This window comes from Sphingomonas sp. 179-A 2A2 NHS (assembly GCF_045371305.1).
Taxonomy (GTDB): domain Bacteria; phylum Pseudomonadota; class Alphaproteobacteria; order Sphingomonadales; family Sphingomonadaceae; genus Sphingomonas.
The window spans coordinates 425,722-537,793 of record NZ_JBIQDE010000003.1; the positions used below are offsets into that span (position 1 = coordinate 425,722).

The window sequence follows — 112,072 nt, forward strand, 5'->3', positions numbered from 1 at the left end:
CACGCCGCCCGCCGCCGGGCCAAGCGCGGTCGAATGAACCGCGATTACTGCCTGAAGACCGGATGCCGGATCGGTAAAAAGATGGACGCCTTCATGGTCGTCGAAATCGGGGAGGCCCCACGCGGTCATGTCATTCCCGGGGAAAAGAATGGGGCGATCGACGGGACTTGAACCCGCGACCCTCGGTACCACAAACCGATGCTCTAACCAACTGAGCTACGATCGCCGCAAGAGAGCGCGCCCCTACGGCTAGGGCGCGGAAGCGTCAAGCTTGCGGCGCGAGAATTCTGTGGTTGCCGCGCCGATCAACGGTGCGGCAATCAGAAACGCCCCTCGATCGCCAGTTCCATGCCGTTCGTCGTCTGGACGAAGCCCGCGCCCTGCAGCCGCGCAGTCGCGGCCGGGTCGCCGGGTTGCAGCGTGAGTTCAACGCGGTAGCGGCCGTCCGGCCACAGGCGGATCGTGCTCCCCTCGCCGCCCGCCGCGCTGGTCAGCGGCAGCAGCAAGGCGCCGCCGTCGCAGCGCGCCGTGCCGGTCAGCGCCGCCGGCACCGGCAGCCCGCCGATCTCACCCCCCAGCGTCGCTCGCACCCGGCCCTCCGCCCGCTCGCAGAAGTCGCCGCGGAACCGCACCGTCACTTCATCGAGGTTCAGCGTGGTGACCGGCAACGGGCGAAAGGCCGTGCCAACCGGCAGCGTCGCGCTGATCCCGTCCAGTTCGAACGTATGACGCGTGATGCCAATCGCGCCCGCGAGTTGCGGGGCGGGCGGCGGCGCGCTGCCGCGCAGATGCACGCGGGCACGGCCGAGCAGCAGCTGGAGCGGCGATACGCCGGCCGAAAGATCCCCAAGCACGATATCGCCGAACCGCGCCTCACGCAGGCTGCCGGCCCAGATGCTGCCCCGCACCTCGCGCGCGGTCATCCCCTGTTCCGCCAGCCCCAGCCAGCCGAGCGCGAGCCTGAGCGGCAGGAAGGCGATCATCGCCGCGACGAAGAAGGCGAGGAACAGTGCGCCGGGGCCGGTCGCCAGCCGGATCCGCCTCATGCCGCGCGTCCCTTCAGCGTCAGCGTCGCTGCCACCGTGCCGTCACCATTGCCGGTGATGCTCGACGAATCGACCAATATGCCATCGGCCTCCAGCCCGGCGATCCAGGCGAGCAGCGCTCCGGGCTTGGCCGTCGCGATCGTGATGCGCACCCGTGCGCCATCGGGATCGAGGCTGGCGAGCGCAAAGCCGGCCTCGTCGGCGCGCATCCGCACCGCATCGGCGATCGGCCCTTCCAGCGGGCGAACGCGCCCGCGCTGCAGCGCCTTCACCGCCGCCACCTGCCGCTGCACCTCGCCCAGCCGGATGGTGGCCGCGATCTGGCGCTCGCGCGTCGATTCGAGGCCATCGCGCACCGGGCGGATGATCCCGGCCCAGACGATCGTCACCGCCAGCAGCGCCAGCATCACCAGGATCAGCCGCTTCTCGCGTAGCGACCGACCATTGTACCACGTGATCAGCCCGGTCATGGCACACTCACCGTCACATCGCCGCGCAGCCGCTCGCCATTCGCCTCGAAGGTGCTGGCCGTCACGCGAAAGCCCATGTTGCGAAGTCGGGCCACCAGCTGGTTCGCCTGCGCCTCGCCCTGTGCGGCGATGGTGACGCGGCACTCGCCGGTCGGCTCGAAGGCCAACGCAACGATCTCCGTCCCGGCGATACCACGCACCGCATCCGCCACCGCAGCCGTGGTCGCCGTAAACCCGGCACCTGGGCCACGCAGGTCGGAGAGCCGCTCGGCGAGCAGCCGGTCCGCATCCCCCTGGTCGGCACCCCGCGGCAGGCCGCTGCGCGCCAGCACCTCAGCCTTCGCCTCGGCGGCATCGGCAGCGATCGAATACTTGGCGATCCGCGCAAGGTCGATAACCAGCGTCACCAGCAGGATCAGCGCGCCAAGCGCGGCCAGCCGGCGCACCAATCGCCAGTCGATCGCCCGCCGCTTGCGCCGCGCGAACGGCCCCTGGCGCAGATCGAGCACGGGCCGGGCGGCCGCAGCTGCCACCGCCGCGTCGAGCGCATCGCGCGTCAGCGTCTCGGGTGGATCACCGGTGATGAGCTCGGTCAGCCGCGCCTCGTCGGCAAAGCCGCTCGCGGTGCCGCGCACCACCGACTGGCCGCCGATATTCGCCCGCACGAAGCCGCTCTCCGGCCGCGGCAGCAGCAACGGCGCAGGCAGGATCGCAACGGGATCGATCCCGAGGGCGGCGAAGGATGCCAACCAGCCGCGCATCCGCGCACCGGCGACGACGCCGATCGGCCGTTCCTCCTGCCCCTCGTCACCGACCGCGACATGCAGATCGTCAAGCGGCCCGGCCACCGCGTCCATCACGAGGATGCGCGCCGCCGCACTCGCCTGCGCGGGGGAGCGGGCCGGCAGCACCGCCCAGTGAAGCGTCACCGCATCCGCCGGCGCGACACCGATCACCGCCCCAAGATCGCCATCCGGCAGCCCCTCGCCGCCGCTCACGATGCTGTCCTCGCCAGTGCGCAGCCAATGCCACGGATCGTCGACATGGGCGGGAAGGAAGATCATCGTCGTCATGTCGCCTCCCCCCATTGCCGCGAGACGAGCCGCGCGGGAAGCGTGGTCGCGTCGATCAGCGCCCGCTCCGAAAGATCGCTGCCTGCGACGCTCACATCAACGGTGAGATCGAACCAGCTGGTCTTCACGCCCGTCTGCTGCTCGGCCGCCGGATCAGCGGTGATGCCGGACGCGGCATAGATCTTCCAGAAATCCTGCGTATCGGCAAAGCCGCCCGGCGGCCGGCGCAGCAGCCCCGCGGCGGCGCCCGCCACGCCCAGCGTATCGGGCAGCAGCATCGCGATCAGCGGCGCCTGTTCGGGCATCAGCGTGTTGACGTTGATCGTCGCGCGGGTGGTGCGTGGCAAAGTGCACAGCCATGGCCGCAGCCGCTGATAGGCCTCGTCCGTTACGCCAGCGACCGCGCGCAGCTCGCTCGGGTCCGCCATCAGCGTGCCGGCGGTGCGATACGGCGTCGCGAGGCCAGTATAGGCACTGTCTTCCGCGCCGCCGGCCAGAGGCTGATCATCGCTGTCGATCCAGTCCGCCGCCGCGGCCGCGATCGCGTCGCCGCCCGGCACGTTCAGCAACCTCGCAAGCCGTGCGAACTGGGTGATCGTCGTCGGATCCGCCACATACGTGCCATCAAGATCGCTCACCAGGCTATTGAGATTGAAGCAGTTCCCTCCGTCCTTGACGCGCGCGACGGCACGTCCGTTCGGAAGGGGGATAGTGTAGGGCCGGTTGCTCCAGCCGCCATCCAGCGTCACCCGATCCGGGTTCTGCCGCAGCAGATCGGAGACGCGGCTGGTCGCCAGCGCCTCCGCTGCGAAGGCAAGTCCGCGCGCCTGATCGAGCGCGACGGCATTGGCCGTCAGCCTGGTCGACAGGCGAAGCCGCTCGAGAGCGGTAGCCGCCATCACCGCGATCACGGCGACGAGCAGCAGCACGGTAAGCAGCGCCGCGCCCCGCTCCCCCGGCCTGCCTGGGGGGGGCTCACGACGCATCGGTCGGCACCTTCGGCACGGGGGGCGCCCCGCTCCCGACGAGGAACAACTGGCGGAACACGGCACCGTCGGCGCGCTGCACCACCAGTTCCAGCGCCTGCGGCAGCGGCGCGGTGGCGCCATCCCAGCGATCGCTCCAGCCACCTGAAATGCGATAGCGCAACGAGGCGCGCTGCACGCCCGCCAGCACCGGCACCGGCGTCAATGCGGCGGCGCCGTCCACCATCGGCCAGGCGATCCGCTCCAGCGCGTCACCGTTCACGCGATAGCTCACCTTCTGCAGCGCGGATCGCGGCTGTCCGTCGATATTGGTCCAGCCGTTGCGCACGAAGGTGACGCTGGCCGCATCGCCGACAAAGGCCGGCAGCAACGTACCACGCTCGTCACGGGCGGGGCGGTTCACCGCCTGCGCCAAATCCGATGCGAGCAGCGACGACTGCCGCGCGAGCGCGCCGATATCGTCCAGCCGTGCGGTCGTCGCGCCCTGTGCACGCACGCTGACGGCCAGCAGCGCAACGCCCGCCGAGGCGATCAGCCCGAAGATCATCAGCGCGACCATCACCTCGACCAAGGTGAAGCCGTTGCGGACCGGCGAGGCCCGCGCGCGCCGCCGCGTCACGAGACGGTCACTTCGGGCTGCTCCTGGCGAATCATCGTCAGCCGGCCGAGCGCGCGGCCCCCGGCGTCGCTCACCGCGACATCGATCCGCAGCACGCGCGAGTCGCCGGTGGGGCGGACGTCGCGGGTCCAGCGCCATGCGCGGCCCCCGTTCTGCTCGACGCCGGTGGCTCGCCCCAGCGCCGGCGCGCGCGCCGCCGTCACCGCATCGATCGCGACGTTGCGCGCGACCATCTGCGCCATGACGGTATCTCCGAGGATCGCAGTCGAGCGCACCGTCGCCCCCTGCAGCCGGATCAATGCCAACGCGGCGAGGCTGAACACCGCCAGCGCCACCATCACCTCGACCAGGGTGAAGCCCCGATCGCTGATGTTGCCCCGATCTGCCCCCCCGCGCCGCATCTCAGCTGTCGACCTTCGCGCGCCCGTCCGCGCCGATCGAGACGGTCACGCGGGTGCGGTCACGACGCAAAAGGACGCTTAGCGGTCGATCGGTCATGCCCATCGGATCGAACGTCACGCGGGTGCGCTCCCGGATCACGGCCTGCGTGCCCTCACCCCAATTGGCGACGCGCAGCGGCTTGTCCGCCAGCGCCACCCAGCGCCCGTCACGGCGCTCGTCGAAGCCATAGCCGGTCGGCGTCACCCAGACGCTGACCGGGCGGCCGGTAATAACCGCCGAATCCTGCGCCGCCCGAACGCGGGCGGCAAAGCGCGCGCCCTCGTCAACCAGGCGCCCGCGCGGATCCGGCATCGCCAGCACGGCGGCCGCGGAGGCAAGGCCGATCACGGTCAGTACGACCATCAGCTCGACGAGCGTGAAGCCGCGTTCGGCCGCAGGGCGGCTATTGCCAGGAGCCGATATCGGCATTGATCCCCTCGCCGCCTTCCTGCCCGTCGGCGCCGTTGGTCCAGACGTCCGCCGCGCCGTGCTTTCCGGGCGACGCATAAAGATACGGCCGGCCCCAAGGATCGTCCGGCAAGCGCTTGATATAACCGCCCGGTTGATAGGCGGCCGGGTTGGCAAGGCCGGCGGGCGGGCTTGTCAGTGCGGCAAGGCCCTGCGCGGTCGTCGGGTAATTGTTCTGCTGCAGCCGGTACATCTCCAGCGCCTGCTCGATCGTCGCGATATCCGCCTTCGCCTTCTGCACCCGCGCCGTGTCCCCCGACGGGATGACGTTGAGCGCGACGATCGTCGCCAGAAGGCCGATGATGACGATCACGACCATCAGCTCCACCAGGGTGAAACCGTTCTTCTTCCGACGCTTGTGGGCTTCTTTTCGCATCATCTCTCTCATTGGCCGGCAAGGGTGTTGAGTTGCAGGATCGGGAGCAGGATCGATAGCACGATCGTCGCCACCACGCCGCCCATGACGACAATGATCGCGGGTTCGAGCAGCGACATGGCGGTGGCGGTGAAGCGATCGAACTCGCGCTCCAGATAGTCGGCGGCGCGCTCCAGCATCTCGTCCAGCCGCCCCGCCGCCTCGCCGGAGGCAGCAAGATAGATCAGCAGCGGCGGGAAGACGGCGGCACGGCGCATCGCCGCCGAGAGGCTGCCGCCGGCGCGGATCGAATCGGTGATTTCGTCGGATGCGGCGCGAAGCCGCCGGTTGTGGATCGTCCCCGCCGTGAGCGACAAACCCTCCAGCAGCGGCAGGCGGCTTGCCACCATCGTGCCGAGCGTACGCGCCATCCGCGCGGCGTGAAGATCACGCAGCAACCGCCCCAACAGCGGCACGCGCAGCAGCCACGTGTCGAACGCGAGCCGGATCGGCGGCTGGCGCAGCGCGACGACTAACAGCCCGACCATCGCCGCAGCCGCCAGAAGCATCAGCCACCACCAGCCGACCAGCACGTCCGAAAGCCCAATCACCAGCCGGGTGAGCAGCGGAAGCTCCTGTCCCATCGTGTCGAACTGCTCCACGACCTGCGGCACGACGAACATCATCAGCGCCGTGACGACACCCATCGCAACGACGGCAAGAATGATCGGATAAGCCAGCGCCGTCAGGAGCTTGCCACGGATCTCTGCCTGACGCTCGAGGAGCGCGGAGAGCCGCTCGAGGATCGTCGGCAGGGTGCCGGAGCTTTCGCCGGCGGCCACCATCGCGCGGTATAGTGGCGGGAAGCTCTTGGGCTCACGCGCCATGGCATCCGCGAGCCGCCGCCCCTCGACGACGCCGGCGTGAACCGCCTGCACGATCTCGCGCACCTTTTCCTGCTCGGTCTGGCGCGTGATCGTTCGGAGCGACTCTTCGAGCGGGGAAACGAGCGACAGGGTCGCGAGCTGGCGCGTGAACAACGTCAGCTGCTTGGCCGACATCTTGGGGCGGCCCAGCTGCAGCCCGAACAGCGGGCGCCCACGTGCGGCGGGGGCGCTGCCCGGTTCAATCCGAACGACGTATAGCCGTCGCCGGTCGAGCATCGCGCGCGCCGTCTCGGCGTCGACCGCCGCGACATGCCCGCGCGTTTCCTGTCCGCGCGTGTCGATCGCGAGATAATCGAAGTCAGGCACCGGGCTGACCCGAACGCACGCCGCAGCCGGAAGCGTTGCGATCAGCCATCGCTGTCACGGCGCGACACGCGCACCGCTTCCTCCGGCGTCGTCACGCCCTGTTCCACCATGCGCCTGGCCGCCGCCGCGAGCGTTTCGCCGCGCGTGAAGGCGTGCGCAGCGATCGCCGTCTCGTCCGCGCCGTCGTTGATCAGCCGCCGCACCGTCTCGTCGATGCGGATCGCCTCGAACACGCCGACGCGGCCTTTGAAGCCGGTGCCGTTGCATTCCGCGCAGCCCACCGGTTCGTACACCGTGACCTCGCGCGCGATGCCCAACAGCGACGCCACCGTGTCCCCAGCCGGAACCGCGCGACGGCATTCCGGGCACAGCCGCCGCACCAGCCGCTGCGCGATCACCGCGCGCAAGGTGGAGGCGAGCAGGAACGGCTCCACGCCCATGTCGCGCATGCGGGTAATCGCGCCCACGGCGTCATTGGTATGGACGGTGGACAGCACCAGATGCCCGGTCAGCGAGGCCTGCACTGCGATCTCCGCCGTCTCGCGATCGCGGATTTCGCCCACCATCACCACGTCCGGATCCTGGCGCAGGATCGCGCGGAGGCCGGCGGCAAAGGTGAGTCCCACCTTCGCGTTGACCTGCATCTGACCGACGCCGTCGACGGCATATTCGACCGGGTCCTCGACGGTCAGGATGTTGCGGCTGCCATCGTTCAGCATGCGCAGCGCGGCGTAGAGCGTCGTGGTCTTGCCGCTGCCGGTCGGGCCGGTGACGAGGACGATGCCGTTCGGCTCATGGATCGCCGCGTCGAGCATGCCGTGCATCCGCGGATCCATGCCCAGCGCGTTCAGGTCGATCCCCGCCTTGTCCTTGTCGAGGATACGCAGCACCACGCGCTCGCCCGCGCGGTTCGGCAGCGTGGAGACGCGCACGTCGAGCAGCTTGCCGCCCAGCGTCAGCCCCATGCGCCCGTCCTGCGGCACGCGCCGCTCGGCGATGTCGAGCCGCGCCATCACCTTGATCCGGCTGACGACGACGGGCGCGACATGCGGCGGCATGCGCAGTGTCTCGCGAAGCACACCGTCGATCCGCATCCGCACGACGAGGCCGCTCTCATACGGCTCGATATGGATGTCGGACACGTCGTGGCGGGCCGCGTCGGCGATCACGCCGTTGATCAGGCGGATAGCGGGTGCATCGTCCGCCGTATCGAGCAGGTCCTCGGCGGTCGGGATGCCGTCGGCGAGCAGGTCGAGCTCGTCGCCCATGCCAACCGCGGCGAGCGCGGTCGCCTGCCCGTCCATCGCGTAATTGTCACCCAGCAGCCGGTCGAAGGCAGCGGGCTCCAGCACCGTCACATCGAACGGGCGGCCAAGCACGCGGCGCACCTCGATCAGTGCGCGCGGGTCTGCCCCTTCACGCAGCGCAACGCCCTCGCCTGACAGCGTCACGCCGAACTTGCGCGCGAAGGCATAGGGAAGCGCGACGGGCGCAAGCGCCTCCGCCTCCAGCTCCGCGCCCAGCCGCAACACCGGCTCCGGCAGCGGCTGCGCCCCCGCGATCGGCAGCGGCAACGGATCGCTCACGCCCCGCCCCGGCCTGCGCGCACGATCAAGCACCAAGGCGCGCGCGCGATCAATTGCCGCGCCGCTTGATCGTGACGGTGGAATTGCGTTGCACAGGCACGTTCACGCGCGGGTCCTCGATATTCCCCGGCACCGGCGCGCTGGGGATCGGCGGGGCGGCGCCCATGTAATCGCGCACCAGCTGGTCGATCGAGGGCTCGCGGCCGGGATCCTGCACCCCCTGCTCCAGCCTGAGATATCCGTAACGTTGCTCGGTCACGCGGCGCGTGTCCTGCGGCGTGCGCAGGATCGTCGGGCGGATGAACACCATGAGGTTCGTCTTCGTCCGCTGCCGGCCCTTGGAGCGGAAGAGATTGCCCAGCACCGGAATGTCCCCGAGGAACGGCAGCTTCTCCAGCGTGCGGCGCTCGTCGTCGCTCAGCAGGCCGCCGATGATCGCGATCTGCCCGTCGTCCACGGTCAGCGTCGTCTCCACCTCGCGCTTGTTGAGGATGAGATCCGAATTGTCGTCGCTGACGGGCCCGGCGATCGAGCTCACCTGCTGGTGGAGGAACAGCTTGATCGAGCCGGAGGAATTCACCTGCGGCCGCACTTCCAGCTGGATGCCGACATTCTCGCGCTGCACGGTGCGAAAGGCATTGTCGAAATTCTGGCTCAATGCCTGGCCCGTGGTGATCGGGATTTCCTGGCCAACAAGAATGCGCGCTTCCTGGTTGTCGAGCGTGATGAGGCTGGGTGCCTGCAGCAGGTTCGACGTCGTGTCGCTCTTCACCGCGTTGATGATCGCGCCGAAGATCGTGTCCCCGCCGATATTGCCGCCGAACCCGCCGAAGCCACCCCCAGCGCCCAGGATCGAGCTGACCGCCTGCTGCGCCAGCGCATCGCTGATCGAATTGTCGGTGGTCGTCGTCGTGGTGGTGCCATTCACCGTGGTGGTCGTCGTCGCCAGGCTCCGAGCCCCGATCGCCCCGGCGATCGAAAGCAGGTTCGGCGCCGAATTGGAAAAGCTAGTCGCGCCGAACGCGCCGCCGGAAAGGCTGCCGAGCAGGAACTGGAAGCCGAGCCGGCTCGCCGTCTGGTCGGAAACTTCGGCGACGATCGCCTCGACCAGCACTTGCTCGCGCCGCGTATCGAGCTGGCGCACGACCTCGGCCAGCTGCCGCTGGATATCGGCCGGGGCGGCGATGACGATCGCATTGGCGCCGACGAAGCGGGTGACCACGGCGGGCGCCCTGCCCCCCTGCGCCTGCACCGCCGCCTGGCCGCTCGCGCCGCCGCCCGGGGCCGCCTGGCTCTGCTGCTGGCTGGCGCCGCCGCCGCCGATGCTAGGCTGGCCGGTGCCGCTGCCGCCATTGGCACTGGTGCCGAAGTTCGACTGGCTCAGCGTCGTTTGCGGCACGGAATCAGGGGTTTGGCCGACGAGTTGCTGAAGCACTGGCAGGAGCTGCGCGGCATCGGCGTTCTCCAGGAACACGACGCGGATTTCGGTGCCGCTCTTCGCCTTCTGATCGAGATCGAGCGCAACCTGCGCCAGCCGCGCGACCGTCGACGGATCGCCGCGCAGCGCGATCGAATTGGCGCCTTCCACTGCCACCACGCTGGTCGTCTGCGTCGATCCCTGCGCCGGCGTGCCCACCAGCCCTTGCAGCGCCGTGGCGATATCGCGCGCGCCGGCGTTCTTCAAAGCAATCACGCGCGTCGAATTATTGTCGGTATCGATCCGGCGCAGCACTTCGCGCACGCGGCGGACGTTGTCGGCAAAATCCGCGATGACGATCGAGTTGCCGCCGCGATTGGCGCTGACCGAGCCTTGCGGCGACACGAGCGGCCGCACCGTATCGACCGCCGATTGCGCATCGACCGCTGACAGGCGGACGATTTCCGTCACGAACTGGTTGCGCGCGGCGCCGGCGCTGCCGACCCGCCCGGGCTGGGCGGCGGCATTCTCGATCGGCTGGACGCGCAGCGCACCGGTCGCGGTGGGCACCGTGACCAGCCCGTTGGCGCGCAACGTGGAGAGGAACACCTCGAAATATTCCGAGCGGCTGAGCGGCCGGTCGGTCACCACCGTCACCTTGCCCTGCACCCGGCTGTCGATGATGAAGGTGCGTCCCGTCACCTTGGCGGCATCGGCGATGAAGGCGCGGATATCCGCGTCCCGCACGTTCAGCGTCGTCTGCGCCGCGGCCTGCGTCGCCAGGACGAGCGCCAGTGCCGGCGCTAACAGCAATCGCTTCATCGGCCGGCCACCTGCACGCTCAGCGGCAGGCTCTGCCCGCCCCGGTTCACCGTCATCGTCAAGGTGCCACCCCCGCTAAATTGCGCGGCGAGCCGCTCCACGTCGGACGGCCCCTGCACCGGCCGCCCCCCGATTTCGATGATGATGTCGCCTTCGCGCAAGCCTGCGGCGCGGAACGCCGCGCCCGTGCCCTGCGGCCGAACGACAAGGCCGTTGATCCGGCCTCCTTCGACGCGTGGAACGAAGCCGATATCGTCCTGGAACTGCTGCACGGTGATGCCGCCCGCCCCGGCCTGCACCGGCTCGGACGCGAACGATCCGCCGTCCGACACCGGCAGCGCAGCCCCGGCGCCCGCCGCCCCGGCCGATTGATCGAGGAACAAATCCTCGCGCACCCCGCCGCGCTCGATCGTCACATGATCGAACGCGACTTCCCTCAGCACCACGCCCGGAATGATCTCTTCTCCCACCGCGATGCTCTTCTGCACCCCGTCAGGCCCGGCGAGGATCGCCGAGCCGCGGCCCATTGCCTCGTCGATGCGCGTGCCGAACAGCTTGAGCTGGAGCGAGGTGACCACCGCCGGGCCGCCCTGCGTGCCCCCGATGCGATAGAACGGATCGAACCCACGCAGCACCTCGCCCGGCGCGGCCGGCAGAGTCACCCCGGCAGGCCGCCAGTCCCCCAGCGGCGACACCGGGGTCAGCACCGTCCACACCAGCCGCGCGCATTGCACGGCAAGCACGCCAAGCAGAACCAGCTCGGCCAGCGAATAGACGTTGACGGCGGGCATCCGCCGCAGAAGCGCCCGCGCACGAGCGTCGAAACTCAATCGCATGGACCTGCCAATTCCCGCCCCTGCCGCCGCTATGTCGGTGATGTTACAGCGGCATTGCAAGGAAGTGTAATATTTCCGAGGCTGGTGAGCCATCATTCGCCTTGGCAGAATGGCCACCATGGACACATCGCTCATTGACCCCGCCCTGTCCGGCCTGGACGAGGCCGCGGTGATCGCCCAGCTGGCCGCGCACCCCGGCATCCAGCGGGTGCCGAGCCCCAAGGTCAGCCTGTTCATGAAGCGCGGCTTCCTCGATGCCGAGACCTGCGCTGCGCTGGTCGCGCTGATCGACGCGAACCGCCGTCCCTCCACGATCGCAGACGCCAATGGCGATGCCGCCTTCCGTACCAGCGAGACCTGCGATCTCGACGCCGCCGACCCGGTCGTGCAGCAGGTGGAGGCGGCGATTGGCGCCGCGACGGGGCTCCACCCGATGTTCGGCGAGCCGCCGCAGGGCCAGCGCTATGCGCCCGGGCAGGAGTTCAAGGCGCATACCGACTATTTCGAGCCCAACGGGGTCGACTTCCACCGCTTCTGCGCCGTGGCCGGCAACCGCACCTGGACGGTGATGATCTACCTCAACGAGCCGGAGGCCGGCGGCGCCACCCGCTTCAAGACGATCGAAAAGACGATCCAGCCCCAAACCGGCAAGCTGGTGGCGTGGAACAACCGACGCGCCGATGGTTCGCCCAACCCCGCCACCATCCATCACGGGATGAAGGTGCGCGCCGGCACCAAGTACATCATCACCAAATGGTTTCGCGAGAAGCCGTGGGGCTGAGACGCGCCGAGCCCGGCGGCACCCGCTCGGGCTGCCGCTGGGCCGGGGATGGAAGCACCTCCTAGAAGGTGATGCTGGCGCCCAGCGTCAGCAACCGGCCCTGGTTGTAGCGGTTGATGAACACCCGTTGCCCGTCCGCGAAGGTCTGGAACTCCTGGTACTTCGTGCCCGTCAGGTTGCGCGCCTCGCCCTTCAGCTCCACCCGCTGGCCAAGGAAGTCGACCGTCTGGCGCGCCACGAAATCCAGCCGGATTCCCGGCTTCTCGATGATGTCCGGCTGGAAGCCGACGCCCGTCAGCAGCGAGGGCCCACGGTTCGTCACGCGGTTGCTGGCATAGTTGAACAGGAACGTCGCCTGCATCTCGTTCTCCTTGTCCTCGTAGCCGAGCTGGAGATTGACGAGATGGTCGGACTGGCCGGTCAGCGGCGCGCCGTCACGGAACTGGAGGTTCGCCGGCGCGAACCCGTCGCCGCACCCGCCCAGCGTCACGCCCAGCACGCTCGGCACGCACTGGCTGTTCGCGGTAATCTTGGACTGGGTGTAGGTATAGTTTGCGATCACCACCAGGCGCTTGCCGGCCCAGTCGCCGTTGATGAAATCGAGCGGCACGTATTTCTGCATCTCGATCTCGCCGCCCCACAAGGTGGCCTTGGGCAGATAGGTAAAGCCGGTCTGCAGCCGCGCGTCGGGCGTCGGGTAGAAGCCCACCTGCTCGATCGGCCGGTTGATCTCCTTGTAGAAGCCCGCCGCCGTCAGCCGCTGGTCACGGTCGAAGAACCATTCGTAGCGCGCCTCGAGGTTGTAGAGCGTCGAATCGCGCAGCAGCGGGTTGCCGAAGAACAGGCGGTCGGATTCGAAATCGCGGAACGCCTGGGGGGCAAGCTCGCGGAATTGCGGCCGCGCGATCGTCTTCGCCGCCGCAACGCGCAGCTGCATGTCGGGTGCGAAGTTCCACGTCAGCGTCGCGGCGGGCAACCAGTAATCGTTGTTGAGCCGCGTCGAGGTCGCGCCGATCGGCGTCACTTGCTGCTTCGCCGTTTCGTAGCGCACACCCACGATCGCGCGCACGCCGTCGATCGCCTCGGCCTCGGCCTGGACATAGCCGGCGTGGATCTTGAGGCTCGCGTCATAGGCGTAGGAGCCGTTCAGGCCGGAGTCGAAGCGCAGCTGCACCGCATTCTCAGCCTGGCTGCCGCTCGTCGCCACCGGGCAGCCGTTCAGCACGTCCGGCGACAGCAGATAGTCGGGCCGGAACAGGTTGCACGGGAACGGGATCGCCCCACCCGTGGTCGTCTGGTACGTGAACGGCAGGCGCAGCGACGTGCGCTCGTTCTGCGAATAATAATAGCCCGCCGACAGCGTGAACGGCCGCTCGGTCGACAGCTTGTACGTCAGGTCCGCCTGGCCCGAGTAGAGATCCTCGTTGAGCTCGCTGAACACCACGGTGGCGAAGCGGTCGAAGGCGTTGGTCGCCTGCCACACGCCGGGGCACATGATCGCGCCCACGCCCGGCACGCTGCCCGGCTGGCTCGGCCGCACGTCGAGGCTGGTGTTGCAGTTATAGATGAACTGCCGCTCGTACGGCGAATTGCGTTTCGAATTGGCATAGGCGCCGCGCACGTCGATCGAGAAATCGTCGATCGGCTTGAACTCGCCCACCAGCTGCGTCTCGATCAGCTGCCGTTCGAACCAGTTGGTGTTCTGCTGGAAGATCGGGTTGCCCGACGAATTGTTGAACACCGTCGCGGCGGATGCTCGGCCCTGCTTCAGCGTGTCGTGGATATAGACGTTGGTCCAGCGGATGCGGTTCTCGTCGAATTCGTAACCGAAGCCGAGCAGGCCGTTCACCACCGCGCGATTGTCCGTGATCACGGTATCGAAGTCGTTGCGCAGCGCGCCCGTCGCGGTGACGGTGTCCTGCTGCGTCGTGTCACGCGTGCGCCACGTGTTCGAGACGCTGCCAGTGGCGATCATGCCGATCCGCCCCGCGCCGAGGTCACCGACGAGGCCGAGGTTGAGGTCCCCCGACCAGTTCGCCGGAATGTCGAAATTCTGCTGCAGCAAGGTGGTGCGCGCATTGGAGAGCTGCGCCACCTGCGCGGTCGGGATCACGCCATTGCCGAACGGCGCGTTGCGGATGAACGCGGGCACCTTGCGGGTGCCGGAGTCATAGCCGAGCCAGTCCGACTTGGATCCGTAATAGGTGTAGCCGAGCTTTCCGGTCGTCACCGTGTCGATCCCGCCCGACGCACCGATGGTGACGTAATTCTCGTCCGGGATCGCCTTGGTGGTGAGGTTGATCACGCCCCCGCCGAACTCGCCGGGATAGTTCACCGAATAGGTCTTCTGCACCAGCGCGGAGCCGACGATGCTGGTCGGGAAGATGTCGAGCGGCACCGTGCGGCGCAGCGGCTCGGGGCTCGGCAGCGGCGAGCCGTTGAGCAGCGCCGAGGAATAGCGATCGCCAAGCCCGCGCACGAAGACATAGCCGTTGCCGACCACCGACAGCCCGGTGACGCGCGTCAGCGCCCCGGCGATGTCGCCCTCGCCGGTCCGCGCGATATCCGCCGTGGACAGCACGCTGATGACCTGCGCGGTCGAGCGGATAGAATTGGGGATGTTGCGCCCCACCACCACGATGTCGTCACCCGAGGTGGCATCGACGCCCGGCGCCGAGACCTCGGCCGCCTGCTGCTCCGTTCCCGCGGCCACCTCGGGCGCGCTGGTGGCAGTGGTGCTGGTCGGTTCGGGACCGGCGGGCGCGCTGGTCGACGGGGCGCCGGTGGACGGGGCGACCTGCGCCAGCGCGGCGGGGGCCACCAGGATGGTGGTCAGCAGAAGCAGGGATGAATAGGCGATGCGCTGGCGCATGATCGGGCCTTCCGGTCGATATTGGTGAACGGGCCCGCGGTGCCGCCATGCTGGCGATCACCGGGGCCCGCGGTCGTCACAAGGGGAGTGACTGGCTCAGCGGCCCTGGCACTGGAAGTAGACCGAGTTGAACGTCGGGGCGCCGGCATCCTGCAGCGCCGCATTCGCCGGGCGGATCGTCGTGCGGCTGTCGCCCGAACCCTCGCCGGCGATGATGTTGACGCAGCCCTGGCCCGACGCCGTCTTCACCACGCCGTTGACGAAGGCGAAGTCCGCGCCGCCACGCAGGCGGATCGCCGCCGGCGCCGAGGACGGGCTCTGGATGAAGGTGAAATTGGCATAGCGGCCGAAGGTGCGCGGCAGCAGGTCCTCGGCGTTGTTCGAGTCGATCTCGGTCGCGAACGAGTCCGCCGTCGAGCCCGACGCCTTCTGCGCCGCGATGATGAACTGCATGAAGCCGCGCCAGCCGTTGTCGACATCGAAGCCGTCGTCGTCCGCGCCGGTGACGACGAAATACTTGAGGTTCGTCGTGCCGCCGAAGATCTCGATCCCGTCATCGGCCGAATTGTGGCTCTGCACGTGATCGATCGTCGTGCCGCTGCCGGTACCGCCCAGCGTCAGGCCCTGAAGCTCGTTGCCCTCGCTGATCGCGATGCCGGTGTAGCGGATCTGGACGTACTGCAGCGTGCCCGAATTGCTCTCCTTGTTCGGCCCGCCATAGAAGCGGCCCGTCACGCCCTCGATCGGGTTCTGGCACGTCGTGCTGGAGCCGTCGGCATTGTTCGGGCCGGTGCCCGACGCGCACACCGCGGTCGGCGCCTGGCCGAGCAGGATCAGCCCGCCCCACTGGCCCTGCGTCGCATCCGACACGCCATTGCTGCTGAGGTTCTGCTGCGAGGTGAAGATGATCGGCGCTTCCGCCGTGCCCACTGCGTTGATGCGGCTGCCACGGTTGACGATGATGAGGTCGTTCGACGCTTCCGACGAATCCGCCGCCAGCACCACGCCCGGCGCGATCGTCAGCACGACGCCCGAGGAGGCACCGGTCGTGCCGACATCCACGCCCACTTCGGTCTGACCGCGGAAGCGGTAGAACACGCCCGGGATCTTCGGCAGCGACAGGCTGGACGAGATGACCGTCGGCAGCCGGCACGCACGGAACGTCGCGACGATCCCGTCATCGACCGTGCCCGCCGGGCACGCCGCGGTCGCACCGCCGCTGCCGATGCTGGGCACTGCCGTGCAGGCGACCGACGCACCGCCGAAGTTCGCCGCAGTCGAATTGCAGGTCCAGCCCTGGAAGGACGTGTCGTTCGGCCCGTTCAGCGCGCCGACAAAGTTGGTGGCGGTGAAGAAGCTGCCAAGCGAGGTCGGGTTGCTGGCGGCGGTCAGCGATGACGCGCTGGCGGGATAGACGCCGTTCAGCCCGGCCGCGCCGTTCACATTGTTGTTCGCGCCGGCATTGACGATCGCCAGCTGCTCGTCGGCCGTGATCGTCACGCCGTTGACGGTCGTCGCCACGGCGAACTGCGCCGCGGTGATCGGCGACGGGGTCGGCGTGCCGGTCGGGGTGGGCGTCGGCGCCGGCGGCGTCACGATCACGTCGATGTTGCCGGCACCAGGCGAGGCGACACCATCCGCACCGCCGCAGGCGGCGAGCAGAAGGCAGGCGGTGCCCGCGAGAAACTGGTTACGGCGGCCGATGCTCAGCATGTGTCACTCCCGTTGATCGTCGGCCCGTCCCCCGGACCAAAGACGAGTCGAGCCGCTTGCCCGTTCGCCTTTCGAGAGCGCCGCTAGAGGCGCGCGATGACAGCTGCGTGGAGGTTCGGAGACGCCGGCGTGACGGATATGTTGCGAAGGCGTGACAAACGCGCCGCCGGTGCCGCGGCGGGACGCTCGGTACGGCGGTTGGCCGATGGAGCCCGCAAACCAAAAGCCCCGCCGGTCAAGTGACCGACGGGGCTGAATATGGTGGGCGCGACAGGGATTGAACCTGTGACCCCACCCGTGTGAAGGGTGTGCTCTACCGCTGAGCTACGCGCCCGGTGTGAACCGGAAGCGGGCCTTTAGGCGGCACGTCGCCGCCTGTCCAGCCCGTCAAAACACATTCAGTTCAACGAATCCTTCAGCACCTTGCCGGCCTTGAACTTCGGCTGACTCGACGCCTTGATGCTCATCGGCTCGCCGGTGCGCGGATTGCGGCCCGTGGAGGCCTTGCGCTTCGACACCGCGAAGGTGCCGAAGCCAACCAGTCGGACCTCGTCGCCCTTCTTGAGCTGCGCGGTGATCGTGTCGAACACGGCCTCGACCGCGCGGACCGCATCGCCCTTGGCAAGTCCCGACGCGTTCGCCACGGCCGCAATCAACTCCTGCTTGTTCATGCACGGACCCCCGTCTGCTGTGCGTATGTGTGAATAATTGGATTCGGCCCATCGATGGGCTGATCGGACCAGTAAGGCGGCTGCCCGACGCGCTGTCAAACGAAACCACGGCGGTTGCGACGAACCGCCGTGGTCGATGCGCCTATTAATCAGAACGACTTAGTGGTGAAGTTCACCCCCGGCCGGCGCGATCGGGGCCGGCGGCTGGGCCGCCAGTTCGTCCGCATCGGTCCAGTCGATCGCCTCCAGCGGCTCGGTCAGCGCCAGGCGAAGCACCTCGTCGACATGCGTCACTGGGATGATCTTCAGGCCATCCTTGATGTTCTGCGGGATGTCCGCGAGGTCCTTCTCATTCTCCTGCGGGATCAGCACCGTGGTGATGCCGCCGCGCAGCGCCGCAAGCATCTTTTCCTTCAGGCCGCCGATCGGCAGCACCCGCCCGCGCAGCGTGACCTCGCCGGTCATCGCCACTTCCTTCTTCACCGGCACGCCGGTCAGCGTGGAAACGATGCAAGTGACAAGGCCGATGCCGGCCGACGGGCCGTCCTTCGGCACCGCGCCCTCCGGCAGGTGGACGTGCACGTCCTTGCGATGGAACAGGCTCGGCTTGATCCCGTAGGACGGCGCGCGTGCCTTGATGAAGCTCATCGCCGTCTCCGCCGATTCCTTCATCACGTCGCCCAGCTTGCCGGTCAGCTTGATCGCGCCCTTGCCGGGCACGGTCACGCTTTCGATCGTCAGCAGCTCGCCGCCCACTTCGGTCCAGGCGAGGCCAGTGACGGCGCCGATCTGGTTTTCCTCCTCGGACAGGCCGTGGCGATACTTCTGCACGCCCGCGAACTCGTGGAGGTTCTCCGGCGTGATGGTCACACTGGTCGCCTTGCTTTCCAGGATCTGGCGCAGCGCCTTGCGCGCAAGCTTGGCGATCTCGCGCTCCAGCGTGCGGACGCCCGCCTCGCGGGTGTAGCGCTGGATCAGCGCACGCAGGCCTTCCGGGGTCAGCGTGAACTCGCCTTCCTTCAGGCCGTGCGCCTCGATCTGCTTGGCGATCAGGTGACGCTCGGCGATCTCGACCTTCTCGTCCTCGGTATAGCCTTCGAGGCGGATGATCTCCATGCGGTCGAGCAGCGGCTGCGGCAGGTTCAGCGTGTTCGCCGTGCAGACGAACATCACGTCGCTGAGATCGATGTCGATCTCGAGGTAGTGATCGTTGAACTTGCCGTTCTGCTCGGGATCCAGAACCTCGAGCAGCGCCGATGCCGGATCGCCGCGGAAATCCTGGCCCAGTTTGTCGATCTCGTCGAGCAGGAACAGCGGGTTCGCCGCCCCTGCCTTGCGCAGGTTCGTCACGATCTTGCCGGGGAGCGAGCCAATGTACGTCCGCCGGTGGCCACGGATCTCGGCCTCGTCACGCACGCCGCCGAGCGACTGGCGGATGAACTCGCGCCCGGTCGCCTTAGCGATCGACTTGCCGAGCGACGTCTTGCCCACGCCCGGCGGCCCGACGAGGCACAGGATCGGCCCCTTCAGCTTGTTGGTGCGCGCCTGAACCGCGAGATATTCGACGATCCGGTCCTTCACCTTTTCCAGCGCATAATGATCCTCGTCGAGGATCGCCTGCGCCGCGGCGATGTCCTTCTTCAGCTTGCTCTTCTTGCCCCACGGCAGGCCGAGCAGCACGTCGAGATAGTTGCGCACCACCGTCGCCTCGGCGCTCATCGGCGCCATGGTCTTCAGCTTCTTCAGCTCCGCGGTCGCCTTGGTGCGCGCTTCCTTGGAAAGCTTCAGCGTCGCGATCTTCTGGGTCAGCTCGGCGACCTCGTCGCCCTCGCCGTCCTCGCCCTCGTTGCCGAGCTCGCGCTGAATCGCCTTCAGCTGCTCGTTGAGGTAATATTCGCGCTGCGTCTTCTCCATCTGGCGCTTGACGCGGCTCTTGATCTTCTTCTCGACCTGCAGGACGCCGAGCTCGCCTTCCATGAAGGCATAGACCATCTCCAGCCGGCGGGCGGGATCACCCTCCACCAGCAGCGCCTGCTTGTCGGCCACCTTGATCGAGATGTTGCCGGCAACCGCGTCGGCGAGGCGCGAGGCGTCCTCGATCTCGGCCAGCTGCACCGCCGTCTCGGCCGGCAGCTTGCGGTTGAGCTTGGCGTAATTCTCGAACTGGTCGATCACCGATCGCATCAGCGCGGAAACCTCGGTCCCTTCGGCCTCCACTTCGTCGATCAGCGTCACTTCCGTGGTGACATAGGTGCCGGCATCGATCAGCCCGCCCAGCCGGCCGCGCTGCTTGCCTTCGACCAGCACGCGTACCGTGCCGTCGGGCAGCTTCAGCAGCTGCAGGACCGTGGCGGTCACGCCGATGTCGTAGAGATCGTCTTCCTTGGGATCATCCTCCGCCGGATCGAGCTGGGCGACGAGGAAAATTTCCTTGTCAGCCGCCATCGCCGCTTCGAGTGCGGCGACCGACTTGTCGCGGCCGACGAACAGCGGCACGATCATGTGTGGAAAAACAACGATGTCGCGCAGCGGAAGAACGGGGAAAGTCTGGGTCATGAAAACTCCGGTGCCGCTCCGAACAGGCGGCATACTCGGCTTATATGGGGTTAAAGTCGTTTCCATCAATCGGCCAGCGTCCGAGTGCCGCTAATCAACGCCGCCCTGCTGCTTGCAGCCGTAGCGTCTCTGCCCGCCAAGGGAGAGCCACCGCTCACCGCCCAAACGCAGAAGTCGGGCGGCCCCCGCCCGGCGGAGCAGACCGCGGTCGTCTTCGACCATGCCGATCTCGCCTTCGAGGTGCTGCCCAAGCGGCGCCGGATCACCGGCGTGGCGACGCTCACCTTCACTGCCCGCGCGCCCTTGTCGCGGCTCGTGATCGATCTCGATCGCAACCTGCCGGTCTCGGCGATCGCGATCGACGACGTGGACGTGCCCAAAGATGCCTGGTCGAACCCCGATGGGCAGCTGACGATCACCCTGCCGCGCCCGCTGGTCGCGGGGCAGACGGTGCGCGCGCGAATCAGCTACGGCGGCACGCCGCACGTCGCGCTTAATCCGCCATGGGACGACGGCATCGTCTGGTCCACCACGCCGGACGGCAAGCCGTGGGTGGCGACGACGACCGAGGGCTATGGCTGCGACCTGCTGTGGCCCTGCCTCGACTTTCCGACCGGCGAGCCCAAATCGGTCGATCTCCACATTACCGTGCCGGCGGGGTTGAAGGCACCTTCAAACGGTCGCCTCCTCGGCGTCGACGTGCTGCCGGACGGGCGCACTCGCTGGAACTGGCGCGCGCGCCAGCCGAATACCTATGCGGTGTCGCTGGCGGTGGGCCCCTATGAGGAGATCACCGGCAGCTATCGCAGCCGCTTCGGCAACACGATCCCGCTTCATTACTGGCACTTGCCCGGCAAGGCAGCAGAAGCACGCGCGCTGTTCGACGAGTTCGCCCCGACGCTCGAATTCTTCGAGCAGGTGATCGGGCCCTATCCCTTCGCCGACGAGAAGATGGCGGTGGTGGAGACGCCCCACCTGGGCATGGAGCACCAAACCATCAACGCCTATGGCAACAACTACGCCAAGGCGCCGGAGGGGTTCGACTGGCTGTTCCAGCACGAATTCGCGCACGAATGGTTCGCCAACCAGATGACGGCGGCGAACTGGGACGATTACTGGCTGCACGAAGGCTTCGCGCAATACATGCAGCCGCTTTACGGCCAGTGGCGCGAAGGCGACGCGCGTTATGCCGTGATGCTGGATGCGCAGCGCAACCGGATCACCAACAAGGCGCCGGTGGTGCGCGACAAGCTCCTGACCGAGGAGGAAGTGTACGAACCCGCGCTCGGCGGCGCCGGAACCGACGTATATTTCAAGGGCGCCTGGACGCTGCACACCCTTCGCTGGCTGATCGGCGACGAGGCCTTCTTCCGCGCCACCCGCCGCCTCGTCTATGGCCGACCCGATCCCAAGCCCGGCAATTTCGCACCCCGCTTCGCCTCGACGCGCGAGTTCCAGCAGATCGTCGCGGAAGAGGCCGGCCGCAATCTCGACTGGTTCTTTGACGCCTACCTCCGCCGCGCCGCCCTCCCCGAACTGGTCGAGGCGCGCGACGGCGACAGGCTGCGGCTCGAATGGCGTGCCGGCGGGCCGTTCCCGATGCCGGTCGAGGTGCGCATCGGCAACCGGGTGGAGCGCGTGACGATGGAGGGCGGGCGCGGCGAACTCACCGTCCCGGCTGGCACCCATGTCGTGATCGATCCCGCCGCGCGCGTGCTGCGCCGATCCGAAGCGGTCGAACGCTATCGGGCCTGGCAGGCGAAGGCGCGGCGCTAGGCGATCAGCCGAAAAGCCGCTTCAGGCTCCGCTCCAACATGACAAACTGCCACAAGGTGCGGCCATGCTCCGACCGTCCGGCACCATGCGCTTCCGCCAGGCTACCAATCGCGTGCATGTCGAACCATCCGGTGTCCGCAAGTGTACGGGATTTCGCGAGCCCCTCAGCCTCCTGCGCCAGCGCGCCGCGGAACCAGGCGCTCACCGGTGTCACGAAACCCATCTTCGGCCGATACAGCACTTCCTTTGGCAGATAGCGTTCCATCGCCTTCTTCATCAGCCACTTGCCCTCCCCCCGGCGCAGCCGCATCGCCGCTGGCAACCGCGCGGCAAAGGAGACGAGCCGGTGGTCGAGCAGCGGCTCGCGCGCCTCAAGGCTGACCGCCATGCTGGTGCGATCGGTCTTGGTGAGGATGTCCCCGGGAAGCCAGATCTTGATGTCGGCATATTGCGCGCGGTCGATCGCATCGCGCGCCGGCGCATCGCGCATCGCGCGAACGTAGCGGTCTTCCGCCCGGTGCCCGCCTAGCGCGCGCCGCGCCGCGTCGGTAAACAGCATCGCGCGCGTAGCCGGCGTGGTCACGCCGACGGAGCGCGCATACGCCTCCGCCCCGTCTTCGGCGAGCGCCAGCAGGGTCGTCTTCGCGCGCAATGGCCGCGGCGCCCAGTCGGCCTTCGGATAAATTGCGCCCAGCCTCCCGAACACGCTGCGACGAAATTCGTCCGGCAGTATCCCTCGCACCCGCTCCTCCACCGCCTGGAAGCGATAGCGGCGATACCCGGCGAAGATCTCGTCCGCCCCGTCGCCAGACAGGGCAACGGTCACCTTCTCCCGGGCAAGTGCGCAGACCTGATACGTGGCGAGCGCAGAGGCATCCGCGAAGGGCTCGTCGAACGCCGACACCAGCCGGTCGATCAGCCCGAAATCATCTGACCGCACCACGCGCTCGCGGTGATCGGTACGGAACCGGTCGGCGACCGCGGCGGCATAGCTTCGCTCGTCGTGCCCCGCCTCGTCGAATCCGATTGTGCAGGTCTGCACCGCCTGCTTCGACGCCTCGGCCATCAGCGCGACGACCGCCGAGCTATCCACCCCGCCGGAAAGGAAGGCGCCCAGCGGCACGTCAGAAACGAGGCGCGCGCGGACGGCGCTTCGCATATGCTCGACCAGTTCCTCGCCCAGAGCCTTCGCTGAGCCCTTGGCGCGATCGGCGAAGGAAACGTCCCACCATTGCACTGGCGCGGGCACCGGCTTGCCGCGCTCGATCAGCAGATAATGGCCGGCGGGCAGTTTGCTGACCCCAGCAACGATGCAGGCATCGTCCGGCACATAGCCGTAGGCGAGATAATCCTCGATCGCGCGAACGTCGGGAACGCGGCGGAGCAGCGGGTGGGCGATCAGCCCCTTCAGCTCGGATGCAAACGCCAGCGCGCCGTCCGCCAGCCGCGCATAATGCAGCGGTTTGATCCCCAGCCGATCCCGCGCCATGAACAGCCGCTGCGTACGCGCATCATGGATGACGAAGGCGAACATGCCGTTCAGCCGATCGAGCATCGCCGGGCCCCAGGCAGCCCAAGCGGCGAGCAGCACCTCGGTGTCGCCGGCGGTACGGAATGCCCAGCCCTTGGCGCCCAGTTCTTCGCGCAACTCCTGGTAATTGTAGATGCAACCGTTGAAGAGAACCGACAGCGCGCCGCTTCCGTCGTGCATCGGCTGCGGTGAGCCTTCCAGGTCGATGATAGACAGCCGCCGATGGCCAAGGCCAACGCCAGGCGCGGTCCACACGCCCTCCCCATCCGGCCCACGCACCGCCATGGCATCGGTCATCGCGCGGATCCGGGCGGGATCAACGGGCTTAGGAGTCTCGGGATAATAGAGCCCGGCGAGCCCGCACATCAGCGCGTGACCCGCGCGGTGGCGTCGTCGATCGGGCCAAGCGCTGCACGAAAGCGCGCAATGGCCACCACGGGATCACGGCCCGGCTGCTTCTCGGCGGACAGATGAAGCGCGACAGCAGCCGGCTCCGCGCCCAGAAGCCGAGCGTTGAGGGTAGCGAGTTTGACGATGATCGGTCGGTCAGTCACGGTTCCGCCGGCGCGGTACCACGTCGCAACCACGCGCTCCACCGGTCTGCCATCGGTGCCCGGCGCGGTGATCCGAACCGCCGCGCCGCCATCGATCCGCGGCAAATCGGCAACCCGGACCCATCGATCGCCCTCACGCAGCACACCGGTGCCATACGTCACGACTTCCTTTCCCTCATGCTGCTCGGCAAACACCGCAATGCCGAGATCCACGGCATTGCCGGCGCCATCCACATAGCGGCCGAACAGCCTGTGATCGGCGTCGGGGTAGAAGGGCTGCCAGGGCGCGTCGCTACTGAGTGGTGCGCGCGCCCAGCCGGGCACCTCCGGCAGCGCCAGTTGCTGCGGCAGCGGCTGACTGCGCCCAGCAATCGCCCCGGCCCAACTTGGGAAGATCGCCACGGTTGCCAGCACCATCAGGGCAGCGGGGGCAAGCGCCAGCGTATGTCGCCGCGGTGGCGGCAGCGCGGCCGGATCGAAAGCGGGATCGTCAGGCGCGCGGTCGAACCAGCGCCACGCCCCTGCCATCACCACCGCCATCACCAGCGCGAAGAAGATCCAGCCATAGACGATGTGGTCAAAGCCCGTCGCCGCTTCCAGGCTGGTGAGGTCCGCGGCATAGATCGTCCCGAAGGCGCGCACGCCGTTGGCCAGCACCGGCACGACCAGCGACACGGCCATGAACGCCGCTCGCCGCCGCCAGGAGCGAAAACAGGTGTTTGCAACGAGTACGCCGAAGGCAAGCATCGACAGGACGAACTTGGAACCCGAACACGCCTCCGCCACCTCGAACCAGTAGCGACCAGCACGGATCAGCACGCCGTCCACCTCGGCCGGCACGCCGAACAGATGAAGCAGCGGCATCACCATTGCGACGGTGATGCTCTGCAACGGCGGCTCCAGCCACTCGCCAAACGGCACCATGAAGAAGCCGAAGATCAGTGGGAAGGTAAGCCCGCGCGCGACATGCGGCCCGAGGATCGTGATCACGGCTCCTTGCAGCATCACGACAAGGCCGAACTGCCGCGCGAAGGCGACGCCGGCCGCTTCCCCGAGCAGCCAGCCAAACCCTCCTGTCACGACAACAGCAAGGCCCGGCCACCAGGCTCGCGGAGGAAGCTGCGACAACTCCTCACGCCGAGTCCACACCAGCCAAACGACCACCGGGGCAATGAACAGACAATGGCCGTAGGTGGTACTGGTCCACCAAAGGGTCAGCAGCGCGGCAACATCACGGTGGAACAGCAGCAGGATAACCGCGCTAACTGCTGCCAACGCGCCGAGATGGCGACGCCACGTCGCGGGCGCGATCGTATCCGTGCGAGCGATCGCCAGCGTCATGCGGTTTCGCTTGTCAGTTTTGGGAGCCCAAGCAAATCGTCGAGCGGCGCGAGTCGGGCTTCCCAGCCATAGCGCGCGATTGCCTGAGCTCGGGCCGCCTCGCCAAGCCTCGTAGCGCCCGCGCGATCGGCAATCAGCCGGCCGACTGCCGCTGCGAACTCCGAAGCACTGGCCGCAACACGGATCGTATCGGCGTGGTCGATCCCTTCGGCCGCGGCGGGGCTTGCCACCACAGGGCGACCCATCGCCATTGCCTCAAGCACCTTGTTCTGGATTCCACGTGCCAGCTTGAGCGGCGCCACGACCACGTCTGCCGCGGCAAGCCAGCCGCGCACGTCAGGCACTTCGCCAGTGACCGTCACGTTTGTGGCGGCAAGTCCGCGCACGGCCGCTGTTGGCGCCCGCCCCACAATGGCGAAGTGCGCGCCCGAAATGCACGGCAGCACGTCTCGCGCGAACCAGGTCACCGCCTCCACGTTGGGGCGATAATCCATCTGGCCGGTGAAGACGATCAACGGCCGCGGTGCAGCAACCGGCAGCGTCGCGGGATCGTAGAAGGTGCTGTCGATGCCATTCTCCAGCACCCGGCTCCCCGGCAGCAAGGCCGCTTCGGGGGCGCTGACGAACAAGCTGGCGTGAACGCGCGCGGCAACCTCACGCTCGACCTCAGCAAGGAGGCGCGCCTCGCGCCGCATCATCCAGCGCATCGGGCCGCGCGCGTCCGCCGCATAGGCGGCGAACTTGGCTGAATCGCGATCGACGAAGTCCATGACAGCGCGAGGGCCTGTCGCGGGGATATATTGCGCCATCTGGCCGGAGAAGACGTAGATCGCGTGGATCTGCCGCCGCGCAAGCAGGTCGTTGACTGCAGCGCTGACCCGGTGATCGCGAAACGCGGCGAGCGAAACTGGTTCGCCCTTCGCCAAGGCCTCTACCGCGGCGCGCGCCTGCGATTTGCGCCGCGGTACCAGCACGCATTCGTCAACCATCGCGGCATCCTGCGCGCTCATCCCCGCTTCATCATCAGTGAAGGCGACGAGGTGAACGCGCGCGCGCGCGCTCAGGTACCGCAGGACGTTGTAGCTGCGGATCCGGTCACCGCGATCCGGCGGAAAGGGCGCGCGGTGCGCCAGAAACAGGATTTCCACCTCAACCCAGCCCGCGGCTGATCCACGGGCCAAGCCGCATCGCGACGGGCAGCGGCAGCTTCTTCCAGGCACGCACCATCAAGGCGTATTTCGGGTTGTGCGGGTTCACCTCCCGCAGCGGCCCGGTCGACCATCTTGCATAGGCCAGCGGCACGCCCTCGAAGCCCCAGTTCTTCTTGAATGCGGCGGGACCACTCCCGGCCTTGGATCGCCCGAAGTCGAACCGCGTACAGCCGCGCGCCCGGGCATGCCCCATCAGCGCGAAATACATCCGGTCATTGGCGCGCAGCCCCCGCGCCGCCGCCGTCCCCCCGCCCCAATAAGGGTAAACCGTGCCGTTGAAGTACAGGCTGAGGACGCTCGCCACCGCCTTGCCGCGGTGCCGTACAGTCAGGATGTCGGCGTCCATCGTCGCCAGAACCTCGCGGAACATCCTGCCGGGGAAGACCGGGGTTCCAAGGTTGCGGACGGACTCGGCGTAGATCCGGTAATGCTCGGCGGCGAGACCGAGCGAGCCGGTCACCACCTCCAGATCGTTCGCCAGCGCCTTGCGTACCTCCGCGCGCTGCTTGCGGGGAATCGCCAGCAGCTCGGCCTCGTCGTCTGCCGCGAGCGGGCGCGCGAAACCGAGATTGGTGTGCGTGTCGACCGTCCACCCGACAGGCGCCGCGCCGCCGCGCAATTCGATCGAGGGATAACCGAGCGCTTTGGCAGCTGCGGCGAGCGGCTCCACTCCCTCGCCCAGCACACCGCCATCGACCGCGAAGCCGGCGGAGACGAGCGACTTGCCGAAAAGCGGCGAGCGTACCTCGGTGAGCGGCAGCAGGCCGACGATCTCTCCTGCTCGTTCGCCGACGAGGAAGCGCGCACGCTGGCCGCAGCCGCGCTCCACCGCGCGGCTCCATGCGGGCAGATGAAAGGGTGTCGCATCCGGGTGCGCGCGGACGAAGGTGTCGACCCTCGCATCGTCTGTGGACTCGCCCACGATCAGCGCGTGGTCAATCGTGGCATTCGCGTTCACCAGCGCCGCTCCATCGCAGCAACCTCATCGACCCGGCCCCAAGGATGCCGGCCGACCAGACCGCGCAGCTTGCCCGCCATCGCCGACAAGCGGCTGTAATGGCGCAGCCGCGAACGAAGCGGCGCGCCGGGCACCCGCGGCTGGGCCGGGTCGACCTCCCACGGATGGAAATAGAACATGCCGGCGTGGCCCTGCCGGTTCGCCTGGCGAACCGCCGTGTCGGTCAGCACGGCCGGCAGCAGGCGGAAGAATCCGCCGCCCACCGCCATCCGGCGCCCAGCAAGCTCCGCGACCGACACCGGAAGCTCGATCAAGTCGCTGTCCGCCAGCGGCCGCCATGCAAAGCGCGGACTATCGCGCCAGCCATAGTGATCGTGCGCGACCGGCGCGACGCTGGACGAATAGGCATAGCCCTCCTCCGCCAGCACCTGATGCGCCCAAGGCGTGCGCGCGTCGATCGAGAAGCTCGGCGCGCGATAGCCGGTGATCGCGACGCCGGCCGCATCCTCCAGCGCTGCGCGCGCCCTGGCGAGGTCCGCGCGAAACTCCTCAGCGCTCATGGTGAAGACGCGCTGATGGTCCCAGCCGTGGCTTGCGATCTCGTGACCCTCGGTGACGATCCGGCGGATCAGCGCAGGGTGGCGATGCGCGACCCAGCCGAGCGTGAAGAATGTGGCCTTGGCGCCGCTTTCGGCGAACAGGTCGAGCACCATGCCGGTATTCGCGACGACGCGACTGTCCCAGCGATCCCAGTCGCTTTTCCCGATCGTCCGCTCGAAGGCGCCGACCTGGAAATATTCCTCGACGTCGACGGACAGGCCGTTGACGAGCGTGGCCGGCGCGCCCGCAGGCTTCAAAGGCGCGTTCATCTCACGCAGCAGCGCCGCGCACCGCTTCCAGCCCGCCGCGGGGCGCAGGCGCATCGCTTTCCACCCAGTCGACCAGAAGCGTCAGCACGCGGCGAAGCGCGGCGTCCTGCTCCTCGATCCGCTTCTCCAGCATGGTAATCCGTTCGAGCAGGTCCGAGTCCACGGCAGCCGACGCTGACGGAGACGCCGCTGCCGGCGCGGACTGCGAAGGCACCGCCCGCATGATTGGTGTGGCGCGGCCGGCACTCGGCAAGTCGCGCGCGGCATCGGCGCGTACGGCATTGATCAACGTGGCATCGATCAGCGTGGCATCGGTGATGGCGGCATGCAGCAGCACGCGGCCCATCAACTGGTTCAGCCGCCGCGGGACGCCTCCGGACGCACGGTGCAACACCGCAAACGCGTTCTCAGCGAAGTCGGGTGATCCCTTCCAACCGGCGATGCGCAGCCGGTGGCCGACGTAGTCGGCCACTTCCTCAGGCGCCATCGGATCGAGATGGTGGATCGCGATGACCCGCTGCCGCAACTGCTCCAGCCGATCCGATCCGTTCAGCCGCTCGCGAAACTCGGGCTGGCCGAGGAGGAAGATCTGCAGCACCGCACGCCCGCCGGCCTGGAAGTTCGACAGCATGCGCAATTCTTCGAGCGACGAGACCGGCAGCGCCTGCGCCTCGTCCACGATCAGCAACGTGCGTCGCCCGGTGCGCGCCACCGCATGAAGGCCGCGCTCGATCAGCGTCAGCAGTTCGGCTTTGGTCTTCCCGGTGGGCTCGATGTCCAGCCCGACAGCGACGACGCGCAGCAGATCGTCCGCCTCGATTGCGGTCGACACGATCTTGATGACGTTGAGGTTCGCCGGATCAATCTGCTCGGTGACGTGCGCAACGAGCGTCGTCTTGCCCGCGCCGATATCGCCGGTGATGACGATGAAGCCCTCACCCTGGGCCAGGCCATAGCCGAGATAGGCCATCGCCTTCTTGTGCGTCGCGGAATCGAACCAGTAACGCGCGTCCGGCGTCAGCTGGAAGGGTTTGTCGGTTAGGCCGAAATGTTCCTCGTACATGCCGGGCTTCCTCAGAATGTATATCGTGCGCCAAGCAGCGCCTGTGCCGACCATTGGCTGTCGAAGCGTTCCTGGTCGAAGGTGTAGATGCCGAGCGAGGCAATCGTGCCGAGCCGGCCAAACCGATGGCTGTAGGTGCCGGTGGCGTTCAACGCGACCACGCCATCGGCTCCCGGCAGGCCGCTCTGGTAGTAATTGGCGAACAGGTTTGCATCGATCTGTGACACGCGGCTGAGCGCGCGTGACCAGAAGAGCTGGGCATAATAGCTCTCGTCCGTCACGCCGAACACAGTGGTGCCGGGTGCGACCTGCGGCGCGTTCAGCTTCCGGTTCGCATAGCCGGCGCCGAAGCCCATGCTGGTGCGCCCGCGCGTGGTGGAGATTACCCCATCGATACCACGCGCGCGGTAGCTCGCCGTCGAGATCGACAGGAACACGTCGTTGAAGCACCCGCCGGCGCCCGCACCGCCCTGCCCCGGCTGGCTGCCGAAGATGCAGCCGTTGAACTGCTGCCCGAACGGGCTCGCGGTGCCCTGGAATGCCGTCGGCGTATCGCGAAGCCCGTCGCGGAGCTGGCGCCCGAACGTTTCGATCCCGTCGTAGAGCACCACCTGCAGCCCGGTGTCGCGCGCCATCGCCCAGTTGAGCGAGCCGAAATAGATGTCACCGCCATAGCGGTAACCGGCGTTCGCCTGCAGCTCGAACCGCGGGCTTGGCCGCCAGATCACGCCCGCGTCATAGATCAGGCCATCGGTGTTGTAGGCAATCCGTTCCGGCGACGCGGGATCGGTGACGAAGCGACCATTGCCGTCCAGCACCGGATTGCCGTTAGCGTCTACCAGCGCGTCACGCTGCGTCGCCTCGATCTTCTCATATCCGGCGCCGCCGCGGATCGCGACTGTCCGGCTCACCGGCACCGTCACGTCACCGCGGGCGAAATAACCCTCATACTTCTGGTCGAGCTGTCCTGCATCCTCGCGCTCATAGGCGCCGCTCACCGTCACGCCGACCGGCAGCACCGTTCCCGCCGCGACGCCGGCTGAGGCCTGGCCAACGAAGTTCTTGGAATCATCGTAATAGTCGAGCCGCGGCTGGCCAGGAGCAACGCCCGTCGCATTGGGCGCTTCGACCTTCGTGTAACCGCCGAAGGCAGACGCGGCGATCTGCACCGGTCCCGCATTGGTCGACACCGTCGGCCCGGCGTACACTGAATAGACCTGTGTCAGATTATCGACATTGCCGACGAAGCTGCCCGGCGCCGCGCCGCGGATATCACTGCGGGCACGGGTGGCAATGGCGCCCCCTTCCAAGGCAAATCCAGGCGCAACCCGCACCGAGCCACGGGCAAGGCCGGTGTGAACATCATCGTCGCCGATGCGATCGTCCCACTGGATGCGCCGTTCGTAACGATAGCTTACCTGTGCTTCGGCCCGGCGACCGCGCACGCCCGCATCGATGCCAGCGGCGACCTGCGAATAGGTGACGACATCATCATTGGAGAGATCAGCGGTGACGACCTGGGCGAGCTCGATGTACGGCTGCACATAGCGATTGCGCGACTGCGCCTGCGCGACGCCACTCACCAGGATCATCGCGAACGCGATCCCACCGGCCAGCGCCTGATCCCGCAGCCTCAGCACCTTACCGCTCCTGCCCATAATAGCTGCCGAACCGGCCGCGGTGCGGCTCGTAGGACACCGAATTGAGAGCGAGGCTGATCTGCTCGCACCCGTCGAGCAGGTTCACCGCCTCCCGCACATCCGCCTCCGTGGTGCGATCGGCGCGCACCACCAGCATCACCTGACCGACGTGCAGCGCCAGCACCGATGCCGGCGACGCAGCCAGCGTCGGCGGCGTATCGAACACGATCAGGCGCCGCGGATTGGCCGCGAGCAAGCGATCGATGACTTCACCGGTCCGTGCGCTGGCCAGCAACTCGGTATCCGAATGCGTGCGCTCGCCCGCAGGCAGCAGCGACAGCTGCGGCACATCCGTGCGGACAACACAGCTTTCCGGATCAATCGTCGGATCACCCAGCACGTCGAGGAAACCAGTCGAATCGTCGAGGCCGAGTGACGCCATCACGTCGGGCTTCGCGAAGTCACCGTCGACCAGCAGCACTTCAACGTCGCGCTCGGCCGCGAGGCTGATCGCCAGGTTGATCGCGCAAAACGTCTTGCCGTCGCCCGGCTTGCCGGATCCGACCAGGATGGTGCGTGCGCGCTGACCAAGCTGCCCCTCGGCGATCGTACGGGCGTTGAGCAGCAGCTGCCGTTTGATAAGGCGGAACTCCTCCGCCAGTGCACCGATCGGGGCGCCGGGCACCAGCATGCCCTTCTCGGCAAGCATCGTGCGATCGATGTGCGCGATTCCGGGCGGCAGCAGCTCGCCCTCAGTGTCGGGTTCAGCACCTGCGCGCAGTTCCGGCGGAATTGCGGCAAGTGTGGCGGCAGCTTCCGGGGACAGCCGCTCGGCCCCAAGCGGCGGCGGCGGCGCTGCGTGGACGAGATCCAGCGTCAGATCGAGCGGTTCGTCGGCCTGCACGGCCGCGTCATCTGTTTCCGCCCGGACCTCCACCGAAGCGTCGGATGCTGTGTCACGGCGGCGCAAGTGCGCGCCAAAGTCATAGACCCTCGCGGCCCGCTCGATCAGCGATTCGTCGCTGCGCTTGGGAACCTGCGTCATGCCGCTAGTCCTCGCTGGAGCATCTCGATGCCAAGCAGTGCCACGTAGCTGACGCCAAGCGCGCCGACCCCGCCGGCAAACAGCTTCAGCTTCTTGCGCCGTTGTTCCACCTGAAGCCGGGTCAGCATTTCGCCAACCGATCCGATCACCGGCATGCCAGAGGCTTTCTCCAGCCGCTGCGCGGTCGGGAAGGTCGTCTGCAGCTTGTCCATGGCGAAGGCAGCCCCGATGCTGCCAAGGATGCCAGCCAGCAGCACCCCCGTCAGCAGCAGCGGACGATTCGGCGCAGTCGGCGTTCGCGGCTGGGTCGGCGGATCGATCACGGAGAACTTAACCGCATCGGTCTGCGTCTGTGCCTGGCTACGCAGGTTCACCTGCTCGCGCTGGGCAAGAAGGCGATCATATTGATCCTTCAGTACGGTGTAGTTGCGCTCGATCTCGCCCTGCTGCGCCGCCACCTCCGGATCACCCGAAAGCTTCGCGTTCAGCGTATCCAGATCGGCCTGCAGCTGCTGGCGGCGCATGCGAAGCGCCGCCACCGCCGCTTGGCGATCCGCCAGCATCGACTGGAGCGAGAGATACGCCGGATTGGGCGACCCGCCGGCAGCGGCACCCGCCGGCTCGCCGCGGGCCGCGGCCTGTGCCTGCGACAGCTGCGACTTGAGCGCGACCACATCGGGATGATTCTCGGTGTAACCACGGCCGCGCGCGTCGGCGAGCTGGCCCTGGATCGCAGCAACCCGCGCGCGTGCTGGGCCCACGCCCGGCGCGATCCCCGGTCCTGCGATCGTCGGCGGTGTACCGGCGAGTTGACCCTGAAGGGCGGCGAGGCTGGAGTTCGCCGCCGCGAGATCGCCGTCCACCTGGCTCACCTGCGCCCGCGCCGCACCGATCCGATCGCTCACCGACCCGGTGCCTGGCAGCGAGCCGAGATAGCGGTTCTGGAAATCCGCACGCTTCGCCTCGGCGTCCTGCAGCTTCGCGCCAAGCGCCTGAAGCTGCCCGTCTAGGAATTGCAGAGTCTGGCTGTTCTGCGTCCGGTCGCCCGACAAGTTCGTCTCCACGAAGATGTCGATCAGTTTCTGCGTGATGCTGCTCGCCAGCTTCGGCGTTGCCGCCGTCGTGACGATCTCAAACAGATTGTCCTGCTGCGCGGTGATCTTGATCGAGTTCTGGAGGCCTGCGGCGCGGTCTGCCACTTCGCGATCGTTCGACACGGTCTTGGCGAGGTCCGTACCGCGGACGACCTTCTGCAGGTTCACCGACGAGGTCAGAGTCTGACGGACGGTGTCCACGTCACGCTGCTGATCACCCAGCGCCCCGGGATCGGTTCCGCTCGGCAGGATCGAGCGCATCTGAACGAACACGCGCGCACGGCTCTCGTAGCGGCTCGGCACCTGGCTCACCACCAGCCACCCGAGCACGCAGATCGCCCAAGCGACGGCCAGCGCCAGCCAGCGCCGCGTCCAGATCGCGTGCAGCGCGATCCTCACTTCTTCGAACAGACCGTTCACGCCGATCGCCTCAGAACATGCTTTCGGGAATGATGATCACGTCGCCCGGCTCCAGCCGCACATTGGCGGAGGCGTCGCCGTTCTTGAGCAGGCGGTTCAGGCGAAGGTTGTATTCCTTCTGCTTGCCGGTCGCGCGGTCATAGCGAACCAGCCGGGCGCGGTTGCCCGCGGCATATTCGTTGAGCCCGCCAACGGCGATCATGGCATCGAGCAGCGTCATGTTGGCGCGATACGGCAGCGACGCGGGCTTCTCCGTCGCACCGACGATGCGGATCTGCTGGCTGTACGTGCCCGAGAAGCTGTCGACGATGACGCTGACGATCGGATCGTTGATGTACTGGCGTAGCGCCAGCTTCATGTCGTCCGCCAGCATCGCCGGCGTCTTGCCCACCGCCGGCATGTCGTTGACGAGCGGGGTCGTGATCCGGCCATCGGGGCGCACCTGCACCTTAGCCGAGAGCTCCGGATTGCGCCACACGAAGATCTGCAGCGAATCGAGCGGGCCGATGACATATTCCTCGCCCGGCTGCTCCTTGCTGGCCACAAAGGCTGCCGGCGGCAGCTCGGCTGCCGGGCGCGCACTCATGCACCCGGCAAGCGCCGTCGACGCCAGCGACGCCGTAAGCAGGACCCTGGAACCACGCGAGAAACGCATTGCAAAAACCTCCGTCGGCGCCTTCTGACCAGCCGGAGATTCTGCCTCTCGGCCGGTTGCGCTCTCCTCCGGATATCAAAGAAAGAGGTGAAGATAGCGTTTAGGACAGGCTAGGCGATGACCTGTCCCGCAATGGGATGCCCAAGGAAGGCAGTTGGGCTGGCGGTGAGGCCATAGGCCCCCGCCAGGAAGATCGCAATCACATCACCCACGTCGGCATGCGGCAACACGACCCGATCCGCCAACCGGTCGAGCGGCGTGCACAGGCACCCTACAACGGATACCGTTTCCGCGCCATCTGCGGTCATCTTATGTGCGACGGCCACCGGATAATTCCGCCGGACCACCGTCCCGAAGTTGCCGCTGGCGGCCAATTGATGGTGTAGGCCACCGTCGACGACGATGAATGTTTCCCCGCGGCTCTCCTTCCGATCCACTACCTGCGTCAGGTAGACGCCGCTTTCGCCCACGAGCCAGCGGCCGAGTTCAATCGCGAAGCGGCTATCCGCAAGGATTGATGCCCGTGCGGCAAGCGCCTCGCTGAGCGCCTCGCCAACGCAGGCCACGTCCACCGGCGTGTCGCCTGGGAAGTAGGGAATGCCGAACCCGCCGCCGAGATTAACGAGCGGCGGCGCTTTGCCAGCTTCATCTGCTAGGCGGGCGGCAAGCGCGAGCGTTGCCGCCTGCGTATCGATGATCGCCGTCGTATCGAGAGCTTGGCTTCCGGCGAAGATATGGAAGCCGCGCCATTCTGCGCCGGCTGCGACAATCTCTCGCACAACCGCGCCAGCCTGCTCAGCATCGATCCCGAAGGGTGACGGGCGACCGCCCATCTTCATGCCCGAACCCTTGAGCTCCATGTCCGGATTGACGCGGACGGCGAGACGGGGAGTCACGCCAGTGCGGTCGCCGATTGCAAGCGCCCGCCGCGCCTCCCCGGCAGACTCGACGTTCAGCGTCGCGCCGGTCGTGATCGCCGCTTCCAGCTCCGCGTCCCGCTTTCCCGGCCCGGCGAAGCTGATCCCGGCGGCAGGCTTCACCTGAAGTGCATTCGCCAGTTCCCCGCCCGATGCTACGTCCAGCCCATCGACCAGGGGTGCAACGGCGGCGAGCCAGGGGGCCCATGGGTTGGCCTTGATCGCGTAATGAAGATCGACGGCAGGGAAGGCCGCACGAAAGACAGCGACACGCGCGGCGACGATCGCGGGATCATAGACGAACAGCGGTGAGCCGTACTCGCTTACCCAGTCGTTGGCGCTACGCCCGCCGATGACGAGATCGCCCGATTGGCCTGCGAACTCCGGCGGCAGAGGACCGAACGGTTTGCTCACGACGATGCCTCCTTCGCCTTCGCAGCAGCACGCACACTGGTGGTGAGGCTGGCGCGGTCCAGCTTGCCATTCGCGTTCCGCGGCAGCTCGTCCAGCCATACGAAACGAGCCGGCTGCATGAAGTTCGGCAACTCACGCTTCAGCCGCTCACGCAACTCGCCGTCGCGTGTCCCGTCGCCGCGTGCGACCACCACGATCGCCTGCCCGAGCCGCGGATCGGGCACGCCGATCGCCACGGCTTCCAGCGCTTCGCCACCGGCCACGACGGCTTCCTCAACCTCCACCGGGCTGATCCGGTTGCCGGCAGATTTAATCATCTCGTCGTCACGCCCGACGAACCGCAGCAGGCCCTCGGCGTCCTCAACCACGGTGTCGCCTGACCAAACCGCCGTCCCGCCATATCTCGACGATTTCGGTGCCGGCCGAAACCGCGCCGCCGTCCGCTCCGGATCCTTCCAATAACCTTGCGCCACCAGCGGGCCAGCATGAACCAATTCCCCCGGTTCCCCGTGTGCGGCGCGGCTGCCGTCTCCCCGTACCACTATCACCTCGGCATGCGGGACTGCGCGTCCGATCGACTCTGGATGCGAATCGGCCAGCGCGGGCGACAAATAGGTCGAGCGGAACGCCTCGGTCAGACCGTACATCGGGTAGAGATCCGCCGCCGGAAAACGTTCGCGAAGCAAACGGACCATCCGCACCGTCAGCGCACCGCCGGAGTTGGTCAGCCGACGCAGGCGCGCAGCCGTCTCCATCGGCCAATCCGCTTCGAGAAGTTGCACCCACAAGGGCGGTACACCAGCCAATGTCGTCGCGCCCACTCGGTCTACCGCCTTCACCACGTCCCGCGCGGTGAGATAGTCGAGCGGCGCCACCGCCGCGCCGGCGGCCCAAGTGGAAAATAGCTGGTTCTGGCCATAGTCGAAGCTCAACGGGAGCACGCCGAGCACCACGTCATCCGGTGCCAGCCCCAGGTAGTGCGCGACACTGTTTGCTCCGAGCCACAGATTGGCGTGGCTCAGCATCACCCCTTTCGGACGCCCAGTAGAACCAGAGGTGTAGAGGATGGCCGCGAGACTAGCTGGATCCGCATCAGAGGGAGGCAGCGGATCACCCTCGCCTGCTACATCGTGCACAGCCGCTTGGCCGATATCGCCCGGCTCAAGCGTGGCCGACCTCGCGGCCTGGGTCAGCAGCAATCGGGCACCGCTATCGTGAAGAATATGCGCGACCTGTGCGCGCTTCAGCAGCGGGTTGATCGGCACGTGCACCAGCCCGGCGCGCGGCGCGGCCAGCGGCATCAGGCACGCCTCGCGCGTCTTCGGCAGCCACGTCGCCACACGGTCGCCCGGCGCGAAACCCTGCGCCGCGAGCCAGCCCGCGAGCCGCGCCACCCTCGCCTCCACCTCCGCATAGCTCAGCGTGCCGGCGCGGTCGATGAGCGCCGGCGCATCGGACGCGCCGGCAAGCACGCGATCGATCGGCTTTGCATTTGTGTCGAGCGGGACCATCGGACACCCATAGCGCCGGGGCGTTGCGGATTTCATCCCCCCGGCTTAACGCACTGCAACATAACCGAGGGGACGAAGGTGATTCCGGAAGGAAAAACGGAAGTCGACGCGACGGTTCGCGCGGTATTGAAGGATGTGCTCGGCCTGTCCGACGAGCGCGTAGCGGCGTTCGATGACACGACCCCGCTGTTCGGCGCGCTGCCTGAGCTCGATTCGATGGCGGTTGCCGGCGTGCTGACCGAGATCGAGGATCGGCTGGGCATCGTCGTCGATGATGACGAGGTCGATGGCGACATGCTCGAGACGTTTGGCGCGCTCACCACTTTTGCCGCCGCCAAGGCACTGGTCTGATCCCTATGGCCGGCACGACCGGCCTTCACATCGACTCCTACGACCATGCCGGCGGGCGCGAAGCGGTGCTTCGGCTCGGACCGCGGCATGGCCCGACCATCGTGGCAGCGCTTCCGATGTTCGAGGAGGCGAACCGAACCCGCGCCGCCATGGTCGACGTGCTGCGCCGGCTTGCCGCCCGCGGCATCGGGAGTGCCCTGCCCGATCTGCCCGGGACCGGCGAAAGTCTGAAGCGGACGTCAGACGTTAGCCTGGTCGACTGGCGCGAAGCCTTCGCCGCAGCCTGCGCCGCCGTGCCACAACCGGTGCACGTGGTCGCTTGGCGCAGCGGTGCGCTGGTGGACAGCGCAGCCGATGTTGCCAGCCGCTGGTATCTCGCCCCACAGTCGGGCGCCGACCTGATGCGCGAACTCGCCCGCGTGCGGGGCCTGGGTGGCGGCGAGGATTATGCCGGCAATCTGTTGTCCGACGCGATGATCGAGGGGCTGGCCGCCGCGCAACCTACTTCCAGCGGTCTATTGCGGGTCGTGCGTCTTGAAAGCGATGCGAAGGCCACGGATCGAAAACTGGCCGCTGCGCCGCTGTGGAGAGCAAGCGAGCCGGACAGTGACCCCGTTTTTCAGCAGCAGGTCGCGGAGGATATCGCAGACTGGATCGCCGCTTGTGCGGGCGGGTCGGCGCAGCAATGAGCCGCCGGCACCTGACTTTCCCCTGCGCCGGGGAAAGCCTCGTCGGCACGCTCGACGATGCACGGGGAAAAACCGGTCTGCTGATCGTCACCGGCGGCAACGAAATCCGCTGCGGCGCGCATCGCGGCATGGCGATGCTGGCGGCGCGTTTGGCCGCGAGCGGCTTTCCCGTGTTCCGCTACGACCGTCGCGGCATCGGCGATTCGAGCGGCAGCAATACCGGGTACGCAGGCGCGCGGAATGATCTTCTGGCCGCAGCGCACGCTTTTCGCTCCGCAGCGCCTAACGTCACGCACCTGGCCGGCTTCGGCAATTGTGACGCGGCCACCACCCTTGCCTGGTGGGGACGCGAGGCGGGTTGCGAGGCGGTTGTCCTTGCCAATCCATGGGTTGTCGAACCGGCATCCGACCTGCCCCCGCCGGCGGCCGTCCGCGCACATTATGCCGCACAGCTGCGCAGCCCGGCCGCTTGGGCTCGAATCGCGCGAAGGGGCGTGTCGTTGCCGAAGCTGGCGCGCGGGCTGTTGAGCATCACCAAGCCTGCGGCGGAAACGGACCTCACCAGCAAAACGCTGGACGCGATCCGTGGCTGGGGCGACGACGCGATGATCGTGCTCGCTCGCGGTGATGCGACCGCAATCGCTTACGGCGACGCGGCGCGGCGGCACGGCATCGCGCCCCGCACCGTCATGATCGACACCGATTCGCACAGCTTCGCGCGCCGCGGGGATGACGCGGCGCTTGAAGCGGTGATTCGCCAGGTGATTACCGCGCGCGAATAAACGCGCGGATATCGTTCGACAGCTTCCGCAGATCCTCGTCGCGCACGTACATCATGTGTCCCGCGTGGTACCAATGCCAGGTGATGCGACCGTCATTCGGAATACCCGTGCGGTTCAGCGAATATTCCGCCCCGAAGAACGGCGTGGCGAAATCATAATAGCCCTGGCCGACGAACACGCGCAGGCCGCTGTTCTCGCGCAGCGCGCGGCCGATGTACGGCGCAACGTTGAGATACCCCTCACCGCCGCGCGGCCCGCCGATCTTCCAGTCCCAATCGCGCACGCCACCGATGGAGGTATACGTGATGTCGGGCGAATATTTCAGCACCTCGCGCGAGTGCTGGTTCATCGCCGCGGTATAGGCGCCGTCGATGGCGTAGAAGCTCGGATCATTGTCCGGCTCCTCCCCGGCGTCATCATAGTCCTTGCCAAGATAACGCGTGTCGAGCCGGCCGATCGTCTGCCCGCGATCGCGCAGCAGCTCCTTATAGAAGCGGCCCGGCGACAGGCGCAGGTCAGCGCGAGCGAGGTAATCCTGGGAGACACCGGTATAGCGCGACAACTGCGGCAGGACCTGCTGGCGTTCTTCGGCGGTCAGCGCATTTCCCTTGAGGAGCGCAGAGGCATAGGGGCCGATCGCAAAGGCCTTCGCCTCGGCAACGAACTCCTCGACGGTCGCCGGGCGGTTGGCGACCTTGTTGTGATACCATGCGGTTGCCGCCATCGACGGCAGGTTGGTCACATAGCCAAGCTCGTTCCCCGGCGTATCGGCCGCGACACTAAAGTCGAGGATCGAGGAGATGAGGATGATCCCGTTTACCGAGACGTCGGTGAAGCCGGCGCCCTCGAGTTCATTGATCACGGCTGCCGACCGGGTGGTGCCGTAGCTTTCGCCACCGATGAACTTCGGCGCATTCCAGCGGCCATTCGCGTTCAGCCACAGCCGGATGAAGTCGGCCATGGACTTGGCATCCTTGGTGACGCCCCAATAATCCTTGGGATCGGTCTTGCCGAGCGCGCGGCTGAACCCCGTTCCGACCGGATCGATGAAGACGATGTCGGTGACGTCCAGCAGCGAATCGGGATTGTCGACGATCGGATAGGGCGGCGCGCCATCGTCCTTCGCGTCCGAAGGAATCACCACCCGGCGCGGGCCGAAGGCCCCCATGTGCAGCCACAGCGAGCCGGAACCGGGGCCGCCGTTCCACAGGAACGTCACCGGCCGCTTCGGATCAACCGGGCCTTCCTTGATGTAGCTGTAGGAGGTGATCGCCGCGAGCGGCTTGCCGTCCTTGTCCTTGAGGTAGGTTTCGCCGGCAATCGCGCGATAGTTGATCCGCGTGCCGCCGAAGGTGCCGGAATGGCGGGTGACCGAGACGACAGGCGGCGGGATTGCCGGAGCCTCGGCCTTCTCGGCCTTCGCGTCAGGCTTGTCCTGCGCAGTGAGCGGCACGGCAAACAATGCGGCGCCCATCGCGAGCGCGATACGAAACTTCATGAAACCCCCTCTTCGTCGTGCCGGGTCTTTACCCGGCACCCCCGCTTCCCCTCCTGATGGGAAGAAGCGGGGCCGTGGGTCAAGCCCACAGGACGGAGAAAGAAGGTTATTCCGCAGCTTCGGCCAGCTTTTCGAAATCGGCCTCGGCCAGGAAGCGCTCCGCATCGAGCGCGGCCATGCAGCCGGTGCCCGCCGCCGTCACTGCCTGGCGGTACGTCTTGTCCATCACGTCGCCGCAGGCGAACACGCCCGGCACGCTGGTGCGCGTCGAGCCCTTCTCGACCTTGATGTAATGGTCCTCGTCAAGCTCGAGATGTCCGCGGAAGAGCTCGGTCGCCGGGTGATGGCCGATGGCGACGAACCCACCCTCCACGTCGAGGCGGGAATGCTCGCCCGTCACCGTGTCGACGAGATCGAGCGCGACCAGGCCGGCATTGCCGCCGCCGTCCACGAACTCGCGCACTTCCTTGTTCCACAACACCTTCACGTTGGGATGCGCGAACAGCCGTTCCTGCAGGATCTTCTCGGCGCGCAGCGAATCGCGGCGGTGGATCAGCGTCACGTCGTCGGAATGGTTGGTGAGGTAAAGCGCTTCCTCCACCGCGGTGTTGCCGCCGCCGATCACCGCCACCTTCTTGCCGCGATAGAAGAAGCCGTCGCAGGTGGCGCAGGCGCTGACACCCTTGCCCTTCATCGCATCCTCGCTGGCGAGGCCGAGCCACTTGGCCTGCGCGCCGGTGGCGATCACCAGCACCTCGCCCTCGTACACGTCGCCACTGTCGCCGATCAGGCGGAACGGACGGCGGGTCAGATCGACCTCGACGATCGTGTCCCACATCAGCGTGGTGCCGACATGTTCGGCCTGCTTCTGCATCTGCTCCATCAGCCACGGGCCCTGGATAACGTCCGCGAAGCCGGGGTAGTTCTCGACATCGGTCGTCGTCATCAGTTGGCCGCCGGGCTGGATGCCCTGGACGAGGATCGGCTTCATCCCGGCACGCGCGCCATAGATGGCGGCAGAAAGCCCGGCCGGACCGGAACCGAGGATGAGCATGCGAGTCGTATGGGTGGTCATGCCCGCGATGTAGGATGCGGCACCGGCCATGGGAACCTTGCATTGCGCCACGACACAAGTCCTGCTTTGCTCCCCCCATGACCGACTTTTCACAGTTCCTCAGCCCCGATCGCGGACAGCCCGCGCGCACCATCCATGTCGTTCACCCGGATCGCTTCGAGGTGTGGCTGGCGCAGCAGCCGGCGCGCACGCGCACGGCGGTCGCGGCCAACAAGGTGGTGGGCAAGGCGGGCAATCGCGCGATCCTGCCCGGCGACGCGGCGGACGATTGGGCGATGCTGCTGGTGTGCAACGAGGACGTGACCTCGCCATGGCGCATCGCCTCGCTGGGTGACGGGCTGCCCGAAGGAACGTACCGGCTGGCCGACGGCGAGCCGGGCGCAGCGATGCTCGGCTGGTGTCTCGCCCAGCACCGCTTCACGCGCTACCGCAAGGCGGAACCGCAGGCGCCGCGCGTGCTGCTGACCGGCGAGCCGGCGCGGATCGAGGAGACGGTGCGACTGGCGGAGGCGACCGCGCTGGTGCGCGATCTCGTCGACACCGGTGCCTCCGACCTGGGGCCGGCCGAACTCGAGGCGATCGTCGACACCCTGGCCAAGAAGCATGGCGCCACGACCAGCGTGACCCGCGGCGATGCGCTGGCCGAGGGTTACCCGATGATCCACGTGGTGGGCCAGGCAGCATCCAAGGATCGCGCGCCGCGGCTGATCGAGCTGGAATGGGGCGATCCTGCGCACCCGCGCGTGGCACTGGTCGGCAAGGGCGTCTGCTTCGATTCCGGCGGCCTCGACATCAAGACCTCGGCCGGGATGCGGCTGATGAAGAAGGACATGGGCGGCGCAGCGCACATGATCGCGCTGGCCGGGCTCGTCATGGCGGCGAAACTGAAGGTGCGGCTCCACCTGCTGGTGCCGGCGGTGGAGAATGCGGTCGCGGGCCACGCCTTCCGCCCGGGCGATGTTCTGCGCAGCCGGCTGGGGCTGACAGTGGAGAACACCAATACGGACGCCGAAGGGCGGCTGATCCTGGGCGACGCGCTTGCCAGGGCAGGCGAAGACGAGCCGGCGCTGATCCTCGATTTCGCGACCCTGACCGGCGCTGCGCGCGTCGCGCTCGGCCCCGATCTGCCGCCGGTGTTCGCCAATGACGAGGCGCTGGCCGCGGACTTCCTGGCCGCGGCAGAGGGGGCGCATGATCCGCTGTGGCGGCTGCCTTTGTGGGACGGCTATGACGACATGCTGAAATCCGACGTGGCGGACATGGTCAATGCGCCCGAGGGTGGTTTCGCCGGGGCGGTGACGGCCGCGCTGTTCCTGCGCCGGTTCGTGCCCAAACAGGTGCCGTGGGCGCATGTCGACACGTTCGCCTGGCGCCCCGCTTCGAAGCCGGGCCGGCCGAAGGGCGGCGACGCGCTTGGCCTGCGCGCCGCGTGGGGCCTGCTGAAGACCCGCTTCGGCTGAGGCACGACAGCGCAAATGTTGAGGAAGTTGAGGCGCGGGCGCGTTTTTCACGCCGGCCTCAACATTCGGATTTCGCCGGTGCGTGCACCGCTCAGCGCCCACTTCGAGCGCGGCGCGGCGCCGCGAATGTTGAGGAAGTTGAGGCTCTGGCGTGTTTTTCGCGTCGGCCTCAACATTGGGATCTGACGGGCGCTCGCTCATCCGCCATGTCATGCCACGCCGGGCGGGCTGTAGGACAGCGGAGCGGCACCACCGGCCACACTGATCCGGCGTTCTAAAGGTAGGTGACGGACCAGCGATCGAGCCGGATCTTCGCCGTACCCTTGGACGGTTCCACGCCCCAGGCGACGCCATTGTAGCATTCGCGGCAACCGGCTTTCCCGTCGCGGTTGCCCGCTTCAGGCAAGGCACCCCGATCAGCTTCGCCGGTTTTTTCCCTCGCGTGTGCCGTCAATCAGCACGAAGGCGACGCGCGCCATTTCGCCGGAGCGGTTTTCCCAGCCGTGGGCGGTGCCGCGCTGGATCAGGATGTCGCCGGTGCGCATCAGCGTCTCGTCGCGGTCCATCACCGCCCAGATCTCGCCCGCCAGCACGATCGCATAATCGATCGTGTCGGTGGTGTGCATGCTGGCGCTGCGGCTCGAACCGGCGTGATGATCGGCGTCGGGGTAAAGCTCCGCGAACACGCGCGCCGTGAGCGCGGCCTGCTCCTCGCGGCTGGCGACCATCGGCGGGAAGTCGATCACGCGGAGCACGCTGCCGCCCGGCGGCGGGAGAACGCCCTTGTGCGCGGTGATGTCGTCCGGCGCCTCCACGGGGCTTGGCGCTGACCCGGTGCGCCACAGGTTCGCGTTGCGATAGGGCGAGCCGGGCAGCATCAGCGTCGCCGGGCTCTCGCCAGCCTCGGCGATATAGGATTGCCCGGCGTCGTCGATCGCCGTCACGATTCGACGCACGGGTGGTAACGGTTCGGGCATCATCCTCTCCTGTTGGGCGCGGTCGCACGGTCGCGACAGGATCGTGCCGAACCGCACGTTGGGCAAGCGCACGCCGCTTATGATGCGTCACGCCTGTGCTGGGCGCCGGCCAGGCGCCCATGCTTAGGTTCAGGCGATGGCCGCGCGGATGATAGGCACGAACTTCGCCGCCGTCAGGCTCGCGCCACCGACGAGAGCGCCGTCTACCTCGGCCGCATGGAGCAAGCCGGGCGCGTTTTCCGCCGTTACCGAACCGCCATAAAGCAGGCGAATCGCCTGGCCGGTCTCCTCGCCCAGTGCCTTCACCAGCGCCGCCCGGATCGCCGCATGCATCGCCTCGACGTCGGCGACCGTCGCCACCTGGCCGGTGCCGATCGCCCAGATTGGTTCGTACGCGATCGCCAGCCAGTCACCGCCGGCGCCGTCGGGCAGCGAGGCGAGCACCTGCGCGGTGACTACCGCTTCCGCTTCGCCGGCGCTGCGCTGTTCCAGCGTTTCGCCGACGCACAGGATCGCATCGAGGCCGTGGCGGCGGCAGGCCTCGGCCTTCGCCTTCACATCGGCATCGGTTTCGCCATGGCCCTGACGGCGTTCGGAGTGGCCGACGATGGAGAAGTTGGCGCCCGCTTCCTTCACCATCGGAACGGAGACGTCTCCGGTATGCGCGCCGCTGTCCTGGCCGTGCACGTCCTCGGCGCCAATCGGAAATTTCGCGCGGGCAGCGGCGGGGTGGATCAAGGTTGCGGGGACGGCGATGGCGACATCGACGGTGGCTTCCAGGCTGGCGCCGATCGCATCAAGTTCTGCCAAAGCTGCCAGGTTGCCGTTCATCTTCCAGTTTCCGGCTACGAACTTCCGCCGCATGATCCCTCCCAGATTGTTGCGGCCGTTGCGGTAACGAAGGCGCCCCCTTAAAGCGAGCGCCGTTCAACAGATTGGCGCTTCATGCTCGGTTTCTTCCGTCGGATCATCAATTCGCGCGTCGGCGTGATCGTTTCGGGCCTTGTCCTGGGCATCATCGCGCTGGCGTTCGCGCTCGGCGACATCACTGGCCTCAGGAGCACCGGCATCACCGGCAGCTCTGTCGCGAGCGTCGGCGGCGAGAAAGTGAGCGAGCAGGAACTCACCGAGCGTTCGCAAAGCGAGCTTCGCGCCGCGCAGCAGAACAACCCGGGCGTCGACATGGCGCAGTTCGTCAACGCCGGCGGCGTCGACAGCGTCCTGAACCGGATCGTCAACGGACTGGCGCTGGCCGAATATGGCAAGCAGCAGGGCATGGTGGTGAGCCGTGCGCTGGTGGGCAGCGAGCTGCGCAACATTCCGGCGCTGCAAGGGCCGACGGGCAAGTTCGACCAGGCGATCTACGAGCAGGTGCTGGCGCGCAACCGGCTGACCGATGCGCAGGTGCAGGGCGACATCGCGCGCGAGACGATGGTGCAGTTCCTCGTCCGCCCGCAGCTTGGCGCGAGCCAGGTTCCGGCGTCACTCGCCCTCCCCTATGCCTCGCTGCTGCTGGAGCGGCGCGCCGGCGATGTCGCGATGATCCCGTCGACCGGCGTCGGATCGGGCGCTGCGCCGACCGAGAAGGAACTGCAGGAATGGTACGGCCGCAACACGGCGCGCTATTCGGTGCCCGAGCGGCGCGTGATGCGCTACGCGATCGTCACGCCCGAGGCGGTGAAGGCGCGCGCGACGCCGACCGATGCGGACATCGCCAAGGCCTATAACGGCGACAAGGCACGCTGGGCAGCGCGGCAGACCCGCACCGTCTCGCTCGTCACCGTGCTCGACCAGAATGCGGCCAATGCGCTAGCGGCCAAAGTGCGCGGCGGCGCGTCCGTGGGCGACGCAGCACGTGCGGCGGGCCTCGAGGCACGCAAGCTGGAAGGGCAGGATAAGGGCGCACTGACGCAGGCGACCTCGACCGCGGTGGCGGACGCAGCATTCGCGGCAGCCACCGGCGGCGTGATCGGGCCGGTGCGCGGGCCGATCGGCTTCGTCGTCGGCAAGGTGGACGGCGTGGCGCAGGTGCCCGGCAAGTCGCTGGCCGAAGCGCGCGGCACGCTGGTCGAGGAACTGACCAAGTCGAAGACGGCGGAAGCGCTGAACGGCATCCGCGAGGCGCTGGAAGGCGCGATCGGCGACAATGCGAACTTCTCCGAACTGGTCGCGGACCAGAAGCTGAACGCGGCGACCACGCCGCCGCTGACGGCGGCCGGCACCGACCCCGCAAACCCCGCCTACAAGCCCGATCCGGCGCTGGCGCCGATCCTGTCGGCGGGCTTCCAATCCGAGGAAGGCGACGATCCGCAGGTGGTACAGACCGGCCCCGACGGCAGCTTCGCCCTCGTCGCGCTCGACCGCGTGGTCCGCGCCGCCCCCCGCCCCTTCGCACAGGTGCGCGACCAGGTGATCGTGGACGTCGCCGACGACCGCGCGCGCCGCGCCGCCCGCGCTGCGGCCACCAAGGTGCTGGCGGCGGTGAACGGCGGCAAGACTCTGCAGCAGGCGCTGTCCGAAGCGAAGGTGGTCGGCGGCGAGGTCGACCGGGTGGTGGCCGCACGCGCGCAGATCAATGCCGATCCGCGCGGGCCGAACCCGGTGCTGGCGCTGCTGTTCAGCATGAAGGGCGGCACCGCCAAGATGCTTGAATCGCCCGACGGCAAGGGCTGGCTGATCGTGAAGCTCAACCAGATCTCGCCGGGTGACGCCGCGAAGGTGCCGCCGGTCGTCGCCTCCACGCGGCAGGACCTGGGCCGCTTCGTCGGTGCCGAATATGCGCAGCAGTTCACCGAGGCGGTGAAGGCGAAGCTGAAGGTGACGCGCAATCCGGAAGCGATCGCCAAGGTGAAGGCGGCGCTGAACGGCCAGGGTGGCTCCAATCCGTAAGCCGGCCGAAGCCCTGGCGGCGGGGCAGCCGGCGCTCGTCTGGCGGCGCCGGATCGCCGACACCGAGACGCCGGTTGCCGCTGCGCTGAAGCTGATCGAGCCGGGGCGCGGCGACTTCCTGCTCGAATCGGTCGAAGGCGGCGCGGTGCGCGGGCGGCACAGCCTGATCGGCCTTGCCCCCGACTTGGTCTTTCGTGCCGAGGGCAATCAGGCGGCGATCAATCGCCACTGGCTGACGGATCGTTCGGCGTTCGAGCCCTGCACCGCGCCGACGCTCGACGCGCTGCGCGCGCTGGTCGCCTCGTGCCGGATGGAGGTGCCCGACGAGCTGCCGCGCGCGCTCGCCTGCCTCGTCGGCTATTTCGGCTATGAGACGATCGGGCTGGTCGAGAAGCTGCCGCCGCGCGAGGTGGACGCGCTTGGTCTTCCCGACATGATGTTCGTTCGGCCGACGGTGATCCTGGTGTTCGACCGGCTGGCCGACGCGCTGTTCCTCGTCGCGCCGGTGTGGCCGGACGAAGCACGCGATACCGCGGCGATCGTCGCAGAGGCGGAGGAGCGGCTGGATGCGGCCGAGGCGAGGCTCGCGGCCGGCACGCTGCCGCCGCGGGCGCAGGGCGAGCCGGGCGAGATCGCGCTGACGCCGACCTTGCCCGAGGGCCGCTATGCCGAGATGGTGCGCCGGGCGAAGGATTATATCGTCGCGGGCGACATCTTTCAGGTGGTGCTGGCGCAGCGCTTCACCGCGCCCTTCAGGCTGCCGCCGTTCGAGCTGTACCGCGCGCTGCGGCGGATCAACCCCTCGCCCTTCCTCTATCATCTGGACCTGCCGGGCTTCGCGCTGACGGGATCGAGCCCCGAGATCCTGGTGCGGGTGCGTGACGGCGAAGTCACGATCCGCCCGATCGCCGGCACGCGGCCGCGGGGCAAGACGGCAAGCGAGGATGAGGCGAACCGGGCCAGCCTGCTCGCCGATCCCAAGGAGCGCGCCGAGCATCTGATGCTGCTCGATCTGGGGCGCAACGACGTCGGCCGCGTCTCCGAAGCGGGATCGGTGAGCGTCACCGACAGCTACACGGTCGAATTCTACAGCCACGTCATGCACATCGTGTCGAATGTGGTGGGGCGGCTGGACTCGAAGCATGACGCGATCGACGCGCTGTTCGCCGGCTTCCCGGCAGGCACCGTCAGCGGCGCGCCCAAGGTGCGCGCGTGCCAGATCATCGCCGAGCTGGAGCAGGAGAAGCGCGGCGCGTACGCTGGCGGCGTCGGCTATTTCTCCCCCGACGGTTCGATGGATTCGTGCATCGTGCTGCGCACCGCGGTGGTGAAGGACGGGCAGATCCACGTCCAGGCCGGCGCTGGCATCGTCGCCGATAGCGACCCGGCGTACGAGCAACGCGAATGCGAGGCGAAGGCGGGCGCGTTGCTGGCGGCGGCGCGCGAGGCGATCGCACAGGCAAGCGCGGGCGGATTCGGGCAGTAATCTGCCACGTCTGACGGTCAGCTTCCGTTCGACAGCAATGGATCACCGAGTGCGTCGACCACGCCGCCGATAAGGTTCGCGTCCAGCAGCGATGGTCGCGTGCGGCGCGCTGCGGCGATTCGCGAGAGCCACGCCGCGTCTCGCGCGGCGGCGGCACGGGTGAGCGCGACCGCTTCATCCGGCTCGACGATCGCGAAGCGTAGCGGCGCGCCCGGCGGCAATTGGGCGATACGATCGATGTCCGGTTCGATTACCACCGCGATCCGGGGATAGCCGCCGGTCGTCTGGTGATCGGCCGTCAGCAGGCTGACCCGGCCTGCCCCGTCCACCTGTAGCGCGCCGCGCACCGCCGGTTCGCTCGGCATGTCGATCCGCGTCGGCGGCAACAGCGGACCATCCAGCACCATGCCCATGCGATCGAACCGCGCGCTCGCCGCAAAGGGCTGCGCCGCCAGTGTGGCCAGCACAGCGTCGTCGAAATAGCGCTGCTGCGGGCCGAGCAGGACACGTGCAATGGTGATAGGCTGGGCCTCCGGCGACGGAATCGCGGCGGCGGTAAGGTCGGCCGCCGCGTCGGCGATGGCCAGCACGTCGCCCTCAGCAATCCGGCCACCGCCGAGACCGGCGATCAGGTGCGTGGCGGCACTGCCGAGCCAGCGCGGCCGACCGATCCGGCCGGCGACGGCGAGATAACCCCAATTGCCCCCGTGCTGGCGGATCCGGCAGCGCATCCCAGGCTTGAGGGTCGCGACGCACCAGTCGCCGATCTCCGCTCCGTCGATCGCTGCCGATGCAGCGCCCGTCAGCGCGATCGAGACCGGCGCTTCCTCGCACACCATTGTGAGGCCGCCGAGCGACAGTTCGATAGCAGCTCCATCCGCCTCCGCCCCGATCGCGGCAAGCGCGCCAGCGAAGGCGCGGCGATCGACAGGGCCGGACGGCGGCACACCGAAGCGCCGCCAACCGGGGCGGCCGCGATCCTGCACGCTCGTGAGCGGCCCCGCCGCCTCCACGCGCAGCCGCCCAGCCGTCATGTCGCCGCGCTCCGGGTGAAGCGAACGCGGTCTCCAGGCTCGAAGCGGAACGGCTTGTCGGCCGTCGCATCGAGCACGCGTAGCGGCGTGCGGCCGATCACCCACCAGCCGGTGGGCATCGGCAAGGTGGTGATGAGGCATTGCGGCCCGGCGATCATGACGCTGCCGACCGGATGCCCGCGCACCGCCGCTTCCTTGCGCGGCAGGTGTAGCGGCCCCGGCACGCCGCCGAGATAAGCGTAGCCGGGCGCGAAGCCGTACATGAAGACGCGGTAGTCGCCGGCCAGATGCGCCGCGACTACGGCCTCTGGCGACATCCCCAGGCGATCGGCCACTTCGGCGAGATCCGGCCCGTCATCGCCGCCGTAGCGGACCGGCACCTCATGTGTCGCGGCATCGGCGAAGCCGGCGGGGGCGTCAGCCGCAAGCGGCGCGACATGGCGCTCGATGACGGCGTGATCGGTCACCAGCGGATCGAACACGAGCAGCAGGCTGGTATAGGCCGGCACCGTCTCCGTCAGCCCGCGCGGCGGCGCTGCTGTAAGAGCGTGATCCAGCGCGACCACGCGGGCGAAGATCGCCTCGTCGATGCCGCCGCCGAAATCCACCAGCAGCGCCCCCGCGCCCGCGGGACGGAACACCGGACCCGTCATGCCGGATCTGGTACCGCTTGCGTAACCATCTGCTTGCCTCCACACCCGCAGCAGAACACTCCCCGGGAGAGAGACATAATGCGCACCATCGCCTTTGCGACCCTTCTGCTTGCCAGTGCAACCGCGATCGCCGCGACGCCTGCCGCCACCCCATCCGCCGAAATCAAGGCGGCGATTGCCGACGGGCAGCGCAGCGCCGCCAACCGCGCGCGTGACCAATATCGCCATCCCGCCGAAACGCTTGCCTTCTTCGGCGTGAAGCCGACCGACACGGTGGTGGAATTCAGCCCAGGCGGCGGCTGGTACACCGAGATCCTCGCGCCGCTGGTGAACGGCAAGGGCAGCTATGTCGCGCTGGTTCCGGCGCGCGGCGTCGAGGGCGCGCAGAAGATGCTGGCAGCGAAGCAGGCATGGTTCGGCACCACGAGTGTGGCGACGCTGGATCCCGCCGCTGGCACCAGCACGGTGCCCGCCGGCAGCGCCGACGTGGTGCTGACGTTCCGCAACGTCCACAACCTGCTGATGAACGACGATCCGAAGGCGGCGGCCGGCGCCTTTGCCGCCTTCTTCACCGCGCTGAAGCCGGGCGGCACGTTGGGCGTCGTCGATCACCGCCTGCCGGAGGACATGGACACCGCGCTCGAGAAGAAGAGCGGCTATATCAAGCGCTCGACGGTCGTCCGGCTGGCCGAGGCGGCGGGGTTCAAGCTGGCCGGGGAGAGCCAGGTGAATGCGAACCCGAAGGACACGCATGATCATCCGGGCGGCGTGTGGACGCTGCCGCCGACGCTGACGCTGAAGGATCAGGACCGCGCCAAGTACACCGCGATCGGCGAAAGCGATCGCTTCACCCTGAAGTTCGTGAAGCCGAACTGAGTCGATCGGCTCGCTGCGCGTCATCCGCCCAGGGCGGCCGGGTGACGCCGCGGCGGCGTCAGCCGAGCTTGTCGACCTTTTCCTGAAGCTTCGCGAGTTCCGCCTTCAGCGCGGCGATCTTGTCATCCTTGCTGGCGGCAGGAGCCGGCGACGCGGGCTGGTTCTGCGGCTTGAACGCGCTGGTCGCCGCCTCGAACATCGCCATGTTGCGCTTCGCCATCTCGGCGAACGGCGAGCCCGCGAAGGCACCTTCCACGGCGGATTTGAACTGCGCCTGATTGCGGCGGAAGCTCTCCATCGATTCCTCGAGGTACCCCGGCACCATCGCCTGCATCGAATCGCCGTACATCGCGATCAGCTGGCGGAGGAAATTCACCGGCAGCATCGGCGTTGCGCCGCGACCTTCCTCTTCCATGATGATCTGCGTCAGAACATTGTGCGTAATATCCTCATCGGTCTTCGCATCGACGACCTTGAACTCGCGGCCCTGGCGCGTCATCGCGGCAAGGTGATCGAGCGTGATGTAGGACGAGCTTTCAGTGTTGTAGAGCCGGCGATTCGCGTATTTCTTGATGACGACCAAGCCATCGGCGTCGTGCTGCTTCTTCATCGCGGGCCCCCGCTTTTATGATGGTTTCGAGGGCTACATCATCTCTTGCGGCGCCGCAACATGGCCCGCGCCCGCTGCCGCTCTTCTTGGAGATGCTGCGCAGCGAAACCGCAACATCAGCGGAGCGGCAGGCAAGGGCGCTGGCGGGGCTGCGCCGCTATCAGGAGGCGCCGCGGGTGCGCCGCACCATGGCGCCCGTGAAGCGGCGACAGGGCCGCGCGCGGCTGCGTGATTATGGCGGCAGCGGGCGGCCGGTGCTGATCGTGCCGTCGCTGATCAACCCGCCCTTCATCCTCGATCTGATGCCGGAACGCTCGCTGGTGCGCTGGCTCGCGACACAGGGATTTCGCGTGTGGCTGCTCGACTGGGGGGAGCCAGCGCCCGCCGATCGGGCGCAGAGCGTCACCGGTCATATCGAGCAATTGCTGCTGCCGTTGCTGCGGCGCTTCCACGTGCCGCCGATCCTCGTCGGCTACTGCCTGGGCGGGACGATGAGCCTTGCCGCGGCTGCGAGCGGCCTCACGGCCGGCGTCGCGACGATTGCTGCGCCGTGGCATTTCGATGGTTACGGCGACGCGGCCCGCGCACACATGGCGGCGTTATGGTCCGCCGCCGAGCCCGGCTGCGCGCAGCTGGGCCTCGTGCCCATCGAAGTGCTGCAGGCCGGGTTCTGGAAGCTGGATCCCGCGCGCACGATCGCCAAGTACGAAGCGTTTGCCGACATGTCCGGCGATGCCGCCGCGATGTTCGTCGCGATGGAGGACTGGGCCAACGCCGGGGCACCGCTCACCTATGCTGCGGGGGCGGAATTGTTCGAGCGGATGCTGGTTGCGGACCTGCCCGGGCGCGGCGCGTGGAAGGTGGCGGGTGTGACGGTCGACCCGCTTGCCCTGCCCTGTCCGGCGACCGAGTTCGTGTCGCTGGGCGACCGGATCGTGCCGGCCGCGACCGCCATCGGCCTGCCCGACCGGCGCGACCTCGGCGCGGGGCACGTCGGCATGGTGGTCGGCAGCCGCGCCCGCGCGCAGCTGTGGGAGCCGCTGCGCGACTGGCTAGGCGGGATCTAGACCCAGACCCGGGCGAACCGCCGGCCGAGGCCGGTGAGAAGCTCGTATTGCGATTCGCCCGATGGCGAGGCGGCGCTTGGCAGATCGGGATCGAACGCGAGCCAATCCCCTTCCGCGACATCCACGCCGGTCACGTCCACCGCGGTCAGATCCATCGACACGCGGCCGACCACCGGGAGCGCCCGATCGCCGACAAAGGCGGTGCCGCGGCTGGAGAAGGCCCGGCGATAGCCGTCGGCGTAGCCAAGATTGACGACTGCCACCTCCCGATCCTCGGGCGCGGTCCAGGTGGCATTGTACCCGACCTTGCTGCCAGCCGGCACGCGGCGGCGTTGCAGTACCTCGGCTTCGATCGTCACCACCGGGCGGATCACGCCGGCCAGCTCTGCCCGCGGCACGCCGCCGTAAAGCGCGAGGCCCGGGCGGGTCAGGTCGAAGGCATAGTCCGTGCCCAGCGCCACGCCGGCGGAGTTAGCGAGACTGAGCCGGCGGGCGTTCGCGCGGTCAGCGATGCCGGTGAAGACCGCGCGCTGCTCGGCGTTCATCGCCGAATCCTCGTCGGCGCACGCAAGGTGGCTGATCAGCGTCTCCACCGTCAGGCCGTCCAGCAGGCCGGCGGCAATGTCAGCCGGCGCCACGCCCAGCCGGTTCATCCCCGTATCCACCATCACGTCGCAGTCGCCGCCGCCTGCCTCTCGCCAGCGCTGCACCTGCTCGGGCGAGTTGAGCACCGGGCGCGCGACACCGGCCAGCGGCAGATCCGCGGCGCGCACGCCGTGGAGGACAGACAGCGAAACGCCGAGATCCCCCAGCGCCACTGCCTCGGCCCAACTGGCGACGAAGAAGTCGCGGCACCCTGCCCCTGCCAGCCGCTGCACCACCTCGCGCGCGCCGAGGCCGTACCCGTCCGCCTTCACCGCCGCGCCGCAGGCGGCGCTGCCGCTCAGCCGTGCCAGGGCGCGCCAGTTATCGGCAAGGGCGGAACCATCGAGACGCAAACGACTGGGAGCATTCATGCGCGCGGCGTTAGCGCCGCCAGCGCGATCATGCCACCGTGGCGCGCCCATCCGCATCGTCGCGCAGCCAGATCACGCACACGATCAGCGCGACGAGCGTGATGCCCCAAGTGTACCACAGGCCGGCGAACGGATTACCGGTGCGCGCCACGATATACTGGCTGATGAAGGGCAGGAATCCGCCGAAGTAACCGGTGCCGAGGTGATACGGGATCGAGAGCGAGGAATAGCGGATCTCGGGCGGGAACATCTCCGCCAGCGCCGCCGCCACCGGGCCATAGGTGATGCCGGATAGGCCAGTGATCGCCAGGATCGCGAGCAGGATCAGCGCGACGTTGCCCGCCCCCGGCACGACCTTCGTCAAGTCATAGCCGGCAGCGGTGAGCGCCCGGTCGATCGCTTCGGGCGAGCGATCCGCGATCGGCTGCGCGCCGATCGTCAGGCTCGTCTCGGGCGCCTGCGCTGTGGTGTACGGCACGCCCTTCTTGGACAGCACGTCGAGCAGCTGGCCGCACTCCGTCTTCTGTTTGGCGGCGAAGGGGCTGTAGGTGCAATCCGGCCCGGCGACGACCACCGGCGATACCTCGCCGGCTCGGGCCAGCCCCGGGTTGGCAGCTGCTGCGATCAGCCAGAAGATCGGGAACAGCAGGACGAGCGTCAGGGCGTAGCCGATCACGATCGGCTTCTTGCGCCCGATCCGATCCGACAGGCGGCCGAAATAGACGAACCAGAACAGCCCCATCAGCGCGCCCGCGCCGGACAGAAGCTGCGCCGTCGTCTCCTCCACCTGCATCGTCGTCTGCAGGAAGGAGAGGACGCTGAACATCGAGGTGTACCAGATCACCGTCAGACCGGCGGCGATGCCGATCATCGCTACGAACATGCGCTTCAGATTGCCGGGATAGGTGAAGCTGCGCTTGACCGGGTTCGCCACCGTCTCGCCTGCCGCGCGCATCTGCTTAAACACCGGGCTTTCGGACAGCTTCACGCGCATCCACAGCGAGATGACGAGCAGCACGATCGAGAACAGGAACGGCGTGCGCCAGCCCCAAGCGCCCCAGGCATCGGCGGGGATGATCGCCTTGAAGCCGAGCACCACCGCAAGGCTGAGGACGAAGCCGCCAGCGACGCCCGCCTGGATGAAGCTGGTGTAGAAGCCGCTTTTGCCCGGCGGCGAGTGCTCCGCCACATAGACCGCGGCGCCGCCATATTCGCCGCCCAGCGCCAGCCCCTGCGCGATGCGAAGCAGGATGACGATGATCGGCGCGGCCATGCCGATCGCCTCGTAAGAGGGAACGAGGCCGACGCCGGCAGTCGCCACGCCCATCAGCGCGATCGTGACGAGGAAGGTGTATTTGCGCCCCAGCCGATCGCCGAGGTAGCCGAACACGACGGCGCCGAGCGGGCGGAAGCCGAACCCGACCGCGAACCCCGCCCAGGCGAGCAACGCCTGCACCATCTCGTTCCCGGCGGGGAAGAAGGTGCGCCCGATCACGCCCGACGCAGCAAGCGTGCCGTAGATGAAGAAATCATACCATTCGAAGACAGTGCCGAGCGCCGAGGCGGAAATGACCAGCCGTACGTCGCTGGGCGCGGGTTCCTGCGAATCGTGTGTCGGCGCAATCGTCGCCATGTCGGCCCCTCCCCTTATGTTGCTCGTCTAGCGCAACGGGAGGGGCCGGCAAGCATCAGTCCTTGAGGCTGGCGGGGACGAGGCCGCCGTTCTTCTCCAGCTCTCGCATCACGGCCTTGTGCAGCCAGATGTTCATTTCCGCCGAACCGTCCTTGGCGCCGGTATAACCAAGCTCGGTCGCCAGCTCCTTGCGGTTGTCGAGGCTGGAATCGATGCCGAGCAGCTTCATCAGGTCGACGATCGAGGTGCGCCAGTTAAGCGCAGGGCCGCTATGCTTGGCGGCAAGATCGCTCAGCACCTTTTCGACGTCGACCGGCCCGGCGGCGGGTGCAGGCGTTGCCGCGGGCGGCGGCGTGGCGGGGGCTGAGGGCTGAGGTGTCGGCGTCGCTTGCGGGGCCGCTTGCGGCGCGGGAGCGGGCTTGCCGGAGAACTGGCCACCAAGGGGGCCGCGATCGCCGAAGATCGCCTTCTTGATCGAGCCGAAGATACTCATGTGCTCACTCCTGTCGTTTCACTGCGACAGGAACGCGGCGGGCGGGGGATGGTGCCTCGCCCGCAGCGCAGGATCACCCGATGGCAAGGATCTCGATCGCATCCTCGCGGCCGTTGAAGGCGACGAGGTCACCTTCGCAGGCGCCGATCATGGCGCGGGCGAGCGGCGCGGAGAATGCGATGAGCCCCGCCGCAGGATCAGCCTCGTCGTCGCCGACGATCCTCAGTTCCTGCTCCTTGCCGTTCAGGCGGAACCGCACACGGCTGCCGAAGGCGATCTCGTCCGCCGGCGGCGCAGGCGCGAGGATCGCGGTGGCCCGCCGCGTTTTCCAGTAGCGCAGCTGGCGCGCGATATCCTCGCGGCCAAGCTCGTCGGCGGCGGGAAGCGCCGCCTCCAGCGCCGCAATCCGCTCGTCGATCAGCGCGCGGCCCCGCTCGGTGACGAGATTGGGCCCAGACGGCAGTGGCAGCTCGAAGCGCGGTTCCTTGTGTTCTTCATCGCTCTCGCGGCGGAAGGCGACGCTCATGACTGGCCTTGGGACGTCTTGATGATCGCGGAGAAATCGAGGTTGCCGTGCTCGGCGGCGAATGCCTCGTACAACTCGGTCGCGCGGGCGCCGAGCGGCAGGTTCGCGCCCGCCTCGGCGGCAGCGGCCATGGCGAGGCGCAGGTCCTTCAGCATCAGCGCGGCAGCGAACCCGCCCTGATAATCGCGGTCGGCGGGGCTTTCCGGCCCGACGCCGGGCAGCGGGCAATAGCTGGTCATCGACCAGCTCTGGCCGGTCGCCTTGCTGGAGATGTCGTAGAACACCTGCGGATCGAGCCCGAGCTTCTCGGCAAGCGCGAAGCCTTCGCAGGTCGCGATCATCGTGCCGGCGAGGATCAGGTTGTTGCACATCTTCACCGCCTGGCCCGCGCCGCTGGCACCAGCGTGGATCACGGCCTTGCCCATGTCCTCGAGGAACGGCTGCGCCGCGGCGAAGCCGGCCTCCGAGCCGCCGACCATGAAGGTGAGCGTCCCGCCATTGGCGGCGGCAATCCCGCCCGATACCGGCGCGTCGACCGCTTCCAGACCGCGGCCCTGCGCATCACTGGCAAGCTGCCGCGCGGTGGCGACGTCGATCGTCGAGCAATCGATCAGGATCGCGCCGGGCGCGGCCTTGCCGAAGACGGCGTCGGCGTAAACCTGTGCGACATGCTTGCCGGCGGGAAGCATGGTGATGATCGCTTCCGCGCCCTCCACCGCTTCCGCCGCGCCCGCGACGGGCAGGCAGCCGGCCTTCTTCGCGCGATCGAGCGCCTCGGCGTTCAGGTCGAAGGCGCGTACGTCATGCCCCGCCTTGGCGAGGTTCGCGGCCATGCCCCCGCCCATGTTGCCCAGACCGATGAAAGCGACGCGTGCCATGCCAAACTCTCCTAATCTTCAACTTTCCCTCCCGTCCGCGGGAGGGATCGGGGGAGGCCGTGCCGGTCCGCGACAATGCCGCGGACGGGCTCTCCCCTAACTCCTCCCGCCAGCGGGAGGGGAACGTGACTCACCGGCCCTTCCAGACGCCTGGGCGCTTCTCGATGAAGGCGGCCATGCCCTCGGCCTTGTCCTCGGTCGCGGTCAGGATCTGGAACAGGCGACGCTCGGTCAGGATGCCCTGCGCGAGGTTCGTCTCGAACGCGGTGTTGACCATTTCCTTGTTCACCATCGCGGCCATCGGCGGCATCGAGGCAATGAGCGCGGCGGTCTTCAACGTTTCTTCAAGCAGCGAGGCGAGCGGCACGACCTTGGCGACGAGGCCCGAGTGCTCCGCTTCGGCCGCATCCATCATCCGGCCGGTGAGGCACATTTCCATCGCCTTGGCCTTGCCGATCGCGCGGGTCAGCCGCTGCGAGCCGCCCATGCCGGGTGCCACGCCAAGCTTGATCTCCGGCTGGCCGAACTTCGCGGTGTCGGCGGCGTAGATGAAGTCAGCCATCATCGCGAGCTCGCAGCCACCGCCCAGCGCGAAGCCGTTGACTGCCGCGATCCACGGCTTGCGCGTGGCGACGACGCCGGTCTGCCAGCCGGCAAAGAAGTCCTGCAGGAAGAAATCGGCCGCCGCCATGTCGGCCATCTGCTTGATGTCCGCGCCGGCAGCGAACGCCTTTTCGCCGGACCCGGTGAGGACGAGGCAACGCTGGCTTTCGTCCTTGTCATAGGCACCGAACGCCGCCGACAGGTCGGCGAGGACGTCGCTGTTCAGCGCATTCAGCGACTGCGGGCGATTGAGCGTGACGAGCGTGACGGCACCGCGCTGCTCAACGAGGATATTGGCATATTCGGTCATCGTTCTCTCCCCATCCCTCGCCGCGGCACTGCCGGCGGCGAGAGGTTCATTGGTCAGTCGTGCGGCGTCCATGCCTCGGCGTCGGGCAGCGGCGCGAAGATCTGGTCGATCACGTGATCGCTGACGCCCTCGGGCGTCGCCGGTTCCCATTTGGGCGCATTGTCCTTGTCGACGATCACCGCGCGGACGCCTTCGAGAAAGTCGTGGCGCTGCACAACGCGCGCGCCGACGGCATATTCCTGGCGCATCTCGTCCGCAAAGCTCGCCATCCCCTTACCATCCTTCAGCAGCTTGAGGCTGACCTTCATCGTCTGCGGCGACTTGGTCTTGAGCGTCGCGAGCGTTGCCGCCGCGAACTCACCGCCATCCGCCTCAAGCGCGGCGTAGATTTCCTCGAGCTTGTCAGAGGCGAACAGCCGGTCGATCTCCGCGCGGTTGCCGAGCAGCGCCGCCTGCCCCGGCTCAGTGGACAGCGTATCCAGCGTCGCGGCGATCGCAGTGGGATCGGCAGCGATGCGGCGCTTCGCCTCCTCGACCTGCTCGGCCGGCAGGTAATGCGTGGCGAGGCCGAGCGCGAACGTCTCGGCACCGTCAAGGCGGTGGCCGGTCAGCGCGAGATATTGCCCCATCCGCCCCGGCAGGCGGGAGAGGTACCAGCCGCCACCAACATCCGGGAACAGGCCGATCCCGGTTTCGGGCATGGCGAACTTCGTGTTCTCGGTCGCCACGCGATAGCGGCACGGCTGCGAGATGCCGACGCCGCCGCCCATGGTGATGCCGTCCATGAAGGCGACCGTGTCCTTGGCGTAGGTGAACAGCCGGTGGTTCATGCGGTATTCGGTGTGGAAGAACTGGCGCGCCTCCGCGCCGTCCTTGGCGCCGCTGTCGGCCAGCATGCGAATATCACCGCCGGCGCAGAAGCCACGCCCCTCGGCATGATCGATGATGATCGCCCGGACCGCATCGTCAGCGCGCCAAGCCTCCAGCGCGTCGAGCACGGCGACGCACATCGCAGTGGTCAGCGCGTGGATCGCCTTCGGGCGGTTCAGCCGGATGCGGCTGATCGGGCCGTCGACAAGGGTCAGAACGTCACTGGTCATCCGCAAAATTCCCGAAACTTGTGCGCGTGAGAGAGAAGATAAGGACGTTCGTTTCGTTCGCGTTCCTATCTTCTCTCACACGAACCGCATGTTGGACAGTTACTGGCGCGTCAGTTCGCGGCCGACGATCATCCGCATCACCTGGTTGGTGCCTTCGAGGATCGAATGGACGCGCAGGTCGCGCCAGAAGCGCTCGATCGGGTAATCCATGAGGTAACCGTAGCCGCCGTGCAGCTGCAGCGCGCGATCGACCACCGAGGATCCGGTGTCGGTCGCCAGCCGCTTCGCCATCGCGGCGAAGCGCGTCTTGTCCGGTGCATTCGCGGTCACCTTGGCCGCGGCAACATAGAGCAGGTAGCGCGCGGCCTGAAGCTCGGTGTCCATGTCGGCGAGCGTGAACTGGGTGTTCTGGAAATCGGCGATGCGCTGGCCGAACTGCTGGCGATCCCTGGTGTAGGCGATCGCCTCGTCGAGGCAGCGCTGTGCCCCGCCGAGCGAGCAGGCGCCGATGTTCAGGCGGCCGCCGTCGAGGCCCATCATGGCGAAGCGGAAGCCCTCGCCTTCCTGCCCGACGCGGTTGGCCACCGGCACCTTCACGTTATCGAAAAGCACCTGCCGCGTGGGCTGCGCATGCCAACCCAGCTTTCGCTCGTTCGCGCCGAAGGAGACGCCCGGCATGTCCTTGTCGATGACGAGGCAGGAGATGCCCTTGGGCCCCTCCGCGCCCGTGCGCACCATGGTGACATAGACTTCATTCTCGCCCGCGCCGGAGATGAACTGCTTCGATCCGTTGACGATATAATGATCGCCCTCGAGCCGCGCGCTGGTCTTCAGCGCTGCCGCGTCGGACCCGGAGCCCGGCTCCGTCAGGCAATAGCTGGCCATCTTGTCCATGGTGACGAGGCTGGGGAGATAGCGGCCCTTCAGATCGTCCGAGCCGAAGCGGTCGATCATCCACGACGCCATGTTGTGGATCGAGATGAAGGCGCTGGTGGCGGGGCAGCCATAGGCCATCGCCTCCATGATCAGCGCTGCTTCCAGCCGGCCGAGATTGATCCCGCCGCTTTCCTCACTGACGTAGATCGCGGCGAAGCCTAGTTCCGCCGCAGCCTTGATCGTCTCGCGGGGGAAGATGTGCTTCTCGTCCCACTCTGCCGCGAACGGCGTGATCCGGTCCGCCGTGAAGCGCCGGGCGAGCTCCTGGATCTCGCGCTGGTCATCAGTGAGGTCGAATTGGTCAGTCATTCTATGGGCCCTAACGGAAGACGACGGTGCGCGCACCATTGGCCAGAACGCGCCGCTCGGCGATCCAGCGCACGGCGCGGGCAAGAACCTGCGCCTCGATATCGCGGCCGATCGCGATCAGCTCGTTCACCGTCGCGCGATGGTCGACGCGCTCGGCGGCCTGTTCGATGATCGGCCCCTCATCGAGGTCGGTGGTGACGAAATGGGCGGTGGCGCCGATCAGCTTCACGCCGCGAGCATGCGCCTGGTGATAGGGTTTCGCGCCCTTGAAGCTCGGCAGGAAGCTGTGATGGATGTTGACGCAGCGGCCCTCGACCGCGGCGACCAGCTCGGGCGAGAGAACCTGCATGTAGCGGGCGAGAACCAGCAGGTCCGCGCCGCTATCCTCCATCACGCGCAGCAGCGCCGCTTCCTGCTCGGCGCGATTGGCGGCCGATACCGGCAGATGATGGAACGGCACGTTATGCCATTCGGCAAGGCCGCGCAGCACCTCGTGATTGGAGACGACGGCGACCGGATCGATCGGCAGCGCGCCGATCGACCAGCGGTGGAGCAGATCGTTCAGGCAATGCGACGTGGTGGAACAGGCGATCACCACCTTGGGGCGATGATCCGCGGGCACCAACGTCCAGTCGAAGCCGAACTGATCGGCGACGTCGCTGAGGCGATCGCGCATGTCGGGCCCGGTGAACACCAGCCGCATGAAGAAGCGGTCAGTGTCGAGATCGGCATATTGCTGGCTGTCGAGGATGAAGCCGCCGGCCTCCGCCAGACGCCCGGTCACCGCGGCGACGATGCCGCGGCGGTCGTGGCAGGAGAAGGTGAGAATCCAGCTCGGCTCGGCGGCGGCCGTTTCGGGAAGGGCGGATGGGATCATGGAAGTGTCAGGCATTGCAGCGCGTGTAGCGAAGCCTTTCGCCATCGACCACGCGGACGAGCACGCGGCCGCCCTCCTCCAGCACCAGGCCGGTTTCCTCGCGCCACTCCTGCCCCTCGCCGGTGAAGGCCAGGGTGGCGCGAAACTCGGCCGGAGACACGCCCTCCAGCCGCGCGATTGTGGCGCGCGATTCGTAGAAGGTCAGGCGATCGGGGGCGACCGTCATCAGGCCCTTGTTGTCGCCCTTTCTTGAGGTGCAGTCCGCTGGCACGAGGCCCCAGCGCCCGACGAAGGCTGGCGGCAGGCGCACTTCTGCGATCGCCGCCGGTGCCGGCGCCGCAAGGGGCTGCCCCCCTGCGCCGCCCATCACTGCTGCGGTGCTCGGGCTGCTGGGCAAGGCACGGCCGATGACCGCCACCTCCTCCGACTCCTCGGGCACGCGGCACGCCGTCACCCCGACGAGCGCGGCGACAACCGTCAGCTTTCGAACCATGCGATCGATCAGCCCATCGTCGGGATGACGAACGCGTCCTGGTTCCGGCTGGGCCCGCCATCCTCGCTGCCGCGCGGCAGATCGCCGCCCGACAAGCCGCTGCCGTCCGGCCAGCGCTGCGTGATCGTCTTCACCTTCGTCCAGAACTTCACGCCTTCCATGCCGTGCTGGTTGGTGTCGCCGAACGCCGAGCGCTTCCAGCCGCCGAAGGTGTGATAGGCGACCGGCACCGGGATCGGCACGTTGATGCCCACCATGCCGACGTTGACGCGCGCGGCGAATTCACGCGCGGCATGGCCGTTGCGGGTGAAGATCGCGACGCCATTGCCGTATTGATGCTCGCTCGGCAGGCGAAGCGCGGTCTCGAAATCGGGCGCGCGGACGATCTGCAGCACCGGGCCGAAAATCTCTTCCTTGTAGCTCTGCATGTCGGGCGTGACATGGTCGAACAGCGATGGGCCGATGAAGAAGCCCTCCTCATGCCCCTGTAGCTTGAAGCCGCGGCCATCGACAACCAGTTCCGCGCCCTCGTCGACGCCGGTCTGGATCCAGTTCTCGACGCGCTGCTTGTGCGCGGCGTTCACGACCGGGCCGTAATGCGCCTCCGCATCGGTGGAGACGCCGACGCGCAACGCCTCGATCGCCGGCAGCAGCTTCTCGCGCAGCGCCACCGCGGTCTTCTCCCCGACCGGCACGACGACGGGAAGCGCCATGCAACGCTCGCCAGCGGAACCGAAAGCGGCGCCCGACAGATCCGCCACCACCTGATCGAGATCGGCGTCCGGCATGACGATGCCGTGGTTCTTCGCACCGCCCATCGCCTGGACACGCTTTCCGGCCGCGACGCCGCGATTGTAGACGTAATGCGCGATGTCACTGCTGCCGACGAAGCTGACCGCAGCGATCGCCGGGTGATCCAGGATCGCGTCGACCATTTCCTTGTCGCCATGGACGACCTGGAAGATCCCCTCGGGCATCCCCGCCTCGCGCATCAGCTCGGCGAGGCGCACCGGCACCGACGGATCACGCTCCGACGGCTTCAGGATGAAGGCGTTGCCGCAGGCCGTCGCCACCGCGCCCATCCACAAGGGGATCATCGCGGGGAAGTTGAACGGGGTGATGCCAGCACCGATGCCAACCGGCTGGCGCATCGAATAGACGTCAATGCCGGGGCCGGCGCCCTGGGTATATTCGCCCTTCAGCACGTGCGGGATGCCGCAGGCGAATTCGACGACCTCGAGCCCGCGCTGAATATCACCCTTGGAATCGGCGATGACCTTGCCGTGTTCGGACGAGAGGAGATGCGCGAGCTCATCCATGTTCGCTTCGACCAGCGCCTTGAACGCGAACATCACGCGGGCGCGGCGCTGCGGATTGGTCGCCGCCCAGGCCGGCTGTGCCGCCTGCGCCGCTGCCACTGCGCGATCGAGATCGGCCTGGGTGCCGAGCGTGACGCGTGCCTGGACCCGCCCGGTGTTGGGATCGAACACGTCCGCGGTGCGCGCCCCGGCACCGCCAGTTCCGACGATATGATGATCGATCACGCGCATGTTCACTCTCCGGATTAGTTGCGCGGCTTGTACGCTCATGGTGTTTCTGCACACAAGGGCGCGAATTCGCAGCGTGGAGGTGCAATTTTGCACGCGCCGCGCATTCGTGCGAGGACCGCCGCATCATGCAGAACTGGGACGACCTGCGCATCTTCCTGGCCGTCGCCCATGCCGGCCGGGTGGCGGCGGCCGCGCGCGCACTCGGCATCGACACCACCACCGTCGGCCGGCGGCTGCAGCGGCTGGAAGCGGCGATCGGCCAGCCCCTGTTCGAATCCGTCGCTGGCGAGCGGCGGCTGAGCGATGCGGGGCAGAAATTGCTCGATCACGCCGAGACGATCCATGCGGCCATCCTTTCCGCCTCGGAAGGCGAGCGCGGCGGCGGGGTCGCCGGGCATGTGCGGCTCAGCGTGGCGGAGGGGCTGGCAACGCACGTGCTGGCGCCGCGGCTAAGCGACTTCCAGGCCGCCCACCCGCTGATCCGGCTGGACCTCATCACCGCCTCGGGCTTCCTCGATCCGTCGAAGCGCGAGGCTGACATTGCGGTGATGCTAGCCCGTCCGCGCAACCGGCAGCTGATCGCCACCCGCCTCACCGATTATCGCCTGCGGCTCTATGCCGCGCCTGCGCATCTGGCGCAGCACGGCACGCCGGCAACCGCGGAGGCCCTGAAGCAGCACGTGCTGATCGGCTACGTGCCGGAGCATATCCACGCGCCGGAGCTCGATTATCTGTCCGAGGTGCATGACGGGCTGGTCGCTCGGCTGCGATCGACCAGCATCAACGTGCAGCATGCGATGGTCCGCTCCGGCGCGGGGATCGGCATCCTTCCCGATTTCGTCGCGACGAAGGACCCGGCACTGGTGCCGGTGCTGCCCGAAATGGTGCTGACGCGTGCCTTCTGGCTCGTCACCCATGCCGACGGCCATGCCGCGCCGCGGGTGCAGGCGGTGACCCGCTGGCTGCGCGACGCAACGGCCTCCAATGTGTGACCGTTGCCCATGGATGGGCGCACGACCATGATGACGCGCCGAGGAAGGTGACCGATGACCGACAGGCGAGAGCCGCCGCTGGAAGACCTGCCGCCCGGGGTGCCCGATCCCGATGGTCCGCCGCAGTTCGTCGATGCGCCCGAGCGTGATCCCGGCCGCGGACACCTGATCTTCGTCGCCCTCGCGCTGGCGCTGATGGTGGTCGCCTGGTGGGGGCTATAGCGCGGATGGCTACAGGCAGGGCGCGCTAGGCCGGCACGCGATCGCGCACCACTTGCGGCAGGATCGCGTCGAGCAGCAGCATGCCCTGTTCCGTGACGCACAGCCGGTCGCCGTCACGCTGGATGAAGCCGGCAAGCCGCGCGACGGCGCCCTCGTCGATCACCTCGTCGATCCGCGCGCCGGCGAGCTTGGCAACGCGAGCAAGATCGACGCCCTCGCGCAGTCGCAGCCCCATCAGCAATGCCTCAGACGCCTGGGTTGCTGGCGCCAGCGGCTCTTCCAGCTCCAGCCCGTGGCCGTTGCGATCGACCGCGGCGAGCCAGTTCTCCGGCTTCTTGCGCCGCACCGTCGCAAGGCCGCCGCGCCGCCCGTGGGCGCCGGGGCCGACGCCGGCATATTCCCAATAGCGCCAGTAGGCGAGGTTGTGCCGGCTCTCCGCGCCGGGCCGTGCATGGTTGCTGATCTCATAGGCCGGGATGCCGGCCGCCGCGGTCATCGCGCGGGTCGCCTCGAACAGGTCGGCGGCCGCGTCTCCATCGGGGATGGTGAGGCGCCCGGCTGCGGCCTCGGTATGGAAGCGCGTGCCGGGCTCGATCGTCAGCTGGTAAAGCGAGAGATGCTCGGTGCCGAAGCCGATCGCGCGGGCAAGCTCCGCCTCCCAGGCTGGCAGCGTCTGGCCCGGGCGTGCATAGATGATGTCGAAGCTGACGCGCGGGAATACCGCCTGCGCCACGTCCAGCGCGGCCAGCCCCTCGCGCACGTCATGCGCGCGGCCGAGAAAGGCGAGCGCTTCATCCTCCAGTGCCTGGAGGCCGAGCGACACGCGATTGACGCCGGCCGCCGCAAGATCGGCGAAATTGGCGGCCTCCACCGACGAGGGGTTCGCTTCCAGCGTGATCTCGATCCCCGGCTCGAACCCCCAATGCTGTTCCGCCGCCTCGAGCAGCGCCGCGACGGTTGCGGGCGGCATCAGCGAGGGGGTGCCACCGCCGAAGAAGATCGAGCCGAGCCGCTTGCCCGGCAGCATCCGCGCCTCATGCGCCAGATCGGCCAGCAGCGAATCGCGCCAGCGTTGCTGGTCCACCCCGTCGCGCACGTGGCTGTTGAAGTCACAATAAGGGCATTTGGAGACGCAGAACGGCCAGTGGATGTACAGCGCCAGAGGATTGTCGGAGACCATGGTGGCGCCGATATGGTCGCAATGACGCTCCGACGCCACCTCGCCGCCGCGCTTGCCCTCCTGATCGCCGCTTGCACCCCCGGGACGGGCGATGCGCCCCAGCGGGTGGTGGAACGCCGCACGTCGGAGGCGCCGGCACCGCGCGGGGCGGAGCTGCTGCGCACCACCATGCTGGCCGGGCACAACAAGGCCCGCGCCGAAGCCAGTCTGCCGCCGCTGGTGTGGGATGAGCGGCTGGTCGCCTCCGCCCGCGCCTATGCGCAGGAGATGGCCCGCACCCGCCGCTTCGCCCACGCCGCCCAGCCGCATGGCCCGACGCGCGAAGGCGAGAACCTGTGGACGGGCACGCGCGACGCGTACCGCTACCGCGAGATGATCGGGCACTGGCTGGCCGAGAAGCGCGATTTCGTGAACAATGTGACGCCCACCTTCAGCCGCACCGGCCGCTGGCAGGACGTCGCGCATTACACCCAGATCATGTGGCGCGACACCCAACGCCTCGGCTGCGCCACCGCCTCCAATGCTGGCGAAGACTATCTGGTGTGCCGCTACAGCCCGGCGGGGAATGTGGTGGGCGAGCGGGCGTATTGAGGGAGTTCTCCGTCGGCGTGGAGCGGACGTTCAACTGACGCCCGGTTATCGTCGTCAGAGGGGCTGACGACCATAACGGAAAGAGCTCATTCCAAGTCGGCTGCTGCTCCACCTGTCATTGGAGCAGGCTTCGGACCAGAAGGCGCTGGCTCAGGTTCAAGGCCGCCTTCGTCACGATATCCATGCCGTCTTGGTAACGGCATACCCAGACGGTTGTGCAACTCTATTAGGAGCGCTTTCTCTTCCGCAGTAGGAGGAGGCGGGCCGACAAGATCTTTTACTGGCATCGCGGGCCTCGCTCACTAGCTAGAATGTAGCCGTAGCACACATGGCTGCCGGCGGCCCAACGTCTGCTTTTCGCAATTCGGGACCGAACGCCGCCATTCCCCTCCCCTCCCATCTCTAGACGTCGCGCGCTCACCCTCAGGGGTTTTTAGCCGGCCATGCGCTGCGATCAGAAGATAGCCGCGACCAGCTGGCGGAAAGCGTCGGCGCGGTGGCTGATGGTGTGCTTTACGGCCTGATCCATCTCGCCGAACGTCTCGTCGCGGCCGTTGGGCAGGAACATCGGATCATAGCCGAAGCCCTTGTCGCCGCGCGGCGGCCAGACGAGCGTGCCGTCGACCCGGCCCTCGAACCATTCGACATGGCCGTCCGGCCAGGCGAGCGCCAGCGCGCAGACGAAATGCGCGTCGCGCGACGCGCCCTCGATCGCGGCGACCTTCGCGTGGACGCGGCGCATCGCCTCGCCGAAATCCTTGCCCTCGCCGGCCCAGCGCGCGGAGAAGATGCCGGGATCGCCATCCAGCGCATCGACGCACAGGCCGCTGTCGTCGGCGAGCGCAGGGAAACCGGAGAGGTCCGCCGCCGCGCGCGCCTTCAGTTCGGCATTGGCAACGAAGGTGGTGCCGGTCTCTTCCGGCTCCGGCAAACCGAGGTCCTTGGCGGAGACGACATCCAGCCCGTGGCCGGCAAGCAGCTCGGCGATTTCGCGCACCTTGCCCGGATTGTGGCTGGCGATCACCAGCTTGCCGGGCAGGAGCCTGCGCAGCGCCTGGGGGGTGTCGCCCTCGCCGCTCACTGACCGACGGCCTTGGCTTGCGCCGCGAAGATTTCCGCGCAGCCGATCCGCGCCAGGCGCAGCAGGCGAAGCAGCGATTCCTCGTCATAGGTCGCGTTCTCGGCGGTCGCCTGCGCTTCGGCGATGTTGCCGTTTTCCAGCAGCACGAAATTGCCGTCCGCGTCGGCGTTCGAATCCTCGATATAGTCGAGGTCGAGCACCGGCTGGCCCTGGTAGATGCCGCAGCTGACCGCGGCGACCTTCTGGCTGATCGGATCCTTCTCGATCTTGCCGTCGGCGATGAGGCTGTTCACTGCCAGGCGAAGCGCGACCCACGCGCCCGAGATCGCAGCCGTGCGCGTGCCGCCATCGGCCTGGATCACGTCGCAATCGAGCGTGATCTGCCGCTCGCCAAGCGCGGTCATGTCCGTCACGGCGCGCAGGCTGCGGCCGATCAGGCGCTGGATCTCCTGGGTGCGGCCCGACTGCTTGCCCTTTGCCGCCTCGCGGCTGCCGCGGGTGTGCGTCGCGCGGGGCAGCATGCCGTATTCCGCCGTCACCCAGCCCTGGCCCTTGCCGCGCAGGAACGGCGGCACGCGTTCCTCGACGCTGGCGGTGACGAGCACGCGGGTGTCGCCGAAGCCGATCAGCACCGATCCTTCCGCATGGCGGGTGAAATGGGGCTCGATGGTGATGGTGCGCATCTGATCTGGCGCACGGCCGCTGGGACGCATGATTGGGCAACTCCGCAAGGCCGTTCGGGTTGCGCCCTGATCCAGCCGCCCCGATGATCGGGATGCGGCCGGGCGACAGATCGCAGGCGAACGGCGGTGATTTGCGCGGCGCGTAGCCGCTCAAAGATTGCCGCGCCAGTATCAACACCCTAGATTTTGTGCGTGACTGCCTCGCCCCCCATCACCGAGCTTTCCGACCGGGCGCGCGACATCTTCCGCCGCGTGGTCGACGGCTATCTCGCCAACGGCCAACCCGTGGGATCGAAGACGCTGGCGCAGGCCGGCCTGAACCTCTCGCCCGCCTCGATCCGCAGCGTGCTGGCGCAGCTGGAGGACGTCGGCCTCCTCGCCTCCCCGCATACCTCCGCTGGCCGCATGCCGACCGAGCTTGGCCTGCGGCTTTTCGTCGACGGCATGATGCAGGCGCTGGAGCCGTCGGCCGAGGAACGCGCGACGATCGAATCGCGCGCTGGCCGCGGCGGCCCGGTCGAGGAAGCGCTGGCGGCGACCACCGCGGCGCTATCCGGGCTTTCCGCATGCGCCGGCCTCGTCATGGTGCCAAAGCGCGAGCAGGTGCTGCGCTCGATCGGCTTCGTGCCGCTATCGCATGCCCAGGCGCTGGCGGTGCTGGTCAGCGAGGACGGCGCGGTGGAGAATCGCGTGATCGACCTGCCGCCCGGCGTCGGCGCTTCGGCGCTGATCGAGGCGGGCAATTTCATGTCCGCGACGCTTTCCGGCCTGACGCTGACGGCGGCGCGCGCGCGGATCGAGCGTGAGCTGGCGCAGGATCGCGCCGCGGTCGACGCGGCGGCGCGCGCGCTGATCGAGCGCGGCCTTGCCGTATGGAGCGAGGATGGCGACCGGCGCCCGGTGCTGATCGTGCGTGGCCAGGGGCGGTTGCTCGACGACGCCGCCACGGCCGATCTCGATCGCATCCGCGAGTTGCTCGACGACCTGGACGGCAAGCAGGAGATCGCCGCGCTGCTCGATTCGGCCCGCGCGGGAGACGCCACACGCATCTTCATTGGCGCGGAGAACAAGCTTTTCGCCCTCTCCGGCTCGTCGGTGATCGCCAAGCCCTTTCATGGCAGCGATGGCCGGGTGGTCGGCGTGGTGGGCGTGATCGGCCCCACGCGGTTGAACTACGCGCGCGTCGTGCCCATGGTGGATTTCACGGCCGCAACGCTCGCCCGGCTGATGGGTTGAGCCGCCAGTAAGACAGGGAAACGATGACTGATACCGAAGCGAACACCCCCGGAACCGACAACGGCGAGGATCTGCGCGAGGAAACCGCCGCTACCGCGCCCGAGGTTGCCGAGCATGATCGCGTGGCCGAGCTGGAAAACCAGCTTGCCGAGGCGAAGCAGCAGACCTTGTATGCGCAGGCCGAGATCCAGAACGTGCGCCGCCGCGCCGAAAAGGACGCCGCGGATGCGCGCGCTTATGCCGCCACTTCGTTCGCGCGTGACGTGCTGAGCGTGAACGACAATCTGGAGCGCGCGCTCGCCGCCATCCCCGCCGAGCTGCGCGAGGACGAGAAGCTGAAGGGCCTCGTCACCGGGCTGGAGGCGACCGGGCGCGAACTGGTCAACGTATTCCAGCGCAACGGCCTGACCCGCATCGAGGCGATGGGCCAGCCGCTCGACCCCAATCGTCACCAGGCGATGCTGGAAGTCCCGTCCGATGCGGAGCCGGGCACGATCGTGCAGGAAATGCAGTCCGGCTGGATGATCCGCGATCGCCTGCTGCGCCCAGCATTGGTGGGCGTGGCGAAGAAGCCTGACTGATCGAGATGTGCTCTCCCCACGCCTGCCGGGCTGGGGAGAGGTTTCAGCCGGCCCGCGCGAACCAGATGGTATGCGTGGGCCCCTTGCCGTTTTCCCGCGCGCGCACCTTCACTTCGTCCACCGCGAAGCCGGCGAGCTTCAGCCGCCGCGTGAAGGCCGCATCCGCCCCTGCCGACCAGACCGCGAGCACCCCGCCGGGGCGAAGCGCCGCACAGGCCCGGTCCAGACCGCGCGCCGAATAGAGGCCGTCATTCGCCTCCCGCGTTAGGCCATCGGGGCCATTGTCCACATCGAGCAGGATCGCGTCGTAGGCGCCCCGCCCTTCGGCGATCACCGCGCCGACATCCGCGATCCGCAAGTCGACACGGGGATCGTCGAGGCAGCCGGCGGCGAGTTCCTGCATCGGCCCGCGTGCCCATTCGATCACGCCCGGCACCAGCTCCGCCACCGTCACGCGCGCGTCGGGCCCAAGCTTCGCCAGCACGGCGCGGAGTGTGAACCCCATGCCATAGCCGCCGATCAGGAGATGCGGCGCGGGCGCGCGAAGCCGCTCGAGCGTCATCGTACCGAGCGCCACTTCCGAGCCGCTCATCCGGCTGCTCATCAGTTCGTTGCGATCGAGCATGATGATGAAGTCGCGGCCGTGGCGGACGAGGCGGAGCGGCGGGCCGCCCGGCACCTCGGCCACGCCCACCACTTCGCGTGGGATCACTTCTTGCGGGCCTTGCGCGCCGCATAGCGCGCATCGCGCGCGGCCTTCAGTGCCGCCGCATCGAGCAGCGGTTTCTTGGGCTTGGCCGCCTCGGCCTTCGCGGCCTCTTCCGCCGCCTTCGCCGCGGCACGGGCCGCCTTGGCTTCCTCGATCTCGCGCTGGCGCGCCGCGCGGCGTTCTGCTGCAGCGGCCTCCCGTGCTGCCTGCGCCGCCTGACGCGCGGCGATCATGGCCGGATCGGGCTCCGGCTTGTTGCGCAACTTCTCGATCGCGGCCTGCTTGGCCGCACGCGCCGCCTCGGCGCGATCATTGAACGTCGGTGTCTTGTAGCCTGCCATGAGAATCCATTTGATGACGGTGGCCGGAGTGACCACCCTGAGCCGACGTGTAGCACAAAGCGCGCCGTTGCGCTGCAACGAACCCGTGCGCGCCGAAAAGGCGCCGCCTGCACCGGTTCGCAATGTCTCAGCGTATCGTCGCGGACGTCAGTTCCAGCGCGTTCGCCATGGCCGCGCCGGACGCGGTGTTGTCGTAGATCGTCCAGCACTCGGCGCCGGCCGCGCGGCACACCGCCACCCGGCGCGCATGGGCGGCAATCGCGGCGTCGTCATAGGAGGAGCGGTAGATCACCGGCGATCCATGCAGCCGATAATAGGCGAGGCCGGCCCAGCCGCCCGGCTCGGCCGCCTCCGGCAGACGTGCGGGATCCGCGGCCACGCGCGCCACGCCTGCCGCGGCGAGCAGGCGATCCATGTCAGGCCCGAACCAGCTCGCATGGCGCGGCTCCAGCACGATCGACGGGCCGAGCAGCGCCGTGACCTCCGCGAAGAAGGCGCGCACGTCTCCTTCATCCGGTGCAGCCAGGCTCGGCGGCAGTTGAACGAGCGTCGGCCCGCGTCTGTCGCCCAGTCCCGCCACCTCGTCGGCAAAGCGCGCCAGCAGGTCTTGGCAATCGACCAGCCGGCGATCGTGCGTGATCGTCCGGGGCATCTTCACCGCGAAGCGAAAGCCCGGCGGCACGCTCGCCGCCCACCGTTCATAGGTCGATCGGCGGTGCGGGCGATGGAAGCTGCTGTTGATCTCCGCCGCGGAGAGATGCGCCGCATAGCGGTGGAGGTGCGAGCCTTCGCCTGGCAGCTGATCGGCGCAATCGCGCGGGATCGACCATCCCGCGGTCCCGATCCTGGCCAGCGGCGGAGTCACGATAGCTGGTCAGCCCCGCGCATCGCTTCCGGGATCAGCGCCTCGAGCTCGGCGATACTGCTCGCCGCATCGCGATGATGGACGAAGATCCCGCCGGCGCCGGTCCACAGATCGCGGTACTTCAGCGTGTCATCGACCAGTATGTCACCGTCGCGGGCGTGGCGGCGCTTGTCCGCGGCGAGGCAGGTGATGATGCGCGTGCTGGGGAAGTGCTCGGCGGCCCAGCGCACCTTCTGCGGGGCCGCCCAATTGCCGCGCGGCAGCCCGGTGAGGATGATCGGATCGAGGTGACGCACCGCATCGAAGAGCATCATCGCGTCGGGCATCAGCGGCAGCGAGCCGTAGAAGTCGGGATGCGCGGCCAGCCGTTTCCAGAAGGCAGGCGGGCCGTGTCGCTTCTCGAACTGGCGCGGTGGCATCCCGAGCAGCGCGGTCGCGGCGCGATCGAAATCGGCCAGCACGCCATCACAATCGAGGTAGAGCTGCATCTCCGTCAGAACCTGGCCGGCCGCAGGCGGATCGGGATCGGCACCGCCAGCGCACGCCAGCCCAGCCGGCGGATCACGTCATTACTCTCGACCGGCCGTCGCCCACCGGCGCGATCGAGCGACCAGGTGATGTGATAGGTGCTGCCGTCGCTGCGATCCGTGGTGCCGCCGATCCGCACCACCAGTGCCTCCACGCCGGCGCCGTCGTCGATCTCGCCAACCACCTCGCCCTGCGTCTCGCGCGGCAGCGGCGTCCCTTCGTCGGTGCCGGTGCGCAGCGTCACGTGATCGGCCACCACGTCGCGGAAACGCGGCACGAAGCGCGCCAGCAGCGCGGCGCGATCCTGTTCGTCGAGTTTCCAGCCCGTCACCCAGCGTCTGCCCATGGCCCTTCAACCCGTCGCCCGGCGGATCTTTCCATCCGCGGCGCTATCTGGGCTTACGCCTCGTGCACGATCGGCAGATCGTCCATCCGCCCCGCCCAGCCATGGCGGCGTTCCTCGTAGACGGAAACGCGGGGCGGCGGGAACGTGGGATCGGCGAACGCCCCTACCGCCACATAGACGAGCTCCGGCGCGCCGTCCGGCTGCCAGTACACCGTGGCGCTGCACCGCGGACAGGAATGGAAGGTGGAGCTGCTCCCGCTGTCGCCCTGCCGCGTCCAGCTGGTGGAGACGCCGGCGACCTCCACCTGCTTCGCCGCAAAGCGTGCCTGCATGCCGAAGATGCTGCCGGTACGCCGCTGGCAATCGAGGCAGTGGCAGATCGAGATCCGCCCCGGCTCGCCCTCGCACGTGACGCGAAGCTGTCCGCAGCTGCAGGAGGCGGTCCGCCGAGTCATCACTCGACTTTACGCCTCCTGCACCGCGCTGGGTAGCGGCGCGATCAGACCTGCGCCTGGCCGCCGTCGACGAAGATCTCGCTCCCTGTCATGTAGCTGCTGTCGCCCGACGCGAGGAAAGCTGCCGCCGCCGCGGTCTCGCTCGGATCGCCCAGACGGCCGAGCGGCGTGGTCTTGCCCAGCCCTTCCATGCCTTCCGCGCCAACCACTTCGAGGGCGAGTTCGGTACGCGTCGGCCCCGGCGACAGCACGTTCACGCGGATGCCGGTGCCGGCCAGATCCTGCGCCCAGCTGCGGGCGAAATTGCGCACCGCGGCCTTGCTCGCGCTGTAGATGCTGAAGCTAGCGCCGCCCTTCTCGCCGACGGTCGATCCGGTCAGGATGATCGAGCCGCCCGGCCCCATCAGCGGCAGCCCCTTCTGCACGGTGAACAGCGTGCCCTTCACGTTGATGTCGAACGTGCGATCATATTGCTCGGCCGTGATCTCGCCCAGCGGCACCAGATCGCCGGTGCCGGCATTGGCAAAGAGGATGTCGAGGCTGCCCCGCTCCTCGCGCACGGCGGTGAACAGCCGGTCGAGATCATCCGGATCGGCAACCGACCCCGCGACGGCGCGCGCATTGGGCCCGAGCTTCTCGGCCGCCGCATCCAGCAGGTCCTTGCGCCGTCCGAAGATGAAGACGAACGCGCCCTCCTCGATGAAGCGCTGCGCGCTCGCGAAGCCGATGCCCGTGCCGCCGCCGGTGATCACTGCGGTCTTGCCATTCAATCTGGTCATTTATGCCTCCTTCAACAGGTGGCGGGAAGCTGGCGCCGCACCTACCTATCGACAAGTATGCACCTTTTGGTAAGTAACCAAGAAATGAAGACGGGTGAAGTAATGACCGAGCCAACCGACTATCAGGCCTGCACCTTCAGTTGCGGCCTGGACGCGACCCTTCGGGTGATCGCGGGCAAGTGGAAGCCGCTGATCCTCTATTTTCTGCTGCAGGGCCCCAACCGCTACGGCGAGCTGAAACGCGCCGTGAAGGGCGTCAGCGACAAGGTGCTGATCCAGCAGCTGAAGGAGCTGGAGGCGGACGGCGTCCTCCTGCGCACCGATTACAAGGAAGTGCCGCCCCGCGTGGATTATGCGCTGACGCCGCTTGGCCGCAGCCTGGCGCAGGCGCTGGAGCCGCTGTGCGCCTGGGGCACGCAGAACATGGCCGAAGTCACCCGCGTGATGGCGGAGCGGGACGGGTGGCAGCGGCGCCAGTCTGCCTGACGCCCCGCCCCCACGTCACAGCAATTTGTCGAGCGTGATGGGCAGGTCGCGCACCCGCTTGCCCGTCGCGTTGAACACCGCATTGGCGACCGCCGCGGCGACGCCGGTGATGCCGATCTCCCCGATCCCGCGCGCACCCAGCGGCGATCGCGGATCGGGGATGCCGGTCCACATCACCTCGATATCGGGCACGTCGAGGTGTGCGGGCACGTGATAATCGGCGAGCGTCGGGTTCATGATCCGGCCGCTGCGCTCATCGAGCCACGTCTCCTCGGTCAGCGCCAGGCCAAGCCCCATGATCATGCCGCCGCGAAACTGGCTGGCCGCGGTGCGCGGGTTGAGGATCGTGCCGCAGTCGAACGAGCCGAGCAGGCGATCGACCCTGATCTCCCCCGTCACGTCGCTGACGCGCAACTCACAGAACATCGCCGCGGTGCTGTGCATGGCGAACTTCATCATCTCCAGCGGCGGGGTGCCCGACGCAGTGACGCTCACCTCGTCGCGATTGGCGCGGGCGAGGATCGAGCGGAAGGTTTCGTGCCGGCTGGGGTCGGCAGCGCTCGCCATCCCCTCCTGCCCAAGCCGGATCTCGCCGGGCCGAAGCCCCGCGAGCGGGCTGTCGTTGCCGGCGAGGCGCAGCAGTTCGGCGGGTAGCTTCTCCGACGCGGCCAGCAAAGCGCCGGCGATCGAGACGCTCTGGCCCGAGCCGCCCGCCATTGGCGCTGGGGGCAGGTCGGAATCGCCGGTTTCGACCACGACGGCGTCGAGGGGGATGCCCAACCGATCGGCGACCTGCTGCGCGAGCACCGTCGAGGTGCCCATGCCCATTTCCTGCGCCGAGCAGGCGAGCGTCGCGGTGCCGTCGCGCCGGATCGTCAGGCGCACCGCGGCGCCGGGCATGCGGACATAAGGGAAGCTGCCGCTGCCGCAGCCCATGCCGATGCGCCATTCCCCGTCGCGCCGGGCGCCCGGCGTGGCGGAGCGCCGTTCCCACCCGAAGCGCGCCGCGCCGTCAGCCCAGGACTTGGCGGGGGCATGTTGCGAGAAAGGTGCGCCGGTGATCGGGTGCTTGTCCGGCAGGTTGCGCAGGCGAAGCTCGATCGGGTCGATCCCCAGATCATGCGCCAGTTCGTCGACCGCGCTTTCCAGCGCAAAGGTGCCGATCGCCTCGCCCGGCGCGCGCATGAAGGTGTTGGGCACCACCGCCATGTCGAGGTGCCGCTGCAGGATCTCGAAGCTCTTGGCGCGATAGGCCGATCGCGTGCCGAGCGTATAGGCTTCCGGGCAGGCGCCATAGGGCGGCATCACCGAATAGCCGTTGTGGATCAGCGCGGTGAACCGGCCCTCTTGGTCGGCACCGATCGCCACGCGCTGCTCGGTCGCGCTTCGCCCGCCGACGATGCGATAGACGCCCTCGCGGCTGAGCTGCAGCCGCAGCGGGCGGCCGACCATGCGCGCCGCGGCCACGGCAACCACCTGATGATCCCAGAAGCCCTTGCCGCCGAAGCCGCCGCCGACGAAGGGCGAGAGCACGCGCACATCCTCGCGCTTCAGCCCGAACAGCTTGGCGAGCGTCGCGGCTTCCGCGGCGATCATCTGCGTCGTGTCGTGCACGGTCAGCGTCTCGCCCTCCCACGCGACGGTCAGCGCGTGGAGCTCGATCGCATTATGGTTCTGCCATTGCGTGCGATAGAGATTGTCGACCTTGTGCGGCGATTGGGTGAGTTCCCGCTCCGCCTTGCCGAGCGACAGGTGATTGCGCTCCATCAGTAGCGACGGGATGATGCGCGCGCCGGACTTCGCTTCCTCGAAGCGGGTCTCGGCGGGCTCGGCAGCATAGTCGATCGCGATCAGCGATGCGGCATGATCGGCCTGCTCCTGCGTCTCCGCGACGACGGCGGCGACGACCTGGCCGTTGTAATGCACGTGATCGTCCTGAAGGATCGGCAGGCTGCTGTTGCCCACCGCGGTCGGATCGGTGATCGCGATCAGCGAGGGGCCGGACATGCGCGGCATATTATGGTGGGTGAGGACCAGCAGCACGCCCCCCGCGCTTTCAGCCTTTGCCGTGTCGAGCCGCGTGATACGCCCGCGCGTGATCGTGCCGTGGACGAGCGCGGCGTAGCAGAGGTTGTCCAACGGCACTTCGGCGGAGAAGCGCGCCTGCCCCCGCACCTTCACGTCACCGTCCAGCCGCGCGGCCTGGCGGCCTACTTCGCCGCGACGACCGATCAGCGGATCGGGTGTGCCACCGGGCAGCCATTGTGCGGGCACCCAGCCGAGTGCGCTGCGCACCGTGCCTACGAGGACATTCTGTACCCTGCTCATGCCTGATCCTCGCAAAGCCCGGAAAGAACCGCGGCGAGCGTGCGCTTCGCTAGCGTCACCTTGAACATATTGCCCGGCTGCGGCTCGGCCGCGGCGAGTTCCGCTTCGGCCGCCGCAATGAACGCCGCTTCGGTTGGCGCCTCGCCCTGCAGCGCGGCCTCCGCGCGCCACGCCCGCCACGGCCGGTGCGCGACGCCGCCCAGCGCGATCCGCGCCTCCGCTATCCGCCCGTCCTCGATCACCAGCCCCGCGGCGACCGAGACCAGCGCAAAGGCGTAGGAGGCCCGATCGCGCACCTTGCGATAGTCGGATCGCGTCGCGAGGCGCGATGGCGGCAGCTCGATCGCGACGATCACTTCGTTCGACGCCAGTTCGGTCTCGATATCGGGCCGGTCACCCGGCGGGCGGTGGAAGTCGGTCAGCGGCAGCGCGCGCGCACCGTCCGCGCCGGCGACATGCGCCCGCGCGTCGAGCGCGGCGAGCGCCACCGCCATGTCCGACGGGTGCGTCGCGATGCACGCGGGCGAGGCCCCGAGGATCGCATGATAGCGGGTGAAGCCGCCGATCGCGTCGCACCCGCTGCCGGGCGCGCGCTTGTTGCAGCGCGATCCCGCCGCATCGGCAAAATAGACGCAGCGCGTCCGCTGCAACAGGTTGCCGCCCGCGGTCGCCATGTTGCGGATCTGCGCCGACGCGCCGGCCAGGATCGCGCGCGAGAGCATCGGATAGCGGCTGCGGATCAGCGGGTGGGCGGCGATCGCGCTGTTGCGCGCGCCGGCGCCGATCACGATGCTGCCGTCGGCCGCTTCCTCGATCGCGCCGGGGAGGCCAGTCACGTCGACCAGCGTATCCGGCCGCTCGACGCCCTTGCGCATCAAATCGACCAGGTTGGTCCCACCGCCCAGCAGCCGATGCCCGGCGGTGCCCGCCAGCCGGATCGCATCGCTTGCGCTTTCGGCGCGCCGATACTGCACCGGGGTCATGCCGCCTGCTCCTCGGCCACCGCCATGATCGCGTCGATGATGCCGTTATGCGCGCCGCAACGGCACAGGTTGCCGCTCATCCGCTCGCGCACTTCCTCGCGCGTCAGCCGCGCCGGCGCGGCGAGGTCGCGCGTCACATAGCTCGGCATGCCGGCGGCAACTTCCTCCAGCATCGCGCTTGCCGCGCAGATCTGGCCCGGCGTGCAATAGCCGCACTGGAAGCCGTCATGCTCGAGGAACGCCTGCTGCAGCGGGTGGAGCCCGTCCGCGCCGAGCCCCTCGATCGTCGTGACGGCGCGGCCATCCGCCTGCACCGCCAGTGTCAGGCATGAGAGCACCCGCTGGCCGTCGATCAGCACCGTGCAGGCGCCGCATGCGCCCTGGTTGCAGCCCACCTTGGTGCCGGTGAGGTGCAACCGCTCGCGCATGAGATCGAGCAGGGAGACACGCGCATCCGCCGGCGGATCGACCGGGGTGCCGTTGATCGTGATTGCCATGAACCTCTCCTGGCGACGCGAATGGCGCGCCGTCAGAAAGGTATCACGAACTTCGTACTATTCAAGCGTCGTCGTTTGCGACCTTGGCCATCATCGCGATCATCTGCCGCCGCTCCTCCGCGTCGAGCGGCGCGAGCATGCGGCGATGAAGCTCGCCATACATCGCCTGAAGCGCGGCGACCCTGCCCTCCCCGGCGGGGGTCAGGTGAAGCGCCACCGCGCGCCGGTCCGCCTCCGGCCGCTGCCGGCGCAGAAGCTCGCGCTTCACCAGCCGGTCGGTGGCGGAGGAAACGGTGGTGTTCGCCACCCCCAGGTACCGCGCGATGTCGGTCGGCCCGCAGCCGTCGTTCTTCGCGATATAGGACAGGATCTGCTTGTCGAGTTCATTCAGCGGCTTTTCCGGCCCGAGCGCTTCCGCCAGCTTGTAGCGGCGCGCGAACAGGTCGAACGCAGCGCCAAGCGCGGCTAGTTCCTCGTCGGTCGGCATCGTCATGGCGACCGCTTAAACGCACCAGATGCGATTTTGCGAGTCGCATCGCAGCAGATCGCATCATGCCGCGCCGATCCGCTGCATTCGGCTCAGCCGCCGGGCGCTGCGACCCCCGTCTGTTGCCATCCGCCACCAAGCGCGCGGAAGACGTCGATCTGCGCGCGCGCGATCTGCGCATCCGCCAGTGCGAGCGCGGCTTCCGCATCGGCAAAGGTGCGTTCGGTATCGAGCTGCGACAGGCTGTCGATCTGCCCCTCGCGCCGCTGCGCGCGGGTGATCCGCGCCGCCCGCTCCGCCGCCTCGCGCGCTTGGCCCAGCGCCGCGCGCCGCTCGATCGCCTGCTTGTAATTGGAGAGCGCCGTCTCCGTTTCTTCCAGAGCGGTCAGCACCGTTCCGTCGAACGTGGCGAGCGCGGCCTGCGTATCCGCTTCCGCCCCGGCGATGCGGGCGCGGGCGCGGCCCTGATTGAGGTTCCAGTTCAGCAGCGGCCCGATCAGCCAGTTGAGCGGCCCGCCGCCGAACAGATTGCCAAGCCCCGTGCTGGTCTGCCCAATCGATCCGCCCAGCGTGATGCGCGGATAGAGATCGGCGGTCGCCACACCGATGCGCGCGGTGGCCGCGGCGAGCCGTCGCTCGGCCGCGCGCACATCGGGCCGGCGGGCGAGCAGCCCCGCCCCGTCGCCGACCGGGATTGGCTGGTCGAGCCGAAGCATCCGGTCGCGCTGCGCCGCGATCGGCGGCAGCTCCTGCGGCGTGCGCCCGGTCAGCGTTGCCAGCCGGAACAGCGCCGCCTGCCGCTCGGCCGCGATCGTCGGCACGTCGGCGCGCCGCTGGTCGCGCAGCGCGGCAATGCGCGTCGCGTCGAGCGGCGTCGTCATGCCCACCTCGACGCGCCGCTCGGTGACGCGCAGAGACTGGTCGAGCAAGGCGACGATTCGCTCCGCCACGGCCAGCCGCTCGGCCGCCGATGCCGCATCGGCATAGGCGCGCGTCGTCTCCGCGACGACGGATACGCGCACCGCGTCGGCATCCGCCTCGGCCGCGCCGACGTCGCCGCGCGCCGCCTCCACGTTGCGGCTGACGCGGCCGAACAGGTCCACCTCATAGGAGATGTCGAGCCCGCCATCGATCAGCCAGCTTTCGCTGCCGATCCCGGGCGCGCGCTGCACCTGGGAGAAGCGATTGTAGGTGGCGCCGGCGCCGACATTGGCCTGCGGCAGGCGATCGTTACGGACCTCGCGCAGCGCTGCGCGTGCCCGGGCGAGCCGCGCGACCGCGACACGAACGTCAGTGTTCGCCGCCAGCGCGTCGGTAATCAGCCCGTCGAGCACCGGATCCTGGTGCAGCCGCCACCAATCCTCGGCCGGCGCGGCGGTCGAGACCGCCGGGCTGGTCGATACGAATGGCGCGGCCGCCGTGGCCGGCGTGGCGGGCCGGGCATAATCCGGCCCCGTCCCGCAGGCCGCCAGCGTCAGCGCGGACGCGGCCACCATCAACTTGGTGAAGTGCATGAGCATCGTTTCGCTCCTCATTCGGCCGGCTGCAGCGCGGGGTCGGTATCGGCGGCGGGGCGGCGACGGCCGCGCCCGATCCGCTCCGCCAGCCCGCGGCAGACGACGTAGAAGGTGGGGGTGAAGATCAGGCCGAAGCCGGTGACGCCGATCATCCCGAAGAACACCGCCGTGCCCAGCGCCTGGCGAAGCTCCGCCCCGGCGCCAGTGGCGATCAGCAGCGGCACCGCGCCCAGGATGAAGGCGAAGCTCGTCATCAGGATCGGGCGAAGCCGGTCCTGCGCCGCGCGCACCGCCGCCTCGATCGGCGACAGGCCTTCCTGCTCCTCCGCCTGCTTGGCGAACTCGACCACCAGGATCGCGTTCTTTGCGGCAAGCGCGATCAGCACCACCAGCCCGATCTGCGTCAGCACGTTATTGTCCATGCCGCGCAGGTTCACGCCGATCATCGCCGCCAGCAGGCACATCGGCACGATCAGGATGATCGACAGCGGCAGGAACAGGCTCTCATATTGCGCCGCCAGCACCAGGAAGACGAACACCACCGCCAGCGCGAAGACGATCCCCGCCGTGCTGCCCGCCGCCTTTTCCTGGAAGGCGATGCCGGTCCATTCGCTGCCATAGCCCTTGGGCAGCGTCTCGGCGGCGAGCTTCTCCATCGCCACCAGCGACGCGCCGGAGGAATAGCCGGGCGCGGTGTCGCCATCCACTTCGACCGCCGGGAAGAGGTTGTAGCGCGTGACGCGATACGGCCCCGTCTTGTCCTCGAAATTGGCCACCGATCCGATCGGCACCATGCTGCCGGCGTCCGAGCGCGTCTTGAGATTGGCGATATCCGCCGGGGTCGAGCGGAACGGTGCGTCGGCCTGTGCCGTCACGCGATAGGTGCGGCCGAGCAGGTTGAAGTCGTTGACGAAAGCACTGCCGAGATAGACCTGAAGCGCCTCGAACACGCGTTCCGGCGGCACGCCCAGCATGTCGGCCTTGGCGCGATCGATATCGGCAAAGATGCGCGGCGTGGCGGTGTCGAAGAAGGTGAAGACCTGCGCCAGCCCTTGCGTCTCGTTCGCCTTGGCGATCAGCTTCTGCGTTTCCTCGCCCAGCTTCTGATAGCCCGCGCCCTCACGGTCCTGCACGATCATGCGATAGCCGCCGGCCGAACCGATGCCCTGGATGAGCGGCGGGGGGATGACGAGGATCCGCGCCTCGTCGATATCCGCGGTCGCCTTGCGCGCCTCGTCCATCAGCCCGGCGAAGGTGACGCCTAGCTCGGCACGCTCCTCGAAGGACTTCAAGGGCACGTAGGCCGCGGCCGTGTTGGGCGCGAGCGTCTGCGACGGGCCGTCGAAGCCCGCGAGCATGACGACGCCCTTAACGCCGGCGAGCGGCAGGATGCGCTTCGCCACCTTCTGCACCACCGCGTCGGTGCGTTCGACCGAGGCGCCGGCGGGCAACTGAACGACGGTGAGGAAATAGCCCTGGTCCTGCGCCGGGATGAAGCCGGTCGGCGTCGCCCAGAACACCGCGCCGGTGGCGGCGATGAGACCGGCATAGGTCAGCATCATCCGCTTGGGCCGGCGCACCAGCCGGTCGGTGAGCCGCGCGTAGCGATCGCTCATCCGTTCGAACCCGCGGTTGAACCAGTCGCCGGCGCGGGCGAGCGCGCGCGTTACGCGGTTGCCGTGCCCTTCCGCCTCATGCCCCTTGAGCAGGATCGCCGCGAGCGCGGGCGAGAGCGTCAGCGACACGATCAGCGAGATGATCGTCGCGGTCGCAATGGTGACGGCGAACTGCTGGTAGAAGGCGCCCGACATGCCGGTCAGGAACAGCGTCGGCACGAACACCGCGCACAGGACCAGCACGATCGCGACCAGCGCGCCGGACACTTCATCCATCGACGTGCGCGCCGCCTCCAAAGGCGTCAGGCCATTGGCAAGGTTGCGCTCGACATTCTCCACCACGACGATCGCGTCATCGACGACGATGCCGATCGCCAGCACCAGGCCGAACAGCGACAGCGTGTTGAGCGAATAGCCGAACGCCGCCAGCACCGCGAACGTGCCGACCAGCGACACCGGAATCGCCACGATCGGGATGATCGCCGCGCGCCATTTCTGGAGGAACACCAGGATGACGAGGACGACGAGGATCATCGCCTCGAACAAGGTATCGATCACCGCGTCCACCGATTGCGCGATGAATTCGGTCGGGTTGTAGATCACGCGATATTCCAGCCCCTTGGGGAAGGACTTGGCCATCGCCTCCATCTCGGCGGTCACCTTCTCGGCGGCGGCGAGTGCGTTGGTGCCCGGGCGCTGGAACACCGCCGCGATGACGGTGGGCTGGCCCGAGAGATAGGTGTTCGAATTATAGTCCTGCGCGCCAAGCTCCACCCGGGCGACATCGCGCACGCGCACCTGATGGCCATCGGCATCGGTGCGCACGATCACGTCGGCGAATTGCGCCGGATCGACGAGCCGCCCTTGCGTCTCGACGCTGAGCTGGAAGGCATTGCCCTGTGCGTAAGGCGGCTGGCCGAGCGTGCCGGCGGCGACCTGCACGTTCTGCGCGCGCAGCGCCGAGACGATGTCGCCGGCAGTGAGGTTCAGGGCAGCGGCACGGCCAGGATCGATCCACACCCGCATGGCGTAATCGCGGCTGCCGAACAGGCGCACGTCCCCGACGCCGTCGATCCGCGCCAGCCGGTCCCGCACCTGCGTCAGCGCGTAATTGGAGATGTACCCGCGATCGAGCGATCCGTCGGGGGAGATGAGGTTCACCACCATCAGGAAGTCGGGCGAGGTCTTGCGGGTGACGACGCCCAGCCGCTGCACCTCCTCCGGCAGCCGCGGCACGGCGACCGCGACGCGGTTCTGCACCAGCACCTGCGCCGCATCGAGGTCGGTGCCGATCTTGAAGGTGACGGTGATGGTCACGACGCCGTCGCCCGTCGACTGGCTCGACTGGTACAGCATGTTGTCGACGCCGTTGATTTCCTGCTCGATCGGTGCGGCGACCGTCTCCGCGACGGTCTCCGCCGAGGCGCCGGGATAGGTCGCCGTCACCGTCACGGTGGGCGGGACGATGTCGGGATATTGCGCGACTGGCAGTTGCCAATAAGCGATCGCGCCGATGATGGTGATGATCACCGCGATGACGCCCGCGAAGATCGGGCGGGTGATGAAGAAGCGCGACAGGCGCATGGCAGGCTCCCCGGAAACGAGGATGGAAGGGATCGGCCCTTGGGGGGCCGAGCTAGATCATTGGTCCGTTCGTCCCGAGCATCGCCGAGGGACGTGCCTCATGCGGCACGCCGGGTGTCTCGACGTTGCTCGATACGAACGGTCGGGTTCGGCTCTACCGCGCCGCGAACGTCGCCTGGCCGGCCAGTGCATTTGCGCCGATGCTGCCGGCGGACGCCGCCTCGCGCGTCGGTGCGATCCGGCCGGCGCGCACCTGAACCTTGGTGCCCGGCATCGCCATCTGCGTGCCGCTGATGACGACGCGATCAGTGGCGGCGATGCCGCTGCGCACGACGCGCAGGCCATCCACCACCGGCCCGAGCTGCACCGCCTTTGCGGCGACCGTGCCGTCACGCCCCACCGTCAGCAGCGTCTTGCGCGCCTGGTCGGTCTGCACCGCGGCGTCCGGCACCAGCAGCGCCTTGGCCGCCCCGCCGCTCGCCAGCCGCATGTTGCCGAACATGCCCGGCGTCAGGAAGAAGTCCGGGTTGTTCAGCACGGCGCGTCCGCGGATCGTGCCCGATCGCGGATCGAGCCCATTGTCGGTGAAGTCGAGCCGCCCGGACCAGCGGAAATCGCCTTCGTCCTGCAGCTTGATCTCCACGTCCGAGGGCGGCGTGCCGGCGGCCTGCGCGCGCTTGGTCTTGAGGAACAACGCCTCGGAACCGTCAAAGGTGAAGTAGATCGGGTCGAGCGCGTTGATCGTGGTCAGCAGCGTGCCGTTGGTATCCCCGCCCGCCACGAGGTTGCCCGGATCGATCTTCCGGTCCGACACCCGGCCACTGATCGGTGCGCGCACCTGCGTGAATTCGACCTCCAGCGCCCGGGCACGCACACGCGCCTCGGCACCGGCCAGCGCCGCATTGGCGGCGCGCAGGCGGGCGGTCAGCTGGTCGATGTCGCTCTTCGATACCGCCTCGTCCGCCACCAGCCGCTGCGCGCGATCGAGGTTGGCGCGCGCCAGTTCAACGTCGCTGCGCGCGCTGATCAGCCCGGCGCGCGCCTCGGCCAGCGCGGCGGTGAACGGCCGCTGATCGAGCGTGAAGAGCAATTGCCCTTTCCGCACGATTGCGCCGTCGGTGAAGTGGACCGCGGTGATCGCGCCGGAAACACGCGGGCGCACCTCCACCGACTTGCTGGCCTCGAACCGGCCGACATAGCTGTCCCATTCGTTGATCGGGCGGACGAGCGGACTCGCGACCGTCACGGTCGGTGGCGGCGGCGCGGCCTGCACCGGCGCCTCGCGATTGAGCGCGGCGCCGGCGATCGCCGCCACCAGCACGGGGGCCGCGACCATCGCGCCAAGCCGCCAGCGCGGCCGTTCACGCTCGCGCGCCGGCGTCAGATGTTCGGTGTTGATCTTGCTGTGCATGTTCATGCGTATCGGCCCTTGTTCAGGCTTGCGGCACCGATGCTGGCGAGCAGGGTGCGATATTGGCCGGTGGTGAAGCCAGCGGCAGTGAAGGCCTCCACCTCCGCATCGTTCAGCGCCTTGGCGCCGCGATGCCAGGCGAGCACCGCGACGCGCCGCAGCGCCTCCAGGCGCGGATCGGCGAGGCGCGGGTTCTGTTCGCGGCCGAACAGGCTGCCGAGCGCCACCGACAGGCGCGAGGGTTCGCGCAGCGACGATGGCCGGTCGCGCCGGGCAAGCGCCACGACGGACCATTCGAGGGCGGTAAGCCGGTTCGCCCGGTCGGCGCCCGAATGCGGCGCGGCGACGGCCGTCTTGCCGCTATTGGCAACTGATCCGTGACGGTCGAAAGCCATGAACGCCATGAGAATTCCCCTTGAATAGGCGTGCGCCGGCGCCCGGCCGATGCGATCGGCCGACGGGCGCACAGGGGACCGCGATCGCGCCGACTGGAGGGTCGACGATCCGCTGATCCGGAAAGTGATAAAGAGTGAGTGGGAGAAGCAGGCGCCTACTAACGCGCGCCGGCCAATCCGGTCAGACAATCAGCCATGGAAGCGGCCTTTCGCTTGGATGCCACGGTGACATCCTTTCGATACCGACTGGTATAGAAATCCCGCTGCACCGCGTCAACAGCTTTTTGTACCAGACGGTATTTTTTACCGCAAGAGGGCTCGCACAGGTGCGATTTGCACCTTTTCTCCCCCGACGTGGCGTGTTTCTTCCCTCTCACGGCAATGGTATGATGCGGGCCGTCAGGAGGATCGCCCGATGATCGTGACGTCGCGACGCTTCAATGCCCCCGCCTCGTGGCGGATCGCTCTCTGGGGAACGCTTGCCGCCCTCCTCGTCCTGCCGCTGGTCGCGATGCAGCTGACGCCCGAAGTGCGCTGGACGCCCTTCGATTTCGCCGCCGCCGCCGTGCTGCTTGGCGGGCTTGGCCTGGCAATCGAGGCGGCGCTGCGCATCACCGCCCGCTCATCCCTGCGCGCCACCGTCATCGCCTTGGCAGTCGCCGGCACCCTGCTGCTCTGGGCGCAAGGCGCCGTCGGCCTGTTCTGACGCTCCGGCCTCAGCTGGCGCTGACTGGCATCTGGATGAGGTTCAGGAAGGTCATGACGATCGCACCTTCCTGATTCGTCACCGTCATCCGCATCGTCAGCACGCCGCGATCGGGCTTGCTGCGCGAGGCCGAGATATCGACCACCTCGCGCGTGATCGACAGCACGTCTCCCGGCCGCACCGGATGGCGCCACTGCAGATCGTCGACCTTCAACCCCAGCATCGGCGTGTCGCCGAACGGCGCCTTGTCGACGAAGTCGCGCATCACGCGCGATGCGACATGCCAGCCGCTCGCGATCAGCCCACCGAACCGGCCCGCGGCTGCGGCTTCCTTGTCGACATGCATCGGCTGGGGATCGAACTCCTCGGCGAAGCGGATGATGTCCGCCTCGCCCATGGTGATCGGGCCGCCCGACCAGCATTGGCCGATCTCAAGGTCGTTCAGGTAAAGCGACGGTCGCACGATCTTCCTCTTTCACGGCCAGCCATCGTCCGCCGCACCGCGAATCCGTGACGATCGCGGGTGCCTGCCGATGGCCTGTGATATGGTCCCCAAGGCAAAGGCACACGGCCCGGAAATGACTTAGCCCCAAGCCACCTTCCGGCAGCTCGGGGCTAAGTTTGAAACCTTGGCGCGCCCGGAACGATTCGAACGTCCGACCCTCAGATTCGTAGTCTGATGCTCTATCCAGCTGAGCTACGGGCGCTTGGGAGTGGCGCTGATAGAAGGGACTTTCTGATTGCGCAAGAGCGTTGCGCAGGACTTTTTCGCTTCGTAGACGATTTTTCATGTTGCACCGCTCCATGCTCGCTCCGCCGCTGCTCGCTCTCATGCTGGCGGCCTGCTCCAGCACGGAAGGATACCCGTCGCTGCTGCCTCGTCCGGCGGAATCGCAGAGCCTGGAGGAGCCGGCACCGGCGCCGGAAGCTCCGGTCGCGCCTGATCCAGCGCTCGATGCGCGAATCGCTACCGCCCTGCAGACGCTGGATCAGCGCATCGCTGCCTTTGACGAAGCTGCAACGCGTGCCGCGCGGCCGATCACTGCGGCCGCCGGTGCGCCGGCGGGCAGCGATCGCTGGCTCGACGCGCAGGTCGCGCTGGCCGAGCTCGATGCCGCGCGTTCCTCGACGCAGGACATTTCCGGGGAGCTTCAGGATATCGCGGCGGAACGCGCGCTCGCGCTTGAGACCGACTATCCCGCGCTCGACGCGGCGGTCGAGCGCGCGCGCGCCGCCGTCGTTGCCCAGCTCGATCGGATCACGCAGTTGCAGCAGGGCCTCGCCCCCGCCTGAGGCAGGGTCATCGCCCGGCCGATCAGGCGCCGGGCTTGATCGGCCGCAGCGCGCCGCCGCTCAGATACATGGCGGTGATGGTGATCTCCGTCACGCCCGGCCCGACGTTGATCGCGGTCGTCTTGGGCGAAGGCTTCCGGCCGAACACGAAATCGAGCAGCGTCACCTTCGGATCGCCCGAGGCGCCGCCGCCGTCCGATCGATCCGTATCGCCATTGCCGTTGATGTCGTGGCGCATGTCGACCGCATACGTGCCGGGCGCGGACACCGGCAGGCAGATACGCACCGGTCCGCTCGGCGGGGTCGGCAATTCGACGCGGGTGAGCCAGCTCTTCTTGTCGAACCAGGTTTTTGACGGGCCACCAAAGGTGCGCACGCGCACCGTGCCCGCGCGATTCTTCAGCCCCACGATGTTGACCAGGATCGCCGGCCCATTGCCGGATGTGCAGCGGGCGGCGTGCGGGCCGAGCACGGGCCCGCCGCCCTGCACCGCCGCCGCTGGCGGGGCGGCAAGCGCCGCCGAAGCCACGAACAACGCGAGGAAAGCCGATTTCTTCATAAGCCCCATGTGGCGATGGCAGATGGCACAATCGAGGCAAATTGCCGGCGAACCGGGCAGGATTCGTCCCAAAGCGTATCAAGATGGCGGCCGAAGGGCTCCCCTCGCCAGCGATTCTGGTGCGTTTCTCCGCCGCATCCGCTTCAAACCCCGGCAGAAGTTCATTACGCAGGTGCAATGCGCCTCCTGCCCCTGATCGCCGCCGGCACCGCCTTGACGCTTGCCGCTTCCGCCACCGCCCAGACGACCCAGCCGGTCGCAACCCCGGCGAGCCCGGCGCCCGCCGCGACCAAGTGGCCGACGAAGGAAGGCGACGTCACCCTCCCCGCCTTCCGCTTCAAGACCGGCGAGGTGATGGACGTGCGGATGCATTATACGACGCTCGGCACGCCGCATCGCGGGGCCGACGGGCGGATCGACAATGCCGTGATGGTGCTCCACGGCACCGGCGGCACGGGCAAGCAGTTCCTCCAGCCGCAATTCGCCGACGAGCTTTACGGCCCCGGCCAGCCGTTCGACATCAGCAAGACCTTCGTCATCCTCCCCGACAATATCGGCCACGGCCAATCCTCGAAGCCGTCCGACGGGAAGCGAATGGCGTTCCCCAAGTACGATTATGACGACATGGTCGCCGCGCAAAAGGCGATGCTGGAGAAGATCGGCGTCACGAAGCTGAACGTGATCCTCGGCACTTCGATGGGCTGCATGCACGCCTTCGTCTGGGGCGAGACATACCCAGGCTTTGCCGAGCGGCTCGCCCCCTTCGCCTGCCTCCCCGTCCCCATCGCCGGCCTCAACCGCATGTGGCGCAAGCTGTCGATCGACGCGATTCAGGCCGATCCAGCGTGGAACGGCGGCAATTATACCGCCCAACCCGAACAGGGCCTGCGCACCGCCGCCAGCCTGTCGATCATCGCGGGCAGCAATCCGCTTGCGCTGCAGCAGCAATATGCGACCCGCGACGCCGCCGAGGCGTTCCTCGCGCAGGCCTTCGCCCGCAATTCCGCCGGTCGCGACGCCAACGACTATATCTATCAACTCGATGCGTCGCGGAATTACGATCCCTCGCCCGCACTGGAAAAGATCACCGTGCCGGTCCTGTGGATCAACTCGAGCGACGATTTCATCAACCCGTCAGGCTACGGCATCGCCGAGCCCGCGGCGGAGCGCATGCCGCGCGCCACTTTCCGCCTGATCCAGGCCACGCCCGAGACGAAGGGCCACGGCACCCACACCTGGGCCAAGTTCTGGAAGGTCGACCTGACGAAGCTCCTCGCCACCAACTAGGCGCGCGCGCCGGGGCACGCCGCGCGGCCCCGGCATCAGCCGATCAGGCTCAATTGTCCTGATCGTCTTCCTGCGCCGCGGTCGAGGGCGCGGCCTGCGCCGCCTCGCGCTGCGCCTGGCGCCGCTCCGCCGCCCAGGCCTGGCCTGCCGCGATGCTGCACCCGGTCTGCCCGCCCGTGCCGATCGGCGAGCAGGTGTTGGGTAGCCCGCCGGCCACCCGCCCGACACGGTCCGCCGCCGCCGCTCGGTTGATCCAGCTCTGGTTTTGCGCCGGCACTTCGGGAGGCTGGCGCAGTTCCTTGGGCACGCGATACGCCTCGTTCGGATTGATCCGGCTGCACACCACGATCTCGTCCGCGGCCGCCGTCGGGCACGCCTCATTACCCTGCAGCGTCACCTGCCGGATGCGCTGCGGCGGCTGGCCGGACTGCGCCTGCGGCTGCTCGGCGGACGCGGAATCGACCGGCGCCCGCGCCTGATTGCCTGCCGGATCCTGCGCCGCCGCGACTTGCGGTAGCAGCGCCAGTGCAGCGGCAGTGGTGAGGGACGTGAGCGAGCGGAACATCGGCGGCAACCTCCTGGCAATCACACAACGATCGCCACACCGGCTTTTATCCCGGCTGAACGATATGTCATCGCCTACGCGATTCCGCCGCGCCGCAACAAGCGTTGCGGCACCGCGCGGTTCGGCTATGGCTGGCGGCGACATGATCCTGGTCATCGACAATTACGACAGCTTCACCTGGAACCTGGTCCATTACCTGATGGAACTGGGGGCCGAGGTGCGGGTCGAACGCAACGACGCGCTGACGGCCGCAGAAGCGCTCGCCTCCAACGCCACCGGCTTCCTGGTGTCGCCCGGCCCCTGCACCCCGAACGAGGCGGGCGTCAGTCTCGATCTCGTCGCGGCGTGCGCGGAAAGCCGCCGCCCGCTGCTCGGCGTGTGCCTTGGCCATCAGGCGATCGGCCAGCATTTCGGCGGCCGGGTCGTGCGCGGCGGGCTGATGCACGGCAAGACCAGCGCGATCGAGCATGATTCGACCGGCGTCTTTGCCGGCATCCCCTCGCCCTTCACCGCGACGCGCTATCATTCGCTGGTGGTGGAGGGCGTGCCCGACGTGCTCGTCCCCAATGCCCATGCCGCGGACGGATCGGTGATGGGGCTGCGCCACCGCGAGCTGCCGATCCACGGCGTCCAGTTTCATCCCGAAAGCATCGCGACCGAGCACGGCCACGACCTCCTGGCGAACTTCCTCGCGTTAACCGGCGCGCGGCCGACGACGAGGGCCGCGGCATGACGACCATCACGCTCCTGCCTGATCCGGCATCGCCCTTGTCGCGCGAGACGGCCGCACAGGCCTTCGCCGATATCCTCGACGGCCACGCCAGCGAGGACGCCATCGCCCGCTTCCTGCTCGATCTGTCCGATCGCGGCGAAACCTCGATCGAGATCGCCGAGGCGGCCCGCGCGCTGCGTGAGCGGCTGATCCCGATCAGCGCTCCCGTCGGCGCCATCGACGTGTGCGGCACCGGCGGCGACGGCCACCACACCCTCAACGTCTCCACCGCGGTCAGCCTGGTCGTCGCGGCTTGCGGCGTGCCGGTCGCCAAGCACGGCAATCGCGCCGCCTCGTCCAAGGCCGGCGCGGCGGATACGCTGGAGGCGCTCGGCCTCGACATGGAGCGCGCCGGCGCGCTCGCTGAGGAGACGCTGAACGAACTCGGCATCTGCTTCCTGTTCGCCGCCAATCACCACCCGGCGATGAAGCGGATCACCCCGATCCGCCAGCGGCTGGGCAAGCGCACCATCTTCAACCTGATGGGCCCGCTCGCCAACCCGGCGCACGTCACGCGCCAGCTGATCGGCATCGCCCGTCCGGATTACGCCCCGGTCTATGCGGAGGCGCTGGAGCAGCTCGGCACCGAGGCCGCGCTGGTCGTCTCGGGCGAAGAGGGGCTGGACGAAGTCTCGGGCGCCGGCCCGACGGTGGCCGTCGCGATCGGCGATGTCGCGGTTGGGCACCGGATCGTGCCCGAGGACGCCGGCGTGCCGCGCCACCCGATCGAGGCAATCCGGGGCGGCGACCCTGAGCATAACGCACTCGCCCTGCGCCGCCTGCTGAACGGCGAGCATGGCGCCTATCGCGATGCCGTGCTGCTCAACGCCGCCACCGCGCTCGCGCTGGTCGGCGAGCCGATGGAAAGCGGCGCTTCCCGCGCAGCCGAGGCGATCGACAGCGGCGCCGCACGTGACCTGCTCGATCGCTGGATCGCCTGGGCATGACCATTCTGGACCGGATCCTCGCCACCAAGCACGAGGAAGTCGCCGCCCGCCGTGCGCAGCGCTCGATCACCGATCTCGACGCCCTCGCCGCCGCGCAGAGCGCGCCCCGCGGCTTCAAGGCAGCGCTGGACAACACGCCGGCGACCTACGGCCTCATTGCTGAGATCAAGAAGGCGAGCCCCTCCAAGGGTCTGATCCGCGCCGATTTCGATCCGCCCGCGCACGCCCGCGCATATGCCGCCGGTGGTGCCACCTGCCTCTCGATCCTCACCGATCACCAATATTTCCAGGGGCATGAGGATTATCTGATCGCCGCGCGCGCAGCGTGTGACCTGCCGGTGATCCGCAAGGATTTCCTGGTCGATCCGTGGCAGGTGGCCGAGGCTCATGCGATCGGCGCCGACGCGATCCTCATCATCATGTCCGCGCTCGACGATGTCGCCGCGGCCGAGATCGAGGCCGCCGCGTTCGAACGCGGCATGGACGTGCTGGTCGAAGTGCATGACGCAGACGAGCTCGAACGCGCGCTCAGCCTCAAGTCGCGGCTGATCGGCGTCAACAACCGAAACCTGCGCGATTTCTCGGTCAGCTTCGAACGCACCTATGAACTCGTCGGTCAGGCGCCGGCAGGCTGCACCTTCGTCGCCGAAAGCGGCCTCAACACCCGCGCCGATCTCGATGCGATGGCGGAGCATGGTGTGCGCTGCTTCCTGATCGGCGAGTCGCTGATGCGGCAGGACGATGTCGCCGCCGCCACCCGCGCGCTGGTCGGCTAACGGCGATGAGCGGCCTCACCCATCTCGATGACGCCGGCGCCGCGCGGATGGTCGATGTCGGCGGCAAGAGCGAGACCGTGCGTGAGGCGGTGGCCGAGGGTCGCATCATCATGTCGGCCGAGGCAGCACAGGCGATCGCCGACGGTGCCGTGGCCAAGGGCGACGTGCTTGCCGTTGCCCGCGTGGCCGGCATCATGGCCGCGAAGCGCACCAGCGAGTTGATCCCGCTCTGCCATCCGCTGCCGCTCACCAAGGTCTCGATCGATCTCACCGTCCAGCCGGAGGGGGTCGTCGCCACCGCAACCGTGGCCACGGCCGGGCGCACCGGCGTGGAGATGGAGGCGCTCACAGCCGTCTCCACGGCGCTCCTCACCGTCTACGACATGGCGAAGGCGCTCGATAAGCGGATGACGATCGAGGGCATCCGGCTGCTGCGCAAGACGGGCGGGAAGTCGGGCGACTTCACCGCCTGATCCCGCCTCGCCCCCGGCTCGGCCTTAGCGCCCAGCGGGCAACGAACACCCTGTCGCCGCCTCCCGTAATCTGCCACTCCCGCACCATGAGCGAATTGCTTCCCGTGGCCGAAGCGCAAGCGCGTCTGCTCGCCAGCGTCACCCCCGTCTCGATCGAGACGCTGCCGATCACCCGGGCAATCGGCCGCTGGGCTGCGGCCCCGCTGGTGGCGCAGCGCACCCAGCCCGCACGCGATCTGTCCGCGATGGATGGCTATGCACTGCGCTTCGCCGATCTCCCGGGCCCGTGGCGCGTGATCGGTGAAAGTGCCGCCGGCCGCCCGTTCGAGGGCAAGGTGGCGGTGGGCGAAGCGGTGCGCATCTTCACCGGTGCGGCACTGCCGGACGGCGCCGACACGGTCATGGTGCAGGAAGAGGCAGCGCGGGACGGCGACCAGCTGATGCTCGATGGCGAAGGGCCGCTTAAGCTCGGCGGCAACGTCCGCCGTCGCGGCCTCGATTTCACGCAAGGCGACACCTTGGCGGCGGCGGGCGAACGCCTCGTCCCTGCGCGCCTCGCCGTCGCTGCGACCGGCGGTGTCGGTGACGTCGCGGTGCATCGCCGCGTGCGGGTGGCCATTGCCGCGACGGGCGACGAGCTGGTCGATCCCGGCACTGCTGCCCGCGCCGATGCCCTTCCCGAATCCAATCGCCTGCTGATCCGCGCTTTGCTCGCCGATCTGCCGGCGGACATTATCGACCTCGGCATTCTCCCCGATCGACTGGACGTGCTCACCGACGCCTTCGCCTCCGTCGACGCGGACCTGCTCGTCACCACCGGCGGTGCCTCGGTCGGCGATCACGATCTGGTGCGCCCGGCCCTGATCGCAGCTGGGGCCAGCATCGACTTCTGGCGCGTAGCGCTTCGCCCCGGCAAGCCGCTGATGGCCGGCCGCCGCGGCGCCATGGCGGTACTTGGCCTGCCGGGCAATCCGGTCTCCGCCTTCGTCACCGCGCTACTGTTCGTGAAGCCGCTGATCGCGCGCCTCGCGGGCGCCGCGCAGCCGCTGCCGCTCACCACCCGCGCCACGCTTGGCGAAGCGCTGCCGCCGAACGGCCCGCGCACCGATTACATGCGCGCCGCGCTGGTCGATGGCGAGGCATTCGTCGCCGCCATCCAGGACAGTTCCATGCTGCTCACGCTTGCCCGGGCCGGCTGCCTGATCGTCCGCCCACCGCACGATCCGGCGCGGGAACGCGGCGACTCGGCAGAAATCCTGATGATCGCTTGACGCATTGAGGAACGTTCCATAAAGGTTCTTCGTCTGTTCGCGGCGGAGGCGATGCGATGCTTACGAAAAAGCAGCACGAGCTGATCTGTTTCATCAACGACCGGCTGGTCGACACCGGCGTGTCGCCCTCGTTCGAGGAAATGAAGGAGGCGCTCGACCTCAAGTCGAAGTCCGGCGTCCACCGCCTGATCTCGGCGCTGGAGGAACGCGGCTTCCTACGTCGCCTGCCGAACCGTGCGCGCGCGCTCGAAGTGCTCAAGATGCCCGAGCGTCTGGACGCGAAGAAGGCGCCCGCACCGGCCGCCCGGCCCGCCGTGCCCGAACCCGCCAACGACGTCATCGAAGTGCCGCTGCACGGCCGCATTGCCGCCGGTGTGCCGATCGAGGCGATGGAGGGTGCGTCCTCGCTCCCCGTCCCCGCTGCGCTGCTTGGCTCGGGTGAGCATTTCGCGCTCGAGGTCGCTGGTGACTCGATGGTCGAGGCCGGCATTCTCGACGGCGATTTCGCGCTGATCCGCAAGCAGGACGTGGCCCGCGACGGCGAGATCGTGGTTGCGCTGATCGAGGACAGCGAAGCGACGCTTAAATATTTCCGTCGCGAGGGGGCGATGATCCGGCTCGATCCGGCGAACCGCGCTTATGATCCGCAGCGCTACGCCCCGGCGCAGGTGCGCGTGCAGGGTAAGCTCGCGGGAATCCTTCGCCGCTATTCCTGATCGCCGCCATCACCCAGGGGTGCGTGTCTCCGGGCCGTTGAACCGTCATGACACTCCCGGTCGCCAGCGTGACGGCGACCCCGCCGGTTTTCGCCAGCGTCTCGCGATCTAGGCGTAGCCAGCGCGGCTGGCACCGCCGCGGCAGCCGACGCTCGCTGATCACCACGTCCGCGGCCAGGCACGCCTCGATCAGTTCGCCCGCCGGCACTAGGTACGCGCTCCGCGTCGCAAGGATGCGCCAGCTGCGCTCACCCGCGGCCAGGTCGACGCGGCAAAGGTCGCGGCTGCACTGCGCAGCTGACTGTTCGGACAGCAGCACCGGCTCCACGTCGCTGCCGCCATTCTCCGCCAGCATGTCGCGCGCATAATCGCCCGCGCGATCACGCAGCAGCGCGACCCGGCCGTCCGGCAACCGGATCCCGACGTGCCGTCCGTCCCCCGTTACCAACAGGTCCGGCGCGGGCACCATCAGCGCCCATAGCGCACCGATCGCCACCGGTATCGCGCCAATCCGGCGCATGTTCGTCCGCCACAGTGCCAGCCACAATCCGCCCGCGACCATCAATCCAAAGGCGCCGCGCGGCATGGCGGGCAAGGCAGCGACCGCGCCCGGCGCCTCCGCCGTCACCCGCGCAAGTCCCAGCAGCAGCGCCAGCGCCTGCCCCGCCAGCCACCATACCGGCCCGCCAAGCCCCACACCGTCCAGCGCCAGCGCCATTGCCTCCAGTGGCATCACCACGAACGTCGTCAGCGGGATTGCGACGATATTGGCCAGCGCGCCGTAGATCCCCGCCTTGTGGAAATGGAACACCGCGATCGGCATCAGCGCGATCTCCACCGCGATGCCCGTCAGCAGCAGGGATCCCCCGCCGCGCAGCATCCGCGCCGCCCAGCCTTCCTCGCGCGGGCCGAACCACTGCCGCACCCGCGGATGCTCGGCGAGCGCGATGATCGCCGTGACCGCCGCGAACGACAGCTGGAAGCTTGGCCCGGCGAGCGACTCGGGCCACAGCAGAAGCACCACCACCGCGCCTGTCGCCACCAGCCGCAACGTCAGCGCCTCGCGCCCCAGCGCCATCGCGGCGAGCACCAGCAGCGCGGCGATGCAGCTTCGGATCGTCGGCACCTCGCTCCCCGTCAGCAAGGTGTAGCCGACCGCCGCCCCGGCCGCGACGGCGGCCGCGATCAGCGGCACCCGGCCTGTCAGCGCCAACCGCATGTTGAGCGCCAGCAGCCGCATCGCGATCACCATGGTGAGCCCCACCACCGCGGTGATGTGCAGTCCGCTCACCGACAACAGGTGCGCGAGGCCCGAGCGGCGCATCGCTTCCTGATCCTCCGCCGCGATGCCGCCGGTATCCCCCGTCGCCAGCGCCGCCGCGATCCCGCCAGCGCTCCCCTCCAGCCGCGCCTGGATGTGCCGTGACAGCCGCGCGCGCAGCGGCTCGGCCGTGTCGCCGGCGCTCAGTATCCGCGGTGGGCCCAGCGCCCGCCCGGTCGCGCCGATAGAATCGAACCACGCGACCCGCGCAAAGTCATAGGCGCCCGGCACCGCGGGCGGCGGTGGCGGCATCAGCCGCGCCCTCACGGCAATGATCGCGCCGGGCACCAGCCCGGCCGGCACATCCTTCTCCGCCACGTTCAGCCGGATCCGCGCCGGCCGCGTCGCCGGTGCGCCCTCGCCCAACTTCAGGTCGCCAAGCTGCAGCCGCACCAGCGCGCGTGCCGGTATCCGCTGCACCCGCGCCACCCGCGCCGTCAGCGCGACGATCGCCGGCCGCGTCAGCACCGGCGCAGCGGCCCGTTCTGCCCGGAACCAGACGAGCGCCAGCCCCAGCGCCATCATCATGCTGCCGATCGCGACCGCCCGGGCGGCACGCCCGCCCCGCCCCAAGGCCAGCGCGACGCACGCAAGCGACGCGCAGCCGAGCAGCACCGCCTGCCACGCGCCCCGATCCGGCAACACGAACCACGCCGCCACGCCAGCGCCAAGCGCCACCGGCAGCCACAGGGCGAGCTGGTCGCGCTCCGCCTCCAGCCAAGCCTCCACCCGCGCCCGCGCGGTTTGAAGCGTCGGAAGCTGCGTGCTAGGGGGCTGCGCGGCCGTTGTCGCCATCTCGAATTCCAGCCTGGGAGCTAGCGCGCTTGAGCGCAACTACAGAAGCCCGCGAGCGCGGTGTCGTCACCCGCTTCGCCCCGTCGCCGACGGGATTTCTCCACCTCGGCGGCGCGCGCACTGCGCTGTTCAACCTGCTCTTCGCGCGCCACCACGGCGGCAAGTTCCTGCTAAGGATCGAGGACACCGATCGCGCGCGGTCCACGCAGCCGGCGATCGACGCGATCCTGTCCGGCATGCGCTGGCTCGAGCTCGATTGGGATGGCGAGGAAGTCTACCAGTCGAGTCGCGCCGATCGTCACGTCGAAGTGGCCGAGGCGATGATCGCCGCCGGCGCCGCCTATCGCTGCTACATGACGCCCGAGGAGATCGACGCGATGCGCGCCGAGGCCCAGGCGAAGAAGCAGCCGCTGCGCATCCGCTCGCCGTGGCGTGACAAGACCAATGACGATCCCAACGCCTCCTATGTCGTCCGCCTGAAGGCGCCGACCGAGGGCGCGACCACGATCGAGGATCGCGTTCAGGGCCCGATCACCGTCCAGAATGCCGAGCTCGACGATCTCGTCCTGCTGCGGTCGGATGGGACGCCGACTTACATGCTCGCGGTGGTGGTCGACGATCACGACATGGGCGTCACGCACGTCATCCGCGGCGACGATCATATCAACAACGCCTTCCGCCAGCTCCCGATCATCCGCGCGATGGATGCGATCGAGGGCAATTGGCCCGATCCGATCTACGCCCATATCCCGCTGATCCACGGCGCGGACGGCGCGAAGCTGTCGAAGCGGCACGGCGCGGTCGGGATCGAGGCCTATCGCGACGAGCTCGGCATCCTTCCGGAGGCGCTCGACAATTACCTCCTCCGCCTCGGCTGGGGCTATGGCGACAATGAAATCATCAGCCGCGAACAGGCGATCGAGTGGTTCGATCTGTCGGGCGTCGGCAAGTCACCGTCGCGCTTCGATCTGAAGAAGCTCGAGAACCTCAACGGCCATTACATCCGCGCCGCGGACGATGCGCGGCTCGCCGGTCTCGTGTCTGATCGCCTCGAGCTCGCCGAGGACGACGGGCGCCGCGCCACGATCGCCGCGGCGATGCCCGCGCTGAAGCCGCGCGCGGCGAACCTCAACGAACTGGCCGATGGCGCGCGCTTCCTGCTTGTCACTCGTCCGCTGCCGATTGCGGCCGATGCGGAACCGCTTCTGGCCGGCGATGCACCGGCCACACTCGCGAAGGTGCATGCTGCGCTTGACGCGGTGCACAAGTGGGATACGGAGACGCTCGAAAACGCGGTGCGGCAGGTTGCCGAGGCGCTGGGCTTGAAGCTCGGCCAGGTGGCTCAGCCGCTCCGTGCCGCACTCACCGGCCGCCGCACCTCGCCGGGGATCTTCGACGTGCTCGTCCTGCTCGGGCGCGACGAAAGCCTCGCCCGGATCGCAGATCAGATGGCCGCCCAGGGGAAGGACTGACCAATGACCGACGCCAAGCTAACGCTCGCCGACAAGGAGTTCGGCTATCCGGTATTATCCGGTTCGGTTGGCCCGGACGTGGTCGACATTCGCAAGATGTACGGCCAGACCGGCGCGTTCACCTACGATCCCGGCTTCACCTCGACCGCGTCGTGCCAGTCGAAGCTGACCTATATCGATGGTGACGAAGGCGTGCTGCTTCACCGCGGCTATGCCATCGGTGAACTTGCCGAACAGTCGAGCTTCATGGAGGTCGCGTACCTCCTGCTGAACGGCGAGCTGCCCAAGGCGGACGAGCTCAGCAAGTTCGAGACGACGATCACCCGCCACACCATGCTGCACGAGCAGCTCGCCACCTTCTATCGCGGCTTCCGCCGTGACGCGCACCCGATGGCGATCATGTGCGGCGTGGTCGGCGCGCTTTCGGCCTTCTACCACGATTCGACCGACATCCACGATCCGACGCAGCGCATGATCGCCTCGCATCGCCTGATCGCCAAGATGCCGACGATCGCGGCCATGGCGTACAAGTACAGCGTCGGTCAGCCGTTCCTGTATCCGGACAATTCGCTGTCCTACACCGGCAACTTCCTGCGCATGACGTTCGGCGTCCCGGCCGAGCAGTATGAAGTTCACCCGGCGGTCGAAAAGGCCATGGACCGGATCTTCATCCTCCATGCCGATCACGAGCAGAATGCGTCGACCTCGACGGTGCGCCTCGCCGGTTCGTCGGGCGCGAACCCGTTCGCCTGCATCGCGGCCGGCATCGCCTGCCTGTGGGGCCCGGCACATGGCGGCGCGAACGAAGCGGCGCTCAACATGCTGCAGGAAATCGGCACGCCCGATCGCATCCCGGAATTCATCAACCGCGCGAAGGACAAGAACGATCCGTTCCGCCTGATGGGCTTCGGCCACCGCGTGTACAAGAATTACGATCCGCGCGCGACGGTCATGCAGAAGACGGTGCGCGAAGTGTTCGACGCGCTGAAGGTCAACGATCCGCTGTTCGAAACCGCGCTGCGGCTCGAAGAACTGGCGCTCAACGATGATTACTTCATCGAGAAGAAGCTGTTCCCGAACGTGGACTTCTACTCGGGCGTCATCCTCTCGGCGATCGGCTTCCCGACGTCGATGTTCACCGCGCTCTTCGCCCTTGCACGCACCGTCGGCTGGGTCGCCCAGTGGAACGAGATGATCACCGATCCGGATCAGAAGATCGGCCGTCCGCGTCAGCTGTACACCGGCCCGACGGCCCGCCCGTACGTTCCGGTCGGCCAGCGCTGACATGCGGCGCCTGCGCCCCGCGCTCACCGCGCTGGGCGCAGCGCTGTTTCTGCTTGGCCTGCTCTGGATCGGCCAGGGGCTGGGCTATGTAAACTGGCCCCGATCGAGCTTCATGATCGATCAGCGGCCTTGGGCCGATCGCGGCGCCGGCGTGGCGGTTGCGGGATTGCTGATGATCCTCGCCGCCCGTCGCCTGCGCTGACTTTTCCTTCCTGGGCCTTCGCCCGCCGGCGCTTACGCCGGGTCCATGAAGCGCAGGATGGCGGATTGGCTTCCGCTAGCGATCATCGTCCCATCCTCGGCGAACATGTGGATCGCACCGTGCCCGAAGCCGCGGGCCGCGGCGCTGATCCGCACGTCGCACAGCACCCATTCGGTCGGCACGATCTTCGCGATGCGCATCGTGTTGTCGAGGCTGTTTCCACCGCCGCGCCGGCCGAACGCGGTGGATAGGCCGGACGGCACGAAATCGGCAAAGATCGCCAGCATGCTCGCGTCGATCGGCTCGCCCGTCTTGCTGCGCATCCACAGCACCATCCGCCCGTCCTCCGATGGCGTGCCATCGAGCGCGCGTGCACCGAACTTGTCCGGCGCCATCCGCACGTCCAGCCGGTCCATCAGGGTTGCGTCCTGCACCGGCCACAGCGGCCGCGCCTTGCATTCACCGGGCGGGGGCATCTCGGGCGGGGTGATCCATTGGCCGGAGGGCATGCCTTCGCGGTTCCCCAGCGCCGCATTCACCGTCAGGATCAGCTTGCCGGCATCCGTCGCCACCACGCGCACTTGGCTGATGTTCTTGCCCGCGGACAGCACCTCTACCGCCAGATCCAGCGTGTCGCCGATCCGCGCATAGGAAATGAACTGCGCGCTTGACCAGATCACGTCGCGCCCCGTCGCCCGCTCCGCGGCGATCGTTGCCGCGCCAAGGCCGACGCCACCGAACATGAACACATTACCCGGCGGGCCGACACAGATGCGGTCGGTTATTCGCAGCCGGAAGATGGACGGATCCGACGTATTCTCCACGTCGAGGAAAGAAGAAGTCATTCAGGCTCGTTTCCATGGCGCAACGGCCCTGTCCAGTCGCGATCCACAACTTGGTGGCCGCTCGCGTACGACTTAGACGATGCACCACCCCACTTCGGGCGCCAGCGCCACCATCTCCTCACGCACCAATGCGACCAGCCGTTGAAGCGGCAGTCCCCCCGGCCTGCGTGCCGCCGTCGCGATGAGCAGTTGCCGCGCCACGCCGCCGGCAAGCGGCCATGTCGTGAGCCGCGACGCATGCGCGTCGCGCGCGACCGCGGCTGCCGGCAGGATCGTCAGCGCCAGTCCCTCTGCGACCAGCTCGATGATCGCGCCCAGCGAATCGATCTCGAACTGGACCGGCAGATGCACCCCTGCCTCTCGCGCATGGCGGGCGACGAGCTGGCGAAGCGAATGGTGGATGCTGGGCAGCACCAGCGGGTGCGTCGCCAGATCCGCGATTGCGGGCGTGGCATCGGCGGCGAGTTGCGGGTCCGCGCGCGCGCCCACTACCACCAGGTCCTCCTCCGCCACGCGTTCCGCCACCACCGGGCCGATGCCGGGATTGTCGTACAGGATCGCCAGATCGATCCGCCCGGCCTGAAGCGCCTCCAGCGTGGTGCCGCTGAACCCCTCGACGATGCGCAGCGACAGGCCAGGATAGCGCGCGGCCACTGCGCGGGTCAGCGGCACCGCCAGCACGCGGCCCACCGTCGGCGGCATGCCGATCACCGCTTCCCCCGCCGTCGCCCCGGCCAGGCTGCGCACTTCGTCCCGCAGCCGCTCGCTCTCGGCCAGCAGACGACGTGCCCCTTCCAGCAGATGGCGCCCGGCATGCGTCGGGGTGACGCCGCGGCCGGTGCGATGGAGCAGTTCCAGACCCATCTCCTGCTCAAGCTCGCCAATCTGACGGCTAAGCGCCGGTTGCGCCACGTCGATCGCAAGGCTCGCCGCGGTCAGGCTGCCACGGTCACACGCTTCGACGAAATAGGCCAAGCGCCGCAGGTCCATGGTCTGGCGCGTACCATCTCCCATGCCGGATCGCTATATCGGCTATGTAGATCATGGCATGGCTGCGGGGCGCGCCGCACCCTACCCCCGCCCACGACAACGGGAGGATTACGTGAGCAGCAACTGGCCCGATTATTCCGACATCCGCCGCGAAGTGGCCAAGCTGTGTGCCGAGTTTCCCGGGCCCTATTGGCGCGAGAAGGATCGCGACCGCGCCTACCCCACCGAGTTCGTCGACGCGCTGACCACCAGTGGCTTCCTCTCCGTGCTGATCCCGGAGGAATATGGCGGCGCCGGCCTGCCACTCTCGGGCGCAGCGGCGATCCTCGAGGAGATCCAGCAACAGGGCTGCAACGGCGCCGCGTGCCACGCGCAGATGTACGTGATGGGCACCATCCTGCGCCACGGCAGCGAGGAACAGAAGCGCCGCTACCTGCCCGATGTCGCCAGCGGCAAGCTGCGCCTTCAGGCGTTTGGAGTCACGGAGCCGACCAGCGGCACCGACACCGGCTCGCTGAAGACCTTCGCTCGCCGCGATGGGGACCGGTACATCGTGTCCGGCCAGAAGATCTGGACAAGCCGTGCACTCCAGTCGGACCTGATGGTGCTCCTCGCCCGCACCACGCCGCAGGATCAGGTGACGAAGCGCACGGATGGTCTTTCCGTTTTCCTCGTCGACATGCGCGAGGCGCTGAAGGACGGGATGACGATCCGTCCGATCCCGACGATGATGAACCACTCGACGACGGAGGTCTTCTTCGACGAGGTCTCGGTCCCCGCCGCCAATCTGATCGGCGAGGAGGGCAAAGGTTTCCGATACATCCTGTCCGGCATGAACGCGGAACGCGCGCTGATCGCGTCGGAATGCATCGGCGACGCCAAATGGTTCATCGAGAAGGCCAGCGGCTATGCGCGCGAACGCAAGGTGTTCGGCCGCCCGATCGGCCAGAACCAGGGCATCCAGTTCCCGATCGCGCGTGCCTATGCCCAGATGCGCGCCGCCGAACTGCTGACGCATGAAGCGATCCGCCTGTACGAGGCGGGCGAGAATTGCGGGGCGGAGGCGAACATGGCCAAGATGCTCGCCGCCGAGGCCAGCTGGGCGGCGGGCGAGGCCTGTATCCAGACGCATGGCGGCTTCGGCTTCGCGGAGGAGTATGACATCGAACGCAAGTTCCGCGAGACGCGCCTCTATCAGGTCGCGCCCATCTCGACGAACCTGATCTTGAGCTTCGTTTCGGAGCACATTCTCGATCTTCCACGCTCATTCTGACGCCATCGCGCGCCAATCATGACCATCAAGCCACCATCAAAGCGCACGATTTGACCGCCCTGAACGCGCTTTCCGGGCTCACCGTCGTCGCGCTGGAACAGGCCGTGGCCGCGCCTTTTTGCACCGCGCGGCTCGCCGACGCCGGCGCGCGGGTGATCAAGATCGAGCGGCCGGAGGGCGATTTCGCGCGCTATTATGATCGCGCCGGCGGCAGCGACAGCAGCTATTTCGTCTGGCTCAACCGCGGCAAGGAAAGCCATGTCCTCGATCTGGCACAAGCCTCTGACAAGGCTCGTCTGGCCGCCCTGATCGCCAATGCCGACGTGTTCGTACAGAATCTGAGACCCGGCGCGCTGGGCCGCCTCGGTCTCGAAGTCGAGCTGCTGCGCGCCCGTCATCCGCGGCTAATATGCTGTTCTATCAGTGGCTTCGGCGACGATGGCCCCTATGCCAATCGCAAAGCCTATGACCTGCTGATCCAGGCCGAAGCTGGTCTGGCCCATATCACTGGCGCGCCCGCGGCGCCCGGCCGCGTCGGGGTGTCGGTGATCGACATCGCGACCGGCGCTGCCGCTCATGCCGCGATCCTCGAGGCGCTGATCGCGCGCGGCATCAGCGGCGACGGGTGCGATATCCGTATCGCCATGTTCGACGTGATCGCCGAGTGGATGACCGTGCCGCTCCTCAACCACCGCGCCGGCACGCCACCGCGCCGCGTCGGCCTCGCCCATCCCTCGATCGCCCCCTACGGCCTCTTCACCACCGCCGACGATCGCCTCCTCCTCCTATCGGTGCAAAGCGACCGCGAGTGGCGCGCCCTCGCGGCCGGGCTGCTCGGCCGGCCGGAGATTGGCGTGGATCCGCGCTTCGCTACCAACGTGGACCGTGTCATCAACCGCCAAGAAACTGACCGCCTCGTCCAAAAGGCCATCGGCGGACGTGATTCTGCGGCAGTCACCGCTCTACTGCTCGCCTCGGACATTGCATTTGCTGAGGTGAATGACCTCGCTGCCCTCTCCGCCCATCCGCATCTGCGCGAGACGGACGTCGAGACCGTCGCGGGAACGATCCGCCTCCCGGCTCCGCCTGTTCTGTTCAACGGCGAGAGCCGCGTCGTCGGCGCCGTGCCTGCGCTGGGTTCGCATACGCGCGCCGGCTGATCAGGCCTCTGCCAGCGCCGGCTCCGTACCACCTGAAATCAGCCGGCCATCCAGCAATTCGATTCGCCGCCGGCATCGCGCCGAGATATGCTCGTCATGGGTGGAGATGAGGAAGCACGTCCCCGTCTCCGCGTTGATCCGGTCGAGCAGCGCCATCACCTGATCGGCGGTCTGGCGGTCAAGGTTGCCGGTCGGCTCATCTGCCAGCACCAGCGCCGGCCGGTTCATCAGCGCGCGCGCCACCGCGACCCGCTGTCGCTGCCCGCCCGACATGGCGGCGGGACGATAGCCGCGCCGATCCGCCAGCCCGACCGCGTCGAGCAACTCACCGGCGCGCGTGCGCATCGCCGCCGTCTCGCGCCCGGCCTGCGCAGCGGCCGGCACCATGACGTTTTCGAGCGCCGTCAGGTCGGGGAGCAGGTGGTGAAACTGGAACACGAACCCGATGTTCTCGGCGCGGAAGCGTGCCTTTTCCGCCTCGCTTGCAGCGAACAGGTCGACACCGAGCATGTGGTGCTCGCCGCTCGTCGGCTGCAGCAAGGTGCCAAGGATCGTCAGCAATGTGCTCTTGCCGGAGCCAGACGGCCCGAGCAGCGTCGCTAGCTCTCCCCGCGCGAGGTCGAGGTCAATGCCATGCAACACGGTCGTCGCCGCCTCGCCTTCCCCGAAGCGCTTCACCAGGTGGCGAATGGAGAGTAGCGCCGCCTCAGTCATTGCCCGATGGCCTCTACAGGATCGATGCTTGCCGCGCGGCGCGCGGGCAGCACCGAGGCAAGCGCCGCCGCCAGCGTCGTCAACACGATCGCGAGCAGGAACTGGCCTTGCGCACGGTCCACGGGCAGGCCACCAGGCTGCACCTGCTCGATCGGCGGAAACGGCGCCAGCGCCGCCCAGGCAATCGCTGCGCCGAGGATCGCGCCGCTCGCACCGATCAACGTGCCTTCAAGTACGAAGATGGTCGTTACCAGCCGCTTGCCGGCACCCATGGCGCGCAGGATGCCGATCTCGCTGCGGCGACGGACGATCGACAACAGCATCGCGCTCGCGATCCCCACGACGATGGTGATCAACGCGAACGCCTTGATGATCGTGCCCGTCCGCCCCTGCGCCGCCAGCGCCTCGAACAGCTGGGCGTTGTCCTCCGTCCAGGGCGTCACCTTCAGGCCGGTCGCGCGGCGCAGGGTCGCTGCAATTTGCGGCGCGCGGGCGACGGGTGACACCTTCGTCTCGATCACCGAAATCCCGCTTGGCAGATCGAACAGCGCGCGTGCCGCAACGAAATTCATGTAGATCGCCTGCCGGTCAGCGCTCGAGATACCGAGCGAGAAGATGCCACCGATGCGAAAGCTGCGCTCACGCCCGCGGTCCGACACCAGACGCAACACCTGGCCCACGCGGACGCCCAGATCCTCGGCAAGCATCTTTCCAATCAGGATGCCGTCCACGGGCAGGTCCGCGCTGCCGCTGACGATGGCGCCGCCGATATTCGCGATCACCGAAAGATCTCCCGGCATCACACCGATCACGCCCACGGGTGCAATCGCCTGACCGCGCTCGATATAGGCGCTGCCTCGGATCTGCGGCGATACACCGGTCACACCGCTGGTGCCGGCGATCACGGGCAGAAACGTCTGCCATACGGGGATCTGCTCGCGCCGGCTGAGGTCCTTCTGCACCACCACCTGCGTCGCGGGGCCGCGGATCGGCATGGGATCGCGCTCGCGCATTTCCAGGGTGACGTGTGAGATGCTGCCCACCGTTCGCTGGGTCAAAAGCGTAGCGAGTCCCCCGATCAGCGCGCTCATGAAGATGAACACCGTCACGCCCAGCGCCACGCCGGTGGTCAGCAGGCCGGTCTGGCCTGGGCTCGACATCAAGTGCCGGAATGCAATCTTCGCGGCGTAGCGCATGGCTTCAGTCGAGCAGGCGGACGCGCGCACCGGGCGCCGCGGCCTCAGGATCTGCCAGAATACGCATGCCGGGCTCAAGACCCTGTGTCACCGTCACCGTTTGCGCCGGCCAGTCGACGAAGCGGATCGACCGTTCGCTCACCTCGCCGTCAGCGGCGACGACCCGCACACGAGGATCTCCATCCGGCTGCAAGATCGCACTGCGCGGAATGCTGATCGCGTCCGGCTCGCGCGCCACGATCAGGTTCACCGATAGCGTGAGCCCGGCCGGCACATCGTCCATTGAATCCGCCACGCTCAGCCGCACTTCACGCGCACCGGTGAGCCGATCGACGCGCGGCTCGACGAAGACGATTCTTGCAGGCAGCGGCCGGGCCCGTCCTGGCACGGATACCATCGCCTCGCCGCCGGCCTTCAGGTTCACGGCATAGGTTTCGTCTACGTCGGCCGCGACTTGCGGCGCCGACAGGTCGGCAAGGCGGTACAGCACGGTCGTCCCGAGGATCGTCTGGCCGGGATCGACTGGCCGCTCCATGATCACACCGGCGAAGGGCGCACGCACCTCATAGCGTTGCTGCACCTCGCGGGCCTGCACCAGCGCCGCGCGGCGGCGGCGCAATTCCTGCTCGCCTTGCTCCACCGCCAGCCGCGCTTCCTCCTTTCGCTGCCGCGTCACGAACTCGCCAAGTGCCTGGAAGCGCGCGAGGTCGCGGCGTGCCTGGGCGAGAACGGCTTGCTGGGCGAGAACCGACGCTTGCGCCTCGCTGATCGCGGCGCGCTGCGGGGCATCATCGACCCGAGCGAGCAGCGCGCCCTTCGACACGCGATCGCCGACGTCGAGCGGCAGCGCGGTCAGCGTGCCCGCCACCGGCGATTGCACTTCCACCGACAGGCGTGGGCGGACGATGCCGTTCACTGCCAGCGTTCGCACCGCCGGCGCGCGGCTGATCACGATGGTCTCGACCGCCTTCGGTCGCGGCCACATCAGCCATGCAAGCAACGCCAGCACCGCAGCAGCCACGACAAGAAGTGAGATGGTTTGCTTGGTTATCCGCACGGCGGCGGGATAACGCAGATCAACGGCAAAGGTGCAACGCCGTTGGCGCCGCGACGGGTGCCTAGCGGCTGCCGGTCTCGGTCTGCGGCCTGTTCAGCGTCGCCAGCGTCTGGTCGAAGCGCCCTTCACGCTCGGCGTTGCGCAGGAAGCCGACCCGCTCGACCAGGATCTCCGGCGGAGTCGGCTCTCTGGCGAACAGCGCCATGACTTCGTTGATGAAGTCATCGAGCGGCATATAGCCGTCGCGCGTCTCCTGTCCGGGCGTCAGCCCCGTCTGCACCGCCGGCGGCACCAGCTCGATCACCTCCACACGGTCACCGAGCGCGGCACGCAGCGACACGGTATAGGAATGGATCGCCGCTTTCGTGGCATCGTAGGTTGGCGCCGAGATCAGCGGCACGAACGCCAGGCCCGAGCTGACGTTGACGATCGCGGCATCTGGCTGCGCGACGAGATGATCGACCAGCGCATTGATGAGGCGGATCGGGCCGAGCAGGTTGGTCGTGATCGTCGCTTCGGCGTCGGCCAGATCGCGCGATCGATCGAGCGGCTCGCTGCGCATGATCCCGGCATTGTTGATGAGGACGTTCACCCCCGGATGCTCCGCCAGCAGCCGCTGCGCGAATCCCGCGATCCCTTCGGCGCTGGTCAGGTCCAACTCGATTGCGTGCATGTTCGCCCGGCCATCGATCGCCGCTTCCAGCGCCGCGCGCCGGCGACCGGCAATGATCACCGTGTTACCTGCATCATGGAAGCGGTGCGCAAGCGCCTGCCCAATCCCCGAGCCGCCGCCGGTAATGAGGATGGTGTTGCCGCTGTTCTTCATCTTGTCTCCCCAGCCATTCGGTCAGTCGGGCAGCCCGACGAGCAGCTTGTCGAGCGTCACGGGAAACTCTCGAACGCGAACGCCGGTCGCATTGTAGATCGCATTCGCGACCGCCGCGCCGGAGCCGCATGTGCCAAGCTCCCCCACGCCCTTCAGCATCAACGGATTGGCGACCGGATCGCGCTCTTCGAGGAACAGAACGTCGATAGGCGGAATGTCGGCGTGCACTGGCACGTGATATTCGCCCAAGTCCCGATTCACGACCTTTCCGGTGCGCGGGTCGTGCACCAGTTCCTCGGTCAGGGCGCCGCCGATGCCGAAGACGATGCCGCCGATCGCCTGGGAGGTGGCCGTCCTTTCGTTGAGAATGCGTCCGGCCGCGAACACGCTGTTCCAGCGCGACACGCGCGTTTCACCGGTCACCGTGTTGACGCGCACTTCGCAGAAATGCGCGCCATAGGCCGACTGGCTGTAGGCGGTGTTGCTCTCACCCGGCTCGACGCTTCCCTCCTCTTCCATGCCGTCGCCGGCGAGACGTGCGAGCGGATGGCGTTCGTTGCGGGCAGTCAGCGCGTCGCCGGCGAAGGTGGCTTCATCAAGCGGCACGCCGGCCGCGTCCGCCAGGCGGGTGCGCAGTGCTGCGCAGGCGGCATATACGGCCGATCCTGCGGTCGCCGCGCCCCAGCTGCCGCCCGAGCCGGCGCTGCGTGGATCGTTCGTATCGCCCAGCCGCACCTCGATCCGATCGATGGACACACCGAGTATGTCAGCAACGATCTGAGTCAGGATCGTATAGGTGCCGGTGCCGATGTCGGTCATCTCGGTTTCGACGGTGATCTTCCCCTCTCCGTCAATCCGCACGCGGGCACTCGTCGGGGCGAAGAGGTTGCCGCGCGCCGAGGCTGCCATGCCATGGCCGATCAGCCATTCGCCATCGCGCGTGCTTCCCGGCACCGGATTGCGGCGGTCCCAACCGAACCGTTCCGCGCCGATCTTCAGGCACTCCACCAGTGACCGGCTTGAAAAGGGAATGCCAAGTTCGGGATGGCGCGCCGGTTCGTTGCGCAGTCGAAGCTCAACGGGGTCGAGGCCAAGGCGGTCGGCCAGTTCATCCATCGCGCATTCGAGCGCGAGTTGGCCGACCGCCTCACCCGGCGCCCGCATCGAGACGCCAAGCAACTTGTTCACCCGCACGACCTTGTGATCGACCATGCGATTAGGGCCGCCGTAAAGAACATGCGTGGCAAGGCCCGCGGGCTCGAAGAACACCTCCCCTTCCAGCTGATCGGTGATCGTCTCATGAGCGATCGCCGTCAGCTTTCCCGAGGCATCCGCGCCTAGTCGCAGGCGCTGGTGGGTCGCGGGGCGGCGACCGGTCGTCTCGAAAACGTTCTGCCGCGTCATCGCGATCTTCACCGGACGCCCGAGCTGCTGCGAGGCGATTGCGGCTGCCGCTCCCTCCGGCATCAGCCCCAGCTTTCCGCCGAAGCCGCCACCGACGAAGGGAGACAGGATGCGCACCTTCTCAGGCTCCATCCCAAGCAGCGTGGCAAGCTGGTCACGCGTCACCACCGGAGACTGATAGGAGGCGTTGAGTGTTATGTGGTCGCCTTCCCAGCTTGCGACGGAAGCGTGGGGCTCCATTGCGGCATGGCTCTGGCTCGGCGTGGTCCACACCTCGTCGACGGTGGCAGCGGCGCTTCGCATCGCCGCCTCGACATCACCTTGCTCGGTGTGGATCAGGAACAGGCCGTAGATGTCGTCGGTCGGCGGTTCGGCCTTGTCGAGAGCGGCCAACAAGTCAAATACGCCGTCCTCCGACTGGTACTCCACGCCAACGGTCAGCGCAGCGGCGCGCGCCTGCTCGTAGCTCTCCGCCACCACCACGCCGATCGGCTGACCGAAATAGACCACATCATCGACACCGTGCGGCGGTGCGGCCGCCCCGCCGAAGTCGCCGGCGTTGCGCAGCAACCGTTCGTCGGTGACGATCGCTAGCACGCCAGGCATCTCGCGGGCGGCGTCGGCATCGAGCCGCGTCACTCGTCCCCTGCCGAACGGTGCACGCAGCAACACGCCATGCGCGACGTTGTCCGGGAAGTGCTCGGCAGCGTAGCGGGCCTGGCCGGAAACCTTGCGGGGCCCGTCGACACGCTCGAGCGGGCGGCCCACCTGCGGATCGGGCGCTGCGTCGAGCAGGCTCTCCGCGAAGCGCGCATCCATCTTGATCGTCGCGCTCATCGCCCGCCCTCCCGCGCCAGCGCCGCAAGGCAGGCGATCACTGTCCTCCTGAACAGCGGCAGTTTGAAGTCATTACTCCCGCTGCCGTGCGCGCCGGCGAGCACCGCGTCTGCCACCTTGCCAAACAAGGCGGCGGTCGGCGCCTCACCGATCAGCAGGGCCTCGGCAGACCGATCGCGCCATGGCATCGTACCGATCCCGCCGAAGGCGAGCGACGCATGGCTGATCCGCCCCGCCTCCATCGCGACAATCCCTGCGACAGACACCAGCGCAAAGGCATAGGAGGCGCGATCCCGTACCTTGCGGTAGCTCTGCCGACCGACCCGTGGCGGCGGCAAGGTAACGGCGGTGATGAGCTCGCCCGGCTCAAGCACCGTCTCGATGTGCGGCGTGTCGCCCGGCAGTCGATACAATTCGTCGAGCGTGAGCCGGCGACCCGCATCCGACCGCCGGGTTGTTTCGACGACCGCGTCCAGCGCCCGCATCGCCACTGCCATGTCCGACGGGTGAGAGGCGATGCAGCTCTGCGAGGTACCCAGGATCGCCATGATCCGGTTGAAGCCGCCGACCGCGCTGCATCCTGCGCCGGGATCGCGCTTGTTGCAGGGCGTCGCCGGGTCGTAGAAATAAAAGCAGCGCGTGCGTTGGAGCAGGTTTCCGCCGGTGGTTGCCTTGTTACGCAACTGGGCCGACGCGCCGGCGAGGATCGCGCGCGACAGCACCGGGTAACGAGCGCGCACCCGCGGATCGGCAGCGAGGTCCGCGTTCGTCACGAGCGCGCCAATGCGCAGCCCGCCCTCGGGTGTCTCTTCGATCGCCCTCAGGTCGAGCGCATTGACGTCGACCAGGTGCCGTGGACGCTCGATACCGAGCTTCATCAGGTCGAGCAGATTGGTGCCTCCGGCGATGAAGCGCCCCGGCCCGCGCTCCTGCTGTGCGGTCAGCGCAGCGTCGATCGAGGTTGGCCGGACATAGTCGAACGCGATCATGCCGACACCTCCGACGCGGCTTTCGCATAGGAACTGATCGCCTCGACGATGCGAGGGTAGGCAGCGCAGCGGCACAGGTTGCCGCTCATCCGCTCGCGGATTTCCGTGGCATCGATCGGTGGCGGCGTTTCGATGTCATCGCTGACATGGCTCGGCCAGCCGGCCTCCGCCTCGCGAAGCATCCCGATCGCCGAACAGATCTGGCCGGAGGTGCAATAACCGCACTGGAAACCATCAGCGGCGATGAAAGCGGCCTGCAGCGGGTGCAGTGCTTCCGGCGTGCCGAGTCCCTCTATCGTCGTGATCTCGTCGCCGCCGTGCATCATCGTCAGCGACAAGCAACTGTTGATGCGCTTTCCGTTGACCAGCACCGTGCAGGCACCGCACTGCCCATGATCGCAGCCCTTTTTGGTGCCAGTGAGCTGCAAATGCTCGCGCAGTGCATCAAGCAGCGTCACGCGGGTGTCGAGCGTGAGGCGCCTCTCGACGCCGTTCACCTTCAAGGAAATCTCGGCGCGCGCTTCCGCATCGATCCAGTCCACAATCCCTCCCGAGGCTTGTTCACTTTCATAGCTCGCCGGCGTGCGGGCCGTTCCGCGCCGATTTGTCGGCGCTGCGAGGACAGCAAGGCGTCAGTTGCGTGCGCTTCCGACTTTTGGACTACCCGAAGGCAGCGGCGTCGCGAGCGCGCGCTTGAAGGCCGCATTGTCGAGGAAGGCGGTTACCGCCGTTACCCGCCCGTCACGCACCGTCATGATCCAGAGGTACGTGTTGCGATAGGTCGTCCCGTCGACCAGCGGCGCCGTGCCTTCCCAGTGGACGATCACATCGTCTCCATCGCTCCAGATGCGCCGAACCGTCGGCTTGAGCGGCGCGGCAGCGCGTGCCGCAAGCGGCCGCGCTGCTCCGTCCAGCAAGGCCTCACGCGAATGATAGGTCGTGGCGATCGCCGGGTCCTGGCCAGTGATGTGCCACGTGACGTCGTCGGCGAGCAGGCTGAAGATGTCGAACTCGCCCTTCGCCCAGCGTGCGAACCCATCCTCGATCAGCGCCCGGCCATCGCTTTGCTGGCTACGGCGCGCCACTCGCGTGTCATCGGCGATAGCGACGGCAGAGATCGAGGCCACCAGCGCGGCGGCAATAGGAGCGAGACGTAAGCGCAAGATGTCCTCCCGGTTGAATCGGCTCATCAACCAGTGAGAGACGCCGCCAGTTCGTCGCCGAAACGTCGCGGCTGCGGGGACCGCCGGGCTCGCGTACAAACTAGTGAACCAGTCTCGCGCGGACGAACTCCATGAATGCGTCTAGCGCTGG

The 112,072-nt window shown here is 68.0% G+C and carries 108 protein-coding genes, 3 tRNA genes and 2 pseudogenes (2 of these 113 running past the window's edge); 30 read left to right on the forward strand and 83 right to left on the reverse strand.

All coding sequences use genetic code 11. The features are described from left to right. From ACH0AE_RS08385 to ACH0AE_RS08450, 14 genes are all read right to left on the reverse strand, one after another. Nucleotides 1-129, reverse strand: the start of a protein-coding gene (locus tag ACH0AE_RS08385; RefSeq protein ID WP_294443693.1) for a Glu/Leu/Phe/Val dehydrogenase. The gene continues 921 nt to the left of window position 1, outside the view; 129 of the gene's 1,050 nt are visible here — the first part of the coding sequence; its start codon is at nt 127-129; its stop codon lies beyond the left edge, outside the window. 20 nt (nt 130-149) lie between these two features. Continuing rightward, nucleotides 150-226: transfer RNA gene (locus tag ACH0AE_RS08390), tRNA-His, on the reverse strand. 94 nt (nt 227-320) lie between these two features. Then, entirely contained in the window at nt 321-1,046 is a 726-nt protein-coding gene (locus ACH0AE_RS08395) for a type II secretion system protein N (protein ID WP_294443694.1), read from the reverse strand. Further along, nucleotides 1,043-1,516 (reverse strand): type II secretion system protein GspM, encoded by a 474-nt coding sequence (gene gspM, locus ACH0AE_RS08400; RefSeq protein WP_294443695.1) that lies wholly within the window; start codon nt 1,514-1,516, stop codon nt 1,043-1,045. The genes ACH0AE_RS08395 and gspM overlap by 4 nt, the downstream gene beginning before the upstream one ends. Further along, on the reverse strand, nt 1,513-2,589 hold the full coding sequence (gene gspL, locus ACH0AE_RS08405) for a type II secretion system protein GspL (protein ID WP_294443696.1): 1,077 nt from the start codon (nt 2,587-2,589) through the stop codon (nt 1,513-1,515). Before gspL ends, gspM begins: the two co-directional genes overlap by 4 nt. Then, nucleotides 2,586-3,575 (reverse strand): type II secretion system minor pseudopilin GspK, encoded by a 990-nt coding sequence (gspK, locus tag ACH0AE_RS08410; protein WP_294443697.1) that lies wholly within the window; start codon nt 3,573-3,575, stop codon nt 2,586-2,588. Before gspK ends, gspL begins: the two co-directional genes overlap by 4 nt. Next, complete coding sequence (gspJ, locus tag ACH0AE_RS08415) at nt 3,565-4,194, reverse strand: type II secretion system minor pseudopilin GspJ (protein WP_294443698.1); 630 nt, start codon at nt 4,192-4,194, stop codon at nt 3,565-3,567. Before gspJ ends, gspK begins: the two co-directional genes overlap by 11 nt. Further along, nucleotides 4,191-4,595, reverse strand: coding sequence for a type II secretion system minor pseudopilin GspI (gene gspI, locus ACH0AE_RS08420; protein WP_294443699.1), 405 nt, complete (start codon nt 4,593-4,595; stop codon nt 4,191-4,193). The genes gspJ and gspI overlap by 4 nt, the downstream gene beginning before the upstream one ends. A 1-nt stretch (nt 4,596) precedes the next feature. Continuing rightward, complete coding sequence (locus ACH0AE_RS08425) at nt 4,597-5,064, reverse strand: GspH/FimT family pseudopilin (RefSeq protein ID WP_294443700.1); 468 nt, start codon at nt 5,062-5,064, stop codon at nt 4,597-4,599. After that, entirely contained in the window at nt 5,039-5,479 is a 441-nt protein-coding gene (gene gspG, locus ACH0AE_RS08430) for a type II secretion system major pseudopilin GspG (protein ID WP_294443701.1), read from the reverse strand. The genes ACH0AE_RS08425 and gspG overlap by 26 nt, the downstream gene beginning before the upstream one ends. Nucleotides 5,480-5,487: 8 nt before the next feature. Beyond that, on the reverse strand, nt 5,488-6,711 hold the full coding sequence (gspF, locus tag ACH0AE_RS08435; protein WP_294443702.1) for a type II secretion system inner membrane protein GspF: 1,224 nt from the start codon (nt 6,709-6,711) through the stop codon (nt 5,488-5,490). Nucleotides 6,712-6,752: 41 nt separating this feature from the next. Next, nucleotides 6,753-8,255, reverse strand: coding sequence for a GspE/PulE family protein (locus tag ACH0AE_RS08440; protein WP_406875680.1), 1,503 nt, complete (start codon nt 8,253-8,255; stop codon nt 6,753-6,755). A gap of 91 nt (nt 8,256-8,346) precedes the next feature. Beyond that, a complete protein-coding gene (gene gspD, locus ACH0AE_RS08445) occupies nt 8,347-10,536 on the reverse strand; it encodes a type II secretion system secretin GspD (protein WP_294443703.1) in 2,190 nt (729 codons plus the stop codon). Then, the gene (locus ACH0AE_RS08450; protein WP_294443704.1) at nt 10,533-11,372 is read right to left on the reverse strand and encodes a type II secretion system protein N; all 840 of its coding nucleotides are present in this window, start codon (nt 11,370-11,372) and stop codon (nt 10,533-10,535) included. The genes gspD and ACH0AE_RS08450 overlap by 4 nt, the downstream gene beginning before the upstream one ends. 118 nt (nt 11,373-11,490) lie before the next feature. On the opposite strand from ACH0AE_RS08450, the gene ACH0AE_RS08455 reads away from it, so the two are divergent. Continuing rightward, complete coding sequence (locus ACH0AE_RS08455; protein WP_406875641.1) at nt 11,491-12,153, forward strand: prolyl hydroxylase family protein; 663 nt, start codon at nt 11,491-11,493, stop codon at nt 12,151-12,153. Nucleotides 12,154-12,214: 61 nt separating this feature from the next. Here the strand turns inward: ACH0AE_RS08455 and ACH0AE_RS08460 are convergent, their stop codons facing one another. The 5 genes from ACH0AE_RS08460 to lon all read right to left on the reverse strand — a co-directional run bounded on the left by ACH0AE_RS08460 (nt 12,215) and on the right by lon (nt 19,965). Then, nucleotides 12,215-15,025, reverse strand: coding sequence for a TonB-dependent receptor domain-containing protein (locus ACH0AE_RS08460; RefSeq protein WP_294443706.1), 2,811 nt, complete (start codon nt 15,023-15,025; stop codon nt 12,215-12,217). Nucleotides 15,026-15,121: 96 nt separating this feature from the next. Further along, entirely contained in the window at nt 15,122-16,738 is a 1,617-nt protein-coding gene (locus ACH0AE_RS08465; protein WP_406875643.1) for a hypothetical protein, read from the reverse strand. Nucleotides 16,739-16,997: 259 nt separating this feature from the next. After that, nucleotides 16,998-17,072 (reverse strand) — tRNA-Val (locus ACH0AE_RS08470). Nucleotides 17,073-17,136: 64 nt separating this feature from the next. Continuing rightward, a complete protein-coding gene (locus ACH0AE_RS08475) occupies nt 17,137-17,409 on the reverse strand; it encodes an HU family DNA-binding protein (RefSeq protein ID WP_406875645.1) in 273 nt (90 codons plus the stop codon). 159 nt (nt 17,410-17,568) lie between these two features. Next, nucleotides 17,569-19,965 carry an endopeptidase La gene (gene lon, locus ACH0AE_RS08480; protein ID WP_406875646.1) on the reverse strand — a complete coding sequence of 799 codons (2,397 nt, stop codon included), beginning with the start codon at nt 19,963-19,965 and terminating at the stop codon, nt 17,569-17,571. 84 nt (nt 19,966-20,049) lie between these two features. On the opposite strand from lon, the gene ACH0AE_RS08485 reads away from it, so the two are divergent. Further along, a complete protein-coding gene (locus tag ACH0AE_RS08485; protein WP_406875648.1) occupies nt 20,050-21,741 on the forward strand; it encodes a M1 family metallopeptidase in 1,692 nt (563 codons plus the stop codon). A gap of 4 nt (nt 21,742-21,745) precedes the next feature. Here ACH0AE_RS08485 and ACH0AE_RS08490 read toward each other — a convergent pair whose 3' ends face one another. The 12 genes from ACH0AE_RS08490 to ACH0AE_RS08545 form a co-directional block, all read right to left on the reverse strand. Beyond that, nucleotides 21,746-23,638 (reverse strand): XrtA/PEP-CTERM system amidotransferase, encoded by a 1,893-nt coding sequence (locus ACH0AE_RS08490; protein ID WP_294442432.1) that lies wholly within the window; start codon nt 23,636-23,638, stop codon nt 21,746-21,748. Then, nucleotides 23,638-25,167: an exosortase A gene (gene xrtA / locus ACH0AE_RS08495; RefSeq protein WP_294442433.1), complete on the reverse strand. Its 1,530-nt coding sequence runs from the start codon at nt 25,165-25,167 to the stop codon at nt 23,638-23,640. The genes ACH0AE_RS08490 and xrtA overlap by 1 nt, the downstream gene beginning before the upstream one ends. Beyond that, nucleotides 25,164-26,315, reverse strand: coding sequence for a TIGR03087 family PEP-CTERM/XrtA system glycosyltransferase (locus ACH0AE_RS08500; protein ID WP_294442434.1), 1,152 nt, complete (start codon nt 26,313-26,315; stop codon nt 25,164-25,166). The genes xrtA and ACH0AE_RS08500 overlap by 4 nt, the downstream gene beginning before the upstream one ends. Nucleotide 26,316: 1 nt before the next feature. Next, on the reverse strand, nt 26,317-27,336 hold the full coding sequence (locus tag ACH0AE_RS08505; protein WP_294442435.1) for a FemAB family XrtA/PEP-CTERM system-associated protein: 1,020 nt from the start codon (nt 27,334-27,336) through the stop codon (nt 26,317-26,319). After that, entirely contained in the window at nt 27,333-28,205 is an 873-nt protein-coding gene (locus ACH0AE_RS08510; RefSeq protein ID WP_294442503.1) for an XrtA system polysaccharide deacetylase, read from the reverse strand. Before ACH0AE_RS08510 ends, ACH0AE_RS08505 begins: the two co-directional genes overlap by 4 nt. A 1-nt stretch (nt 28,206) precedes the next feature. Beyond that, nucleotides 28,207-29,268 carry an ExeA family protein gene (locus ACH0AE_RS08515; protein ID WP_294442436.1) on the reverse strand — a complete coding sequence of 354 codons (1,062 nt, stop codon included), beginning with the start codon at nt 29,266-29,268 and terminating at the stop codon, nt 28,207-28,209. An 11-nt stretch (nt 29,269-29,279) separates the two neighbouring features. Then, nucleotides 29,280-30,908 carry a hypothetical protein gene (locus tag ACH0AE_RS08520; RefSeq protein WP_294442437.1) on the reverse strand — a complete coding sequence of 543 codons (1,629 nt, stop codon included), beginning with the start codon at nt 30,906-30,908 and terminating at the stop codon, nt 29,280-29,282. Nucleotide 30,909: 1 nt separating this feature from the next. Continuing rightward, entirely contained in the window at nt 30,910-31,953 is a 1,044-nt protein-coding gene (locus ACH0AE_RS08525; protein WP_294442438.1) for an AAA family ATPase, read from the reverse strand. Beyond that, a complete protein-coding gene (locus tag ACH0AE_RS08530) occupies nt 31,950-33,467 on the reverse strand; it encodes an XrtA system polysaccharide chain length determinant (protein WP_294442439.1) in 1,518 nt (505 codons plus the stop codon). The genes ACH0AE_RS08525 and ACH0AE_RS08530 overlap by 4 nt, the downstream gene beginning before the upstream one ends. 10 nt (nt 33,468-33,477) lie before the next feature. After that, entirely contained in the window at nt 33,478-34,122 is a 645-nt protein-coding gene (locus ACH0AE_RS08535; protein ID WP_294442440.1) for an XrtA/PEP-CTERM system exopolysaccharide export protein, read from the reverse strand. 110 nt (nt 34,123-34,232) lie between these two features. After that, nucleotides 34,233-35,453, reverse strand: coding sequence for a pyridoxal-dependent decarboxylase, exosortase A system-associated (locus ACH0AE_RS08540; RefSeq protein ID WP_406875649.1), 1,221 nt, complete (start codon nt 35,451-35,453; stop codon nt 34,233-34,235). After that, complete coding sequence (locus tag ACH0AE_RS08545; protein ID WP_294442442.1) at nt 35,450-36,964, reverse strand: acyl-CoA ligase (AMP-forming), exosortase A system-associated; 1,515 nt, start codon at nt 36,962-36,964, stop codon at nt 35,450-35,452. Before ACH0AE_RS08545 ends, ACH0AE_RS08540 begins: the two co-directional genes overlap by 4 nt. A 78-nt stretch (nt 36,965-37,042) precedes the next feature. On the opposite strand from ACH0AE_RS08545, the gene ACH0AE_RS08550 reads away from it, so the two are divergent. From ACH0AE_RS08550 to ACH0AE_RS08560, 3 genes are all read left to right on the forward strand, one after another. After that, a complete protein-coding gene (locus ACH0AE_RS08550) occupies nt 37,043-37,315 on the forward strand; it encodes an acyl carrier protein (RefSeq protein WP_294442443.1) in 273 nt (90 codons plus the stop codon). 116 nt (nt 37,316-37,431) lie between these two features. Beyond that, complete coding sequence (locus ACH0AE_RS08555) at nt 37,432-38,004, forward strand: hypothetical protein (RefSeq protein ID WP_406875650.1); 573 nt, start codon at nt 37,432-37,434, stop codon at nt 38,002-38,004. Continuing rightward, on the forward strand, nt 38,001-38,786 hold the full coding sequence (locus ACH0AE_RS08560; protein WP_294442445.1) for a hydrolase 1, exosortase A system-associated: 786 nt from the start codon (nt 38,001-38,003) through the stop codon (nt 38,784-38,786). Before ACH0AE_RS08555 ends, ACH0AE_RS08560 begins: the two co-directional genes overlap by 4 nt. Here ACH0AE_RS08560 and ACH0AE_RS08565 read toward each other — a convergent pair. Together ACH0AE_RS08565 and trxB are read right to left on the reverse strand one after the other, a co-directional pair. Beyond that, the gene (locus tag ACH0AE_RS08565; RefSeq protein WP_294442446.1) at nt 38,770-40,284 is read right to left on the reverse strand and encodes a S10 family peptidase; all 1,515 of its coding nucleotides are present in this window, start codon (nt 40,282-40,284) and stop codon (nt 38,770-38,772) included. The genes ACH0AE_RS08560 and ACH0AE_RS08565 overlap by 17 nt on opposite strands. 106 nt (nt 40,285-40,390) lie before the next feature. Then, a complete protein-coding gene (gene trxB / locus ACH0AE_RS08570; RefSeq protein ID WP_294442504.1) occupies nt 40,391-41,359 on the reverse strand; it encodes a thioredoxin-disulfide reductase in 969 nt (322 codons plus the stop codon). A 77-nt stretch (nt 41,360-41,436) separates the two neighbouring features. Between trxB and ACH0AE_RS08575 the strand changes: the two genes are divergently transcribed. Continuing rightward, entirely contained in the window at nt 41,437-42,819 is a 1,383-nt protein-coding gene (locus ACH0AE_RS08575; RefSeq protein WP_294442447.1) for a M17 family metallopeptidase, read from the forward strand. A 416-nt stretch (nt 42,820-43,235) separates the two neighbouring features. On the opposite strand, the gene ACH0AE_RS08580 is transcribed toward ACH0AE_RS08575, so the two are convergent. Beyond that, a complete protein-coding gene (locus ACH0AE_RS08580; RefSeq protein ID WP_294442449.1) occupies nt 43,236-43,796 on the reverse strand; it encodes a cupin domain-containing protein in 561 nt (186 codons plus the stop codon). 129 nt (nt 43,797-43,925) lie between these two features. Next, complete coding sequence (gene tpiA, locus ACH0AE_RS08585; protein WP_294442505.1) at nt 43,926-44,663, reverse strand: triose-phosphate isomerase; 738 nt, start codon at nt 44,661-44,663, stop codon at nt 43,926-43,928. Between the two features lie 78 nt (nt 44,664-44,741). Here tpiA and ACH0AE_RS08590 point away from each other — a divergent pair, with 78 nt between their 5' ends. Continuing rightward, nucleotides 44,742-46,685 (forward strand): peptidylprolyl isomerase, encoded by a 1,944-nt coding sequence (locus tag ACH0AE_RS08590; RefSeq protein ID WP_294442450.1) that lies wholly within the window; start codon nt 44,742-44,744, stop codon nt 46,683-46,685. After that, entirely contained in the window at nt 46,669-48,171 is a 1,503-nt protein-coding gene (trpE, locus tag ACH0AE_RS08595; RefSeq protein ID WP_294442451.1) for an anthranilate synthase component I, read from the forward strand. Before ACH0AE_RS08590 ends, trpE begins: the two co-directional genes overlap by 17 nt. Before the next feature lie 17 nt (nt 48,172-48,188). Here trpE and ACH0AE_RS08600 read toward each other — a convergent pair whose 3' ends face one another. Together ACH0AE_RS08600 and ACH0AE_RS08605 are read right to left on the reverse strand one after the other, a co-directional pair. After that, nucleotides 48,189-49,205, reverse strand: a complete 1,017-nt coding sequence (locus ACH0AE_RS08600; RefSeq protein ID WP_294442452.1) for a biotin-dependent carboxyltransferase family protein — start codon at nt 49,203-49,205, stop codon at nt 48,189-48,191. Next, on the reverse strand, nt 49,202-49,858 hold the full coding sequence (locus tag ACH0AE_RS08605; protein ID WP_406875651.1) for an allophanate hydrolase subunit 1: 657 nt from the start codon (nt 49,856-49,858) through the stop codon (nt 49,202-49,204). Before ACH0AE_RS08605 ends, ACH0AE_RS08600 begins: the two co-directional genes overlap by 4 nt. A 78-nt stretch (nt 49,859-49,936) precedes the next feature. On the opposite strand from ACH0AE_RS08605, the gene ACH0AE_RS08610 reads away from it, so the two are divergent. Continuing rightward, nucleotides 49,937-50,734 carry a class I SAM-dependent methyltransferase gene (locus ACH0AE_RS08610; protein WP_294442454.1) on the forward strand — a complete coding sequence of 266 codons (798 nt, stop codon included), beginning with the start codon at nt 49,937-49,939 and terminating at the stop codon, nt 50,732-50,734. A gap of 58 nt (nt 50,735-50,792) precedes the next feature. On the opposite strand, the gene phaR is transcribed toward ACH0AE_RS08610, so the two are convergent. Next, on the reverse strand, nt 50,793-51,344 hold the full coding sequence (gene phaR / locus ACH0AE_RS08615) for a polyhydroxyalkanoate synthesis repressor PhaR (protein WP_406875652.1): 552 nt from the start codon (nt 51,342-51,344) through the stop codon (nt 50,793-50,795). 17 nt (nt 51,345-51,361) lie between these two features. On the opposite strand from phaR, the gene ACH0AE_RS08620 reads away from it, so the two are divergent. Beyond that, complete coding sequence (locus tag ACH0AE_RS08620) at nt 51,362-52,411, forward strand: alpha/beta hydrolase (protein ID WP_406875653.1); 1,050 nt, start codon at nt 51,362-51,364, stop codon at nt 52,409-52,411. Here the strand turns inward: ACH0AE_RS08620 and alr are convergent. From alr to ACH0AE_RS08675, 11 genes are all read right to left on the reverse strand, one after another. Beyond that, nucleotides 52,408-53,427 carry an alanine racemase gene (alr, locus tag ACH0AE_RS08625; protein ID WP_406875654.1) on the reverse strand — a complete coding sequence of 340 codons (1,020 nt, stop codon included), beginning with the start codon at nt 53,425-53,427 and terminating at the stop codon, nt 52,408-52,410. The genes ACH0AE_RS08620 and alr overlap by 4 nt on opposite strands. A gap of 28 nt (nt 53,428-53,455) precedes the next feature. Then, complete coding sequence (locus ACH0AE_RS08630; RefSeq protein ID WP_406875655.1) at nt 53,456-55,060, reverse strand: MFS transporter; 1,605 nt, start codon at nt 55,058-55,060, stop codon at nt 53,456-53,458. A gap of 55 nt (nt 55,061-55,115) precedes the next feature. Next, complete coding sequence (locus ACH0AE_RS08635) at nt 55,116-55,553, reverse strand: DUF3597 domain-containing protein (RefSeq protein ID WP_294442459.1); 438 nt, start codon at nt 55,551-55,553, stop codon at nt 55,116-55,118. Between the two features lie 73 nt (nt 55,554-55,626). Then, nucleotides 55,627-56,079 carry a GreA/GreB family elongation factor gene (locus ACH0AE_RS08640; protein WP_294442460.1) on the reverse strand — a complete coding sequence of 151 codons (453 nt, stop codon included), beginning with the start codon at nt 56,077-56,079 and terminating at the stop codon, nt 55,627-55,629. Beyond that, nucleotides 56,076-56,957, reverse strand: a complete 882-nt coding sequence (gene mmsB / locus ACH0AE_RS08645; RefSeq protein WP_294442461.1) for a 3-hydroxyisobutyrate dehydrogenase — start codon at nt 56,955-56,957, stop codon at nt 56,076-56,078. Before mmsB ends, ACH0AE_RS08640 begins: the two co-directional genes overlap by 4 nt. Nucleotides 56,958-57,087: 130 nt before the next feature. Then, on the reverse strand, nt 57,088-57,870 hold the full coding sequence (locus ACH0AE_RS08650) for an enoyl-CoA hydratase-related protein (protein WP_294442462.1): 783 nt from the start codon (nt 57,868-57,870) through the stop codon (nt 57,088-57,090). Between the two features lie 53 nt (nt 57,871-57,923). Further along, nucleotides 57,924-58,970, reverse strand: a complete 1,047-nt coding sequence (locus tag ACH0AE_RS08655) for an enoyl-CoA hydratase/isomerase family protein (protein ID WP_294442463.1) — start codon at nt 58,968-58,970, stop codon at nt 57,924-57,926. Between the two features lie 99 nt (nt 58,971-59,069). Further along, on the reverse strand, nt 59,070-60,215 hold the full coding sequence (locus ACH0AE_RS08660; protein ID WP_294442464.1) for an acyl-CoA dehydrogenase family protein: 1,146 nt from the start codon (nt 60,213-60,215) through the stop codon (nt 59,070-59,072). Nucleotides 60,216-60,225: 10 nt separating this feature from the next. After that, nucleotides 60,226-61,092, reverse strand: coding sequence for a formyltetrahydrofolate deformylase (gene purU, locus ACH0AE_RS08665; protein WP_294442506.1), 867 nt, complete (start codon nt 61,090-61,092; stop codon nt 60,226-60,228). A gap of 7 nt (nt 61,093-61,099) precedes the next feature. Further along, nucleotides 61,100-61,585, reverse strand: coding sequence for a hypothetical protein (locus tag ACH0AE_RS08670; protein ID WP_294442465.1), 486 nt, complete (start codon nt 61,583-61,585; stop codon nt 61,100-61,102). Nucleotides 61,586-61,593: 8 nt separating this feature from the next. Continuing rightward, nucleotides 61,594-63,135, reverse strand: coding sequence for a CoA-acylating methylmalonate-semialdehyde dehydrogenase (locus tag ACH0AE_RS08675; RefSeq protein ID WP_294442466.1), 1,542 nt, complete (start codon nt 63,133-63,135; stop codon nt 61,594-61,596). A 125-nt stretch (nt 63,136-63,260) separates the two neighbouring features. On the opposite strand from ACH0AE_RS08675, the gene ACH0AE_RS08680 reads away from it, so the two are divergent. Beyond that, a complete protein-coding gene (locus ACH0AE_RS08680; protein ID WP_294442467.1) occupies nt 63,261-64,127 on the forward strand; it encodes a LysR family transcriptional regulator in 867 nt (288 codons plus the stop codon). A gap of 54 nt (nt 64,128-64,181) precedes the next feature. After that, complete coding sequence (locus tag ACH0AE_RS08685) at nt 64,182-64,349, forward strand: hypothetical protein (RefSeq protein WP_294442468.1); 168 nt, start codon at nt 64,182-64,184, stop codon at nt 64,347-64,349. A gap of 25 nt (nt 64,350-64,374) precedes the next feature. Here ACH0AE_RS08685 and hemW read toward each other — a convergent pair whose 3' ends face one another. Then, entirely contained in the window at nt 64,375-65,529 is a 1,155-nt protein-coding gene (hemW, locus tag ACH0AE_RS08690) for a radical SAM family heme chaperone HemW (protein WP_294442507.1), read from the reverse strand. A gap of 21 nt (nt 65,530-65,550) precedes the next feature. On the opposite strand from hemW, the gene ACH0AE_RS08695 reads away from it, so the two are divergent. Next, a complete protein-coding gene (locus ACH0AE_RS08695) occupies nt 65,551-66,120 on the forward strand; it encodes a CAP domain-containing protein (protein ID WP_365927622.1) in 570 nt (189 codons plus the stop codon). A 454-nt stretch (nt 66,121-66,574) separates the two neighbouring features. Here ACH0AE_RS08695 and rdgB read toward each other — a convergent pair whose 3' ends face one another. Both rdgB and rph read right to left on the reverse strand, forming a co-directional pair. Continuing rightward, nucleotides 66,575-67,201 (reverse strand): RdgB/HAM1 family non-canonical purine NTP pyrophosphatase, encoded by a 627-nt coding sequence (rdgB, locus tag ACH0AE_RS08700; protein WP_294442471.1) that lies wholly within the window; start codon nt 67,199-67,201, stop codon nt 66,575-66,577. Next, entirely contained in the window at nt 67,198-67,914 is a 717-nt protein-coding gene (gene rph / locus ACH0AE_RS08705) for a ribonuclease PH (protein ID WP_294442472.1), read from the reverse strand. The genes rdgB and rph overlap by 4 nt, the downstream gene beginning before the upstream one ends. 162 nt (nt 67,915-68,076) lie before the next feature. On the opposite strand from rph, the gene hrcA reads away from it, so the two are divergent. Both hrcA and grpE read left to right on the forward strand, forming a co-directional pair. Beyond that, entirely contained in the window at nt 68,077-69,120 is a 1,044-nt protein-coding gene (gene hrcA, locus ACH0AE_RS08710) for a heat-inducible transcriptional repressor HrcA (RefSeq protein WP_294442473.1), read from the forward strand. A gap of 23 nt (nt 69,121-69,143) precedes the next feature. Further along, nucleotides 69,144-69,701: a nucleotide exchange factor GrpE gene (gene grpE, locus ACH0AE_RS08715; protein ID WP_294442474.1), complete on the forward strand. Its 558-nt coding sequence runs from the start codon at nt 69,144-69,146 to the stop codon at nt 69,699-69,701. Between the two features lie 43 nt (nt 69,702-69,744). Here the strand turns inward: grpE and ACH0AE_RS08720 are convergent, their stop codons facing one another. The 7 genes from ACH0AE_RS08720 to ACH0AE_RS08750 all read right to left on the reverse strand — a co-directional run bounded on the left by ACH0AE_RS08720 (nt 69,745) and on the right by ACH0AE_RS08750 (nt 73,724). After that, nucleotides 69,745-70,413, reverse strand: a complete 669-nt coding sequence (locus tag ACH0AE_RS08720; protein WP_294442475.1) for a spermidine synthase — start codon at nt 70,411-70,413, stop codon at nt 69,745-69,747. Then, a complete protein-coding gene (locus tag ACH0AE_RS08725; protein ID WP_294442476.1) occupies nt 70,410-70,751 on the reverse strand; it encodes a DUF6481 family protein in 342 nt (113 codons plus the stop codon). Before ACH0AE_RS08725 ends, ACH0AE_RS08720 begins: the two co-directional genes overlap by 4 nt. Before the next feature lie 127 nt (nt 70,752-70,878). Further along, nucleotides 70,879-71,616, reverse strand: coding sequence for a DUF72 domain-containing protein (locus ACH0AE_RS08730; RefSeq protein ID WP_294442477.1), 738 nt, complete (start codon nt 71,614-71,616; stop codon nt 70,879-70,881). After that, nucleotides 71,613-72,104 carry a hypothetical protein gene (locus tag ACH0AE_RS08735; protein WP_294442478.1) on the reverse strand — a complete coding sequence of 164 codons (492 nt, stop codon included), beginning with the start codon at nt 72,102-72,104 and terminating at the stop codon, nt 71,613-71,615. Before ACH0AE_RS08735 ends, ACH0AE_RS08730 begins: the two co-directional genes overlap by 4 nt. 5 nt (nt 72,105-72,109) lie before the next feature. Then, entirely contained in the window at nt 72,110-72,490 is a 381-nt protein-coding gene (locus tag ACH0AE_RS08740) for a hypothetical protein (RefSeq protein WP_294442479.1), read from the reverse strand. A gap of 53 nt (nt 72,491-72,543) precedes the next feature. Next, nucleotides 72,544-72,945 carry a GFA family protein gene (locus ACH0AE_RS08745; protein ID WP_294442480.1) on the reverse strand — a complete coding sequence of 134 codons (402 nt, stop codon included), beginning with the start codon at nt 72,943-72,945 and terminating at the stop codon, nt 72,544-72,546. 44 nt (nt 72,946-72,989) lie between these two features. Beyond that, nucleotides 72,990-73,724 (reverse strand): SDR family NAD(P)-dependent oxidoreductase, encoded by a 735-nt coding sequence (locus ACH0AE_RS08750; RefSeq protein WP_294442481.1) that lies wholly within the window; start codon nt 73,722-73,724, stop codon nt 72,990-72,992. 102 nt (nt 73,725-73,826) lie between these two features. Between ACH0AE_RS08750 and ACH0AE_RS08755 the strand changes: the two genes are divergently transcribed. Continuing rightward, entirely contained in the window at nt 73,827-74,210 is a 384-nt protein-coding gene (locus tag ACH0AE_RS08755; RefSeq protein ID WP_294442482.1) for a helix-turn-helix domain-containing protein, read from the forward strand. Between the two features lie 15 nt (nt 74,211-74,225). Here ACH0AE_RS08755 and ACH0AE_RS08760 read toward each other — a convergent pair whose 3' ends face one another. The 8 genes from ACH0AE_RS08760 to ACH0AE_RS08795 all read right to left on the reverse strand — a co-directional run bounded on the left by ACH0AE_RS08760 (nt 74,226) and on the right by ACH0AE_RS08795 (nt 85,037). Next, nucleotides 74,226-76,538 carry a xanthine dehydrogenase family protein molybdopterin-binding subunit gene (locus tag ACH0AE_RS08760; protein WP_294442483.1) on the reverse strand — a complete coding sequence of 771 codons (2,313 nt, stop codon included), beginning with the start codon at nt 76,536-76,538 and terminating at the stop codon, nt 74,226-74,228. Next, the gene (locus tag ACH0AE_RS08765; protein ID WP_294442484.1) at nt 76,535-77,521 is read right to left on the reverse strand and encodes a xanthine dehydrogenase family protein subunit M; all 987 of its coding nucleotides are present in this window, start codon (nt 77,519-77,521) and stop codon (nt 76,535-76,537) included. Before ACH0AE_RS08765 ends, ACH0AE_RS08760 begins: the two co-directional genes overlap by 4 nt. Continuing rightward, nucleotides 77,518-78,018 (reverse strand): 2Fe-2S iron-sulfur cluster-binding protein, encoded by a 501-nt coding sequence (locus ACH0AE_RS08770; RefSeq protein WP_294442485.1) that lies wholly within the window; start codon nt 78,016-78,018, stop codon nt 77,518-77,520. The genes ACH0AE_RS08765 and ACH0AE_RS08770 overlap by 4 nt, the downstream gene beginning before the upstream one ends. A 61-nt stretch (nt 78,019-78,079) precedes the next feature. Continuing rightward, nucleotides 78,080-78,511 carry a MarR family winged helix-turn-helix transcriptional regulator gene (locus ACH0AE_RS08775; RefSeq protein ID WP_294442486.1) on the reverse strand — a complete coding sequence of 144 codons (432 nt, stop codon included), beginning with the start codon at nt 78,509-78,511 and terminating at the stop codon, nt 78,080-78,082. Between the two features lie 86 nt (nt 78,512-78,597). Further along, the gene (locus ACH0AE_RS08780) at nt 78,598-80,025 is read right to left on the reverse strand and encodes an efflux transporter outer membrane subunit (protein WP_406875656.1); all 1,428 of its coding nucleotides are present in this window, start codon (nt 80,023-80,025) and stop codon (nt 78,598-78,600) included. Between the two features lie 11 nt (nt 80,026-80,036). Next, nucleotides 80,037-83,222, reverse strand: a complete 3,186-nt coding sequence (locus ACH0AE_RS08785) for an efflux RND transporter permease subunit (RefSeq protein ID WP_406875658.1) — start codon at nt 83,220-83,222, stop codon at nt 80,037-80,039. A gap of 154 nt (nt 83,223-83,376) precedes the next feature. Continuing rightward, the gene (locus ACH0AE_RS08790; protein WP_294442488.1) at nt 83,377-84,639 is read right to left on the reverse strand and encodes an efflux RND transporter periplasmic adaptor subunit; all 1,263 of its coding nucleotides are present in this window, start codon (nt 84,637-84,639) and stop codon (nt 83,377-83,379) included. Next, nucleotides 84,636-85,037 carry a hypothetical protein gene (locus ACH0AE_RS08795; RefSeq protein ID WP_294442489.1) on the reverse strand — a complete coding sequence of 134 codons (402 nt, stop codon included), beginning with the start codon at nt 85,035-85,037 and terminating at the stop codon, nt 84,636-84,638. The genes ACH0AE_RS08790 and ACH0AE_RS08795 overlap by 4 nt, the downstream gene beginning before the upstream one ends. Nucleotides 85,038-85,443: 406 nt before the next feature. Here ACH0AE_RS08795 and ACH0AE_RS08800 point away from each other — a divergent pair, with 406 nt between their 5' ends. Further along, nucleotides 85,444-85,734 carry a hypothetical protein gene (locus ACH0AE_RS08800; RefSeq protein WP_294442490.1) on the forward strand — a complete coding sequence of 97 codons (291 nt, stop codon included), beginning with the start codon at nt 85,444-85,446 and terminating at the stop codon, nt 85,732-85,734. A 10-nt stretch (nt 85,735-85,744) separates the two neighbouring features. Here the strand turns inward: ACH0AE_RS08800 and ACH0AE_RS08805 are convergent, their stop codons facing one another. Both ACH0AE_RS08805 and ACH0AE_RS08810 read right to left on the reverse strand, forming a co-directional pair. Continuing rightward, on the reverse strand, nt 85,745-86,197 hold the full coding sequence (locus ACH0AE_RS08805) for a MaoC family dehydratase (RefSeq protein ID WP_294442491.1): 453 nt from the start codon (nt 86,195-86,197) through the stop codon (nt 85,745-85,747). Between the two features lie 167 nt (nt 86,198-86,364). After that, nucleotides 86,365-86,441: transfer RNA gene (locus ACH0AE_RS08810), tRNA-Arg, on the reverse strand. Nucleotides 86,442-86,523: 82 nt separating this feature from the next. On the opposite strand from ACH0AE_RS08810, the gene ACH0AE_RS08815 reads away from it, so the two are divergent. Continuing rightward, nucleotides 86,524-87,027, forward strand: a complete 504-nt coding sequence (locus ACH0AE_RS08815) for a hypothetical protein (protein WP_294442492.1) — start codon at nt 86,524-86,526, stop codon at nt 87,025-87,027. 22 nt (nt 87,028-87,049) lie between these two features. Here ACH0AE_RS08815 and ACH0AE_RS08820 read toward each other — a convergent pair whose 3' ends face one another. Further along, nucleotides 87,050-87,586, reverse strand: coding sequence for a DUF2141 domain-containing protein (locus ACH0AE_RS08820; protein WP_294442493.1), 537 nt, complete (start codon nt 87,584-87,586; stop codon nt 87,050-87,052). A gap of 177 nt (nt 87,587-87,763) precedes the next feature. Here ACH0AE_RS08820 and ACH0AE_RS08825 point away from each other — a divergent pair, with 177 nt between their 5' ends. Beyond that, a complete protein-coding gene (locus tag ACH0AE_RS08825) occupies nt 87,764-88,873 on the forward strand; it encodes an alpha/beta fold hydrolase (RefSeq protein WP_294442495.1) in 1,110 nt (369 codons plus the stop codon). 49 nt (nt 88,874-88,922) lie between these two features. Here ACH0AE_RS08825 and ACH0AE_RS08830 read toward each other — a convergent pair whose 3' ends face one another. Beyond that, the gene (locus ACH0AE_RS08830) at nt 88,923-89,438 is read right to left on the reverse strand and encodes a hypothetical protein (protein ID WP_294442496.1); all 516 of its coding nucleotides are present in this window, start codon (nt 89,436-89,438) and stop codon (nt 88,923-88,925) included. Between the two features lie 142 nt (nt 89,439-89,580). Between ACH0AE_RS08830 and ACH0AE_RS08835 the strand changes: the two genes are divergently transcribed. The 6 genes from ACH0AE_RS08835 to lexA all read left to right on the forward strand — a co-directional run bounded on the left by ACH0AE_RS08835 (nt 89,581) and on the right by lexA (nt 94,393). After that, nucleotides 89,581-90,171, forward strand: a complete 591-nt coding sequence (locus ACH0AE_RS08835) for an aminodeoxychorismate/anthranilate synthase component II (RefSeq protein ID WP_294442497.1) — start codon at nt 89,581-89,583, stop codon at nt 90,169-90,171. Further along, nucleotides 90,168-91,157 (forward strand): anthranilate phosphoribosyltransferase, encoded by a 990-nt coding sequence (trpD, locus tag ACH0AE_RS08840; protein WP_294442498.1) that lies wholly within the window; start codon nt 90,168-90,170, stop codon nt 91,155-91,157. The genes ACH0AE_RS08835 and trpD overlap by 4 nt, the downstream gene beginning before the upstream one ends. Then, nucleotides 91,154-91,933: an indole-3-glycerol phosphate synthase TrpC gene (gene trpC, locus ACH0AE_RS08845; RefSeq protein WP_294442499.1), complete on the forward strand. Its 780-nt coding sequence runs from the start codon at nt 91,154-91,156 to the stop codon at nt 91,931-91,933. Before trpD ends, trpC begins: the two co-directional genes overlap by 4 nt. Before the next feature lie 5 nt (nt 91,934-91,938). Beyond that, a complete protein-coding gene (gene moaC, locus ACH0AE_RS08850; RefSeq protein WP_294442500.1) occupies nt 91,939-92,406 on the forward strand; it encodes a cyclic pyranopterin monophosphate synthase MoaC in 468 nt (155 codons plus the stop codon). Between the two features lie 86 nt (nt 92,407-92,492). Further along, a complete protein-coding gene (locus ACH0AE_RS08855; protein ID WP_294442501.1) occupies nt 92,493-93,677 on the forward strand; it encodes a molybdopterin molybdotransferase MoeA in 1,185 nt (394 codons plus the stop codon). Nucleotides 93,678-93,733: 56 nt separating this feature from the next. Beyond that, complete coding sequence (lexA, locus tag ACH0AE_RS08860) at nt 93,734-94,393, forward strand: transcriptional repressor LexA (protein ID WP_294442502.1); 660 nt, start codon at nt 93,734-93,736, stop codon at nt 94,391-94,393. Nucleotides 94,394-94,976: 583 nt separating this feature from the next. On the opposite strand, the pseudogene ACH0AE_RS08865 reads toward lexA, so the two are convergent. Continuing rightward, nucleotides 94,977-96,509 (reverse strand): annotated as a pseudogene (locus ACH0AE_RS08865) (ComEC/Rec2 family competence protein); the annotation flags it as partial. 29 nt (nt 96,510-96,538) lie between these two features. Here ACH0AE_RS08865 and gltX point away from each other — a divergent pair. Genes gltX through ACH0AE_RS08880 form a run of 3 tightly spaced genes read left to right on the forward strand, consistent with a single transcriptional unit; the run spans nt 96,539 to nt 99,467 of the window. Next, complete coding sequence (gene gltX, locus ACH0AE_RS08870) at nt 96,539-97,981, forward strand: glutamate--tRNA ligase (protein ID WP_294444535.1); 1,443 nt, start codon at nt 96,539-96,541, stop codon at nt 97,979-97,981. 3 nt (nt 97,982-97,984) lie between these two features. Beyond that, nucleotides 97,985-99,265 (forward strand): citrate synthase, encoded by a 1,281-nt coding sequence (locus tag ACH0AE_RS08875; RefSeq protein ID WP_294444534.1) that lies wholly within the window; start codon nt 97,985-97,987, stop codon nt 99,263-99,265. 1 nt (nt 99,266) lies between these two features. Next, complete coding sequence (locus ACH0AE_RS08880; protein WP_294444533.1) at nt 99,267-99,467, forward strand: hypothetical protein; 201 nt, start codon at nt 99,267-99,269, stop codon at nt 99,465-99,467. 32 nt (nt 99,468-99,499) lie between these two features. Here the strand turns inward: ACH0AE_RS08880 and ACH0AE_RS08885 are convergent, their stop codons facing one another. Together ACH0AE_RS08885 and ACH0AE_RS08890 are read right to left on the reverse strand one after the other, a co-directional pair. Continuing rightward, a complete protein-coding gene (locus ACH0AE_RS08885; protein WP_294444532.1) occupies nt 99,500-100,312 on the reverse strand; it encodes an acyl-CoA thioesterase II in 813 nt (270 codons plus the stop codon). Nucleotides 100,313-100,384: 72 nt separating this feature from the next. Continuing rightward, complete coding sequence (locus ACH0AE_RS08890) at nt 100,385-101,326, reverse strand: LysR family transcriptional regulator (protein ID WP_294444531.1); 942 nt, start codon at nt 101,324-101,326, stop codon at nt 100,385-100,387. Between the two features lie 88 nt (nt 101,327-101,414). Here ACH0AE_RS08890 and ACH0AE_RS08895 point away from each other — a divergent pair, with 88 nt between their 5' ends. Both ACH0AE_RS08895 and ACH0AE_RS08900 read left to right on the forward strand, forming a co-directional pair. Then, nucleotides 101,415-102,575, forward strand: a complete 1,161-nt coding sequence (locus tag ACH0AE_RS08895; RefSeq protein WP_406875659.1) for an acyl-CoA dehydrogenase family protein — start codon at nt 101,415-101,417, stop codon at nt 102,573-102,575. Nucleotides 102,576-102,625: 50 nt separating this feature from the next. Next, nucleotides 102,626-103,735, forward strand: coding sequence for a CaiB/BaiF CoA-transferase family protein (locus ACH0AE_RS08900; RefSeq protein WP_294444530.1), 1,110 nt, complete (start codon nt 102,626-102,628; stop codon nt 103,733-103,735). Here ACH0AE_RS08900 and ACH0AE_RS08905 read toward each other — a convergent pair whose 3' ends face one another. The 9 genes and pseudogenes from ACH0AE_RS08905 to ACH0AE_RS08945 form a co-directional block, all read right to left on the reverse strand. Continuing rightward, nucleotides 103,736-104,449, reverse strand: coding sequence for an ABC transporter ATP-binding protein (locus ACH0AE_RS08905; protein WP_294444529.1), 714 nt, complete (start codon nt 104,447-104,449; stop codon nt 103,736-103,738). Further along, complete coding sequence (locus ACH0AE_RS08910) at nt 104,446-105,609, reverse strand: FtsX-like permease family protein (RefSeq protein ID WP_294444527.1); 1,164 nt, start codon at nt 105,607-105,609, stop codon at nt 104,446-104,448. Before ACH0AE_RS08910 ends, ACH0AE_RS08905 begins: the two co-directional genes overlap by 4 nt. 40 nt (nt 105,610-105,649) lie before the next feature. Continuing rightward, nucleotides 105,650-106,654, reverse strand: coding sequence for an efflux RND transporter periplasmic adaptor subunit (locus ACH0AE_RS08915; protein ID WP_406875660.1), 1,005 nt, complete (start codon nt 106,652-106,654; stop codon nt 105,650-105,652). A gap of 109 nt (nt 106,655-106,763) precedes the next feature. After that, the gene (locus ACH0AE_RS08920) at nt 106,764-107,528 is read right to left on the reverse strand and encodes an SDR family oxidoreductase (protein WP_294444525.1); all 765 of its coding nucleotides are present in this window, start codon (nt 107,526-107,528) and stop codon (nt 106,764-106,766) included. A 21-nt stretch (nt 107,529-107,549) separates the two neighbouring features. After that, entirely contained in the window at nt 107,550-109,769 is a 2,220-nt protein-coding gene (locus ACH0AE_RS08925; RefSeq protein ID WP_294444523.1) for a xanthine dehydrogenase family protein molybdopterin-binding subunit, read from the reverse strand. Then, on the reverse strand, nt 109,766-110,758 hold the full coding sequence (locus tag ACH0AE_RS08930) for a xanthine dehydrogenase family protein subunit M (RefSeq protein WP_294444521.1): 993 nt from the start codon (nt 110,756-110,758) through the stop codon (nt 109,766-109,768). The genes ACH0AE_RS08925 and ACH0AE_RS08930 overlap by 4 nt, the downstream gene beginning before the upstream one ends. Beyond that, nucleotides 110,755-111,279 (reverse strand): annotated as a pseudogene (locus tag ACH0AE_RS08935) (2Fe-2S iron-sulfur cluster-binding protein); the annotation flags it as partial. The gene ACH0AE_RS08930 and the pseudogene ACH0AE_RS08935, both read right to left, overlap by 4 nt. A 111-nt stretch (nt 111,280-111,390) precedes the next feature. Beyond that, nucleotides 111,391-111,921, reverse strand: a complete 531-nt coding sequence (locus ACH0AE_RS08940) for a nuclear transport factor 2 family protein (protein ID WP_294444520.1) — start codon at nt 111,919-111,921, stop codon at nt 111,391-111,393. 100 nt (nt 111,922-112,021) lie between these two features. Continuing rightward, on the reverse strand, nt 112,022-112,072 hold the 3' end of the coding sequence (locus tag ACH0AE_RS08945) for a LysR family transcriptional regulator (protein ID WP_406875661.1). It continues 852 nt past the right edge of the window; the window shows 51 of its 903 coding nt (coding positions 853-903); its start codon lies beyond the right edge, outside the window — the gene reads right to left on this strand; its stop codon occupies nt 112,022-112,024.

Bases quoted from the DNA above. Each gene is read 5' to 3' on its own strand.
- ACH0AE_RS08395 (WP_294443694.1), bottom strand. From the start codon at position 1,046: ATGAGGCGGATCCGGCTGGCGACCGGCCCCGGCGCACTGTTCCTCGCC.
- gspM (WP_294443695.1), bottom strand. From the start codon at position 1,516: ATGACCGGGCTGATCACGTGGTACAATGGTCGGTCGCTACGCGAGAAG.
- gspL (WP_294443696.1), bottom strand. From the start codon at position 2,589: ATGACGACGATGATCTTCCTTCCCGCCCATGTCGACGATCCGTGGCAT.
- gspK (WP_294443697.1), bottom strand. From the start codon at position 3,575: ATGCGTCGTGAGCCCCCCCCAGGCAGGCCGGGGGAGCGGGGCGCGGCG.
- gspI (WP_294443699.1), bottom strand. From the start codon at position 4,595: ATGCGGCGCGGGGGGGCAGATCGGGGCAACATCAGCGATCGGGGCTTC.
- ACH0AE_RS08425 (WP_294443700.1), bottom strand. From the start codon at position 5,064: ATGCCGATATCGGCTCCTGGCAATAGCCGCCCTGCGGCCGAACGCGGC.
- gspG (WP_294443701.1), bottom strand. From the start codon at position 5,479: ATGCGAAAAGAAGCCCACAAGCGTCGGAAGAAGAACGGTTTCACCCTG.
- gspD (WP_294443703.1), bottom strand. From the start codon at position 10,536: ATGAAGCGATTGCTGTTAGCGCCGGCACTGGCGCTCGTCCTGGCGACG.
- ACH0AE_RS08450 (WP_294443704.1), bottom strand. From the start codon at position 11,372: ATGCGATTGAGTTTCGACGCTCGTGCGCGGGCGCTTCTGCGGCGGATG.
- ACH0AE_RS08455 (WP_406875641.1), top strand. From the start codon at position 11,491: ATGGACACATCGCTCATTGACCCCGCCCTGTCCGGCCTGGACGAGGCC.
- ACH0AE_RS08460 (WP_294443706.1), bottom strand. From the start codon at position 15,025: ATGCGCCAGCGCATCGCCTATTCATCCCTGCTTCTGCTGACCACCATC.
- ACH0AE_RS08465 (WP_406875643.1), bottom strand. From the start codon at position 16,738: ATGCTGAGCATCGGCCGCCGTAACCAGTTTCTCGCGGGCACCGCCTGC.
- ACH0AE_RS08475 (WP_406875645.1), bottom strand. From the start codon at position 17,409: ATGAACAAGCAGGAGTTGATTGCGGCCGTGGCGAACGCGTCGGGACTT.
- lon (WP_406875646.1), bottom strand. From the start codon at position 19,965: ATGACCCAGACTTTCCCCGTTCTTCCGCTGCGCGACATCGTTGTTTTT.
- ACH0AE_RS08490 (WP_294442432.1), bottom strand. From the start codon at position 23,638: ATGTGCGGGCTCGCCGGGCTCTATTATCCCGAGACTCCTAAGCCCGTT.
- xrtA (WP_294442433.1), bottom strand. From the start codon at position 25,167: ATGACGCTGGCGATCGCTCGCACGGATACGATCGCGCCCGCGACGTGG.
- ACH0AE_RS08510 (WP_294442503.1), bottom strand. From the start codon at position 28,205: ATGAACGCGCCTTTGAAGCCTGCGGGCGCGCCGGCCACGCTCGTCAAC.
- ACH0AE_RS08515 (WP_294442436.1), bottom strand. From the start codon at position 29,268: ATGTACGAGGAACATTTCGGCCTAACCGACAAACCCTTCCAGCTGACG.
- ACH0AE_RS08525 (WP_294442438.1), bottom strand. From the start codon at position 31,953: ATGACGCAGGTTCCCAAGCGCAGCGACGAATCGCTGATCGAGCGGGCC.
- ACH0AE_RS08535 (WP_294442440.1), bottom strand. From the start codon at position 34,122: ATGCGTTTCTCGCGTGGTTCCAGGGTCCTGCTTACGGCGTCGCTGGCG.
- ACH0AE_RS08545 (WP_294442442.1), bottom strand. From the start codon at position 36,964: ATGGTCCCGCTCGACACAAATGCAAAGCCGATCGATCGCGTGCTTGCC.
- ACH0AE_RS08555 (WP_406875650.1), top strand. From the start codon at position 37,432: ATGTTCGAGGAGGCGAACCGAACCCGCGCCGCCATGGTCGACGTGCTG.
- ACH0AE_RS08560 (WP_294442445.1), top strand. From the start codon at position 38,001: ATGAGCCGCCGGCACCTGACTTTCCCCTGCGCCGGGGAAAGCCTCGTC.
- ACH0AE_RS08565 (WP_294442446.1), bottom strand. From the start codon at position 40,284: ATGAAGTTTCGTATCGCGCTCGCGATGGGCGCCGCATTGTTTGCCGTG.
- trxB (WP_294442504.1), bottom strand. From the start codon at position 41,359: ATGACCACCCATACGACTCGCATGCTCATCCTCGGTTCCGGTCCGGCC.
- ACH0AE_RS08575 (WP_294442447.1), top strand. From the start codon at position 41,437: ATGACCGACTTTTCACAGTTCCTCAGCCCCGATCGCGGACAGCCCGCG.
- ACH0AE_RS08580 (WP_294442449.1), bottom strand. From the start codon at position 43,796: ATGCCCGAACCGTTACCACCCGTGCGTCGAATCGTGACGGCGATCGAC.
- ACH0AE_RS08590 (WP_294442450.1), top strand. From the start codon at position 44,742: ATGCTCGGTTTCTTCCGTCGGATCATCAATTCGCGCGTCGGCGTGATC.
- ACH0AE_RS08600 (WP_294442452.1), bottom strand. From the start codon at position 49,205: ATGACGGCTGGGCGGCTGCGCGTGGAGGCGGCGGGGCCGCTCACGAGC.
- ACH0AE_RS08605 (WP_406875651.1), bottom strand. From the start codon at position 49,858: ATGACGGGTCCGGTGTTCCGTCCCGCGGGCGCGGGGGCGCTGCTGGTG.
- ACH0AE_RS08610 (WP_294442454.1), top strand. From the start codon at position 49,937: ATGCGCACCATCGCCTTTGCGACCCTTCTGCTTGCCAGTGCAACCGCG.
- phaR (WP_406875652.1), bottom strand. From the start codon at position 51,344: ATGAAGAAGCAGCACGACGCCGATGGCTTGGTCGTCATCAAGAAATAC.
- ACH0AE_RS08620 (WP_406875653.1), top strand. From the start codon at position 51,362: ATGATGGTTTCGAGGGCTACATCATCTCTTGCGGCGCCGCAACATGGC.
- alr (WP_406875654.1), bottom strand. From the start codon at position 53,427: ATGAATGCTCCCAGTCGTTTGCGTCTCGATGGTTCCGCCCTTGCCGAT.
- ACH0AE_RS08630 (WP_406875655.1), bottom strand. From the start codon at position 55,060: ATGGCGACGATTGCGCCGACACACGATTCGCAGGAACCCGCGCCCAGC.
- ACH0AE_RS08635 (WP_294442459.1), bottom strand. From the start codon at position 55,553: ATGAGTATCTTCGGCTCGATCAAGAAGGCGATCTTCGGCGATCGCGGC.
- ACH0AE_RS08640 (WP_294442460.1), bottom strand. From the start codon at position 56,079: ATGAGCGTCGCCTTCCGCCGCGAGAGCGATGAAGAACACAAGGAACCG.
- mmsB (WP_294442461.1), bottom strand. From the start codon at position 56,957: ATGGCACGCGTCGCTTTCATCGGTCTGGGCAACATGGGCGGGGGCATG.
- ACH0AE_RS08650 (WP_294442462.1), bottom strand. From the start codon at position 57,870: ATGACCGAATATGCCAATATCCTCGTTGAGCAGCGCGGTGCCGTCACG.
- ACH0AE_RS08655 (WP_294442463.1), bottom strand. From the start codon at position 58,970: ATGACCAGTGACGTTCTGACCCTTGTCGACGGCCCGATCAGCCGCATC.
- ACH0AE_RS08660 (WP_294442464.1), bottom strand. From the start codon at position 60,215: ATGACTGACCAATTCGACCTCACTGATGACCAGCGCGAGATCCAGGAG.
- purU (WP_294442506.1), bottom strand. From the start codon at position 61,092: ATGATCCCATCCGCCCTTCCCGAAACGGCCGCCGCCGAGCCGAGCTGG.
- ACH0AE_RS08670 (WP_294442465.1), bottom strand. From the start codon at position 61,585: ATGGTTCGAAAGCTGACGGTTGTCGCCGCGCTCGTCGGGGTGACGGCG.
- ACH0AE_RS08675 (WP_294442466.1), bottom strand. From the start codon at position 63,135: ATGCGCGTGATCGATCATCATATCGTCGGAACTGGCGGTGCCGGGGCG.
- ACH0AE_RS08680 (WP_294442467.1), top strand. From the start codon at position 63,261: ATGCAGAACTGGGACGACCTGCGCATCTTCCTGGCCGTCGCCCATGCC.
- ACH0AE_RS08685 (WP_294442468.1), top strand. From the start codon at position 64,182: ATGACCGACAGGCGAGAGCCGCCGCTGGAAGACCTGCCGCCCGGGGTG.
- hemW (WP_294442507.1), bottom strand. From the start codon at position 65,529: ATGGTCTCCGACAATCCTCTGGCGCTGTACATCCACTGGCCGTTCTGC.
- ACH0AE_RS08695 (WP_365927622.1), top strand. From the start codon at position 65,551: ATGACGCTCCGACGCCACCTCGCCGCCGCGCTTGCCCTCCTGATCGCC.
- rph (WP_294442472.1), bottom strand. From the start codon at position 67,914: ATGCGTCCCAGCGGCCGTGCGCCAGATCAGATGCGCACCATCACCATC.
- grpE (WP_294442474.1), top strand. From the start codon at position 69,144: ATGACTGATACCGAAGCGAACACCCCCGGAACCGACAACGGCGAGGAT.
- ACH0AE_RS08725 (WP_294442476.1), bottom strand. From the start codon at position 70,751: ATGGCAGGCTACAAGACACCGACGTTCAATGATCGCGCCGAGGCGGCG.
- ACH0AE_RS08735 (WP_294442478.1), bottom strand. From the start codon at position 72,104: ATGCAGCTCTACCTCGATTGTGATGGCGTGCTGGCCGATTTCGATCGC.
- ACH0AE_RS08740 (WP_294442479.1), bottom strand. From the start codon at position 72,490: ATGGGCAGACGCTGGGTGACGGGCTGGAAACTCGACGAACAGGATCGC.
- ACH0AE_RS08745 (WP_294442480.1), bottom strand. From the start codon at position 72,945: ATGACTCGGCGGACCGCCTCCTGCAGCTGCGGACAGCTTCGCGTCACG.
- ACH0AE_RS08750 (WP_294442481.1), bottom strand. From the start codon at position 73,724: ATGACCAGATTGAATGGCAAGACCGCAGTGATCACCGGCGGCGGCACG.
- ACH0AE_RS08755 (WP_294442482.1), top strand. From the start codon at position 73,827: ATGACCGAGCCAACCGACTATCAGGCCTGCACCTTCAGTTGCGGCCTG.
- ACH0AE_RS08760 (WP_294442483.1), bottom strand. From the start codon at position 76,538: ATGAGCAGGGTACAGAATGTCCTCGTAGGCACGGTGCGCAGCGCACTC.
- ACH0AE_RS08765 (WP_294442484.1), bottom strand. From the start codon at position 77,521: ATGACCCCGGTGCAGTATCGGCGCGCCGAAAGCGCAAGCGATGCGATC.
- ACH0AE_RS08770 (WP_294442485.1), bottom strand. From the start codon at position 78,018: ATGGCAATCACGATCAACGGCACCCCGGTCGATCCGCCGGCGGATGCG.
- ACH0AE_RS08775 (WP_294442486.1), bottom strand. From the start codon at position 78,511: ATGACGATGCCGACCGACGAGGAACTAGCCGCGCTTGGCGCTGCGTTC.
- ACH0AE_RS08780 (WP_406875656.1), bottom strand. From the start codon at position 80,025: ATGCTCATGCACTTCACCAAGTTGATGGTGGCCGCGTCCGCGCTGACG.
- ACH0AE_RS08785 (WP_406875658.1), bottom strand. From the start codon at position 83,222: ATGCGCCTGTCGCGCTTCTTCATCACCCGCCCGATCTTCGCGGGCGTC.
- ACH0AE_RS08790 (WP_294442488.1), bottom strand. From the start codon at position 84,639: ATGAACATGCACAGCAAGATCAACACCGAACATCTGACGCCGGCGCGC.
- ACH0AE_RS08795 (WP_294442489.1), bottom strand. From the start codon at position 85,037: ATGGCGTTCATGGCTTTCGACCGTCACGGATCAGTTGCCAATAGCGGC.
- ACH0AE_RS08800 (WP_294442490.1), top strand. From the start codon at position 85,444: ATGATCGTGACGTCGCGACGCTTCAATGCCCCCGCCTCGTGGCGGATC.
- ACH0AE_RS08815 (WP_294442492.1), top strand. From the start codon at position 86,524: ATGTTGCACCGCTCCATGCTCGCTCCGCCGCTGCTCGCTCTCATGCTG.
- ACH0AE_RS08820 (WP_294442493.1), bottom strand. From the start codon at position 87,586: ATGAAGAAATCGGCTTTCCTCGCGTTGTTCGTGGCTTCGGCGGCGCTT.
- ACH0AE_RS08825 (WP_294442495.1), top strand. From the start codon at position 87,764: ATGCGCCTCCTGCCCCTGATCGCCGCCGGCACCGCCTTGACGCTTGCC.
- ACH0AE_RS08830 (WP_294442496.1), bottom strand. From the start codon at position 89,438: ATGTTCCGCTCGCTCACGTCCCTCACCACTGCCGCTGCACTGGCGCTG.
- ACH0AE_RS08835 (WP_294442497.1), top strand. From the start codon at position 89,581: ATGATCCTGGTCATCGACAATTACGACAGCTTCACCTGGAACCTGGTC.
- trpD (WP_294442498.1), top strand. From the start codon at position 90,168: ATGACGACCATCACGCTCCTGCCTGATCCGGCATCGCCCTTGTCGCGC.
- trpC (WP_294442499.1), top strand. From the start codon at position 91,154: ATGACCATTCTGGACCGGATCCTCGCCACCAAGCACGAGGAAGTCGCC.
- moaC (WP_294442500.1), top strand. From the start codon at position 91,939: ATGAGCGGCCTCACCCATCTCGATGACGCCGGCGCCGCGCGGATGGTC.
- ACH0AE_RS08855 (WP_294442501.1), top strand. From the start codon at position 92,493: ATGAGCGAATTGCTTCCCGTGGCCGAAGCGCAAGCGCGTCTGCTCGCC.
- lexA (WP_294442502.1), top strand. From the start codon at position 93,734: ATGCTTACGAAAAAGCAGCACGAGCTGATCTGTTTCATCAACGACCGG.
- ACH0AE_RS08875 (WP_294444534.1), top strand. From the start codon at position 97,985: ATGACCGACGCCAAGCTAACGCTCGCCGACAAGGAGTTCGGCTATCCG.
- ACH0AE_RS08880 (WP_294444533.1), top strand. From the start codon at position 99,267: ATGCGGCGCCTGCGCCCCGCGCTCACCGCGCTGGGCGCAGCGCTGTTT.
- ACH0AE_RS08885 (WP_294444532.1), bottom strand. From the start codon at position 100,312: ATGACTTCTTCTTTCCTCGACGTGGAGAATACGTCGGATCCGTCCATC.
- ACH0AE_RS08890 (WP_294444531.1), bottom strand. From the start codon at position 101,326: ATGGGAGATGGTACGCGCCAGACCATGGACCTGCGGCGCTTGGCCTAT.
- ACH0AE_RS08905 (WP_294444529.1), bottom strand. From the start codon at position 104,449: ATGACTGAGGCGGCGCTACTCTCCATTCGCCACCTGGTGAAGCGCTTC.
- ACH0AE_RS08910 (WP_294444527.1), bottom strand. From the start codon at position 105,609: ATGTCGAGCCCAGGCCAGACCGGCCTGCTGACCACCGGCGTGGCGCTG.
- ACH0AE_RS08920 (WP_294444525.1), bottom strand. From the start codon at position 107,528: ATGAAGAACAGCGGCAACACCATCCTCATTACCGGCGGCGGCTCGGGG.
- ACH0AE_RS08925 (WP_294444523.1), bottom strand. From the start codon at position 109,769: ATGAGCGCGACGATCAAGATGGATGCGCGCTTCGCGGAGAGCCTGCTC.
- ACH0AE_RS08930 (WP_294444521.1), bottom strand. From the start codon at position 110,758: ATGATCGCGTTCGACTATGTCCGGCCAACCTCGATCGACGCTGCGCTG.